This window comes from Streptomyces herbicida (genome assembly GCF_032656585.1).
Classification (GTDB): domain Bacteria; phylum Actinomycetota; class Actinomycetes; order Streptomycetales; family Streptomycetaceae; genus Streptomyces; species Streptomyces herbicida.
On sequence record NZ_JAUYWJ010000017.1, the window covers coordinates 1 to 112,161 of the forward strand.

At 71.6% G+C, this 112,161-nt stretch carries 86 protein-coding genes and 5 pseudogenes; 43 read left to right on the plus strand and 48 right to left on the minus strand.

Annotated elements, in window-relative coordinates; all coding sequences use genetic code 11:
- Positions 1-396 precede the first annotated feature (396 nt).
- The 3 genes from Q8A52_RS31725 to thyX form a co-directional block, all read right to left on the minus strand.
- Entirely contained in the window at positions 397-2,082 is a 1,686-nt protein-coding gene (locus Q8A52_RS31725) for a ribonuclease J (protein ID WP_316757705.1), read from the minus strand.
- A 128-nt stretch (positions 2,083-2,210) separates the two neighbouring features.
- Positions 2,211-3,110 (minus strand): 4-hydroxy-tetrahydrodipicolinate synthase, encoded by a 900-nt coding sequence (gene dapA / locus Q8A52_RS31730; RefSeq protein ID WP_316757707.1) that lies wholly within the window; start codon positions 3,108-3,110, stop codon positions 2,211-2,213.
- 193 nt (positions 3,111-3,303) lie between these two features.
- On the minus strand, positions 3,304-4,044 hold the full coding sequence (thyX, locus tag Q8A52_RS31735) for an FAD-dependent thymidylate synthase (protein WP_316757709.1): 741 nt from the start codon (positions 4,042-4,044) through the stop codon (positions 3,304-3,306).
- Positions 4,045-4,254: 210 nt separating this feature from the next.
- On the opposite strand from thyX, the gene Q8A52_RS31740 reads away from it, so the two are divergent.
- Together Q8A52_RS31740 and Q8A52_RS31745 are read left to right on the plus strand one after the other, a co-directional pair.
- Positions 4,255-4,491, plus strand: a complete 237-nt coding sequence (locus Q8A52_RS31740; RefSeq protein ID WP_316757711.1) for a hypothetical protein — start codon at positions 4,255-4,257, stop codon at positions 4,489-4,491.
- 90 nt (positions 4,492-4,581) lie between these two features.
- Positions 4,582-5,136, plus strand: a complete 555-nt coding sequence (locus Q8A52_RS31745; protein ID WP_316757713.1) for a hypothetical protein — start codon at positions 4,582-4,584, stop codon at positions 5,134-5,136.
- A 467-nt stretch (positions 5,137-5,603) separates the two neighbouring features.
- Here the strand turns inward: Q8A52_RS31745 and Q8A52_RS31750 are convergent, their stop codons facing one another.
- From Q8A52_RS31750 to rpsO, 5 genes are all read right to left on the minus strand, one after another.
- Positions 5,604-6,056, minus strand: coding sequence for a tetratricopeptide repeat protein (locus tag Q8A52_RS31750; RefSeq protein WP_316757715.1), 453 nt, complete (start codon positions 6,054-6,056; stop codon positions 5,604-5,606).
- Between the two features lie 17 nt (positions 6,057-6,073).
- Positions 6,074-6,826 (minus strand): 4-hydroxy-tetrahydrodipicolinate reductase, encoded by a 753-nt coding sequence (gene dapB / locus Q8A52_RS31755; RefSeq protein WP_316757717.1) that lies wholly within the window; start codon positions 6,824-6,826, stop codon positions 6,074-6,076.
- A 54-nt stretch (positions 6,827-6,880) separates the two neighbouring features.
- Complete coding sequence (locus Q8A52_RS31760; RefSeq protein ID WP_316757719.1) at positions 6,881-8,260, minus strand: M16 family metallopeptidase; 1,380 nt, start codon at positions 8,258-8,260, stop codon at positions 6,881-6,883.
- Entirely contained in the window at positions 8,257-10,503 is a 2,247-nt protein-coding gene (locus tag Q8A52_RS31765) for a polyribonucleotide nucleotidyltransferase (protein ID WP_316757720.1), read from the minus strand. The genes Q8A52_RS31760 and Q8A52_RS31765 overlap by 4 nt, the downstream gene beginning before the upstream one ends.
- 309 nt (positions 10,504-10,812) lie before the next feature.
- Positions 10,813-11,100: a 30S ribosomal protein S15 gene (gene rpsO / locus Q8A52_RS31770; protein WP_033529274.1), complete on the minus strand. Its 288-nt coding sequence runs from the start codon at positions 11,098-11,100 to the stop codon at positions 10,813-10,815.
- Between the two features lie 280 nt (positions 11,101-11,380).
- Here rpsO and Q8A52_RS31775 point away from each other — a divergent pair, with 280 nt between their 5' ends.
- Complete coding sequence (locus Q8A52_RS31775) at positions 11,381-11,674, plus strand: DUF397 domain-containing protein (protein ID WP_316757722.1); 294 nt, start codon at positions 11,381-11,383, stop codon at positions 11,672-11,674.
- 99 nt (positions 11,675-11,773) lie between these two features.
- Here Q8A52_RS31775 and Q8A52_RS31780 read toward each other — a convergent pair whose 3' ends face one another.
- Complete coding sequence (locus tag Q8A52_RS31780) at positions 11,774-13,279, minus strand: outer membrane protein assembly factor BamB family protein (protein ID WP_316757724.1); 1,506 nt, start codon at positions 13,277-13,279, stop codon at positions 11,774-11,776.
- 386 nt (positions 13,280-13,665) lie between these two features.
- Here Q8A52_RS31780 and Q8A52_RS49165 point away from each other — a divergent pair.
- Both Q8A52_RS49165 and Q8A52_RS31785 read left to right on the plus strand, forming a co-directional pair.
- Positions 13,666-13,797 (plus strand): annotated as a pseudogene (locus Q8A52_RS49165) (SCO5717 family growth-regulating ATPase); the annotation flags it as partial.
- 411 nt (positions 13,798-14,208) lie between these two features.
- Positions 14,209-17,328 (plus strand): MinD/ParA family ATP-binding protein, encoded by a 3,120-nt coding sequence (locus tag Q8A52_RS31785; RefSeq protein ID WP_408649286.1) that lies wholly within the window; start codon positions 14,209-14,211, stop codon positions 17,326-17,328.
- Between the two features lie 75 nt (positions 17,329-17,403).
- On the opposite strand, the gene Q8A52_RS31790 is transcribed toward Q8A52_RS31785, so the two are convergent.
- The 9 genes from Q8A52_RS31790 to rimP form a co-directional block, all read right to left on the minus strand.
- The gene (locus Q8A52_RS31790; RefSeq protein WP_316757728.1) at positions 17,404-18,351 is read right to left on the minus strand and encodes a bifunctional riboflavin kinase/FAD synthetase; all 948 of its coding nucleotides are present in this window, start codon (positions 18,349-18,351) and stop codon (positions 17,404-17,406) included.
- Positions 18,352-18,480: 129 nt separating this feature from the next.
- Entirely contained in the window at positions 18,481-22,221 is a 3,741-nt protein-coding gene (locus Q8A52_RS31795; RefSeq protein WP_316757729.1) for a trypsin-like peptidase domain-containing protein, read from the minus strand.
- A 270-nt stretch (positions 22,222-22,491) separates the two neighbouring features.
- Positions 22,492-23,397, minus strand: a complete 906-nt coding sequence (truB, locus tag Q8A52_RS31800; RefSeq protein WP_316757730.1) for a tRNA pseudouridine(55) synthase TruB — start codon at positions 23,395-23,397, stop codon at positions 22,492-22,494.
- Entirely contained in the window at positions 23,394-23,855 is a 462-nt protein-coding gene (gene rbfA / locus Q8A52_RS31805; RefSeq protein WP_316757731.1) for a 30S ribosome-binding factor RbfA, read from the minus strand. Before rbfA ends, truB begins: the two co-directional genes overlap by 4 nt.
- Before the next feature lie 49 nt (positions 23,856-23,904).
- The gene (locus tag Q8A52_RS31810; protein WP_316757732.1) at positions 23,905-24,198 is read right to left on the minus strand and encodes a DUF503 domain-containing protein; all 294 of its coding nucleotides are present in this window, start codon (positions 24,196-24,198) and stop codon (positions 23,905-23,907) included.
- A gap of 427 nt (positions 24,199-24,625) precedes the next feature.
- Positions 24,626-27,727, minus strand: coding sequence for a translation initiation factor IF-2 (infB, locus tag Q8A52_RS31815; RefSeq protein ID WP_316757733.1), 3,102 nt, complete (start codon positions 27,725-27,727; stop codon positions 24,626-24,628).
- A gap of 147 nt (positions 27,728-27,874) precedes the next feature.
- The gene (locus Q8A52_RS31820) at positions 27,875-28,171 is read right to left on the minus strand and encodes a YlxR family protein (RefSeq protein ID WP_316757734.1); all 297 of its coding nucleotides are present in this window, start codon (positions 28,169-28,171) and stop codon (positions 27,875-27,877) included.
- Positions 28,172-28,273: 102 nt separating this feature from the next.
- Positions 28,274-29,260, minus strand: coding sequence for a transcription termination factor NusA (gene nusA / locus Q8A52_RS31825; protein WP_316757735.1), 987 nt, complete (start codon positions 29,258-29,260; stop codon positions 28,274-28,276).
- Between the two features lie 2 nt (positions 29,261-29,262).
- Positions 29,263-29,766 (minus strand): ribosome maturation factor RimP, encoded by a 504-nt coding sequence (gene rimP / locus Q8A52_RS31830; protein ID WP_316757736.1) that lies wholly within the window; start codon positions 29,764-29,766, stop codon positions 29,263-29,265.
- Positions 29,767-29,962: 196 nt separating this feature from the next.
- On the opposite strand from rimP, the gene Q8A52_RS31835 reads away from it, so the two are divergent.
- From Q8A52_RS31835 to Q8A52_RS31845, 3 genes are read left to right on the plus strand one after another with little or no spacing between them, the layout of a single operon-like run.
- Positions 29,963-30,490, plus strand: coding sequence for a hypothetical protein (locus tag Q8A52_RS31835; RefSeq protein WP_316757738.1), 528 nt, complete (start codon positions 29,963-29,965; stop codon positions 30,488-30,490).
- Positions 30,487-30,978 carry a ferritin-like domain-containing protein gene (locus tag Q8A52_RS31840; protein WP_316757739.1) on the plus strand — a complete coding sequence of 164 codons (492 nt, stop codon included), beginning with the start codon at positions 30,487-30,489 and terminating at the stop codon, positions 30,976-30,978. The genes Q8A52_RS31835 and Q8A52_RS31840 overlap by 4 nt, the downstream gene beginning before the upstream one ends.
- 43 nt (positions 30,979-31,021) lie before the next feature.
- Positions 31,022-31,930 (plus strand): aminoglycoside phosphotransferase family protein, encoded by a 909-nt coding sequence (locus Q8A52_RS31845; protein WP_316757741.1) that lies wholly within the window; start codon positions 31,022-31,024, stop codon positions 31,928-31,930.
- 723 nt (positions 31,931-32,653) lie between these two features.
- On the opposite strand, the gene Q8A52_RS31850 is transcribed toward Q8A52_RS31845, so the two are convergent.
- The 6 genes from Q8A52_RS31850 to dxr all read right to left on the minus strand — a co-directional run bounded on the left by Q8A52_RS31850 (position 32,654) and on the right by dxr (position 40,169).
- A complete protein-coding gene (locus tag Q8A52_RS31850; protein ID WP_316757743.1) occupies positions 32,654-34,357 on the minus strand; it encodes a proline--tRNA ligase in 1,704 nt (567 codons plus the stop codon).
- Between the two features lie 242 nt (positions 34,358-34,599).
- Positions 34,600-35,169 (minus strand): GNAT family N-acetyltransferase, encoded by a 570-nt coding sequence (locus Q8A52_RS31855; RefSeq protein WP_316757744.1) that lies wholly within the window; start codon positions 35,167-35,169, stop codon positions 34,600-34,602.
- A 74-nt stretch (positions 35,170-35,243) separates the two neighbouring features.
- Entirely contained in the window at positions 35,244-36,092 is an 849-nt protein-coding gene (locus Q8A52_RS31860) for a GNAT family N-acetyltransferase (RefSeq protein WP_316757745.1), read from the minus strand.
- 179 nt (positions 36,093-36,271) lie between these two features.
- Positions 36,272-37,429 carry a flavodoxin-dependent (E)-4-hydroxy-3-methylbut-2-enyl-diphosphate synthase gene (gene ispG, locus Q8A52_RS31865; RefSeq protein WP_316757746.1) on the minus strand — a complete coding sequence of 386 codons (1,158 nt, stop codon included), beginning with the start codon at positions 37,427-37,429 and terminating at the stop codon, positions 36,272-36,274.
- A 170-nt stretch (positions 37,430-37,599) separates the two neighbouring features.
- Positions 37,600-38,889 carry a M50 family metallopeptidase gene (locus Q8A52_RS31870; RefSeq protein WP_316758006.1) on the minus strand — a complete coding sequence of 430 codons (1,290 nt, stop codon included), beginning with the start codon at positions 38,887-38,889 and terminating at the stop codon, positions 37,600-37,602.
- A gap of 8 nt (positions 38,890-38,897) precedes the next feature.
- Complete coding sequence (dxr, locus tag Q8A52_RS31875) at positions 38,898-40,169, minus strand: 1-deoxy-D-xylulose-5-phosphate reductoisomerase (RefSeq protein WP_316757747.1); 1,272 nt, start codon at positions 40,167-40,169, stop codon at positions 38,898-38,900.
- 188 nt (positions 40,170-40,357) lie between these two features.
- Between dxr and Q8A52_RS31880 the strand changes: the two genes are divergently transcribed.
- On the plus strand, positions 40,358-40,816 hold the full coding sequence (locus Q8A52_RS31880; protein ID WP_316757748.1) for a lamin tail domain-containing protein: 459 nt from the start codon (positions 40,358-40,360) through the stop codon (positions 40,814-40,816).
- Between the two features lies 1 nt (position 40,817).
- Here the strand turns inward: Q8A52_RS31880 and Q8A52_RS31885 are convergent, their stop codons facing one another.
- Positions 40,818-42,749, minus strand: coding sequence for an acyl-CoA dehydrogenase family protein (locus Q8A52_RS31885; protein WP_316757750.1), 1,932 nt, complete (start codon positions 42,747-42,749; stop codon positions 40,818-40,820).
- 123 nt (positions 42,750-42,872) lie between these two features.
- Positions 42,873-43,277 carry a GH12 family glycosyl hydrolase domain-containing protein gene (locus Q8A52_RS31890; protein ID WP_316757752.1) on the minus strand — a complete coding sequence of 135 codons (405 nt, stop codon included), beginning with the start codon at positions 43,275-43,277 and terminating at the stop codon, positions 42,873-42,875.
- Here Q8A52_RS31890 and Q8A52_RS31895 point away from each other — a divergent pair.
- Positions 43,213-43,926 (plus strand): annotated as a pseudogene (locus Q8A52_RS31895) (glycoside hydrolase family 3 C-terminal domain-containing protein); the annotation flags it as partial. The gene Q8A52_RS31890 and the pseudogene Q8A52_RS31895 sit on opposite strands and share 65 nt — an antisense overlap.
- A gap of 97 nt (positions 43,927-44,023) precedes the next feature.
- Here Q8A52_RS31895 and Q8A52_RS31900 read toward each other — a convergent pair.
- The 3 genes from Q8A52_RS31900 to Q8A52_RS31910 form a co-directional block, all read right to left on the minus strand.
- On the minus strand, positions 44,024-45,469 hold the full coding sequence (locus Q8A52_RS31900) for an aldehyde dehydrogenase family protein (RefSeq protein WP_316757754.1): 1,446 nt from the start codon (positions 45,467-45,469) through the stop codon (positions 44,024-44,026).
- A 487-nt stretch (positions 45,470-45,956) separates the two neighbouring features.
- On the minus strand, positions 45,957-47,630 hold the full coding sequence (locus Q8A52_RS31905) for a PucR family transcriptional regulator (protein ID WP_316757756.1): 1,674 nt from the start codon (positions 47,628-47,630) through the stop codon (positions 45,957-45,959).
- A gap of 118 nt (positions 47,631-47,748) precedes the next feature.
- The gene (locus Q8A52_RS31910) at positions 47,749-49,896 is read right to left on the minus strand and encodes a type IV secretory system conjugative DNA transfer family protein (RefSeq protein WP_316757758.1); all 2,148 of its coding nucleotides are present in this window, start codon (positions 49,894-49,896) and stop codon (positions 47,749-47,751) included.
- Positions 49,897-50,145: 249 nt separating this feature from the next.
- On the opposite strand from Q8A52_RS31910, the gene gabT reads away from it, so the two are divergent.
- The 3 genes from gabT (at position 50,146) to Q8A52_RS31925 (ending at position 53,370) form a co-directional block, all read left to right on the plus strand.
- The gene (gene gabT / locus Q8A52_RS31915) at positions 50,146-51,480 is read left to right on the plus strand and encodes a 4-aminobutyrate--2-oxoglutarate transaminase (protein WP_316757760.1); all 1,335 of its coding nucleotides are present in this window, start codon (positions 50,146-50,148) and stop codon (positions 51,478-51,480) included.
- Positions 51,481-51,880: 400 nt separating this feature from the next.
- On the plus strand, positions 51,881-52,711 hold the full coding sequence (locus Q8A52_RS31920) for a serine hydrolase domain-containing protein (protein ID WP_316757761.1): 831 nt from the start codon (positions 51,881-51,883) through the stop codon (positions 52,709-52,711).
- Positions 52,711-53,370 carry a phosphatase PAP2 family protein gene (locus Q8A52_RS31925; protein WP_316757763.1) on the plus strand — a complete coding sequence of 220 codons (660 nt, stop codon included), beginning with the start codon at positions 52,711-52,713 and terminating at the stop codon, positions 53,368-53,370. Before Q8A52_RS31920 ends, Q8A52_RS31925 begins: the two co-directional genes overlap by 1 nt.
- On the opposite strand, the gene Q8A52_RS31930 is transcribed toward Q8A52_RS31925, so the two are convergent.
- The 10 genes and pseudogenes from Q8A52_RS31930 to Q8A52_RS31975 all read right to left on the minus strand — a co-directional run bounded on the left by Q8A52_RS31930 (position 53,309) and on the right by Q8A52_RS31975 (position 63,826).
- Positions 53,309-55,120 carry a chitinase gene (locus tag Q8A52_RS31930; protein WP_316757765.1) on the minus strand — a complete coding sequence of 604 codons (1,812 nt, stop codon included), beginning with the start codon at positions 55,118-55,120 and terminating at the stop codon, positions 53,309-53,311. The two genes, Q8A52_RS31925 and Q8A52_RS31930, sit on opposite strands and share 62 nt — an antisense overlap.
- Positions 55,121-55,501: 381 nt before the next feature.
- A pseudogene (locus Q8A52_RS31935) lies at positions 55,502-55,687 on the minus strand (hypothetical protein); the annotation flags it as partial.
- Between the two features lie 104 nt (positions 55,688-55,791).
- Positions 55,792-55,977 (minus strand): annotated as a pseudogene (locus tag Q8A52_RS31940) (hypothetical protein); the annotation flags it as partial.
- Between the two features lie 104 nt (positions 55,978-56,081).
- A complete protein-coding gene (locus Q8A52_RS31945) occupies positions 56,082-56,534 on the minus strand; it encodes a bifunctional DNA primase/polymerase (RefSeq protein WP_316757767.1) in 453 nt (150 codons plus the stop codon).
- 124 nt (positions 56,535-56,658) lie between these two features.
- Positions 56,659-58,077 carry an NAD(P)/FAD-dependent oxidoreductase gene (locus Q8A52_RS31950; RefSeq protein ID WP_316757769.1) on the minus strand — a complete coding sequence of 473 codons (1,419 nt, stop codon included), beginning with the start codon at positions 58,075-58,077 and terminating at the stop codon, positions 56,659-56,661.
- A 29-nt stretch (positions 58,078-58,106) separates the two neighbouring features.
- Positions 58,107-58,907 (minus strand): ABC transporter permease, encoded by an 801-nt coding sequence (locus tag Q8A52_RS31955; RefSeq protein ID WP_316757771.1) that lies wholly within the window; start codon positions 58,905-58,907, stop codon positions 58,107-58,109.
- Entirely contained in the window at positions 58,907-59,830 is a 924-nt protein-coding gene (locus Q8A52_RS31960) for an ABC transporter permease (protein WP_316757773.1), read from the minus strand. The genes Q8A52_RS31955 and Q8A52_RS31960 overlap by 1 nt, the downstream gene beginning before the upstream one ends.
- A 1-nt stretch (position 59,831) precedes the next feature.
- The gene (locus tag Q8A52_RS31965) at positions 59,832-60,983 is read right to left on the minus strand and encodes an ABC transporter ATP-binding protein (RefSeq protein WP_316758008.1); all 1,152 of its coding nucleotides are present in this window, start codon (positions 60,981-60,983) and stop codon (positions 59,832-59,834) included.
- Between the two features lie 5 nt (positions 60,984-60,988).
- On the minus strand, positions 60,989-62,236 hold the full coding sequence (locus Q8A52_RS31970; protein WP_316757775.1) for an ABC transporter substrate-binding protein: 1,248 nt from the start codon (positions 62,234-62,236) through the stop codon (positions 60,989-60,991).
- Positions 62,237-62,290: 54 nt separating this feature from the next.
- Entirely contained in the window at positions 62,291-63,826 is a 1,536-nt protein-coding gene (locus Q8A52_RS31975) for a gamma-aminobutyraldehyde dehydrogenase (RefSeq protein ID WP_316757777.1), read from the minus strand.
- Between the two features lie 208 nt (positions 63,827-64,034).
- Here Q8A52_RS31975 and Q8A52_RS31980 point away from each other — a divergent pair, with 208 nt between their 5' ends.
- A complete protein-coding gene (locus tag Q8A52_RS31980) occupies positions 64,035-64,595 on the plus strand; it encodes an NADAR family protein (protein ID WP_316757779.1) in 561 nt (186 codons plus the stop codon).
- A 71-nt stretch (positions 64,596-64,666) separates the two neighbouring features.
- Here Q8A52_RS31980 and Q8A52_RS31985 read toward each other — a convergent pair whose 3' ends face one another.
- Positions 64,667-65,590 carry a DUF4190 domain-containing protein gene (locus Q8A52_RS31985; RefSeq protein ID WP_316757781.1) on the minus strand — a complete coding sequence of 308 codons (924 nt, stop codon included), beginning with the start codon at positions 65,588-65,590 and terminating at the stop codon, positions 64,667-64,669.
- Between the two features lie 15 nt (positions 65,591-65,605).
- On the opposite strand from Q8A52_RS31985, the pseudogene Q8A52_RS31990 reads away from it, so the two are divergent.
- The 3 genes and pseudogenes from Q8A52_RS31990 (at position 65,606) to Q8A52_RS32000 (ending at position 67,767) form a co-directional block, all read left to right on the plus strand.
- Positions 65,606-66,787, plus strand: a pseudogene (locus Q8A52_RS31990) (adenosine deaminase).
- Between the two features lie 19 nt (positions 66,788-66,806).
- Positions 66,807-67,514, plus strand: a complete 708-nt coding sequence (locus Q8A52_RS31995; RefSeq protein WP_316757783.1) for a glycerophosphodiester phosphodiesterase — start codon at positions 66,807-66,809, stop codon at positions 67,512-67,514.
- A 25-nt stretch (positions 67,515-67,539) separates the two neighbouring features.
- Complete coding sequence (locus Q8A52_RS32000; protein WP_408649287.1) at positions 67,540-67,767, plus strand: glycerophosphodiester phosphodiesterase; 228 nt, start codon at positions 67,540-67,542, stop codon at positions 67,765-67,767.
- A gap of 85 nt (positions 67,768-67,852) precedes the next feature.
- On the opposite strand, the gene Q8A52_RS32005 is transcribed toward Q8A52_RS32000, so the two are convergent.
- Positions 67,853-68,374, minus strand: a complete 522-nt coding sequence (locus tag Q8A52_RS32005) for a hypothetical protein (RefSeq protein ID WP_316757784.1) — start codon at positions 68,372-68,374, stop codon at positions 67,853-67,855.
- A 189-nt stretch (positions 68,375-68,563) separates the two neighbouring features.
- On the opposite strand from Q8A52_RS32005, the gene Q8A52_RS32010 reads away from it, so the two are divergent.
- Positions 68,564-73,684 carry a hypothetical protein gene (locus Q8A52_RS32010; protein WP_316757786.1) on the plus strand — a complete coding sequence of 1,707 codons (5,121 nt, stop codon included), beginning with the start codon at positions 68,564-68,566 and terminating at the stop codon, positions 73,682-73,684.
- On the opposite strand, the gene Q8A52_RS32015 is transcribed toward Q8A52_RS32010, so the two are convergent.
- Positions 73,681-76,485 (minus strand): helix-turn-helix transcriptional regulator, encoded by a 2,805-nt coding sequence (locus tag Q8A52_RS32015; RefSeq protein WP_316757788.1) that lies wholly within the window; start codon positions 76,483-76,485, stop codon positions 73,681-73,683. The genes Q8A52_RS32010 and Q8A52_RS32015 overlap by 4 nt on opposite strands.
- Before the next feature lie 268 nt (positions 76,486-76,753).
- Here Q8A52_RS32015 and Q8A52_RS32020 point away from each other — a divergent pair, with 268 nt between their 5' ends.
- The 3 genes from Q8A52_RS32020 (at position 76,754) to Q8A52_RS32030 (ending at position 80,332) form a co-directional block, all read left to right on the plus strand.
- Positions 76,754-77,422: a helix-turn-helix transcriptional regulator gene (locus Q8A52_RS32020; protein WP_316757791.1), complete on the plus strand. Its 669-nt coding sequence runs from the start codon at positions 76,754-76,756 to the stop codon at positions 77,420-77,422.
- A 211-nt stretch (positions 77,423-77,633) separates the two neighbouring features.
- Positions 77,634-78,326, plus strand: coding sequence for a DUF4255 domain-containing protein (locus tag Q8A52_RS32025; RefSeq protein ID WP_316757793.1), 693 nt, complete (start codon positions 77,634-77,636; stop codon positions 78,324-78,326).
- Positions 78,323-80,332 carry an ATP-binding protein gene (locus Q8A52_RS32030; RefSeq protein WP_316757795.1) on the plus strand — a complete coding sequence of 670 codons (2,010 nt, stop codon included), beginning with the start codon at positions 78,323-78,325 and terminating at the stop codon, positions 80,330-80,332. Before Q8A52_RS32025 ends, Q8A52_RS32030 begins: the two co-directional genes overlap by 4 nt.
- A 36-nt stretch (positions 80,333-80,368) precedes the next feature.
- Here Q8A52_RS32030 and Q8A52_RS32035 read toward each other — a convergent pair whose 3' ends face one another.
- Both Q8A52_RS32035 and Q8A52_RS32040 read right to left on the minus strand, forming a co-directional pair.
- Positions 80,369-81,766 (minus strand): ricin-type beta-trefoil lectin domain protein, encoded by a 1,398-nt coding sequence (locus Q8A52_RS32035; RefSeq protein ID WP_316757797.1) that lies wholly within the window; start codon positions 81,764-81,766, stop codon positions 80,369-80,371.
- Between the two features lie 14 nt (positions 81,767-81,780).
- On the minus strand, positions 81,781-83,205 hold the full coding sequence (locus Q8A52_RS32040; protein WP_316757798.1) for a hydrolase: 1,425 nt from the start codon (positions 83,203-83,205) through the stop codon (positions 81,781-81,783).
- Positions 83,206-83,422: 217 nt separating this feature from the next.
- Here Q8A52_RS32040 and Q8A52_RS32045 point away from each other — a divergent pair, with 217 nt between their 5' ends.
- The 14 genes from Q8A52_RS32045 (at position 83,423) to Q8A52_RS32110 (ending at position 99,662) form a co-directional block, all read left to right on the plus strand.
- Positions 83,423-84,802, plus strand: coding sequence for an eCIS core domain-containing protein (locus Q8A52_RS32045; RefSeq protein ID WP_316757800.1), 1,380 nt, complete (start codon positions 83,423-83,425; stop codon positions 84,800-84,802).
- Between the two features lie 138 nt (positions 84,803-84,940).
- Positions 84,941-86,539, plus strand: a complete 1,599-nt coding sequence (locus Q8A52_RS32050; RefSeq protein WP_316757802.1) for a phage tail sheath family protein — start codon at positions 84,941-84,943, stop codon at positions 86,537-86,539.
- A gap of 80 nt (positions 86,540-86,619) precedes the next feature.
- On the plus strand, positions 86,620-87,063 hold the full coding sequence (locus Q8A52_RS32055; RefSeq protein WP_316757804.1) for a phage tail protein: 444 nt from the start codon (positions 86,620-86,622) through the stop codon (positions 87,061-87,063).
- On the plus strand, positions 87,063-87,596 hold the full coding sequence (locus tag Q8A52_RS32060; protein ID WP_316757806.1) for a hypothetical protein: 534 nt from the start codon (positions 87,063-87,065) through the stop codon (positions 87,594-87,596). The genes Q8A52_RS32055 and Q8A52_RS32060 overlap by 1 nt, the downstream gene beginning before the upstream one ends.
- Positions 87,593-87,751, plus strand: a complete 159-nt coding sequence (locus Q8A52_RS32065; RefSeq protein ID WP_316757808.1) for a DUF6760 family protein — start codon at positions 87,593-87,595, stop codon at positions 87,749-87,751. Before Q8A52_RS32060 ends, Q8A52_RS32065 begins: the two co-directional genes overlap by 4 nt.
- Before the next feature lie 1,605 nt (positions 87,752-89,356).
- On the plus strand, positions 89,357-91,234 hold the full coding sequence (locus Q8A52_RS32070) for a hypothetical protein (RefSeq protein WP_316757810.1): 1,878 nt from the start codon (positions 89,357-89,359) through the stop codon (positions 91,232-91,234).
- Between the two features lie 32 nt (positions 91,235-91,266).
- Positions 91,267-91,689, plus strand: a complete 423-nt coding sequence (locus Q8A52_RS32075; RefSeq protein WP_009190918.1) for a phage tail protein — start codon at positions 91,267-91,269, stop codon at positions 91,687-91,689.
- 16 nt (positions 91,690-91,705) lie between these two features.
- Positions 91,706-92,431, plus strand: a complete 726-nt coding sequence (locus Q8A52_RS32080; protein ID WP_316757814.1) for a CIS tube protein — start codon at positions 91,706-91,708, stop codon at positions 92,429-92,431.
- On the plus strand, positions 92,431-94,338 hold the full coding sequence (locus Q8A52_RS32085; RefSeq protein ID WP_316757816.1) for a VgrG-related protein: 1,908 nt from the start codon (positions 92,431-92,433) through the stop codon (positions 94,336-94,338). The genes Q8A52_RS32080 and Q8A52_RS32085 overlap by 1 nt, the downstream gene beginning before the upstream one ends.
- A 40-nt stretch (positions 94,339-94,378) precedes the next feature.
- Complete coding sequence (locus Q8A52_RS32090) at positions 94,379-94,813, plus strand: GPW/gp25 family protein (RefSeq protein WP_316757818.1); 435 nt, start codon at positions 94,379-94,381, stop codon at positions 94,811-94,813.
- Entirely contained in the window at positions 94,813-96,774 is a 1,962-nt protein-coding gene (locus tag Q8A52_RS32095) for a putative baseplate assembly protein (protein ID WP_316757820.1), read from the plus strand. Before Q8A52_RS32090 ends, Q8A52_RS32095 begins: the two co-directional genes overlap by 1 nt.
- A complete protein-coding gene (locus tag Q8A52_RS32100; protein WP_316757822.1) occupies positions 96,774-97,349 on the plus strand; it encodes a phage tail protein in 576 nt (191 codons plus the stop codon). Before Q8A52_RS32095 ends, Q8A52_RS32100 begins: the two co-directional genes overlap by 1 nt.
- Entirely contained in the window at positions 97,346-98,839 is a 1,494-nt protein-coding gene (locus Q8A52_RS32105) for an NADase-type glycan-binding domain-containing protein (protein WP_316757824.1), read from the plus strand. The genes Q8A52_RS32100 and Q8A52_RS32105 overlap by 4 nt, the downstream gene beginning before the upstream one ends.
- 124 nt (positions 98,840-98,963) lie before the next feature.
- Complete coding sequence (locus Q8A52_RS32110) at positions 98,964-99,662, plus strand: response regulator transcription factor (RefSeq protein WP_316757825.1); 699 nt, start codon at positions 98,964-98,966, stop codon at positions 99,660-99,662.
- 226 nt (positions 99,663-99,888) lie between these two features.
- On the opposite strand, the gene Q8A52_RS32115 is transcribed toward Q8A52_RS32110, so the two are convergent.
- The 3 genes from Q8A52_RS32115 to Q8A52_RS32125 all read right to left on the minus strand — a co-directional run bounded on the left by Q8A52_RS32115 (position 99,889) and on the right by Q8A52_RS32125 (position 102,974).
- Positions 99,889-101,082: an ABC transporter substrate-binding protein gene (locus Q8A52_RS32115; RefSeq protein ID WP_316757827.1), complete on the minus strand. Its 1,194-nt coding sequence runs from the start codon at positions 101,080-101,082 to the stop codon at positions 99,889-99,891.
- An 87-nt stretch (positions 101,083-101,169) separates the two neighbouring features.
- The gene (locus Q8A52_RS32120) at positions 101,170-102,321 is read right to left on the minus strand and encodes a sensor histidine kinase (protein WP_316757829.1); all 1,152 of its coding nucleotides are present in this window, start codon (positions 102,319-102,321) and stop codon (positions 101,170-101,172) included.
- Positions 102,318-102,974 carry a response regulator transcription factor gene (locus tag Q8A52_RS32125; RefSeq protein ID WP_316757831.1) on the minus strand — a complete coding sequence of 219 codons (657 nt, stop codon included), beginning with the start codon at positions 102,972-102,974 and terminating at the stop codon, positions 102,318-102,320. Before Q8A52_RS32125 ends, Q8A52_RS32120 begins: the two co-directional genes overlap by 4 nt.
- 119 nt (positions 102,975-103,093) lie before the next feature.
- On the opposite strand from Q8A52_RS32125, the gene Q8A52_RS32130 reads away from it, so the two are divergent.
- Positions 103,094-103,609 (plus strand): hypothetical protein, encoded by a 516-nt coding sequence (locus Q8A52_RS32130; protein WP_316757833.1) that lies wholly within the window; start codon positions 103,094-103,096, stop codon positions 103,607-103,609.
- A gap of 69 nt (positions 103,610-103,678) precedes the next feature.
- Here the strand turns inward: Q8A52_RS32130 and Q8A52_RS32135 are convergent, their stop codons facing one another.
- Positions 103,679-105,127 carry a gamma-aminobutyraldehyde dehydrogenase gene (locus tag Q8A52_RS32135; protein WP_316757835.1) on the minus strand — a complete coding sequence of 483 codons (1,449 nt, stop codon included), beginning with the start codon at positions 105,125-105,127 and terminating at the stop codon, positions 103,679-103,681.
- Positions 105,128-105,268: 141 nt separating this feature from the next.
- Here Q8A52_RS32135 and Q8A52_RS32140 point away from each other — a divergent pair, with 141 nt between their 5' ends.
- From Q8A52_RS32140 to Q8A52_RS32170, 7 genes are all read left to right on the plus strand, one after another.
- Positions 105,269-105,817, plus strand: coding sequence for an Lrp/AsnC family transcriptional regulator (locus Q8A52_RS32140; protein ID WP_316757837.1), 549 nt, complete (start codon positions 105,269-105,271; stop codon positions 105,815-105,817).
- On the plus strand, positions 105,802-107,184 hold the full coding sequence (locus Q8A52_RS32145; protein ID WP_316757839.1) for an aspartate aminotransferase family protein: 1,383 nt from the start codon (positions 105,802-105,804) through the stop codon (positions 107,182-107,184). The genes Q8A52_RS32140 and Q8A52_RS32145 overlap by 16 nt, the downstream gene beginning before the upstream one ends.
- A gap of 253 nt (positions 107,185-107,437) precedes the next feature.
- Complete coding sequence (locus Q8A52_RS32150) at positions 107,438-108,178, plus strand: ABC transporter ATP-binding protein (RefSeq protein ID WP_316757841.1); 741 nt, start codon at positions 107,438-107,440, stop codon at positions 108,176-108,178.
- Complete coding sequence (locus tag Q8A52_RS32155; protein WP_316757843.1) at positions 108,160-109,560, plus strand: hypothetical protein; 1,401 nt, start codon at positions 108,160-108,162, stop codon at positions 109,558-109,560. Before Q8A52_RS32150 ends, Q8A52_RS32155 begins: the two co-directional genes overlap by 19 nt.
- Positions 109,561-109,654: 94 nt before the next feature.
- Positions 109,655-110,062: a VOC family protein gene (locus Q8A52_RS32160; RefSeq protein ID WP_316757844.1), complete on the plus strand. Its 408-nt coding sequence runs from the start codon at positions 109,655-109,657 to the stop codon at positions 110,060-110,062.
- 46 nt (positions 110,063-110,108) lie between these two features.
- Positions 110,109-111,233, plus strand: a complete 1,125-nt coding sequence (locus tag Q8A52_RS32165; protein ID WP_316757846.1) for an LOG family protein — start codon at positions 110,109-110,111, stop codon at positions 111,231-111,233.
- A 159-nt stretch (positions 111,234-111,392) separates the two neighbouring features.
- Positions 111,393-112,079, plus strand: coding sequence for an LAETG motif-containing sortase-dependent surface protein (locus Q8A52_RS32170; RefSeq protein WP_316757848.1), 687 nt, complete (start codon positions 111,393-111,395; stop codon positions 112,077-112,079).
- Positions 112,080-112,161 lie beyond the last annotated feature (82 nt).

Genomic DNA, 112,161 nt, shown 5'->3' on the forward strand with positions numbered 1-112,161 from the left:
GAATGTCCGACGGACGGGGTATCAACATATCTGGCGTTGACTTTTGGCACGCTGTTGAGTTCTCAAGGAACGGACGCTTCCTTTGTACTCACCCTCTCGGGCTTTCCTCCGGGCGCTTCCCTTCGGTCTTGCGTTTCCGACTCTATCAGACCTTTTCTCGATCCGATTTCCTCGGTGCTTTCCAGGTTCCCGCTTCCGCGATTCCCTTTCCGGCGGTTCCGACTTTATCAGAGATTCTGAGTCGGATTTCCACCCGCTTCGGGGAGATCTCCTGCGCGCACACGTGCGGCCGGGGTTCCCGTTCAGGCGGAGCCGTAAACGTACTGGAGCGGGGCGCCCCGATGCAAATCGAGGCGCCCCGCTCCGGGTTCACACGTACGAGGGGTCGTACGTGTGTCAGACCTCCACGACGACAGGGAGGATCATCGGCCTGCGCCGATAGGTGTCCGAGACCCACTTGCCCAGCGTGCGGCGGACGAGTTGCTGCAGCTGGTGGGGTTCCACGACGCCGTCCTGTGCCGACCGCTCCAGTACTTCGGTGATCTTCGGGATGACCTCTCCGAAGGCCGAGTCGTCGATACCGGAGCCGCGGGCGTGGACGTGCGGGCCGCCCGTGATCTTTCCGGTGGACGAGTCGATCACCACGAAGACCGAGATGATGCCCTCGTCGCCGAGGATCTTGCGGTCCTTGAGCGCCGGCTCGCCGACATCGCCGACCGAGAGGCCGTCGACGTACACATAGCCGGCCTGGACCTTGCCGGAGATCTTCGCCTTGCCCTCGACGAGGTCGACGACCACGCCGTCCTCGGCGATGACGATCCGGTCGTGCGGTACGCCCGTCAGGGCGCCCAGCTCGGCGTTGGCCCGCAGATGGCGCCATTCGCCGTGCACCGGCATCAGGTTCTTCGGGCGGCAGATGTTGTAGAAGTACAGCAGCTCGCCCGCGGAGGCATGGCCGGAAACATGCACCTTGGCGTTGCCCTTGTGGACGACGTTCGCGCCCCAGCGGGTCAGGCCGTTGATGACGCGGTAGACCGCGTTCTCGTTTCCGGGGATGAGGGACGAGGCCAGGATGACCGTGTCACCGTCGACGATGCGGATCTGGTGGTCGCGGTTGGCCATGCGGGACAGGGCCGCCATCGGCTCGCCCTGGGAGCCCGTGCAGACCAGGACCACCTCGCTGTCCGGCAGGTCGTCCAGCGTCTTGACGTCGACCACCAGGCCCGGCGGGACCTTCAGATAGCCGAGGTCGCGGGCGATGCCCATGTTGCGGACCATCGAGCGGCCGACGAAGGCGACCCGGCGGCCGTACTCGTGTGCCGCGTCCAGAATCTGCTGGATGCGGTGGACGTGGCTGGCGAAACTCGCCACGATGATCCGCTTGCGGGCACCCGCGAAGACCTGGCGCAGGACGTTGGAGATGTCCCGCTCGTGCGGGGTGAAGCCGGGGACCTCGGCGTTCGTGGAGTCGGTGAGGAGGAGGTCGATGCCTTCCTCGCTCAGCCGCGCGAACGCGTGCAGGTCCGTCAGGCGGTTGTCCAGCGGCAGCTGGTCCATCTTGAAGTCGCCCGTGTGCACCACCATGCCGGCAGGAGTGCGGATGGCCACGGCCAGGGCGTCCGGGATGGAGTGGTTGACCGCCACGAACTCGCAGTCGAAGGGGCCGACGCGCTCGCGGTTCCCTTCGGCCACCTCCAGGGTGTACGGGCGGATGCGGTGCTCCTGGAGCTTCGCCTCGATGAGTGCGAGGGTCAGCTTGGAGCCGATCAGCGGGATGTCCGGCTTCTCGCGGAGAAGGTATGGAACGCCGCCGATGTGGTCCTCGTGGCCATGGGTCAGGACGATGCCCTCGATGTCGTCGAGGCGGTCCCTGACGGACGAGAAGTCCGGCAGGATCAGGTCGATTCCGGGCTGCTCCTCCTCGGGGAAAAGCACTCCGCAGTCGACGATCAGCAGGCGGCCGCCGTACTCGAAGACCGTCATGTTCCGGCCGATCTCGCCGAGGCCACCGAGCGGGGTGACCCTCAGGCCGCCTTCGGGGAGCGGCGGGGGCGGGCCCAGTTCAGGATGCGGATGACTCAAAAGACTCTCCTCACCACGCGCGCCACGTACCGGTAGGGCACGTGGCGCGCGTGACGTTCGTGCAGAAGCAGTTGTCGTTGTGGGGTGCAGGCACCGGTGTCCTGCCTATTCAGTTGTGAAGTCTGGTGTCAGAGCTGTACCCCGCCCGCAGCAAGATCGATCTTGAGCTGGGCGATCTCCTCGGCCGAGCACTCGACCATGGGCGCGCGGAGCGGGCCGGCGGGCAGGCCCTGGAGGGCGAGTGCGGCCTTGGTCGTCATGACGCCCTGGGTGCGGAACATGCCCGTGTAGACCGGGAGCAGCTTCTGGTGGATCTCGGTGGCCTTCTGTACGTCGCCGGAGGTGAAGGCCTCGACGAGGGCCCGCAGGTCCGGAGTGACCACATGGCCGACGACCGAGACGAAGCCGACCGCGCCCACGGAGAGCAGCGGCAGGTTGAGCATGTCGTCGCCGGAGTACCAGGCCAGGCCGGACTGGGCGATGGCCCAGCTGGCGCGGCCGAGGTCGCCCTTGGCGTCCTTGTTGGCAACGATTCTCGGGTGCTCGGCGAGGCGGACGAGCGTTTCCGTGTTGATCGGGACGCCGCTGCGGCCGGGGATGTCGTACAGCATGACCGGCAGCTCGGCGGCGTCGGCGACGGCCGTGAAGTGCCGGTACAGGCCTTCCTGCGGGGGCTTGTTGTAGTACGGGGTGACGACCAGGAGGCCGTGTGCGCCCACCCGCTCGGCGGCTCGCGCCAGCTCGATGCTGTGGTGGGTGTCGTTGGTGCCGACGCCGGCCACGATGTGGGCCCGGTCGCCGACGGCCTCCAGTACGGCTCGTACGAGGTCCGATTTCTCCGCGTCGCTGGTGGTGGGGGACTCACCGGTGGTGCCGTTGATGATCAGGCCGTCGTTGCCTGCGTCCACCAGGTGGGTGGCGAGCCGCTGCGCGCCGTCGAGGTCAAGTGCGCCGTCCGCCGTGAAGGGCGTGACCATGGCGGTGAGGACCCGCCCGAAGGGGGTCTGCGGAGTGGAGGTCGGAGCCATGGGTAACACGCTACTCGCTGCTCAATACGTGGTCTGCCCTTGGGGTGCGGGGAAAGTCATGACAAATGTGGAGCCCGGCACTGCCTGCTCGGGGGTTCAAGCAGTGCCGGGTCCGTTTGATCAGGCTAGATGAACTTCCACAAATGCCGCAATACGGACACTTCACCCGGCTGACCCGCAGACCTGTACCGCGCTACGGAGCGACGCGGCCGTTGGCGTTGAAGGCGGCGTACGTCAGCGGCATGAGCTCGGCCCATGCGGCCTCCATCTTCTCGCCGACCATCTCGATCTCCCGCTGCGGGAAGGACGGCACCTTGGCCAGCTCGTGCTGGGTGCGCAGGCCCAGGAAGTGCATCAGCGAGCGGGCGTTGCAGGTCGCGTACATCGAGGAGAACAGGCCGACCGGGAGGACCGAGCGGGCCACCTCGCGGGCGACACCGGCGGCGAGCATCTCCTGGTACGCCTCGTACGCGTGGACGTACGAGTCCTCCATGACGCGGCCGACCAGCTCCTGCTGGGCCTGGGTGCCCTCCACGAAGACGTACTTGCCCGGGCGGCCCTCCTGGACCAGCTTGCGGGACTCGTCGGGGACGTAGAAGACCGGCTGGAGCTCGCGGTAGCGGCCGCTCTCCTCGTTGTACGACCAGCCCACGCGGTGCCGCATGAACTCGCGGAACACGAAGATCGGGGCGCTGATGAAGAACGTCATCGAGTTGTGCTCGAAGGGGCTGCCGTGCCGGTCCCGCATCAGGTAGTTGATCAGGCCCTTGGAGCGCTCCGGGTCCTTCGTCAGCTCGTCCAGGGACTGCTCGCCGGCGGTGGAGACGCGGGCGGCCCACAGCACGTCGGAGTCGGCCGCGCTGTGCTTGACCAGCTCGACGGTGACGTCACTCCGGAAGCTGGGCTTGAGGGCGTCGGCGGGGGTGTCGGTCACGGCTCGGAGGGTCCTTCCATCACTTCTCTCGGGCGGCGCCCACTCTACGGCCCGGCACTGACATCGGGGCGTTCGGTACCGGGGCGCGACATCTTCGGCGAACTTCGGAGAACTTCTGTGAATTCGGGGCAAGAGGGCACCATTTGCGTCTCTCGTTCGTCTGTGTTCATGAGACCCACCCGTTCGATCCCCGAAGGGAGACGCAGTCCGATGTTCCGTCGGCGCGAGCCCGTCCCGTTCGCCTTCCTCGCCGAAGCCGACACGTTCCGCAGCAATGTCGCTCCCCCGCCCCGTCAGCGGTCGTCCGTTGGTCAGGTGGCCGGGCGCTGGCTGCTGGGGCTCACGATCGTTGCCGGGCTCGTGGGCTCCGTGATCCTCGGTGGGCCGGCGCTGTCCACCCCCTCCGCCACGCAGACCCAGCAGTCCCAGGCCTCCCAGGGGCACTGACCCTTCCGGCCCCCCAAGGGTGGTGAGCGTACACACAGGCGGATAGCCTCACCGGGCACAGCCCATGCATGGAATGAGTGAGGACCAGCCGTGCCCCTGCCCTTCCTGACGGCCGACCGCACCTTCGAGGCAGCCGACGACGTCGCCCTGCCGTACGACGACCGCACGCGCTGGCGGCGCCCCTACCGGCCCGGGCCGTGGCGGGTGGCCGTCGCGGCACTGTGGCTTCTCCTCGCCTCGTATGTGCTGTTCGCGGCCGTCCTCATCGCCCTGACCGGCTCGCCGTCCTCCGCCGCAGTGATCCTCTGCATCGCGCTGGCCATCATCGCCGGGGCGCTGCGGCTGCTGCGCATGGGCGTGTGGGTGAGCGAGCGCGGGGTGCGCCAGGTGGCCTTCCTCGTGACGCGTACGGTGCCCTGGAAGCGGGTGGTCTCGGTGCACACGGTGCAACAGCCGGTGCGCTGGCTGGGGCTGCCGCGCACGGTGCAGGGCCAGGCGCTGACCTTCGTACGGAAGGACCGCGCCGCCGAGGACACGGCGCCCCTGCTGACCACGCACGGCCTGGACTTCCTGGGCCGATCCTCGGCCTTCGACAGGGCCGCGGACGCCGTGGAGGCATGGGCGGCGGAGTGCGGCCGGAGCTGACGCCCGGGGCGACGTGACAGGCCGGTCCGCTGCGGTGCGGGCCGGCCTCTGCTTTGTTCGGATGCGGCCGTGGGTCCGTTGCAAACGTTCACGGCACAATGCAGCGGTGTTGCCGCTCGTGGGCGACGCGAAAAGGCTCGGTCCGCGGTGATGCGAGCCGCCCCTTCCTTCGCATGTGCGGCCCCGGGTCTGCAGGTGCGGCCGAGGGGCCGCTGAAGACGCGGACGGCGAAATACGGCGGGACTGACACCCTGAGCGACACGAAACGCCGGTCCTCGACAGCTCGGGCCAACCCCTCCGTCGCACACGTGCGGACAAAGGTCCGCTGCGGTACATCGGCGGCCAGTGATCCCGGCCGGCCCCCTGCTGCATGCGCGGCCGAGTGTCGGCCGGGCCGACGCCGGAGACGACGCGAAGGGGCCGGTCCGCTGCAGTGCAGGCCGGCCCCTTCCACGTACGCGTCCGGGTCAGGTCCGGGCGGGCTTGCCGGCGTGGAGGGCGATTGCTCGTTGCATTGCCCTGCGGGCTCGGGGGGTGTCGCGGGCGTCGTGGTAGGCGACGGCAAGGCGGAACCAGCTGCGCCAGTCGTCCGGGGACGCCTCCGTCTCGGCCTTGCGCTTGGCGAAGACCTCGTCGGCCGAGTCACGGTCGATACGGCCGCCGGGGGTGCGTTTGAGCTCGTCGACGGGCAGGCCGCCCTCCGCGTCGAGCTCGGCGGCGAGCCGGTTGGCGTTGCGGACGAACTGGGTGTTCTTCCACAGGAACCACAGACCGATGACCGGCAGGATCAGCACCGCGACCCCGAAGGCGACGGTGATGAGCGTGCCGGACTGGATGAGCATGATGCCGCGGCTGCCGACCAGGACGAAGTAGAAGACCAGGACGGCGGCCGTCACGGCGTAGGAGATCTTCGCGCGCATGTGCTGGGGTCCTCGGGTCAGCCCAGGTCCAGGAAGTGTTCCAGGCCGAAAGTCAGGCCCGGGGTCGACACCACGCGGCGGGCGCCGAGCAGGATGCCCGGCATGAAGCTGCTGTGGTGCAGGGAGTCGTGGCGGACGGTGAGGGTCTCGCCCTCGCCGCCCAGCAGGACCTCCTGGTGGGCCAGCAGGCCGCGCAGGCGGACCGCGTGCACCGGAACGCCGTCGACGTCGGCGCCCCGGGCACCCTCCAGGGCCGTCACGGTCGCGTCCGGCGCCGGGGCCGTGCCGGCCGCGCGGCGGGCCTCGGCGATGAGCTGGGCGGTGCGCGTTGCGGTGCCGGACGGGGCGTCGACCTTGTTCGGGTGGTGGAGTTCGACGACCTCCACCGACTCGAAGTACGGTGCCGCGATCTGCGCGAACTTCATGGTCAGGACGGCCCCGATGGAGAAGTTCGGCGCGATCAGCACGCCGACCTCAGGGGACTGGGCGAGCCAGCCCCTGAGCTGCGCGAGGCGCTCGTCGGTCCAGCCGGTCGTGCCGACGACCGCGTGGATGCCGTGGCGCACGCAGAAGTCGAGGTTGCCCATCACCGAGGCGGGGGTGGTCAGTTCGACCGCGACCTGGGCGCCGGTCTCCGCCAGCGTCTCCAGCTTGTCGCCCCGGCCGAGGGCGGCGACCAGCTCCATGTCCTCGGCGGCCTCGACCGCCCGTACCGCCTCGGAACCGATCCGGCCCTTGGCACCGAGGACCGCCACGCGCAGCTTGCTCATCTTCTTGCTTCCTAACCGGAGATGTTCGGGCCGGGGGTGTTCAGCCGGAGGGTTTCAGGCGACGGCGTCGTGCAGCCGGGAGGCCTGCTTGTCCTTGAGCGGGCCGATGACCGACAGCGACGGGCGCTGTCCCAGGATGTCGCGGGCGACCTCGCGGACCTCGTCCGGGGTCACGGCCGCTATCCGGGTCAGCATGTCGTCGACGGACATCTGCTCGCCCCAGCACAGCTCGCTCTTGCCGATACGGTTCATCAGCGCGCCCGTGTCCTCGAGCCCCAGGACGGTCGAGCCCTGCAACTGCCCTATCGCGCGACCGATCTCGTCGTCCGACAGACCGTGCTCGGCCACGTGGTCGAGCTCGTCGCGGCAGATCTTCAGCACATCGTGGACCTGCGAGGGACGGCAGCCTGCGTACACGCCGAAGAGACCGCAGTCGGCGAAGCCGGAGGTGTACGAGTACACGCTGTAGGCCAGGCCGCGCTTCTCCCGGACCTCCTGGAAGAGACGGGAGGACATGCCGCCGCCGAGGGCCGTGTTCAGCACGCCGAGCGCCCAGCGGCGGTCGTCCGTGCGGGCCAGGCCCGGCATGCCGAGGACGACGTGCGCCTGCTCGGTCTTGCGGCCGAGGAGCTCGACGCGGCCCGCGGTGCGGATGCTGCGCCGGCCGTTGCGGGGCGCGACGGGCTCGGCCGCAGCGGTCTTGAAGGCGCCCGCCTTGTCGAAGGCGGCACGGACCTGTCGTACGACCCTGTTGTGGTCGATGTTTCCCGCGGCCGCGACCACCAGGTGGGTGGGGTCGTAGTGCTTCTTGTAGAAGCGGCGGATGCGGTCGGCGGTCAGGGCGTTGACCGTGTCGACCGTGCCGAGGACCGGGCGGCCGAGGGCGGTGTCGCCGAACATCGTGTGCGCGAACAGGTCGTGCACACAGTCGCCCGGGTCGTCCTCGGTCATCGCGATCTCCTCGAGGATCGCGCCGCGCTCGACGTTGACGTCCTCTTCGAGGATCAGCGAGCCGGTGAGCATGTCGCAGACGACGTCGATGGCGAGCGGCAGGTCGGTGTCGAGCACGCGCGCGTAGTAGCACGTGTACTCCTTCGCCGTGAACGCGTTCATCTCGCCGCCGACCGCGTCGATGGCGGAGGAGATGTCCAGCGCCGACCTACGGCCGGTGCCCTTGAAGAGCAGATGCTCCAGATAGTGCGTGGCACCGTTCAGGGCGGGCGTCTCGTCGCGGGAGCCGACGTGCGCCCAGATGCCGAAGGTCGCCGAGCGCACGGAGGGCAGGGTCTCCGTGACGATGCGCAGGCCGCCCGGGAGGGTGGTCTTGCGGACCGTACCGATGCCTCCGGTGCCCTTGATCAGGGTTTGGGTACGGGCGACGGCCCGCGCCTCCGAAGAGGTGCGGGCCGTCGCCTTGGAGCTACTCGACGTCACTTGTCGGTGTCGTCCTTCGTGTCCTCGGCGCCCGCGGCGGAGCCGCTGTCGGATGCGGATTCCTCGCCCTCGATCACGGGGATCAGGGAGAGCTTGCCGCGGGAGTCGATCTCGGCGATCTCGACCTGGACCTTCTGGCCCACACCGACGACGTCCTCGACGTTCTCCACGCGCTTGCCGCCGGCCAGCTTGCGGATCTGCGAGATGTGCAGCAGACCGTCCTTGCCGGGCAGCAGGGAGACGAACGCACCGAAGGTGGTCGTCTTCACGACCGTACCGAGGTAGCGCTCGCCGACCTCGGGCATCGTCGGGTTGGCGATGCCGTTGATCGTGGCGCGGGCGGCCTCGGCGGCCGGGCCGTCGGCGGCACCGATGTAGATGGTGCCGTCGTCCTCGATCGTGATCTCGGCGCCGGTGTCCTCCTGGATCTGGTTGATCATCTTGCCCTTGGGGCCGATGACCTCACCGATCTTGTCGACCGGGATCTTGACGGTGATGATCCGCGGGGCGTTCGGGGACATCTCGTCCGGCGTGTCGATCGCTTCCATCATCACGTCGAGGATGTGGAGACGGGCGTCACGGGCCTGCTTGAGGGCCGCGGCCAGGACGGAGGCCGGGATGCCGTCCAGCTTGGTGTCGAGCTGGAGGGCCGTCACGAACTCCTTGGTACCGGCGACCTTGAAGTCCATGTCACCGAAGGCGTCCTCCGCACCGAGGATGTCGGTGAGGGTGACGTAGTGCGTCTCGCCCTCGATCTCCTGGGAGATCAGACCCATGGCGATACCGGCGACGGGAGCCTTCAGCGGCACACCGGCGTTCAGCAGCGACATGGTGGAGGCGCAGACCGAGCCCATGGACGTCGAGCCGTTGGAGCTCAGCGCCTCGGAGACCTGGCGGATCGCGTACGGGAACTCCTCGCGCGTCGGCAGCACCGGCACGAGGGCGCGCTCGGCGAGGGCGCCGTGGCCGATCTCGCGGCGCTTCGGGGAGCCGACGCGGCCGGTCTCGCCGGTGGAGTACGGCGGGAAGTTGTAGTTGTGCATGTAGCGCTTGCGGGTCACCGGCGAGAGGGTGTCCAGCTGCTGCTCCATGCGGAGCATGTTGAGGGTGGTGACGCCCAGGATCTGGGTCTCGCCACGCTCGAACACCGCGGAACCGTGCACGCGCGGGATGGCCTCGACCTCGGCGGCGAGCGTACGGATGTCCGTCACGCCACGGCCGTCGATGCGCTTCTTCTCCTTGATCACGCGCTCGCGGACCAGCTGCTTGGTGAGCGAGCGGTACGCGGCGGAGATCTCCTTCTCGCGGCCCTCGAACTCCGGCAGGAGCTTCTCGGCGGCGAGCGTCTTGACGCGGTCCAGCTCGGACTCGCGCTCCTGCTTGCCCGCGATCGTCAGCGCGGAGGCGAGCTCCGGGCGGACGGCGGCGGACAGCGCCTCCAGGACGTCGTCCTGGTAGTCGAGGAAGATCGGGAACTCACCGGTCGGCTTGGCGGCCTTCGACGCGAGGTCGGCCTGGGCCTTGCAGAGCACCTTGATGAAGGGCTTCGCGGCCTCCAGACCGGCGGCGACGACCTCCTCGGTCGGGGCCTCGGAGCCGCCCTCGACCAGCTGGATCGTCTTGTCGGTGGCCTCGGCCTCGACCATCATGATCGCAACGTCGCCGTCCTCCAGGACGCGACCGGCGACCACCATGTCGAAGACGGCGTCCTCGAGCTCGGTGTGCGTCGGGAAAGCGACCCACTGGCCACGGATCAGCGCGACGCGGACGCCGCCGATCGGGCCGGAGAAGGGCAGACCGGCCAGCTGCGTGGACGCGGACGCGGCGTTGATCGCCACGACGTCGTACAGGTGGTCGGGGTTGAGGGCCATGATCGTCGCGACGACCTGGATCTCGTTGCGCAGGCCCTTCTTGAAGGACGGGCGCAGCGGGCGGTCGATCAGACGGCAGGTGAGGATCGCGTCCTCGGAGGGACGGCCCTCACGGCGGAAGAAGCTGCCGGGGATCTTGCCGGCGGCGTACATCCGCTCCTCGACGTCCACCGTCAGGGGGAAGAAGTCGAGCTGGTCCTTGGGGTTCTTGGATGCGGTGGTGGCCGACAGCACCATGGTGTCGTCGTCCAGGTACGCAACGGCGGAGCCGGCGGCCTGCTTGGCCAGGCGGCCCGTCTCGAAGCGGATGGTACGGGTGCCGAAGGCGCCGTTGTCGATGACGGCCTCGGCGTAGTGGGTCTCGTTCTCCACTAGCGTTTTCTCCTCGTCTTCGTCCCTGGCTGCCCGTATGGCAGGGGGACGGTTGCGGAGAAGCGCTCCGTGCGGTGCGGGCCGGTCTTCGATCGAAGCACCCGGGGCTCACTTCCCCCCGGGGGCCACTACCGAGGACCGGCGGCGGCGAGGTGCGCTTCTCCTCTTCTTGTTGTGCTGTGTCGTCCGTAATGCGTTATGCGTTGTGCTACCACACTACAAAGCGTGAGTGACAGTCCGCACGTTTCCGCACGTACGGCAAAGGGAGCGGTCCCCGATCGTTTCGGGAACCGCTCCCTTCACAGCGTCTTACTTGGCGCCCGCGGCACCACGGCGGATGCCGAGGCGGTCGACCAGCGTACGGAAGCGCTGGATGTCCTTCTTGGCCAGGTACTGCAGCAGCCGGCGGCGCTGACCGACCAGGATGAGCAGACCACGGCGGGAGTGGTGGTCGTGCTTGTGGGTCTTGAGGTGCTCCGTCAGGTCGGAGATCCGACGCGAGAGCATGGCGACCTGGACCTCGGGGGAGCCGGTGTCGCCCTCCTTGGTACCGAACTCGCTGATGATCTGCTTCTTCGTAGCGGCGTCGAGCGACACGCGTACTCCTCGTAGTCTGGTGTGGCCACCGAGTGCCCCCGGTCTTTGTCTCGGGGGAGCTTCCGTTACTCGGGAGGCGGGGATCCGCTGAGCGCGGCCTCCAGGGCTGCAGGGGCTACCTGCGGGTGCTCCGGGGGTGCGTACACAAACGGCCGTCGACCAGGGTACCAGGCGCGGAACGGCGCCTTCTCCCGGGTTTCGGAACCGCCCGGTCCGGAGGGGATCGGCCACTAGGGTGAGCGTGCTGATCGTACGTACGTCGGGAAGGGGTCGCTTCGGGATGGCGGAAACGGAAGCGGAGATCAAGGCGCGCAAGGAGCGAGAGCGGGACGAGCTGTACGCCCTGGACATCTCGGACGTCGAGTGGCACTGCGCGCCGGGTACCGAGGAGCACGAGGAGCGGGTCGAGATCGCGTACCTCCCCGCAGGGGCCGTGGCCATGCGGTCGTCCCTCGACCACGGCACGGTCCTGCGCTACACGGAGGCGGAGTGGCGGGCGTTCGTGCTCGGTGCGCGGGACGGGGAGTTCGATCTGGAGCCGACAGCGCGCAACGGGGGGCACGCCGCGGAGTGAAGGGCGCCCCACGTATCGATCGTGGAGAGCTGCGTGGACAACAGAGGGCGGCACACGCGCGTGCCGCCCTCTTTCGTGCCCGTGTACCGGGCCCGGCCGTCAGTGCTTCAGTCCGGCGCTTCCGATGCCTATCGCCATGAGCACCGAGTCCTTGGGGTACTTGTCGTCGCGGACGAGTTCCCGTTTGCCGAAGAAGACCCGGCCCTGCTCGAAGACGATGTCCGACTGCTCCGGGTCGCTGAGCTCGGCGTCGTCGTCCTCCGGGAGCTGGAAGAAGAGCAGCGGGGTCTCCTTGTCCGTGCGCGCGTTCCAGCTCACGACGGCCGCCGGCGCCGAGACGCCGGCGCCGCGCCGGTAGATGAGGAGTTCGTCGCCACTCATCCGCAACGGATAGATCATCTGGAGATTCCGGCCGTCGAACTTGCCCTGGCTCTTGCCGGTCTTCAGGTCGAAGGCGACGATCCAGTCCGACGGCTGATCGTTGGAGATGTTCTCCTTGCTCATCACATAGACCTGGGTCCGCCCCACGACCAGTCCGTCGCAGTTCTCCAGGACGCCGAAGTACGCCGAAGAGAAATAGCGTGTGCCGCACTTGGCGTCGTAACCGGACAGGGAGACGGTGGCGAGGCGCCGGCCCCCGGCGTCGAGCGAGATCAGGTCGGTCGCCTCACTGTCCCCGGCCCCGACGGCCAGCACGGGCGGGTCGGAGGAGGGCAGATAGACGGCGCTGACCCCGCTCGCGACCTTGTACGTCCACCGGGGCTTGCCGGTGCGCGGGTCGAGCTTCTGCACCTCGTAGGTGGCCGCGGTCCCCTCACCGCAGGCGACCAGGGCGAGGAGCGCGCGGCCTCCCGCGAATCCCTTGTCCTCGCACCGGGAGACGGTCGCGCTGTCCCAGAGCTTCCTGCCGTCCTTCATGTCGTAAGCCACCGAGCCGTGCCCCCAGGCGACGGCGACGACGCCCTTGGTCAGGGTGAGGTTGGTGTTCGTGACGTACGCCAGCTGCGGCGAGGGCATCTTCTTCTGCCACAGCTTCTTGCCGGTGTTCAGGTCGAAGAACACCACCTGGTCGCAGACGCCGTCCTGCTTGGAGCCCTTGGCGTGCGGCGGCTGAATGACGACGGCGGTACGGCCGTCGGCGGTGACGTGTCTGCTGGTGGCGCAGATGTGGCCGTCCAGCTTGAGGGTCCAGGCCGTCTCGTCGTACGGCGGCTTGATCCTGAGGCCCACGATCCGGTTGGCGACACCACGGGCGAGGATCTTTCCGGTGGCCCAAGTGCCGGGTGCGTACCGCGGGTTGGTCTCGGTGGATTTGGAGACGTCCTTCTCGTCGTGCTCGACGGCCAGTTGCCCCTCGGGGGAACTGGGGACCTTCTCGACCGTTTCCCTGATGGCGTCCGGGCTCTGGGCGACGGCCGCCGCCCTGCCGTCGGCGTGCGCGCTGTCGTCCCCCGCGAACGACAGGAACAGGCCCGTTGCGACGAGCCCGACGACCACGAGGACGGCCAGGGCTCCCCACAGCCACGCACGACGGCGCTTGCGGGTCGCCTGGTCGGCGGCCAGGGTGGATTGGGTGTAGACGGACGGGGGTGGGCCGAAGCTCACGCGTGGGGATCCTTTTCTGCTCTGTTTCTGCTTCTGCTCTGCTGGGAGTGCATGATCGGCACCCAGTGTGCCGGTGAATCTTCTTACGGAGCACGTCGATTCGGGCCCGGCAACGATCACCTCTCTCCACATTCCGCCTGACTTGTTCACAGATATTGCCCGGATTGTTCGTCAATGCGTGGACTGCGTACGGCACTTCCGGGCACGTTGTCACGCGGTGGGCCGTTGCTCAGGGGTGGACGGGCCTGCCGAGGTGGGGCGTGCGGTGATTAGGCTGGGACCGGGCGCGATGCCAGAACCCGTGGACCGGGCGTCGGCGGCCGAGGGGGAGAGCCGGTGGATCGGACTACCTCGAACGACTTCGGACGACTGAGAACGACACGAACATGGTCGCCCCGGCACGGCATGAGGGTGCGACCACACCAGGAGGAACTGTGAGCAGCGATCGGGACGGGATCCGCGGGGGCTGGGCCACACCCGGCGATGACCAGCCCGACGCCGAGTCCGCCATCGAGACGACGGGCGAGTTCACCATCGACTACGCACCGCCCGCCTGGTACACCCAGAACGCGTCGTCCGGGGCCTCGGAGGGTTCGGACGCGGGTTCGGGTGCCGGTGGGGCCTCCGGTGCGCCGTCCCGGCCCACGGGGGCGGCCGGGCCGGGGGGTTCGCCGTTCCCGGCGGGGGCTCCGCTTCCGGGGCTGACTCCTCCCCCGCACGCGACTCAGGCGGCCGGGGCTCCGGCACCTGGGGCGCCGTTCAACCCGCCTCCGCCCGCGCCCGCACCCGGTGCGCCATTCACTCCGCCCGCTCCGGCCGCCCCCGCGCCGGGGGCGCCTTTCACGCCGCCGGCTCCTCCGGCTGCCGGCCCCGGCGCGCCGTTCACGCCGCCCGCGCCACCCGCGCCGCAGGGCGGGAGCCCCGTCGCCGTGCCCAGGCTGCCGGTGGGGAGCGGGTTCGAGCCGCAGCAGCCGCAGTCGGAGCCTTCGGCTCAGCAGCCCGCGGATCCCGCGTCGCCTGCGGCCCTCCCGAACATTCCGGCCGACGGGTACCAGGCCCAGTGGGCTCCGTCCGCGCCCTCGGTGCCTCCGGCTCCGCTCGCCGCACCCGTTTCGCCCGCTCCTCCGGTCTCGCCTGCCGCTCCGGTCGCGGACGCGCAGGAGTCCGGCGGCGGTGACCTGGAGAGCGGCGCGACCATGCGGTTCTCCGCCGTTGCGCTGAAGCGCGAGATCGCCGAGGTCGCGGAGCGCAAGGCTGCGGCCGAGGCCGCCGTCGAACCCGAGAAACCCGAGAAGGGTGCGGGTGACGACGACTCCGCGAGCGCCGACGTGGTCGTGATCGGGGCCGACGAGCCCGGGGACGCTGCTGAGGCGCCGGTGAGCGAGGAGGAGGACACCGGGTCCGTGTCCGCGGAGGCCGAGGCCGAGGAGGTCGCGCCGCAGGCTGCCGCTGCGGAGGAGGTGGAGGCGGACGAGGACGTCGAGTCCGCCGAGGCCGAGGCCGACTCCGTGGAGATCGAGGCCCAGGCCCAGGCCGAGACCGAGTCCGAGACCGAGTCCGCCGAAGCCGAGCTCACGGAAGACACTCCTCAGGGTGACGCCGTGTCGGATGACGCCGATGACGCGGTTCAGGACGACGCGGTTCCGGACGCAGTTAGGGCTGCGGCCGAGACCGCCGAAGCCACGGCGGAAGCCGAAGCCGAGTCCGAAATCGCCGACGAGACACCCGTGGAGCCCGAGCCCGCCGAAGACGCGCCGCCTCAGGACTCCGTCCCTGCCGACGCCGAGCCCATGGACGCCGTACCGCAGGACAGCGCGCCCGAGGACAACGTCCCCCAGGACGCCGTACCGGCCGCACCCCCCGCGCCGCAGGACGCGCCGCCCGCCTGGGCTCCCCCGCCGGCGCCGCAGGGCGGGCTGCCACCGCTGCCGCCGTCGTACCAGCCCGCCGCTCCCGCTCCGGCGGCCCAGTGGCCCGTACAACCTGCGCCGCAGCAGCCGGACCCGGTGCCCGGTCCGCCGCAGCCCGCGGCCGCGCAGGGCCCGTCCGCCGTGCCGCCGGCCCCGCAGCAGCCGTTCCAGCCCCAGGCACCGCAGCCCGCACCGGCCGCCTGGAACCCGCCCGCAGCCCCGCAGCCGGGTCAGCCCTACGCCCCCGGTGTCCCGGCGGCGGCACCGCAGCCTCCGGCACCCCAGGCTCCCGTCGTACCCGACCCCCAGGACGGCTACGGCTTCCCGCACCCCGGCACCCCGGCCCCGGCGGCTCCTCAGCCGCCCAACCCCCAGAGCGGCTACGGCTTCCCGCACCCCGGTGCCCAGGCCCCGGCAGCCCCTCAGCCTCCGGCACCGCAGCAGCCCAACGCCGTTGCCCCGCCCCAGGCTCAGCAGCCGACCCCGGCTCCGGCCCCCAACACGCCCGCCGCCTACGGCTTCCCGCAGCCGGGCGTCCCCACCCCGCCGGCGCCGGACGGCTACGGCTTCCCGCAGCCCTCAGGCACTGCGGCCGCACCCGGCACCCCGGGCGCGCCCAACTCCCCCGCTCACCCGGGCGGTTACGGCTTCCCGCAGCCGCCCGCCCCGCAGGGGCAGCCCGGGCAGCCCGACGCCCCGCAGGGCTTCCCCGGGCAGCCGCAGCAGGCCCAGCAGCCCGGTCAGGCGCCGCAGGCTCCGCACGACCCTCAGGCCCCCCAGGCCGCCCAAGCCGCCCAGATGCCGCAGCAGCCGGTCGACCCCCGGGCCGGAGCCGCCTGGCCGCAGCCCATCCGGCACGATCAGCGGCAGCCGACCAACCCGGGGGCCGCGCCGCTCGGTTACACCGCCGCCGTGGAGCTGTCGTCGGACCGGCTGCTCAACAACAAGAAGCAGAAGGCGAAGAGCGGACGGCCCGCGGCGGCGCCGAGCCGGTTCAAGATCGGCGGCAAGAAGGAGGAGGCCGAGCGGCAGCGCAAGCTCGACCTGATCCGGACGCCCGTGCTGTCCTGCTACCGGATAGCGGTCATCAGCCTCAAGGGCGGTGTCGGCAAGACCACCACGACCACCGCCCTCGGCTCGACGCTCGCCTCCGAGCGCCAGGACAAGATCCTCGCCATCGACGCCAACCCGGACGCCGGTACGCTCGGCCGCCGTGTGCGCCGCGAGACCGGGGCCACCATCCGTGACCTCGTCCAGGCGATCCCGTACCTCAACTCGTACATGGACATCCGGCGGTTCACCTCCCAGGCCTCCTCCGGCCTGGAGATCATCGCCAACGACGTCGACCCGGCCGTCTCCACGACCTTCAACGACGAGGACTACCGGCGTGCCATCGACGTGCTCGGCAGGCAGTACCCGATCATCCTCACCGACTCGGGCACCGGACTGCTCTACAGCGCCATGCGCGGTGTGCTGGACCTCGCGGACCAGCTGATCATCATCTCGACGCCCTCGGTGGACGGTGCGAGCAGCGCCAGTACGACGCTGGACTGGCTGTCCGCGCACGGGTACGCCGACCTCGTGTCGAGGTCCATCACCGTCATCTCCGGTGTGCGTGAGACCGGCAAGATGATCAAGGTGGACGACATCGTCAGCCACTTCGAGACGCGCTGCCGCGGTGTCGTGGTCGTACCCTTCGACGAGCACCTCGCCGCCGGCGCCGAGGTCGACCTCGACATGATGCGCCCGAAGGTGCGCGAGGCGTACTTCAACCTCGCGGCGATGGTCGCCGAGGACTTCGTACGGCACCAGCAGGCGCACGGGCTGTGGACCAACGACGGCAACCCGCCGCCGGTGGCCGCCCCGCCGATGCCGGGCCAGCCCCTTCCGGGTCAGCCGGGTCAGCCGTACCCGGGCCAGCCGTACCCGCAGCAGGCTCCGGCGCAGCCGTACCCGCCGCAGCAGCCCCAGCCGCCGCAGCCTCAGCCGCAGCCGCAGCCGCCGGCCCAGCCCTACCCCCGGGCTCCGGCGCCCGGCCAGCCGTACCCGCCGCAGCAGCAGGGGCAGCCGTACCCGCAGCCCGGCCAACCCGGCCAGCCGGGGCAGCCGTACCCGCCGCAGGCCCCGCCCCAGCAGTAGGGCGACAGAACGAAGGGCGGCCGGTGCCTCGAAGGCACCGGCCGCCCTTGTGTGACGACGCTTGTCGTCGCGCGCCTACTCGTCCGCCGCGATCAGCTCGCGGCAGCGCTTCACGTCCTCGGCCATCTGCTCCAGCAGGGCCTCGAGGGAGTCGAACTTCGCCTGACCGCGCACATAGTCCAGGAAGTCGACGCCGACGTGCAGGCCGTACAGGTCGAGCCCCACGCGGTCGATGGCGTACGCCTCCACCGTGCGCTCGGTGCCGTCGAACTGCGGGTTCGTACCGACGGAGATCGCGGCCGGCATGACCTCGCCCTGGGCGTGGAGGTAGCCCGCGTAGACGCCGTCGGCGGGGATCGCGGTGTGCGGCAGCGTCTCGACGTTGGCCGTCGGGAAGCCCAGCTCGCGGCCGCGCTGGGCGCCGCGGACGACCACGCCCTCGACGCGGTGCGGGCGGCCCAGGATCTCGCGGGCTCCCTCGACGTCGCCCTCGGCGACCAGGCGCCGGGTCAGGGTCGAGGAGAAGGGCTCGCCGCCGCCCGCTGCACCGGACACATACAGGTCGACGACCTCGACCTCGAAGTCGTAGACCTTGCCCTGCTCGCCGAGGAACTCGACGTTCCCCGCGGCCCGGTGGCCGAAGCGGAAGTTCGGGCCCTCGACGACCGCCTTGGCGTGCAGCTTGTCGACCAGGACCTTCACGACGAACTCGGCGGGCGAGAGCTTCGAGAACTCGCTGGTGAAGGGGAGGATCAGCACCGCGTCCACGCCCAGGTCCGCCATCAGCTCCGCGCGGCGGTGGTGCGGGGCGAGCAGCGGCGGGTGGCTGCCGGGGCGGACGACCTCGCTGGGGTGCGGGTCGAAGGTGACGACGACGGAGGGAACGCCCAGCTCACGGGCGCGGTCCACGGCGTGCTTGATGATCAGCTGGTGGCCGCGGTGGACTCCGTCGTAGGAACCGATGGTGACGACGCTGCGCCCCCAGTCCTGGGGGATGTCCTCCAAGCCACGCCAGCGCTGCACTGTGACCGCTCCTCGAACCCGTGTCCGTATCTACCGACCTGTTACGCAGGTCTAAGGGTGCCATGCCGTGCGCCCCTGGCCCGCATCGGCATGGAGGCTGTGACGGGGCGCACGTGCGGCACCGGGGTTTCAGGCCAGGACCCGTACGCCCGCCAGATTGCCGATCATGCGCCGTGTGCTGGGCCCCACGACCGCGGCCCACTCGTCCGGGGTGTCGGCGAGCCAGCGGGCCATCAGCACGGCGAAGCCGGGGACGTGGCGGCCCAGGTCGACCAGGCCGCGGTCGAAGCGGGTCGCTCCGTCCGGGGTGCGGACCAGGAGAAGGCCGGTGCGGTGGACGAGGTCGCGGACGTCCTCGCCGCCGTACGCGACGGCGTGCAGCAGGGCGTCCAGGACGTCGGGCTCGCGCTCATGGGCCAGCAGGAACTCCAGGAGCTCGCGACGCAACGGGCGGGAGGCCGGAGTGCCCGGCGCGGCGAGTACGGCCGCGACGGCCGCCCGCACCCGCTCCGGCCCTGCGTCGAGGAGGCCGGTGACCAGGGGCAGGAGTACGGCGCGGGCGGCCGGGCCGTGGTCGAGGCTGCGGTCGACGTACGCCGCCACATGCCCCGCGATGTCCGGCCGCAGCACGACGGCCTCGCGGACGAGCGCGGCGACCCGGCGGGCCAGTGCGGGTGTGGTGACGTCGGCGAGGGTGCGCAGCGCCTCGCCCGCGTCCGGACCGACGCGCACCCGGTCGCGGAAGGCGTCGAGGACCGGGTCCGGATGAGTGGCCAGGGCGGGGATCAGGGCGCTCGGCGGGACCTGGGGGTCTCCGGACGCGAAGAGCCGCAGGGCCTGGGGCAGGTGGCGGGCCCGGGTGCGCGGGTCCCGTACGAGGAGGGCGAGCGCGCCGCCGTGCAGGCTGCGGTCCACGGGGCGGGCGAGCAGGGCTAGCGCGGCACGGCGCAGCAGCTCGCGTTCGGCCTCGGTACGGACATGGGGTGCGGCGCGCAGTCCGTACGTCACAGCCGCCACCCGCCGGGCCGCTCGCGCGTCGTGCGCCCACCGGTCGACCGCCCGGCACATGGCCGACGGCTCGTCCTCGGCCAGCACGAAGAGCAGCTCGTCGGACCGCCGGTGCGCACTGTTCACGAGCACCTCGGTGAGCTCGTCCAGGGCGCCGTGCCGGTGGGTGTGCAGCAGAGCCTGCGCGGCCGTGGCCACGGTGGCGTGCGGGGTCGCGGGCAGCGGGCGCTCGTCGTCGAACCAGCGGATCAGGTGGGGTTGTACGGCGGTGGGGTCGGCGGCGAGCAGCCGGGCCACGGCGTCGAGGTAACGGGGCCCGCCCGGCCGGGCCCCGAGGACGTCGAGGGCGCTTCCATCCGGGCCTTCGGACCTGCCCCCGTCCGCTCCCCCGGGCTCCGGCGGAGCCTCGTCCGCCAGGACCAGCCCGCGCAGCAGCTCGAAGCGGTCGGGGTCCGGGACGGGCAGGGCGGTCCAGAAGGAGGGGCCGAACTCGGCCGGTACCGGGCGCTGTCGGCGGCGCCAGGTGACGATCCGGTCGGCCAGCACGCGCAGCACGGCGGTGTACGGCGTCGCGTCGGGCACGCGCAACAGTGTCTGGGCGAGCAGTCGGGCGGCCCACCAGGAGGCGGGGCCGGCGTCCAGGGCGTGGATCAGCTCGTCCATGCGGCGGGCCAGTTGGCGGGCGCCGTGCTGCCGGGGGAGGAGGAGCAGGGCCTGGACTACGGGGCCGACGCGGTGGTGCGGGACGGGCAGGGGGTCGGCCTTCGGCGGGGTGCGGCGGTGGACCAGGGCCTGCAGGGCCTCGTCCAGGTCGAGGTGCATGCCCTGGATCCAGTCGGCGAACTCCTCGTGGGCGAAGCGGTAGCCTCCGCCGGCGGGGACCAGGAGGCCCTCGGCGAGCACCGCGTTCGCCCAGCCGGATCCGCCGCCGAGGCGGGCCGGGGCGGGTCCCCAGGGAAACACCGCCTCGAAGGACTTCCGGTCCAGTTCGCCGTGCCCGGGCCCCAGACTGCGCCGGGCGGCCTCGTGGATCTGTCCGGAGACCCGGGCCGCGAGACGGCGTACGGCCGTGCCCCGCAGACCGTTCTCGGCGGCGAGCCGGACCGCGATGCGCAGGCACATCAGGTCGAGGTGGGCGCAGAGGACGTCATGCCGGTCGAGGCCGGTAGTGGGCGGGGCGTCCGGGAGCGCGGCGCGGACCTCCGAGAGGAGCCGGAGGGTGAGGGGGTGGCGGGCGTCGCGGTCGACGAGGGCGCCGTCCGGGACGGCGTAGCGGGAGCGGGCCAGGTGGGCCTCGTCGGGGGTGAGGTCGGTCAGGCGCACACAGGGCGGCAGGGGGTGCGGGGCGTCGGCCGGGACGTACGGGTGCAGCAGCTCCCGCGGGAACCGCGCCCCGGCGCCCTCCCAGTGCTCCTCCCGGCACGCGACCACCAGCCGCGCCCCGGTCTCGCGCAGCCACGCCACCGTCCCCTCGGTCCAATCGCTCAGCCGGTGGGCGAGGACGGGCGGCATCTCCTCGGGGCCGTCGAGGAGGAGCAGAAGGGGGCGGCCGGCCCGCCCGGCGAGCCGGGCGAGGCGCTCCGGAGTGATGTCGCCCAGGTCGCCCGGGAGCAGGGACCGGGAGGCGGCCACGATACGGGCCGCCCGCTCCAGCGTCCGGCGCACCGCGTCGGCCACCGACTCGTCGCCGTCCTTGAGATCGGCGCCGCGCAGCCACAGCGTGGGGGCCGGTTCCGTGCCGCGGCCGCGGCGGGCGGCGAGGGCCGCGAACTCCGTCGTACGACCGCTGCCCGGGGCGCCCACGAGGCCGAGCACGGTGGCTCCGCCGGCCGCGAAGGCGGCCAACTCCCGTGCCGCGTCGACCCGTTCGACCAGTTCCACCGGGCCCGGTCCCCCGGCGCCGACCCGGCCGGCATGACCGTCGAGCGCTCCCGGCGGGCCGTCCTGCCCGATCGAGGTGGCCGTGAGTTCCAGTACTCCCGCCAGGTTGAGGTCGGCACCATAGGCGGGCACGGTCGCCGCGTTGCGGGCGAGCAGCTCGGCGAGCGGCCCCGGTGCGGGGCGCAGCTGCACCGCGAAGCCGACGTCACGCTGGTCCGACCGGAGCGCCGTACCGAGCACACCGAGCACGGCGCCGGTCTCGGCATCGAGCACGGGCCCGCCGGCCGCCCCTCCCCCCGGCCGCAGCGCGTCCCGCCCGGCCGTACCGATCGCCAACTCCATGGCGTCGCCGAGGAGATGGAAGCGGTCCGCGGCCGTGTACGTCACCCGGGTCGCGCCGAGCACCCGGGCCTCGCGCCAGCGGTCCGCGGCGATCCGTACATAAGTGCCGGTCCCGATCCGCTTCCGTACGGTGATCGGGAGGGGATCCACGCCCAGGCCCTCGGTGCGTACGAGGGCCAGGTCGAGGGCGGGCAGCGGGGTGACGGCGTCGGCGGTGACGACGCAGGTCCGCTCGCCGGCGGCGTGCAGCACGAGCCGGGGCAGGCCGTCGACGACCTCGTGACTGGTGACGACCGTGCCGTGGTGGTCGGCCAGGAATCCGGTGCCGCGCGGCCGGCCGGCCGGGTCGCTGATCCGTACCAGGGAGGCGTCGGAGCCGGAGCCGGAGTCGTCCAGGACGCGGTCGGGGCCGCGGCGCCTCCGATGCGCGAGCTGGGCGTGGGCCGGCGACGGATCCGAAGGGCTCAACTGACTGGAAGGACGCGGCTGATCCGGACGAGCCGACTGATCCTGACAACCCGGTTGAACCTGACGACCCGCTTGATCCGCACGGCTCGGGGGAGGTGCGCCGTCCGTCGCCTCCAGCGCACCGGCCGCCGATCGGCGGCCGCACCCGGTCCTGGGGCCCCGTACCGCCATGATCGAACCTCCCCGCCCGTATATCCGTGCCCTGACTTCGAAGGTAGGCGCGGAATGATCAGCGGGACAGATCGCGCGGGGAAAGCGCCCCCTTCCGCTCCCCCGGTTCACTCCGAGCGCCTGCTCGGTCGGGTGAATAGGCGGGGGCAGGTGGATACACCCTAGGGGTGGGGGAACCGAGGGGGGACCGTGGAGCGGCGGCAGTGGAGGTACCCCGTGGTCGCCGCTCCACGGGCAGAACCCACGGGTCCCCGGCCCGGCCGGACCGGGTCAGCCGAAGACGGCCAGGCTCTTGGCCTTGCCCTTCTGCTCCTCGACGAGCGCGAGGAAGCGGCCCTCGGGGTCGAAGACGGCCACGGGGCCGGTGCCCGCGTACTCGTCGGGCATCTCCAGCCGCACGCCGTTGGTGAGCAGCCGGGCCCGCTTGGCATCCACGTTCCAGCGCGGGAACGCGGCCGTGGCGGCCTCCGCGATCGGCATCACGGTCAGCTCCTGCTGGAGCTGGTCGAGGGTGCGTGCCGAGTCCAGCTTGTACGGCCCGACGCGGGTGCGGCGCAGGGCCGTGAGGTGTCCGCCGACGCCGAGGTCGGCGCCCAGGTCACGGGCGAGGGCCCGGATGTAGGTGCCGGAGGAGCACACCACCGAGACCACCAGGTCGAGCACCGGAGTGCCGTCCTCGGCGACGGCGTCCCGGACGTCGTACACGGTGAAGGACGAGACGGTCACGGGCCGCGCGGGGATGTCGAAGTCCTCGCCCTCCCGCGCCCGCTTGTACGACCGCACACCGTCGATCTTGATGGCGCTGACCTTGGACGGCACCTGCATGATGTCGCCGGTCAGCTTGGCGATTCCGGCGTCGACGGCCTCGCGGGTGACCTTGGAGGCGTCGGTGGACGAGGTGATGTCGCCCTCGGCGTCGTCGGTGACCGTGTTCTGGCCGAGACGGATGGTGCCGAGGTACTCCTTCTCGGTGAGGGCAAGATGCCCGAGGAGCTTCGTCGCCTTCTCGACACCGAGGACGAGGACGCCCGTCGCCATGGGGTCGAGCGTGCCGGCGTGGCCGACGCGGCGGGTCCTGGCGATGCCCCGCATCTTGGCGACGACGTCGTGCGAAGTGAAGCCCGACGGCTTGTCGACAATGACAAGGCCGTCGGGCGGGGTGGGCTTGCTGGTCATTCGGCGGCGTCGTCCGTCTCGTCGGCCTCGTCCTCGGCACCCGGCTTCTTGTACGGGTCCGCCTCACCGGCGTAGTCGGCGCCGGCCGAGGCCTCGCGCACCTTCGCGTCGGAGGCGCGCGCCTTGTCCAGGAGGTCCTCGATGTTCCGGGCGGTGTCCGGAAGGGCGTCCGCGACGAAGGCCAGCGTCGGCGTGAACTTCACGCCGGCCGCACGGCCGACCTCGGAGCGCAGGATGCCCTTGGCGCTCTCCAGGCCCGCGGCCGCGGCCTTCCGCTCCTCTTCGTCCCCGTAGACGGTGTAGAAGACGGTCGCCTCCCGCAGGTCCCCGGTGACCCGGGTGTCCGTGATGGTGACGTGCGAGCCGAGCCGCGGGTCCTTGATCCCGCGCTGCAGCTTCTGGGCCACCACCTCTCGGATGAGGTCCGCCAGCCTTTTCGCCCGCGCGTTGTCGGCCACTGGTCCGTCTCCCGTTCTTTCTTCTCTGCGTTCTGTGGAGTTCTGTGGTCTAGTCGTCGTCGCCATGGAAACGCCGTCGCACGGACAGCAGTTCCACCTCGGGGCGGCCGGCGACCAACCGCTCGCACCGGTCCAGCACATCGGTGAGGTGTGCTGCGTCTCCGGAGACCACGGCGAGGCCTATGACGGCTCGCCGGTGGAGGTCCATGTGGTCCACCTCGGCCGCGCTCACGGCGTACTTCCGCTGGAGTTCGGCGACGATCGGGCGGACGACGGAGCGCTTCTCCTTCAGCGACCGTACGTCGCCGAGGAGGAGGTCGAAGGACAGAGTCCCCACGTACATGTGTGTAGCCGGTTCACCCGCCGGTACGGGATCGATGGCCCTGCGTTGGTGTGGGCAGGGACATCAGAACCGTACAACGAACCAGCCGGTGGCTCGACGGGGTTTCTCGTTGCCCACCCACCCACCCGACTCGGCCGGAAGGCGGGCCTGACCCTGGGGCTCCGCCCCAGACCCCGGCCGATCGCCCACCCTGGGGCTCCGCCCCGGACCCTGCCCGGCGGGGGCTCCTCCCCCTGCACCCCCGACCTTGCGGCCGGGTGGGCTGGTGGGCAAACCCCCAGGGGTGCAGGGGGCGAAGTCCCCGCCAGGGGTCCGGGGCGGCGCCCCAGGATCGGGCGTCTCTCCGGCCAACCGAGACGGATGGGTGGGCAAACGGCTGGCCGACGGGGAGTGGTCCCCGTCGGCCAGCATCAACCGTCGGCCGCAATTACGCCCGCGGCTTCTCGCGCATCTCGTACGTCGCGATGACGTCGTCGACCTTGATGTCGTTGAAGTTTCCGAGGTTGATACCACCCTCGTAGCCTTCGCGGATCTCGGTGACGTCGTCCTTGAAGCGACGCAGACCCTCGATGTTGAGGTTCTCCGCGACCACCTTGCCGTCGCGGACGAGGCGGGCCTTGGTGTTGCGGCGCACCTCGCCGGAGCGGATGAGGACACCGGCGATGTTGCCCAGCTTGGACGACTTGAAGACCTCGCGGATCTCCGCCGTACCGAGCTCGACCTCCTCGAACTCCGGCTTCAGCATGCCCTTCAGGGCCGCCTCGATCTCCTCGATCGCCTGGTAGATGACCGAGTAGTACCGGACGTCCACACCCTCGCGCTCGGCCATCTGCGCCGCGCGGCCGGCCGCGCGGACGTTGAAGCCGATCACGATGGCGTCCGAGCCCATCGCCAGGTCGATGTCGGACTCCGTGACCGCACCGACACCGCGGTGCAGGACGCGGATGTCGACCTCTTCGCCGACGTCCAGCTGGAGCAGGGAGGACTCGAGGGCCTCGACGGATCCGGAAGCGTCACCCTTGATGATCAGGTTCAGCTGCTGGACCTCACCGGCCTTGAGCACCTTGTCCAGGTCCTCGAGGGACACGCGGCGCGTGCGCTTCGCGAAGGCCGCGTTGCGCTCACGGGCGGCACGCTTCTCCGCGATCTGGCGGGCCGTACGGTCCTCCTCGACCACGAGGAAGTTGTCGCCGGCACCCGGGACGTTGGTCAGACCCAGGACCTGGACCGGCGTCGACGGGCCCGCCTCGGCGACGTTGTTGCCGTTGTCGTCGAGCATGGCGCGGACTCGGCCGTAGGCGTCGCCCACGACCATCGTGTCGCCGACCCGCAGCGTTCCTCGCTGGACGAGGACCGTCGCCACGGCACCGCGGCCGCGGTCGAGACGGGACTCGATCGAGATGCCCTGCGCGTCCTGGTGCGGGTTGGCCCGCAGGTCGAGCGAGGCGTCCGCGGTGAGGATGACGGCCTCGAGGAGGCTGTCGATGTGCAGACCCTGCTTGGCGGAGATGTCGACGAACATCGTGTCGCCGCCGTACTCCTCGGCCACCAGGCCGTACTCGGTCAGCTGACCGCGCACCTTGGTCGGGTCGGCACCCTCGACGTCGATCTTGTTGACCGCGACGACGATCGGGACGTCGGCCGCCTTGGCGTGGTTGAGCGCCTCGACCGTCTGCGGCATGACGCCGTCGTTGGCCGCGACGACCAGGATCGCGATGTCGGTCGACTTCGCACCACGGGCACGCATGGCGGTGAACGCCTCGTGACCCGGGGTGTCGATGAAGGTGATCTTGCGCTCTTCGTCGTTGACCTCGGTCGCGACCTGGTAGGCACCGATGTGCTGGGTGATGCCGCCGGCCTCGCCCGCGATGACGTTCGTCTTGCGGATGGCGTCGAGCAGCCGGGTCTTACCGTGGTCGACGTGACCCATGACGGTGACGACCGGCGGGCGGACCACCAGGTCCTCCTCGTCGCCCTCGTCCTCGCCGAACTCGATGTCGAAGGACTCGAGCAGCTCGCGGTCCTCCTCCTCCGGGCTGACGATCTGAACCGCGTAGTTCATCTCGTCGGCGAGGAGCTGCAGGGTCTCGTCGGAGACGGACTGCGTGGCCGTGACCATCTCGCCGAGGTTCATCATGACCGCGACGAGCGATGCCGGGTTGGCGTTGATCTTCTCCGCGAAGTCGGTGAGGGAAGCACCGCGCGACAGGCGAATGGTCTCGCCGTTGCCGCGAGGCAGCATCACGCCGCCGACCGACGGGGCCTGCATGGCCTCGTACTCCTGGCGCCTCTGCCGCTTCGACTTGCGGCCACGACGCGCGGGACCGCCGGGACGGCCGAAGGCGCCCTGCGTGCCACCACGGCCACCGGGACCACCCGGACGACCGCCGAAGCCGGGACGGCCACCGCCGCCACCGCCGAAGCCGCCGCCACCACCGGCACCGGGGCCACCGCCACCGGGACGGCCGGCGAAGCCGCCGCCACCCGGACGGGCACCGCCGCCGCCACCGGGACGGCCGGCGAAGCCGCCGCCACCCGGACGGCCACCGCCGCCGCCACCGGGACGGCCGGCTCCGGCCGGGCCACGGCCGCCGCCACCGGGGCCACCGCCGGGACGGGGGCCGGCAGCGGGACGCTGCGGCATCATGCCGGGGTTCGGACGCGGACCACCGGGACCGCCGCCGGGACGCGGACCGCCCTGCGGACGGGGCATGCCGGACGGGCTCGGGCGCCCAGAAGGACCGGCGTGCCCGCCCGGAGCCTGCGGACGCGGACCGCCGCCCTGGCCGCCGGGCGCCTGCGGACGGGGACCTGCGCCGGGGGCACCGGGACCGCCATGGCCGCCGGGACGGGGTCCGCCCTGCGGACGGGGCGCCTGCGGGCGCGCCATGCCGGTGGAGCCACCGGACGTGAAGGGGTTGTTGCCCGGGCGCGGACCGGCCGGACGGGCACCCGGACGCGGGGCCTGGCCACCGGCACGCGGACCGCCCTGGCCCGGACGGGCCTGACCCTGGCCGGAACCGGCCGGACGGGCACCGGGCTTCGGACCGCCGGAACCGGGGCGGGCACCGGGGCGCGGCCCCTGCGCGGCGGCCGGGGACGGAGCCGGGGCCGACGGCGGGGCCGTGAACTCGGGCGCGGCCGGAGCCGGACGCGGCGCGGGCTTGGGACCCGGGACCGGACGCGGACCGGGAGCGGCCGGCGCGGGGGTCACCGGGGCCGGAGCCGCGGGGGCCGCGGGCTGCTGGGCCACGGCAGGCTTGGGGGCGGCCGGCTTCGGTGCAGTCGGACGCGCCGCCTGCACCGGAGAGGGCGCGGCGGGCTTGGGGGCAGCCTTGCGCGGGGCGGGCTTGCCGGCGGACTTGCCGTTGCCACCCTGGAAGGCGTCAGTCAGTTTGCGTACTACAGGCGCCTCGATCGTCGAGGACGCCGAACGGACGAATTCACCGAGTTCCTGGAGCTTGGCCATGACGACCTTGCTCTCAACCCCGAACTCCTTGGCGAGTTCGTATACCCGGACCTTAGCCACTTCGCTCCTTTTAGGTCCGGGTGTGTCCGGACCGTCGCTACTTCATGGGCGTACTCATCGCGTGCTCATCGAGTGCTCATCGCAATCTCGACCTACTTCCAACTCGCGGGGTACCAGAGCCGCGCGGACGTTCCGTGCGACGCTTCCTTACGGCGTTGCCTGCTCGGCAACTGTCGTCTGCTCGACGTACTGGCGCAACGCCTTTGTGTCGAGCGTTCCCGGGGCGCGAAGCGCCCTCGTGAACGCCCGGCGGCGTACCGCCTGGTCGAGACAGACCAGGGCAGGGTGCACATAGGCACCCCGGCCGGGCAGCGTACCGCGAGGATCGGGGACACAGGTGTCCTTGATCGCCACGATGCGCAGCAGTTCCGTCTTGGCCGATCGCTCCCGACACCCCACACAGGTGCGTTCAGGGCATACTCGGGCGTGCATCCGGCCAGACACAGCTAAGTCTACCTCCCCGCGGCGACCTCACCCTTTTGGGTAAGGTCTCGAACAGTTGCCGCGTTGTAACCTGACGTGATCTGAGCCACCGCAGGCCGAGATCTATTCCCCGGACTGCTCCGTGTCCGGTCGGATGTCGATCCGCCAGCCGGTGAGCCGGGCCGCGAGGCGGGCGTTCTGGCCCTCCTTGCCGATCGCCAGCGACAGCTGGTAGTCCGGAACGGTGACCCGGGCCGACCGCGACGCCAGGTCAACGACCTCCACCTTGGACACCCGCGCGGGTGACAGTGCGTTCGCCACCATCTCGGCCGGGTCGTCCGACCAGTCGACGATGTCGATCTTCTCGCCGTTCAGCTCGCCCATCACGTTGCGCACCCGGCCGCCCATGGGACCGATGCAGGCACCCTTGGCGTTCAGGCCCGAACGGGTGGACCGGACGGCGATCTTCGTTCGATGACCGGCCTCACGGGCGATCGCGGCGATCTCGACGGACCCGTCGGCGATCTCCGGCACCTCCAGGGCGAAGAGCTTCTTCACCAGATTGGGATGTGTGCGCGAAAGAGTGACGGACGGACCGCGCACACCCTTCGCCACCCGGACGACGTACGAGCGCAGACGCAGACCGTGCGGGTACGTCTCCCCCGGCACCTGCTCCTGCACCGGCAGGATGGCCTCGAGTTTGCCGATGTCGACGAGCACGTTCTTGGGGTCGCGCCCCTGCTGGACCACACCGGTGACGATGTCGCCCTCGCGGCCGGCGTACTCGCCGAGCGTCGCGTCGTCCTCGGCGTCGCGCAGCCGCTGCAGGATCACCTGCTTGGCGGTGGTGGCGGCGATACGGCCGAAGCCGGACGGGGTGTCGTCGAACTCGCGGGGCTCCTGGCCCTCTTCGAGGTCCTCGGGGTCCTCCTTCGCCCACACGGTCACATGCCCGGTCTCCCGGTTGAGCTCCACGCGCGCGTGTCGGCGGCTTCCCTCGGTGCGGTGATAGGCGATGAGGAGGGCCGACTCGATCGCCTCGACCAGCAGGTCGAAGGAGATCTCCTTCTCCCGTACCAAGCCCCGCAGGGCACTCATGTCGATGTCCACGGCTACGCCTCCTCTTCCTTCTCGTTCTTGTCCTTGCGGCTGAACTCGACCTGCACACGCGCCCGGTCGATGTCGGGGAAGTCGAGTCTGCGGGCGGTGGCCTTGCGGCCCTTCACACCGGGGACTTCCAGGTCGAGGCCTTCGTCGTCGACCTTCAGGATCCTGGCGACCAGTTCCCCGCCCTCGGCCAGCTGGAACTTGACCAGCCGGTCCACGGCGCGCACATAGTGCCGGTGCTCCGTGAGGAGGCGCTCCGCGCCCGGGGTTCCGACCTCCAGGTCGTAGGCGCCCTGACCCATCGCTTCCGTCTCGTCGAGTCTCGCCGAGAGCGCGCGGCTCACATCGGCGATCTGGTCCAGGTCCGCACCGGTGTCGGAGTCGACGACGACGCGCAGCACCCGCTTGCGTCCAACGGAGTCCACGGCGATCTCTTCGAGATCCAGGCCCTGTGAGCTGACGAGCGGTTCCAGCAGTTCTCGCAGCCTCTCGCTCTGGGTGGTGCTCATCCGGGTGACTCCTCGGCCGCGTGTGCTGTTGTGGGATGGGTCGCGTGTCTGGTCAAAGGGTATCCGGTCGCGGGCGGTGTTGCCGTCCACCTGCGGCCGGGCGGTGCCGATGACTGGTGCCGGACGGGTACGCGGGTACCGTGATCACTGGCGTGCCCGCCCCCTTCTTCGTACGAGTTCCCCGAGGACGTCTGCCGTGCCGTTCCCCCCGCCGTCGCGCACCCCCTCGGGGCCGCGCAGAAGATCCCTGCTCGCCTCGGCCGCGGGGGCGGCCCTGCTCGTGGGCTGTTCCTCGAACGCCGATCCGGACGGCGGCACGGGCGGCAGTCCGTCGGCCACCGAGCGGGCACGCGCGCGTGCGGCCGGGGACAGCCTGGGGCTGGTGGCGCGCTACGACGCGGTGATCGCCGTACATCCGGCGCTCGCGGAGCGGCTGCGGCCGCTGCGGGCCGAGGTCGCGGCGCACGCGGAGGCGTTCACGGACGGCACGCCCACGCCGTCGCGCTCGCCGAAGGGGTCCGGCTCGGCCTCCCCGTCCGCCTCGCCGACCGTCCCGGCCGGTGAGAAGGACGCCCTCGCCGGTCTCGCCGCCGCTGAGCGGTCGCTCGCCGACCGGCGGGCCAAGGCCCTGCTGGACGTCCCGGGCGAACTGGCCCGGCTGCTGGCCTCGGTGGCGGCGGCCGGGTCGGCGCACGCTTATCTGCTGACGGAGGGTGGCAAGTGAGCGACGAGGCCAGGAACAGCGCGCTGAAGGCCCTCCAGGCGGCGCTGGCCGCCGAGCACGCGGCGGTGTACGGCTACGGGGTCGTCGGCGGGCGGATCGGCAAGGAGCGGCGGACCGAGGCGCAGGCGGCGTACGACGGCCACCGGGCCCGGCGGGACGCGCTGGTGCGCGAGGTGCGCGACCTGGGCGGCGAGCCCATCGCCGCGAGCGCCGGGTACGCACTGCCCTTCGCGGTGCCGGACTCGGCCGCCGCGGTCCGGCTCGCCGCCGAACTGGAGGACCGGGTGGCCGGGGTGTACTCCGACCTGGTGCGGGCGACCGTGGGCGAACGACGCGGCGCGGCCGCCGCGGCACTGCGGGAAGCAGCGGTGCGGGCGGTGCGCTGGCGCGGGGAGAGCGTAGCCTTCCCTGGTCTCGCCGAGCGGGCAGGCCGGGCGGCCGGTACGGCATCGCCCTCGGTCTCGGCCTCGGCGACCGCGTCGGCGTGACGGAACACGCCGCCCCGTACAGCAGGAAGGGAACGACTCGCGCATGGCTTTCGAACCGCCGCAGCGCCTGGCAAGGGCGCTCGGTGAGACGGCGCCCGAGGGCGACGACTGGTTGGACAAGCTGCCGGAGGCGGCACAACAGGCCGTCGCGCTACGCGAGTTGACCGTCGAGCGGGTCCAGGTGCCGGGCGGCCGCAGCAGCCTCGTCATGCTGGTGCGGCGGCCGGACGGCACCCCGGCCGTGCTGAAGCTGGCCCCTGCCCGGGCCCGGCCGGAGAGCGAGCGGGCGGCGCTGCGCCACTGGGACGGCCTGGGGGCCGTACAACTGCTGGAACCCGTGGCGACCGAGGGCGTGCTGCTGCTCGAACGACTGCATCCGGACGTGTCGCTGCGGTCGCTGCCGGAGGCGAAGGCGCTGCTGGAGGCGGCGGGGACGCTGCGGCGGCTGTGGGTGGAGCCACCCGGTGACGACGCCGCGCATCGCTTCGAGACCGTGGCCGAACGGACCGGCCGGCAGGCGGAGGCGATGCGGGCGAGCGCCGGGACGGCCCCGGAGGCGGCACCACTGGTCGAAGCGGCCCTCGCGGTCCGTGAGGAACTGCTGGCCGCACCGCCCGAGCACCGGTTGCTGCACGGCACCTTCCGGCAGAGCAAGGTCCTCGCCGGCGAACGCTCGCCGTGGCTGGCCGTGGGCCCGGACCCGGTGGTCGGCGAGTGCGCCTTCGACCTGGCACGGCTGGTGCGCGACCGGGTGGAGGACCTGATCGCCTCACCGTCGGGAGCGGCGACCACCCGCCGACGGGTGAAACGCCTCGCCGAGTCGCTGGACGTGGACCAGGAGAGGCTGCGCGGCTGGACCCTGTTCCGGGCCGTGGAGTCCGGGGTGCGGGCCCTGCGGGTGGGGCGGCCGAAGGACGCGGAGCTGTTGCTGGAGTTTGCCGGGTGGCTTTAGGGCGGTTCGGGGAGGCACGGTTCCGCTGAGCCCATGCGGCGGCATCCGGGCCGGCCGAGGCGCCTGGCCGACCGGCGTGGTGATGACGTGCCGCTGTGCGCCACGGGGAGCGGACGGGGCAGGCCGATTGCGTGGGGCGACGATGTGGTGCCCTGCGGGGGCGCCTCGTCCACCATGGCGCCCAGCTTGAGACGAACGCCCTCCGGGACGGTGATCGTTCCCGCGGCGCGACGGGCGGTCGTCCTCCCGGACGAGGGTGAAGTCGCGGTCGTAGCCGATCGCGTCCATCGCCGAGCCGACGGTGGGGCCCACGGCGCCGTCGGTCGCCTCGGCCGAGCGCAGGGCCATCGTGAGGGCCTCCGCGAGCAGCGGGCTGACCCGGACCGGGCGGCGTTCGTACCGTCGAGGGCGGTCGGCTCCGAGTCGGCACGACGCCCCGGAGACGGCCTCGGCAGACCCGCTGCCGGAGGTGAGACCGCCGGAGGACGACGAGGTGTCGGTGTCCGTGCTGCCGCCGGACGAGCCGGAGTTGCCGCCGGCCCCGGCGCCGCCGGCCGTCGAGGCGGAGGTGCCGGTGTCCGTCTGCATCGTGCCGCTGAACGCGAGCATCCCGGCCGCGGCGGCGGCACCTCGTTCCCTGCCTGTCACGGCCGTTCCCCTCCCTGGTGACGCTGTGTCACGTCATACGGTCGGGGAGCGGCCTGAGAGAAAGCTGTGGCCCTCTTACCGGGCCGTGAGGCGGGCGATCGCCTCGTCCACCGTGAGTTCCTCGCGCTCACCGGTCTTGCGGTCCTTGAGCTCCAGGACGCCCTCGGCGGACCGGCGGCCCGCCACCAGGATCCGCGGTACGCCGATGAGCTCGGCGTCCGTGAACTTCACGCCCGGGGAGACGCCGGCCCGGTCGTCGACCAGGACGCGCAGCCCGGCCGCCCGCAGCTTCTCGGAGACGTCCAGGGCGAGCTCGGTCTGGAGGGCCTTGCCGGCGGCGACGACGTGGACGTCGGCCGGGGCGATCTCCTTGGGCCACACCAGGCCGTGCTCGTCGGCGCTCTGCTCGGCGATGGCGGCAACCGCACGGGAGACACCGATGCCATAGGAGCCCATGGTCACGCGGACCGGCTTGCCGTTCTGGCCGAGCACATCGAGCTTGAGGGCGTCGGTGTACTTGCGGCCCAGCTGGAAGATGTGGCCGATCTCGATGGCGCGGTCGAGCTTCAGGCCGGTGCCGCACTTCGGGCACGGGTCGCCCTCCTGCACCACCACGACGTCGACGTACTGGTCGACCTCGAAGTCACGCCCCGCGACCACGTTCTTCGCGTGCATGCCCTCCTTGTTGGCACCGGTGATCCAGGCGGTGCCGGGGGCGACGCGCGGGTCGGCGACGTACTTGACCTTCTCCAGACCCTGCGGGCCGACATAACCGCGGACCAGGTCCGGACGGCCCGCGAAGTCGGCCTCGGTGACCATCTCGACGACCGCCGGCGCGAAGTGCGCCTCGACCTTGCCCATGTCGACCTCGCGGTCGCCGGGCACGCCTACGGCGACGATCTCGCCGTCGACCTTCACGAGGAGGTTCTTGAGAGTGGCGGAGGCCGGGACGCCGAGGTGGGCGGCGAGGGTCTCGATGGTCGGGGTGTCCGGGGTCGGGATCTCCTCGGCGGCGGGCACGTCGGTGGCGTCCACCGACTTCAGCTCGTAGGTGATCGCCTCGGTGTTGGCCGCGAAGTCGCAGTTCGGGCAGTCGGCGAAGGTGTCCTCACCGGCCTCGGCCGGGGCGAGGAACTCCTCGGACTTGGAGCCGCCCATGGCGCCGGCGGTGGCGGCGCAGATGCGGTAGTCGAGGCCGAGCCGCTCGAAGACCCGCTGGTAGGCCTGGCGGTGCAGGGCGTAGGACTGGGCGAGGCCCTCGTCCTCGGTGTCGAAGGAGTACGAGTCCTTCATCAGGAACTCGCGGCCGCGCAGGATGCCGGCGCGGGGGCGGGCCTCGTCCCGGAACTTGGTCTGGATCTGGTAGAGGATGACCGGCAGGTCCTTGTAGGAGGACGCCTGGTCCTTCACCAGCAGGGTGAAGATCTCCTCGTGGGTCGGGCCGAGGAGGTAGTCGCCGCCCTTGCGGTCCTGCAGACGGAACAGCTCGGCGCCGTACTCGTCCCAGCGGCCCGTCGCCTCGTAAGGTTCCCGCGGCAGCAGGGCGGGGAGCGACACCTCCTGGGCGCCGATCGCGTCCATCTCCTCGCGGACGATCCGCTCCACGTTGGCGAGGACCTTCTTGCCGAGCGGCAGCCAGCTCCAGATGCCGGCCGCGGTGCGGCGGACATAGCCGGCTCGGACGAGGAGCTTGTGGCTGAGGACCTCGGCGTCCGCCGGGTCGTCGCGCAGCGTCTTCGCCATCAACTGGGACATGCGCTGGACCGGTGCGTTCGCCATGGTTCTCGTACTCCTGCCGGGAAAGGGTGATGGCTAGGAGGTTAGCCGGGCTCGCTGTGCCGGTGGAAATCGGTTAGGGCCTGCCCGGCGGATCAGACCGAAGGAAAGCAACGGCAACTGATCAGCATCGTGAGCGGGGGCATCGGGGCGCCCCCTGTTCGAGCGAAGCCGAGAGCTTGGGGGAGCGTGCAGCCGCAAGGCGAAGGAGGGAGTCGACGCGGAGCAGATCCGCCGGGCAGGCCCTAACGGCGGCGCAGCGGGAGGGGGGCGCCCATGACGGCATAGGGCTTGGGGGCGCTGGGGAAGAGGACCTGGCGGGCCAGGTCCTGGTAGCCCAGGGAGTGGTACAGGCCGCGGGCGGGGCTGTCGGTGTCGATCGCCGAGAGGATCGAGCGGGGTTCGGCGGCGCCGTCGGTGATCGTGGTGATCAGGGCGCGGCCGATGCCGCGGTTCTGGTAGCGCGGGTGAACGTGCAGCTCGGTGATCACGAAGGAGTCGTCGAGCCATTCGTCGTGGCCCTGGGCGCGCAGATAGGGCTCCACGACGGTGGACCACCAGTGGGTGCGGTCGTTGGGCATGCCGTACACGAATCCGGCCAGGCGGCCGTCGGGGGTGGTGGCCCCGAGGGCGCGGGCTCCCGGGTAGGTCATGTGGCGCAGGACGATCTGACGGCGTACGGCGACCTCGTCCGCGCCCAGCCCGAAGGCGACGGCTTGCACGGCGAGGGCCTCGTCGACGCGGGCCGGCAGGTCGAGCGGGCCGATCACGATGTCCTCGGGATGGCGGTGACCGTGACCGGGAAAGCGCAGCATGCGGGGAGACTACAGGTCTCGCACCAGCCTCAGAACAGCACTGCGGAGCGCGGCCGGATCACGCTGTCCATGAGCTAGAACAGGATGCTCATGAACGCGCCGACCTCCTGGAACCCCACTCTTCGGTAGGTCCGCCTGGCCGCCGTGTTGAAGTCGTTGACGTACAGGCTCACCACCGGCGCCACGTCCGCCAGCGCATAGCGCAGCACCGCCGCCATGCCCGGCGCCGCCAGCCCCTTGCCCCGGTACTCGGGGGCCACCCACACGCCTTGGATCTGACAGGCCTGGGCGGTCGCCGCGCCGATCTCCGCCTTGAAGACGACCTTGCCGTTCTCGTCGAGGCGGGCGAAGGAGCGCCCGGAGCCGACCAGTTCGGCGACCCGGGCCTGGTAGAGCAGCCCGCCGTCACCGGCCAGCGGGGAGACGCCGACCTCCTCGGTGAACATCGCGACGCAGGCCGGCATGATCGTCTCCATCTCGTCCTTGCGGATGCGTCGGACGTAGAGATCCGGGGCGATGTCGGCGGGCATACGGTCGGTGACCATGAGCGGCTGGCGGCCGCGGACCTCGCGGGCCGGGCCCCAGTGCGGCTCCAGGAGGCGCCACAGCTCGGAGGTGGGCTCGGCGGGGCCGACGATGGAGGAGCAGCGGCGGCCGGCCCTGCGCGCGCGGTCCGCGAAGGCGCGTACGGCCCTCGGGGTGGCGCAGATGGGGACGAGGTTGGCGCCCGCGTAGCACAGGGACGTCAGCATGCCGTCCTCGTACCAGCCCCACATCTCACCGCCGAGCCGCCACGGGTCGAGGCCTGCGATCTGGACCCGGGATGTCACGAAGGCATTCGCGACGGGCTCGCGGTCGAGGACCGCGAGCGCCGCGTCCAGGTCGCTCGGTTCGAGCACCCGAGAGGTGGTCTGGGTCAACACGTGCGGGGCCTCACCCTGAGGTTCTGCTGATCTCCGCACTATAGCTGCGCTGCTTCGGCGGTGCGCCTTCGCGCTCGGGGGCTGGGGTTCACCGGCGAGTGCGGGTCCGCTGTGCTGGTCGCGCCCACGCGGCGGAGCCGCATATGCGACACAGCCCCGCGCCCCTTCACGGAGCGGGCTCAGCCCGCCACCGCGACCGACGGCTCGCCCGAGGTGATGCCCTCCGCCTCCATCTTCTCGGCCAGCTTCATGGCCTCCTCGATGAGGGTCTCCACGATCTTGGACTCGGGCACGGTCTTGATGACCTCGCCCTTGACGAAGATCTGGCCCTTGCCGTTGCCGGAGGCGACACCGAGGTCGGCCTCGCGGGCCTCGCCGGGGCCGTTGACGACGCAGCCCATGACGGCGACGCGCAGCGGGACCTCCATGCCGGTCAGGCCCGCAGTGACCTCCTCGGCCAGCTTGTAGACGTCGACCTGGGCGCGGCCGCAGGACGGGCAGGAGACGATCTCCAGGCCGCGCTGCCGGAGGTTGAGGGACTCCAGGATCTGGTTGCCGACCTTGACCTCCTCCACCGGAGGCGCCGACAGGGAGACGCGGATGGTGTCGCCGATGCCCTGGCTGAGCAGCGCGCCGAAGGCGACCGCCGACTTGATGGTGCCCTGGAAGGCCGGGCCCGCCTCGGTCACGCCGAGGTGGAGCGGGTAGTCGCACTGGGCGGCGAGCTGCCGGTACGCCTCGATCATCACGACCGGGTCGTTGTGCTTGACGGAGATCTTGATGTCCCGGAAGTCGTGCTCCTCGAAGAGGGACGCCTCCCACAGGGCCGACTCGACGAGCGCCTCGGGGGTGGCCTTGCCGTACTTCTGCAGCAGTCGGCGGTCGAGGGAGCCCGCGTTCACGCCGATGCGGATCGGGGTGCCGTGGTCGTTGGCCGCCTTGGAGATCTCCTTGACCTTGTCGTCGAACTGCTTGATGTTGCCGGGGTTGACCCGGACGGCCGCGCAGCCCGCCTCGATGGCGGCGAAGACGTACTTCGGCTGGAAGTGGATGTCCGCGATCACCGGGATCTGCGACTTGCGCGCGATGACGGAGAGGGCGTCGGCGTCGTCCTGCGTGGGGCAGGCGACACGGACGATCTGGCAGCCGGACGCGGTCAGCTCGGCGATCTGCTGGAGGGTGGCGCCGACGTCGGACGTACGGGTCGTGGTCATGGACTGCACCGACACCGGCGCGTCTCCGCCGACCGCCACGGAGCCGACCATGATCTGCCGACTCTTGCGCCGCTCGGCGAGCTTGGTCGGAACGGACGGCATGCCGAGAGAAATCGCAGTCATCTGCTGTGCAACCCCAAGTCGTGGATCAAGGTCCGGTCCCGTAACCGGCGGGCTCCAGGCTTCGAGATTACGGCACTGGCCAAGGCCCGGGCACATCCCACCCGGTTAAACCCACTCAATGGAGGGCGGCCCGGAGCACAGGGTTCCGGGCCGCCTCGAACGTGATGTTGCTATGAGATTTTCACCGGGTTAACCACGTCCGCGATCAGCACCAGGATCGTGAAGCAGATGAAGATCCCGGCCACCACGTAAGCCACCGGCATCAGCTTCGCCACGTCGAACGGGCCGGGGTCCGGGCGGCGCAGCACCTTGGCCAGCTGGCGGCGCAGCGACTCCCACAGGGCGCCCGCGATGTGCCCGCCGTCCAGCGGGAGCAGCGGGAGCATGTTGAAGAGGAACAAGGAGAGGTTGAAGCCGGCGACCAGCATCAGGGCCATGGCCAGCTGCTGGGTCGGCGGGATGTCGAGCGTGAAGATCTCGCCGCCGACGCGGGCCGCGCCGACCACGCCCATCGGGGAGTCGGGCTGGCGGGGGGCGCCGTCGAAGGCCGCGTCCCACAGGGCCGGGATCTTGGCGGGCAGGCTCGCGATGGAGTCGACGGCCTCGCCGAGCCGGTCGCCCATCCAGGTCAGGGACTGGCCGAAGTCCTGGCGGACGATGCCGTTGGCGGCGCTGAAGCCGAGGAAGCCGGCGTAGGTGTAGCCGTCGACGATCTGCCCGTGGGCGTCCTTCTTGGCGACCTTGTTCCTGACGAGCTGGGCCTGCAGGGTCACCTGGTGGCCCTTGCGCTCGACGACCATGGACACGTTCTTGTCCGGGTTGGCCCGGATCAGGTCGGAGAGCTGGTTCCAGCTGTCGGTCCTCACCCCGTTGAAGGAGACGATCTTGTCGCCGGCCTTCAGTCCCGCTGCCGCCGCCGGGGAGACGCGGTCGGACTTCTTGCACGTGTCGCGCTTCTCGGTCTGCGCGATCACGCACTGGGAGACCGAGCTGACGGTCGTCGTCTGCTGGGAGATGCCGAAGCCCATCAGGACCGTGAGGAACAGCGCGACCGCGAGGACCAGGTTCATGAAGGGGCCCGCGAACATCACGATGACGCGCTTCCAGGGCGCGCGCGTGTAGAAGAGGCGGGTCTCGTCGCCCGGCTTGAGCTCCTCGAAGGCGGCCGAGCGGGCGTCCTCGATCATGCTGCGCCAGGGCGAGGTGGAGCGCGCGGTGATCCGCCCGTCCTCGCCCGGCGGGAACATGCCGATCATCCGGATGTAGCCGCCGGCCGGGATCGCCTTGATCCCGTACTCCGTCTCGCCCTTCTTCCGCGACCAGATGGTGGGGCCGAAGCCGACCATGTACTGCGGTACGCGGATACCGAAGAGTTTGGCGGTGGACAGATGCCCCAGCTCGTGCCAGGCGATCGAGACCAGCAGGCCGACCACGAAGACGACTATGCCGAGGATCATCATCAAGGCTGTCATGCACGCGCCTCCGCGGTCGCCGTGTGCGCTGTCAGTTCCCGGGCCCGGGCTCGTGCCCAGGTCTCCGCTTCGAGGACGTCCGACACCGTGACTGAGGTTCCCGTACGGGGCGTTCCGTGCTCCTCGACCACCCGTGTGACGGTCTCCATGATCCCGTTGAAGGGCAGGGCACCGGCACGGAACGCCTCGACGCACTCCTCGTTGGCCGCATTGAACACCGCCGGTGCGGTGCCCGCGAGCTGTCCGACGTGCCGGGCGAGGTCGACCGACGGGAAGGCCTGGTTGTCCAGGGGGAAGAACTCCCAGGTCGAGGCCTTGCTCCAGTCGAAGGCGGGCGCCGCGTCCGGTACCCGTTCGGGCCAGCCGAGACCGATGGCGATCGGCCCACGCATGTCGGGGGGCGTCGCCTGGGCGAGTGTGGATCCGTCGGTGAACTCAACCATCGAGTGGACATACGACTGCGGGTGCACGACAACCTCAATGCGGTCGAAGGGAATGTCGTACAGCAGGTGTGCCTCGATGACCTCCAGACCCTTGTTGACCAGGGTCGCGGAGTTGATCGTGATGACCGGGCCCATGGCCCAGGTGGGATGCGCGAGGGCGTCCTCGACGGTCACCCGCGCCAGCTCCGCCTTCGTACGGCCGCGGAACGGGCCGCCGGAGGCGGTGACGACCAGCTTGCGCACATCCGCACGGGTGCCGGCGGCCAGCGCCTGGAAGAGCGCGGCGTGCTCGGAGTCGACCGGGATGATCTGGCCGGGCTTGGCGAGCGCCTTGACCAGCGGGCCGCCCACGATGAGCGACTCCTTGTTGGCGAGCGCGAGGGTGCGGCCCGCCTCCAGGGCGGCGAGGGTCGGTGCGAGGCCGATGGATCCGGTGATGCCGTTGAGGACGGTGTGACACTCCGAGGAACCGGCGGCGGCCACCTGGGTGGCGGCGTCCGGTCCGGCGAGGATCTCGGGGAGCGTCTCCCCGGCGCCGTACTGCGCGGAGAGCGCCTCGCGCAGTGCCGGCACGACGTCCTCGCGGGCGACCGCGACGGTCCGCACCCGCAGCCGGTACGCCTGCTCGGCGAGGAGGGCCACCCGTCCGCCGTTGGCGGACAGGGCGGTGACCCGGAAACGGTCGGCGTTGCGCAGCACGAGGTCGATGGCCTGGGTGCCGATGGACCCGGTGGAGCCGAGGATCACCACGTCCTTGGGGCCGTCTCCGGCGAGGGGGTCATAGACGAGGTGCGGGTCGGCGAGGGGTGCTGGACTGTCGCTCATCCCTCCATTGTTGCCGCAACCGGTGTCCGGCAGGACACGCGCGTCCCTCGGGCGGGTGCCTTATCAGTTCTCGCTGCCGAATGGAGCGAAATCCCCCTTGTGAAGCCCGCGTGAAGACCTTGTGATAACACTTCAGTTCCGGCCGGTGGACAACCGGCCCGCGGACGACATCCTGGGGGGATTTCTCCATGCGTACTCTGCGCATACGCGCTGCCCTGCCCGCTCTCGCGGGCGCGGCGCTGCTCACCGGCACCCTGCTCAGCAGCCCGGCCGAGGCCGCCGGTGGCCTGATCATCCATCACGTATGGTTCGACAGCCCCGGCTCGGACACCGGGTCCAACACGAGCCTGAACGGCGAGTGGGTGCAGATCAAGAACACCGGCGGCTCGGCGATCTCCCTCAAGGGCTGGATCCTGAAGGACGCCTCCAACCACAAGTACGTCTTCCCGAACGTCAAGATCGGCGCCGGGAAGTACATGAAGATCCACACCGGCAAGGGCACGGACACCGCGTCGAACAAGTACCAGGGCCGACGCGCCTACGTGTGGAACAACACCAGCGACACGGCGACGCTGACCAAGGCGAGCGGCACCAAGGTCGACTCCTGCTCCTGGACGACGCGGGATCCGAGCGACAAGTACTGCTGACCTACCGGATGGGGCGGTGCACGTTCTCCCGTGTGCTCGGGCCCGGGGTCGCGTCGGCGATCCACGGGCCCTCGCCCGAGGGGTCGACGATCCCCTGCTCCAGCCACTCGTAGTCGCCGCCCATGACGCCCTTGACGATCTTCCGGTCGAGGTCGTCGGTGTTGCTCCACAGACGGCCGAAGAGCTCGTCGACCCGGATGCGGGACTGCCGGCAGAAGGCGTCGGCGAGCCGGTAGGCCTCACGGCCGTGGTCGCCCTGGCTGCGCAGGAGCTCGGCCCGGACGCAGGCCGCGCTCATCGCGAACAGCTCGGCGCCGATGTCCACGATCCGGCCCAGGAAAGCCTGCTTGGTCTCCATCCGGCCCTGCCAGCGGGACATGGCGTAGAAGGTGGAGCGGGCGAGCTTTCGGGCGTGCCGCTCGACGTACCGCAGATGCGGTGCGAGATCCACTCCATGCTTGAACTGGCCGTAGGAGGAAGGGAGTTGGCCAGGTCCGGCGACCAGCTTCGGCAGCCACTTGGCATAGAAGACGCCCGCGTTCGCGCCGGCCTTCGCCTTGTCCGACAGGGACTTCTCGGGGTCGATGAGGTCACCGGCGACCGAGAGATGGGCGTCGACGGCCTCGCGCGCGATCAGCAGGTGCATGATCTCGGTGGAACCCTCGAAGATGCGGTTGATGCGCAGGTCGCGCAGGATCTGCTCGGCGGGGACCGCCCGCTCGCCGCGGGCCGCGAGCGACTCCGCTGTCTCGAAGCCGCGGCCGCCGCGGATCTGGACCAGCTCGTCCGCCATCAGCCAGCCCATCTCGGAGGCGAACAGCTTGGCGAGCGCGCCCTCGATGCGGATGTCGTTGCGGTTCTCGTCGGCCATCTGCGACGACAGTTCGCTCACGGCCTCCAGGGCGAAGGTGGTGGCCGCGATGAAGGAGATCTTCGACCCGACCGCCTCGTGCTGGGCGATCGGCTTGCCCCACTGCTCGCGCGCCGCGGACCACTCACGGGCGATCTTCAGACACCACTTGCCGGCGGCGACGCACGACGCGGGCAGTGAGAGACGCCCGGTGTTCAGTGTGGTCAGCGCGATCTTCAGGCCTGCGCCCTCCGGCCCGACGCGGTTGGCGGCGGGCACCCGGACCTGGTGGAAGCGGGTGACGCCGTTCTCGATGCCGCGCAGCCCCATGAAGGTGTTGCGGTTCTCCACCGTGATGCCGGGCGAGTTGGTCTCCACGATGAAGGCCGTGATGCCGCCCTTGTGGCCGTCGCTCTTCGGCACCCGGGCCATGACCACGAGCAGGTCGGCGACCACGCCATTGGTGGTCCACAGCTTCACCCCGTCGAGGACGTAGTCGCCCCCGTCGGGCACCGCGGTCGTGGCCAGGCGGGCGGGGTCGGAGCCGACATCGGGCTCGGTGAGCAGGAAGGCGCTGATGTCGGTGCGGGCGCAGCGCGGCAGGAAGACGTCCTTCTGCTCCTGCGTGCCGAACAGCTTCAGCGGCTGTGGTACGCCGATCGACTGGTGTGCCGAGAGCAGCACGCCGACCGCGGGGCAGGCCGAGCCGACCAGCGCGAGTGCCTTGTTGTAGTACACCTGGGTGAGGCCGAGGCCGCCGTACTTGGTGTCGATCTTCATGCCGAGGGCGCCGAGCTCCTTGAGCCCGTCGATGACCTCGTCCGGGATCCGCGCCTCGCGCTCGATGCGGGCCGAGTCGATCCGTGTCTCGCAGAAGTCGCGCAGCTTGGCGAGGAACTCCTCGCCGCGCTGCACCTCCTCGTCCGCCGGGAGCGGATGGGGGTGGATGAGGTCGAGCCGGAAGCGGCCGAGGAACAGTTCCTTGGCGAAGCTGGGCTTGCGCCAGTCCTGTTCCCGGGCGGCCTCCGCGACCTGACGGGCCTCCCGCTCGGTGACCGTGGGTTTGGTGATGGGGGCGGACATGAGGCTCACCTCGCCGCGAATAGGGATGTAGTGGACCGTTCGCTACTGACCAGTGCTACTGGATCGTTGGTACCCGAAACGAGCCGCCCCCACCAGTCCTCGCGCGCCCGATCGGCGCGTGTATCAGCCGATGCCGACGGAGTACGACTTCGCGTCGAGCCGCCCGGAGCCCTGGAATACCTCGGTCCCGGACTCGATGCGGGAGACGTACTTGTCCTTGCTCAGCAGATTGCGCCGAACGAGTGCCTGGGTGAAGTCGTCGAGGTCGAGCGCGGCGCTCGTGGTGTTGGTGCGCCGGACGAAGGAGTGGGCGTTCCAGCGGATGTCGCCCCGGCAGATGTCCCACGTGGAGCCGCCCGGGCTGACGCTGCCGTACTTGCAGACGCACTGGGTGCCGGTGCCCTTGTCCCGGCGCCACAGGTTGTCGTTCACGTAGCACTTGCCGAGCGTGATGGTGTCGAAGGCCGTGGCCGAGGTTGCGGCACGGGCCGACGTGGTCCTGGTGGTCGCGGGCGACGACCCGCACATCAACGGCCGCGAGACCGAGAACCGTACGACCCCGGACCTGCCCGCCCAGCAGGAGCGGCTGCTGCGCGCCGCCCGCGCCGCGGACCCTCGCACGGCGGCGATCCCGGTCTCCGCGTACCCCTGCGCGGTGGATGTCGCGCGGCAGCCCGCCGTGCTGTGGACCGCGCACGGCGGCCGAGCGGCGGGCACCGCGCCGGCCAGGTGTCCTTCTCGGTCACCCACATCGGCGATGTCACTGCCGACGAGATCGGCCCGATCCACACCTGTGCCGTCGGACCCCCGGCCGTCCGCGCCGCGAGCCGGTCGCGCACCGCAGGATGACGCCGGCCCCGGGCGCACGCACGGAGCCGGCTTGCCAAGTCCCCTTGGCCGCCTTCGAGTTCTGGGACATGGCCCAGGGCCGGCGGCGTCTGGAGCAGGGCCCGTACGGCCTCCTGGTCGGTGCGTCCAGTGAGGACGTCCGGCCGCGTACGACCGCCCTTCTCGGCGGCGAGCCCGCGGCGCCGCGTCCGGTGTGCGAACACGGCCTGGACGCAGCCGTCTTCGACGAGCACTCCGGCATCGCCATAGTCGACCGCACGAAGGTGTCGGGGACGCGGTCATCACGGTGGACGGCGCCACCGGCGAACTCGTCGGCCTCTCCGGTTGAGGGTCCGGAGGAGCCCGGCACGGAGAAGGGGCCCGGCACCGGAAGGCATCGGCGCCGGGCCCCTTCGAGGGACCTATATGAAAATGGTTCCCATTAACTAAAGGGCGAGGCCGGTGAGGACCAGCACGCGCTCGTAGGTGTAGTCGTCCATCGCGAACTTCACGCCCTCACGGCCGACGCCGGACTGCTTGGCACCGCCGTACGGCATCTGGTCCGCGCGGTAGGACGGCACGTCGCCGATCACCACACCGCCGACCTCCAGCGCGCGGTGGGCGCGGAAGGCCACCTGGAGGTCGTGGGTGAACACGCCCGCCTGGAGGCCGTACTTGGAGGAGTTGACGGCCGCGAAGGCCTCGGCCTCGCCGGCCACCTTCTGCACGGTGAGGACCGGTCCGAAGACCTCCTCGCAGGCGATGGTGGTGTCGGCCGGCACGTCGGTGAGGACGGTCGGCGCGTAGGAGGCGCCGTCCCGGTCGCCGCCGGTGAGCAGGGTGGCACCGGCCTCGACGGCCTCCTTCACCCAGGCCTCGACGCGCTCCGCGGCGGCCTCGCTGACCAGCGGGCCGACGTCGGTCCTGGCGTCGGACGGGTCGCCGGTGGCCTGGGCCTCGACGGCGGCCACGATGCGCGGCAGCAGGCGGTCGTAGACGGAGGCGTCCGCGATCACGCGCTGCACGGAGATGCAGGACTGGCCGCCCTGGTAGTTGGAGAAGGTCGCGATGCGGGTCGCGGCCCAGTCCAGGTCCGCGTCGCTCGCGAAGTCGCCGAGGACGACGGCCGCGCCGTTGCCGCCCAGCTCCAGGGTGCAGTGCTTGCGCGGCACCGAGTCCATGATCGCATAGCCGACCTTCTCGGAACCGGTGAAGGAGATGACCGGCAGGCGCTCGTCCTGGACCAGCGCGGGCATCTTGTCGTTGGCGACCGGGAGGATCGACCAGGAACCGGCGGGCAGGTCGGTCTCGGCGAGCAGGTCACCGATGATCAGGCCGGAGAGCGGAGTGGCGGGCGCCGGCTTGAGGATGATCGGGGCACCGGCGGCGATGGCCGGGGCGACCTTGTGGGCGCACAGGTTCAGCGGGAAGTTGAACGGTGCGATGCCGAGGACGACGCCCTTCGGGAAGCGGCGGGTGAGCGCGAGGCGCCCCTGGCCGCCGAGGTCGGTGTCGAGGCGCTGGGCCTCGCCGCCGTTGAACCGCCGGGCCTCCTCGGCCGCGAACCGGAACACGGAGACGGCACGGCCGACCTCGCCGCGCGCCCACTTGATCGGCTTGCCGTTCTCGGCGGAGATCAGCTGGGCGATCTCCTCGGTGCGCTCGGCCAGGCGCTTGCTGACGTGGTCCAGGGCGGCGGCGCGCACATGGGCCGGGGTGGCGGCGAACTCGTCCCGCACGGCGTACGCGGCGGCCACGGCCTCCTCGACCTGGGCGTCCGTCGGCACGCTGACCCTGCCGACCAGTCGCCCGTCCCACGGGGAGGTGACGTCGAAGGTGTCCTCGCCGGTGACCTGGCGGCCGGCGAGCCAGAAGGCGTGGGTGGAAGTCATGTGCGAGTCCGGCCTTTCCGCGTGGGGGATGTGCGTGTTCTTTCGTGTCCCACGGTAGGACGGGGGTAAGCGGGGGGTGCTTGTCCGAGTCGTAGTGGTGGGGGGTGGGGATGCGCCGGATTGGCGTGTTGGGGGCCGGGGTCGCGCGTATCTCGCCCCCGCCGCCCCTGCCCGTCGCATCCCCAGGGGCTCCGCCCCTTCCACCCCGCCCGGGGGCTCCGCCCCCTGGTACGGCTAGGGCCCGTCCGGCGGATCAAGTCGCAGGAAAGCGGCGGCGCCGAATCAGCACGGGTGAGCGGGGCCTGGTGCGTGCAGCTGCAGGGCGGAGGCGGGCGTCGACGCGATGGGGGTCCCCCCTGTTCGAGCGAAGTCGAGAACTTGGGGGAGTCGGCAACCGACGACAACGCCTGGGGGTCCCCCCTGCTCGCAGAGCTTGGGGGAGGGCGTGCCAGGCCCCGCGTCTGCGGCATGATCCGCCGGACAGGCCCTAGTCCGGCGTGGTCGCCTTCAAAGCCAGCCACAGTTCCATCCGCACGTCCGGATCGTCCAGGGATCGGCCGAGGATCTCCTCGACCCTCCGCATCCGGTACCGCAACGTATGCCGGTGCACACCGAGGTCGGCCGCGGCCGCGTCCCACTGTCCGTGCCGGGAGAGCCAGGCGCGCAGGGAGGCCACCAGGTCGCCGCGGCCGGTCGCGTCGTGCTCGTAGAGCGGGCGCAGCAGGCCGTCCGCGAACGCCCTCACCGCGTCGTCGGCCAGCAGCGGCAGCACCGAGCCCGCCGCCAGCTGCTCGTGCTCCACGAGCACCCGTCCGCGCCGCCGGGCCACCGACAACGCCTGTTCGGCCTGCTTGTACGCGGCGGCCGCGGCGATCGGCCCGGCCGGTGCCGACAGACCCACGACCAGCTCGTCCTCGTCCACGGTGGCCTGTTCGGGTACGGCCCGTGCCGCCTCCAGCGCCGCCGCGTACTCCGCGCAGGCGGCGACCGCCGCTCCCCCGTCCCCGGCCAGGACCACCAGCCGCTCCCCCTCGGGGACGACCAGCACCGCCTCCCCGGAGCGCGCGGCGGCGGCCTCCACGGTCTCCGCGAGCCCGCCCAGCGGATCGCCGCCCGCGTCGGCGGCGGCCAGCGCGGCCGACGGGCTGGGCTTGGCCACCGGCACCGGCACGCCCGAGTGGGCGTGGGCGTCCGCGTGGGCCCGGGCGGCCGACGCGGACACCGGCTCGGCGACGATCATCCGGAAGGGCGCGTCGAGGAGCCCGCCGTACAGGTCACCGGCGACGGCCCGGGCGTGGTCCTGCTGCCCGGCCAGCAGCATCCGCAGCACGGCGGCGCCGATCCGCTGCTCGGCCGCCTGCAGCGAGCGGGAGCGCTCGGTGGTGAGGGTGAGCAGGGCGATCGCGGAGTGGACGGCGTACCGCTCGGCGGTGCCGAGGGCGGCGGCGGTGCCGACGGCGAGCGCGGCCCGCGGGCGCCTGCCCGTGCCCAGGGAGTGCAGTTCGACGCGGTCCTCGGTCTCCGGGCCGCCGACCACCGACGAGGCGGGCGCGGGCCGCTCCCGCAGTCGCTTCACGTCCGCGGTGATCCGTGCCGCGCGGCGCCCGGCCCACTCCGGCGCGGTCGCGACGACGGCGCCCGAGGCGTCGTACAGGGCCGCCCATCCGTCGACCTGCGCGGCGAGCGCGGCGAGCAGCCCCTCCGGGCCCGCGTTCAGTGCCTGCCTGGTCAGCTCCCGCTGCGCGGCGAACCCGGCCGTCACCGCGCGGTACTGGTCGGCGGCGATCGCGGCGGACACCGCCTTGCTGATCGCGAGGAAGGGGGTGCGGCGCGGCACCTCGAGAAGGGGCAGGCCCTCCTGCTCGGCCGCGTCGATCAGGGCCTTCGGGATCTCGTCGTAGTTGACGCCGACGGCGAAACCGAGCCCGACGACTCCGGCCCCGACCAGCCGTTTCACATACCGCCGCATCGCCTCGGGGTCGTCGGCGTCCAGCTTCAGCGCGGTGATCAGCAGCAGTTCCCCGCCCTCCATGTAGGGCACGGGGTCGGCCAGCTCGCTCACGTGCGCCCAGCGGACGGGCACGTCCAGGCGGTCCTCGCCCGCCCGTACGGTCAGCTTGAGCGCGGAGTGGTGGACGAGCGAGGCGAGCGTCGGGGGCATGAGGCCTTCAGGTCTGGGGAGATCTAGTGATCATTGCGATCATTTGGCCGCTTCGTATGAACAGCCTATGCCGATTCTGCCTCACCGTATGGAGACCGGGTGACCTTATGGACGGACCTCAGCCCCGGAGGTCCACCAGCAGGGGCGGGGCGTGCTCGCCCTTGACGTTCGTGAGCGACAGCACCGCATGGCCCGGCGGCACCCCGTGCGCCAGCTCGGACGCCGACCAGCGCTCCCGCTCGACCTGCCGGACGGTCACGGCCCGGGCGGTCGGCGCCTTGCCGGTGATCACCCGGCGCAGCACGTGCACGGCCTTGCCGGCCGGGGTCTCGGCGATGATCTGCCGGTCGGTCACGTCCCGTGCCTCGGTCCACTCCTTGCCCCACACCTCGGCGAAGTCCTGACCGTCCCACGGGGTGAGCCCGGACAGCGCCATCCGGCAGCCGGCGGCACCCAGCAGCGGCCCGCGCAGCGGCCGGGGTACGTCGTCCAGGGTGCGCAGGGTGAGCACGGCACCGGCGTTGGCGGAGCGCAGCCGCTGGATCCCGCGCACGGCGTCCGGGGTCACCACTCCGGTCGCGTCGTCCAGCAGCAGACAGGCGAAAAGCGACCGGTCCTCCCGCACCGCGACGCTCGCCGTGAACTGGGCGAGCACCAGCCGTGCCAGGATCCGCGAGGCGTCGGCGTGCCCGCGCTCGGGCAGGTCGACACGGACCCGCACCGGGTGGTCGAGCGCCTTCAGCGAGAAGGGCCGGGACTGCCCGGAGGTGTCGAAGAACCCGGCGAAGGCGGGCCGGTCGAGCAGCGCGATCCGGTCGGCGAGCACCGCTCCCACGTCCCCGGGGTGGCCCATCTGCCGCTCGCGCGCGTCGAGTTCGCGCAGCAGCGACTCCTGCCCGGTGTCCTGCAGCGCCTTGCGGAGCGCGGCCAGCGGACCGGGGGTCCCGTCGAGCAGCTGACGCAGCTCCGGCACGGAGGGGAAGCGGGCGTGGACCGCCCGGAACGGTCCTAGCAGCTGGGCGAGGACGGTGGTGGAGCGGCGGCTGTCGCCTCCCGGGTGGGGGTCGGCGAGGTCGCCGACGAGGGCCTCGGCGAGTATGGCGGCGGCCTCGTCCGGGTCGGTGGTGCCGCCGTACAGGTCGAGGTCGTACACCGATTCCGGGTGGGCGATCCGTACGACGACGTCGTACGCGTCGGACGTGCCGAGCCCGGCGCCGGCCGCGCCGACCACCACGACGGAGGCCCGTCCGGCGAGCGCGTGCAGGCACAGCGACTCCGCGAGCGGCCGTACGACGCTGCCGGTCTTGCCGGAGCCGGCCGGGCCGACGGCGAGCAGCGAGGTGCCGAGCAGCTCGGTGCCGAGGGCGAGTCCGCAGCCGCGGTAGTGGTAGGGGTTGCGCGGGTCGTCCGCGGTGGTCCCGATCCGTACCTGCCCGGTGACCAGGTCGTGCCGGGCGAGGCGGCCCGGCAGGTCGCGCTCCCCCGAGGGGTGCAGACAGGCGGCGGCGCCGTCCTTGACCACGGCGGTGGTGAAGGCGGCGAGGCTGTGCCGGCCGCTGCGCACGCCCTGCCAGGCGCGGGCGATGCGGGCGTGGTCGACGTCCCGCATGAGCCCGGAGCGAGCCTCGGCGGCGAGCCGGTCGGCGGCGTCGGCGGCTCCGGCGGCGCGCAGCTGCGGCCACTGGGCGGGGTCCTCCTCCGGCGCGGGCGGCTTCTCCGCCGTCGGCACGGCCTGGGTCCAGACAGGGGGCCCGTAGCGCCGCCAGACCTCGCCCCAGCGGCCGATACGGCCCACGGCGAGCATGATCGCGCCGGCGATGAGCGTGTAGTAGCCGTACCAGAGGATCGCGTTCCCGACCCGGTCGCCGCTGTGCCGCCAGGAGTCCGGGGTGAGGAGTTCGAGGGGCAGCACCCACCAGCCGCCGAGGTAGCCGTTCCACAGCAGCGACCAGACCAGCCACCCCACGAGGAACGCGATGAGCGCACCGCTCAGCAGCTGTCGCGCCGGGATCCGCTCGGGCTCCTCATCCGGCCGCGGCCGGTGCCCGAACCGCCACACCCCCGGTGCCGCCTCCGGCCGGGGCGCCCGCAGCCAGGCCAGGAACGCCGAGCCGTCGGGCAGCGGGGGGACCCCGGGGGCACGGGCCGGCCGGGGCGGTACCGAAGGCGCCTCGCGGGGCACCGCGGGAGCGTCCTGCGGCATCGCCGGACGCGGCACGGGATTCGCGTGCGTACCCCTCGTGTCCTGCGTCCCGTCGCTGTCCATCGCCCTTTCCCCCTGACCAGCCGTTCCGTGGACCATCAGCGAGTCAATCTAACGCGCCCGCAAGGGGAGTTCACCGCTTACGCGGCCGAGCGGGCCGACCCGGGCCCGGCCGCACCGTCACCCCGCTATGTCCACCACGGACAACCACAGGTCCTGACAACGCCCACATGGAGCATGCCCACCCCCCCTTCCCGGTCCTAGCCTGCGAGAAAAGAAGACAAGAGTCCGTAATACCCCCGGGAGCCCCTCATGAGCGCACTTCCGCAGGAGCGCCGCGTCGTCACCGCCATCCCCGGCCCGAAGTCGCAGGAGCTGCAGGCCCGCCGTACCGCCGTGGTCGCGCAGGGCGTCGGCTCCGTGCTGCCCGTGTTCACCGCGCGCGCCGGCGGCGGCATCATCGAGGACGTCGACGGCAACCGCCTCATCGACTTCGGCTCCGGCATCGCCGTGACCTCGGTCGGCGCCTCCGCCGAGGCCGTCGTGCGCCGTGCGAGCGCCCAGCTGGCCGACTTCACCCACACCTGTTTCATGGTCACCCCGTACGAGGGCTATGTGGAGGTCGCCGAGGCCCTCGCCGAGCTCACCCCTGGTGACCACGCCAAGAAGTCCGCGCTGTTCAACTCGGGCGCCGAGGCCGTCGAGAACGCCGTCAAGATCGCGCGTGCGTACACCAAGCGCCAGGCCGTCGTCGTGTTCGACCACGGCTACCACGGCCGGACCAACCTGACGATGGCGCTCACCGCCAAGAACATGCCGTACAAGCACGGCTTCGGTCCCTTCGCCCCCGAGGTCTACCGCGTCCCGGTCGCCTACGCCTACCGCTGGCCGACCGGCCCGGAGAACGCGGGCCCCGAGGCCGCCAAGATGGCCATCGACCAGATGTCCAAGCAGGTCGGCGCGGACAACATCGCCGCGATCATCATCGAGCCGGTGCTCGGCGAGGGCGGCTTCATCGAGCCGGCCAAGGGCTTCCTGCCGGAGATCGTGAAGTTCGCCAACGACAACGGCATCGTCTTCGTCGCCGACGAGATCCAGTCGGGCTTCTGCCGCACCGGCCAGTGGTTCGCCTGCGAGGACGAGGGCATCGTCCCCGACCTGATCACGACGGCCAAGGGCATCGCGGGCGGTCTGCCGCTCGCCGCCGTCACCGGCCGCGCCGAGATCATGGACGCCGCCCACGCCGGCGGCCTCGGCGGCACCTACGGCGGCAACCCGGTCGCCTGCGCCGGTGCGCTCGGTGCCATCGAGACCATGAAGGAGCTCGACCTCAACGCCAGGGCGAAGAACATCGAGGCGGTCATGAAGGCGCGCCTGGGCGCCATGGCCGAGAAGTTCGACATCATCGGCGACGTCCGCGGCCGTGGCGCGATGATCGCCATCGAGCTGGTCAAGGACCGTACGACGAAGGAGCCGAACCCGGAGGCCACCGCCGCCCTCGCCAAGGCCTGCCACCAGGAGGGCCTGCTGGTCCTGACCTGTGGCACCTACGGCAACGTGCTGCGTTTCCTGCCCCCGCTGGTCATCGGCGAGGACCTGCTGAACGAGGGCCTCGACATCATCGAGCAGGCCTTCGCACGTATCTGAGCCACGGCCTGGCGCCTGCTCAGGCACCGGGTGCCCGACCCGGCGGACCCACCCGCCCCCGGCCCGGCGTCAGGCCGTGTGAAGAAGGTGTGCGAGGTGGATGACGGGACGCGATTCCGTCTGTCTTGGAGCCACCCCCTGCCGTAGGTTCTTCCTCAGATGAGAGATACACCCCGCCCACAGGGGACTGTGGGCGGCATCAGGCCGTCGCCTCCCCAGCTTCGACCTGGTCGTGCCTCGCGCACACAACCGGGGCCTTCGGCTTCGGAATCTCCTCACCGATCGGACAGTCGCCCGCCCCAAACCCCCCGGGGCGCGCGGCGTTCCGATCCGGACGGCCGCCTCGGAACTACCCCCCCTGTTCCGGGGCGGCCGACCTCCTTCTCCGACACTGGTGACCATGCGTCGCATTCCGACATGTGTCCTCAGTGACTCCGAGCCGCCGAACGTCGGCAACGGCCATGCCGTCGACCGCTTCGTACAGATCGGCTCCCTCACCAAAGTCCTCACGGGCACCGCGCTGATGCGCCTGGCAGCAGCCGGCGCTCTCACTCCCGACGACCCCGTGGAGCGCTGGCTGCCCGCCGCCCCCGGGACCGGGATCACCCTGCGGCACCTGGCGGACCACACCTCCGGCCTCCCCCGGCTGCCGCCCCAGGCCGGCGGCCGGGACCCGTACACGCCGTTCGACGACCGCGCGCTGCGCGACGTGCTGAACCGGCTCGACGCGATCGCGACACGGCCCGCCGGCCAGGAGGAGGAGTACTCCAACCTCGGCTACGCCGTTCTGGGCGCGGCCCTGACCGCCGCCACCGGCACCTCGTACGAGGAACTGGTCACCGAACATGTGCTGCGGCCGCTGGACGTGGCCGAGGTCACCGCCGACCCCGATCCCGCGCGGCGCCTGCTGGCGCCGGGCCTGTTCGGGGGAACCCGCAGGCCCTGGACGATGGGGGGACCGATCCTGCCGGCCGGCGGTCTGTGGGCCACTCCGCGCGCGGCGGCCGATCTGCTCGTGCGTCTGCTCGTGGAGCGCCGGCTGGGGGATCCCGCCCCGAGCTGGCAGACGGCCGGGCCGCTGCGCTGGCACAACGGGGCCACCCGCGACGCGTCGGTCTTCGCCGGGGCGACGAACGACGGCCGATGGGTCCTGGTGCACCGTCTCAACGGCGATCCTGACGACACCGATCGGGTGGGAATCGAGGTTCTCAAGGAGTCCCGGCAGCGCTGATGAGGACTCCTGACAGGCTGTGGCCCGTGACCGCTGTACCCATCCTCCTCTTCGTTCTGATCACCTGGCAGGTCGTGGCCGACGGTCCGCTCGTGCGCGCGGACGAGCGGCTGAGCCGGGCCCTCGTCCATCCCGACCGGTTCTCCGCGACCCTCTCCGACCTGGGCAACGTGCAGGTGGCGGTGCCGGTGCTCGCGGTCGTCATAGGCCTCGCCCTCTGGCTGGGCCGCCGCAGCGGCGCCGACCGCTGGTGGCTGCCACCGGTCGCCGCCGCCGTCCTGATGGCCCTGGTCCCGGCGATCGTGGTGCCGTTGAAGGCCTGGACCGACCGCCCGGGAACCCCGGTCATGCCCTGGGCCGGCGGCTTCTACCCGTCCGGCCACACGGCCACCGCGGCCGTCGCGTACGGCGCGTCGACGATGATCCTCCTCCCACTGATCGGCGCGGCGCTCGTCCGGCGCCTGCTGGTGGCCGGGTGCGTCGTGGTCAACCTGGGCGTCGGATTCGGGCTGGTCCGGCGCGGCTACCACTGGCCCCTGGACGTCGTGGCCAGTTGGTGTCTGTGCACCGTGCTGCTGTTCGCGCTGTGGGTGTTCCTCAGCCGAAGTACGCGTCGAAGTTCCGCTGGAACTCCCAGTTCGCGTACCGGTCCCAGTTGACCGACCAGGTCATCAGGCCGCGCAGGGCGGGCCGGCTGCCGTGGGTGGCGTACGAGCCGCAGTTCGACCTCTTCGTCAGACAGTCGAGGGTCTTGGTGACCTCGGACGGGGAGACATGGCCGTTGCCCGCGTTGGTGGACGCCGGCATGCCGATCGCGACCTGGTCGGGGCGCAGCGGCGGGAAGACGTTGTTCGCGTCGCCCGCGACCGGGAAGCCGGTCAGGAGCATGTCGGTCATGGCGATGTGGAAGTCGGCGCCGCCCATCGAGTGGTACTGGTTGTCGAGGCCCATGATCGGGCCCGAGTTGTAGTCCTGGACGTGCAGGAGCGTCAGGTCGTCGCGCAGGGCGTGGATGACCGGGAGGTAGGCCCCGCAGCGCGGGTCCTGGCCGCCCCATGTGCCGGTGCCGTAGTACTGGTAGCCCATCTGCACGAAGAAGGTCTCGGGAGCCATGGTGAGGACGAACTTCGCGCCGTAGCGGGCCTTGAGGGTCTTCAGGGCCGAGATGAGGTTGACGACGACGGGTGTCGTCGGGTTCTTGAAGTCCGTGTCGTTGGCGTTGAGCGACAGCGAGTGGCCCTCGAAGTCGATGTCCAGGCCGTCGAGGCCGTAGTCGTCGATGATCTTCGAGACGGAGGAGACGAAGGTGTCACGGGCCGCCGTGGTGGTCAGCTGCACCTGTCCGTTCTGGCCCCCGATGGAGATCAGCACCTTCTTGCCGGCCGCCTGCTTGGCCTTGATCGCCGCCTTGAAGTCGGTGTCGCTCTCGACGTTGGGGCATTCGGTGGCCTGGCAGCGCTTGAAGCGGATGTCGCCGGAGGTGGCCGAGGTCGGCTCGCCGAAGGCCAGGTCGATGACGTCCCAGCTGTCGGGGACGTCGGCGAGACGGGTGTAGCCGGAGCCGTTGGCGAAGGTGGTGTGGAGGTAGCCGACCAGGGCGTGGGTGGGCAGATCTGTCGAGCCGCCGGATCCGGCGTTCGTCGTGGCGGTCACCGTCGCGGACTTCGCGGACTCCCCCGCGTCGTTGACGGCGGTGACCTGGAAGCCGTACGCCGTCGAGGGCGTCAGGCCGGTCACGGTCACCGAAGTGCCGGTCACCGTCCTGACCTTGGTCCCGTCGCGGTAGACCGCGTAGCCGGTGGCGCCGGTGACCGCCGTCCAGGACAGGGCGACGCTGGAGGAGGTGACGGCGCCCGCCCTGAGGCCGGTGGGGGCCGCCGGCGGCTGTCCCGGGTCGACGCCGGGGCCGGTCAGGGAGACGTCGTCGGCGTAGTAGGCACCGGTGCCGTACCAGCCGTGGGTGTAGATGGTGACCTTGGTGGTGGCGGCGCCGGTGCGGAAGGTCGTGGTGAGCTGCTGCCAGGCGGGGGCCGACTGGGTCCAGGTGGAGACGTCGGTGGTGCCGGTGCCGCTTGCGCCGAGGTAGACGTAGGAGCCGCGGACGTAGCCGGACAGCGTGTACTGGGAGTCGGGTTTCACCGTCACGGTCTGCGCGCACTGGGCGTTGTCGCTGCCGGCCGGGGTCGCCTGGAGCGCCGAAGTTCCGCCGTGCACAGGAGAGTTGACGGCCTTACCGCTGTTCGCCGTGCAGCTCCAGCCGTCGAGGCCCGACTCGAAGCCGCCGTTCCTGGCGAGGTCCGCGTCGGCCGCGCGGGCGGCCGATGAGAGCGCGGTGATGCCGGGTACGGCCAGCAGCGCCGCCGTGAGCGCGGCGAGGAGGGATCTGGTGCGGGGTCCGACGCGATCCACAAGTGCCTCCGGGTATGGGGGAATTGGAGGGTGGAGCGCGCTCAACTTGGTCCAGACCAATCCTGTTGTCAAGACCTCCGGCGTCAGCGGCCGCGGGACACGGCGCCCTGGGCCGCGCCCGGACGGGTGTGCGCCCTGGCAGTGGACGCCGGTCACCGGCGCGAGCACGTCGCTGTGCGTCGGGGGGCGCCCGTGCGGATCGGGGCGAGCGACGAGGTGGCGGCGGGCATGGCCGAACTGCGGGCCACGCCCGGTGACGGCCCGTGCCTGTACGCCGCCGCGACGGCCGCACCCGTGTGCACCCGCGACCTCACGGCCGGCCAGGCCGTGCCGCGCGACAGCGGCCGCGACGGGAAGCGCGTCGCAGGGCCGACGCACCCGCTACCCGCCCTCGTCGGCGGCCAGGCGGGCCACCGCCTCGTGCATCGCCAGTTCCAGCAGCACCGGATCAGTGAGCGTGCCACGGCCGTCCGGCGGGACCAGCCAACGGACCGCACCCACCGACCGGCCCGGGTACGGCACGACGACCCAGGCGCCCGCACCGACCATACGGATACCCGTGCCGAGCCGGCATCCGGCCATGCGTGTGCACCCGCGACCTCACGGCCGGCCAGGCCGTGCCGCGCGACAGCGGCCGCGACGGGAAGCGCGTCGCAGGGCCGACGCACCCGCTACCCGCCCTCGTCGGCGGCCAGGCGGGCCACCGCCTCGTGCATCGCCAGTTCCAGCAGCACCGGATCAGTGAGCGTGCCACGGCCGTCCGGCGGGACCAGCCAACGGACCGCACCCACCGACCGGCCCGGGTACGGCACGACGACCCAGGCGCCCGCACCGACCATACGGATACCCGTGCCGAGCCGGCATCCGGCCATGCGTGTGCACCCGCGACCTCACGGCCGGCCAGGCCGTGCCGCGCGACAGCGGCCGCGACGGGAAGCGCGTCGCAGGGCCGACGCACCCGCTACCCGCCCTCGTCGGCGGCCAGGCGGGCCACCGCCTCGTGCATCGCCAGTTCCAGCAGCACCGGATCAGTGAGCGTGCCACGGCCGTCCGGCGGGACCAGCCAACGGACCGCACCCACCGACCGGCCCGGGTACGGCACGACGACCCAGGCGCCCGCACCGACCATACGGATACCCGTGCCGAGCCAGCATCCGGCCGTGCCCGGCGGCACGAAGAAGCCCGTCCGCTCGTCGCCGAGGTCGACCAGCACCGGGCCGGTCCGGTCGACTATGCGGGTGAGCACGTCGAGCGTCGGACGGCCGAGCGCACCCGGCACGACGAGCACGTCCCACGCCTTGCCGGCGGGCAGCAGCGCGACGCCCCGGGGGTTGCGCTCCCACTCCCGGCGGCAGGTCTCGGGATCCGGTGCCACGGATGCCAGCCACTCGACCGCCGTCTTCGCTCCAGCCATGAGAAGACCTCCCTTTCTCCCGTCGACGCGGTCGCGTCAGCAGGAGAGAGGGAGGTCCTCAGCAGGCATTACGCGGGTTGCGGTCCCTCCTTGGAGTGAACCGGACCGGCTCCCCCGGCAGGGCTCAGCTGTCGAAGCCAAGCCCCAGCCGGTCCATCGTCCTCAGCCACAGGTTGCGCCGCCCGCCGTGCGCGTCCGCGCGGGCCAGCGACCACTTGGTGAGGGCGATGCCGGTCCAGGCGAAGGGCTCGGGCGGGAAGGGCAGCGGCTTCTTGCGGACCATCTCGAGGCGGGTGCGCTCGGTGTCCTCGCCGTCCAGCAGGTCCAGCATCACATCGGCACCGAACCGGGTGGCGCCCACACCGAGGCCCGTGTAGCCCGCCGCGTAGGCCACCTTGCCCTGGTGGGCGGTGCCGAAGAACGCCGAGAAGCGTGAGCAGGTGTCGATCGCGCCGCCCCACGCGTGCGTGAAGCGGACGCCCTCCAGCTGCGGGAAGCAGGTGAAGAAGTGCCCGGCGAGCTTGGCGTAGGTCTCGGGGCGGTCGTCGTACTCGGCGCGGACGCGGCCGCCGTAGGGGTAGATCGCGTCGTATCCGCCCCACAGGATCCGGTTGTCGGCCGACAGCCGGAAGTAGTGGAACTGATTGGCGCTGTCCCCGAGGCCCTGGCGGTTCTGCCAGCCGATCTCGGCGAGCTGCTGCTCGGTGAGCGGCTCGGTCATCAGGGCGTAGTCGTAGACCGGCACCGTGTACGCCCGGACCCGCTTGAGCAGGCTCGGGAAGATGTTGGTGCCCAGCGCGACCCGGCGGGCGCGCACCGAGCCGTACGGGGTGCGTACGGCCATGCCCGCGCCGTACGGCTTCAGGTCCAGGGCGGGCGTGTGCTCGTAGACGCGCACGCCCAGTTGGAGGCAGGCGCGCTTCAGGCCCCACACGAGCTTGGCCGGGTGGAGCATGGCCACGCCCCGGCGGTCCCACAGACCCCCCTCGAAGGTCGGCGAGTTCACCTGCTCGCGCACGGCGTCCGCGTCCAGGAATTCGATACCGCCGGCCAGGCCCTTCTCCTCCAGCTCCCGGTGCCAGTCGCGCAGCTCCCACGCCTGGTAGGTCTCGGTGGCGACGTCGATCTCGCCGGTGCGCTCGAATTCGCAGTCGAGGGAGTGGCGGGCGACCGCCTTCTCGATCTCGTCGAGGTTGCGCTCGCCCAGCTCCTGGAGCGTGTGGATCTCGTCCGGCCAGCGGGCGAGGCCATTGGGCAGTCCGTGCGTGAGGGAGGCGGCACAGAAGCCGCCGTTGCGGCCCGAGGCGGCCCAGCCCACCTCACGGCCTTCCAGCAGCACCACGTCACGCTGCGGGTCGCGCTCCTTGGCGTTGAGCGCGGCCCACAGTCCGCTGTAGCCACCGCCGACGACCAGCAGGTCGCAGGTCTCGGCGCCGGTGAGGGCGGGCTCGGGGTGAGGCTTGCCGGGGTCTTCGAGCCAGTACGGGACCGGCTGTGCTTCGGAAAGAGACTTGGTCCAACGGGTCATGGCGCTCGGGGCCATGATTTCAACTCCCTACAGAGTTCTTCCGGTCATGCCTTTTGCTTGTTGCGGCGATTCGTGACGACCATCGAGGTCAGCACGAGCAGTACGGCGACCAGGAACATGGCCGTACCGATGACATTGATCTGAACGGGCGTGCCGCGCTGCGCCGAGCCCCACACGAACATGGGGAAGGTGACGGTCGAGCCCGCGTTGAAATTGGTGATGATGAAATCGTCGAAGGAGAGCGCGAAGGAGAGCAGCGCGCCCGCGGCGATTCCGGGGGCCGCGATGGGCAGGGTGACCCTCAGGAAGGTCTGCGCGGGACCGGCGTACAGGTCCTGTGCCGCCTGCTCCAGGCGCGGGTCCATCGACATCACGCGCGCCTTGACGGCGGTGACTACGAAGCTGAGGCAGAACATGATGTGCGCGATCAGGATCGTCCAGAAGCCGAGCTGGGCGCCCATGTTGAGGAACAGGGTGAGCAGCGAGGCGGCCATGACGACCTCGGGCATGGCCATGGGCAGGAAGATCAGCGAGTTCACGGCGCCGCGTGCGCGGAAGCGGTAGCGGACCAGGGCGAAGGCGATCATCGTGCCGAGGAGCGTGGCGCCGATCGTCGCCCACAGGGCGATCTGGAGGCTGAGGGACAGCGAGCCGCACATGTCGGCGACGCCGCACGGGTCCTTCCAGGCGTCCGTGGAGAATTGCTGCCATTCATAGTTGAAGCGCCCCTTCGGTTTGTTGAAGGAGAACACCGTGACGACGACATTGGGCAGCAGCAGATAGGCGAGCGTCAAAAGTCCCGCGATGACGACGAGATGGCGCTTGAGCCAGTTGACGAAGGGCATCAGACCAGATCCTCCGTCCCGGACCTGCGGATGTAGACAGTGACCATGAGCAGGATCGCAGCCATGAGAATGAAGGAGAGAGCGGCGGCCGTCGGATAGTCCAGAATGCGCAGGAACTGCGTCTGGATGACGTTGCCGATCATTCGGGTGTCGGTGGAGCCGAGGAGTTCCGCGTTGACGTAGTCGCCGGCCGCCGGGATGAACGTCAGCAGCGTTCCGGAGACCACACCGGGCATCGACAGCGGGAAGGTGACCTTGCGGAAGGTCGTCCAGGGCTTGGCGTACAGGTCGCCCGCGGCCTCGTGCAGCCGGCCGTCGATGCGCTCGAGCGAGGTGTAGAGCGGAAGGATCATGAACGGCAGGAAGTTGTACGTCAGACCGCACACCACGGCGAGTGGAGTCGCAAGCACACGGTCGCCCGCGGTCCAGCCGAGCCAACTGGTGACGTCCAGGACGTGCAGCGTGTTGAGGGCGCCGACGACCGGGCCGTTGTCCGCGAGGATCGTCTTCCAGGCCAGGGTGCGGATCAGGAAGCTGGTGAAGAACGGGGCGATCACCAGGATCATGATCAGGTTCCGCCAGCGGCCCGCACGGAAGGCGATCAGATACGCCAGCGGGTAGCCGAGCAGCAGGCACAGGACGGTCGCCGCGGCAGCGTAGAAGACCGAGCGCAGGAACTGCGGCCAGTACTCGGCCAGCGCGTCCCAGTAGGTCGCGATGTGCCAGGTGACCTTGTAGCCCTCCTCCAGGGAGCCCGTCTGCACGGACGTGGAGGCCTGGTAGATCATCGGCAGCGCGAAGAAGATGATCAACCAGAGGATGCCGGGCAGCAGCAGCCAGTAGGGGGTCCACTTGCCGCGCTTGCGCGGGGGCTTCTTCTCGGGGGTCGGCGTCAGGGGTGGCGCCTCGGTGACAGCGGCCATCTCAGGCGGCCTCCTCGTCGACCGTCTCCACGCCCGCGTCGATGTCCTGGTCCGCGTCCAGACCGAAGGTGTGGGCGGGGCTCCAGTGCAGGACCACGTCGGCTCCCGGTACCAGACGGGCGTCCCGCTCGACGTTCTGGGCGTAGACCTCGAACTCGGGGCAGACGGCGCTGTCGATGACGTACTGCGTGGAGACGCCGATGAAGCTCGAGTCGGCGATCTTGCCGGTGATGCGGTTGCGGCCCTCGGGGATCGAGCCCGCGTCGTCGGCGTGCGTGAGGGAGATCTTCTCCGGGCGGATGCCGACCAGCACCTTGCCGCCGGTCCGCGTCGGGGCCGAACAGCGCGCCTCGGGCAGCACCAGCTTGCCGCCGCCCGCCCTGAGGACGATGTCCCCGCCGCTCTTGCTGTCGACCTCGGCCTCGATGAGGTTGGAGGTGCCGAGGAAGTTGGCGACGAACGTGGTCTGCGGGTTCTCGTACAGGTCGGCGGGCGAGCCGAGCTGCTCGACACGGCCCGCGTTCATCACGGCGACCGTGTCGGCCATGGTCATGGCCTCCTCCTGGTCGTGCGTGACGTGGATGAAGGTGATGCCGACCTCGGTCTGGATGCGCTTGAGCTCCAGCTGCATCTGGCGGCGCAGCTTGAGGTCGAGGGCGCCGAGGGGCTCGTCCAGGAGCAGCACCTTGGGGTGGTTGATCAGCGCGCGGGCAACCGCGACGCGCTGCTGCTGGCCGCCGGAGAGCTGGTGCGGTTTCTTGCGCGCCTGCTCGCCGAGCTGGACCAGGTCGAGCATCTCCTCGACCTGCTTCTTGACGCTCTTGATCCCGCGCCGGCGCAGGCCGAAGGCGACGTTCTCGAAGATGTCCAGGTGCGGGAAGAGCGCGTACGACTGGAAGACGGTGTTCACCGGCCGCTTGTACGGCGGCAGGTGCGTCACCTCCTGCTCGCCGAGGTGCACGGTGCCGGAGGAAGGTTCCTCCAGACCGGCGATCATGCGCAGGGTCGTGGTCTTGCCGCAGCCCGAGGCGCCGAGCAGGGCGAAGAAGGAGCCCTGCGGCACGGTCAGGTCAAGCGGGTGTACGGCGGTGAAGGAGCCGTAGGTCTTGCTGATCCCGGTGAGGCGGACGTCGCCGCTGGTGTCTGTCGTCATCATCGTCACGCCCCTGTGAGCTTCGCGAACTTCTCTTCGTAGGCCGTCTCTTCCTTCTGGCTCAACGCGCGGAAGGAATGGGACTTGGCCTGCATGGCCTTGTCGGGAACGATCAGCGGATTGCTCGCCGCACTCTCGTCGATCTTCGCCAGGTACGGCTTCACGCCCTCGACCGGACTGACGTAGTTGATGTAGGCGGCGAGTGCGGCGGCTTGCGCGGGCTCGTAGTAGAAGTCGATGAGCCGCTCGGCGTTCGTCTTGTGCCGCGCCTTGTTCGGGATCAGCATGTTGTCGGTCGACGTCATGTAGCCGCTGTCCGGGATGACGAAGTCGACGTCCGGGCTGTCGTTCTTCAGCTGGACGATGTCGCCGGCCCAGGCGACGCAGGCCGCGATGTCGCCCTTGGTCAGGTCGGACGTGTAGTCGTTGCCGGTGAAGCGGCGGATCTGGCCCTTGTCGACGGCCTTCTGCAGCCGCGCTATCGCCGCGTCGTAGTCGTCGTCGGTGAACTTCGCCGGGTCCTTGCCCATGTCGAGCAGCGTCATGCCCATGCTGTCGCGCATCTCGGACAGGAAGGCGACGCGGCCCTTGAGCTTCGGGTTGTCGAGCAGGTCCGAGACCGACTTCACCTCGATGCCGTCGAGCGCCTTCTTGTTGAAGGCGATCACGGTCGAGATGCCCTGCCACGGGTACGAGTAGGCGCGGCCCGGGTCCCAGTCGGGGTTGCGGAACTGCGGCGACAGGTTGGTGTACGCATGCGGCAGGTTGGACGGGTCCAGCTTCTGGACCCAGCCCAGGCGGATCATCCGGGCGGCCAGCCAGTCGGTGAGGACGACGATGTCGCGACCGGTGTCCTGACCCGCGGCGAGCTGCGGCTTGATCTTGGCGAAGAACTCGTTGTTGTCGTTGATGTCCTCGGTGTACTTGACCTGTATGCCGGTCCGCCTGGCGAACGTGTCCAGCGTCGGGTGGTGCTTGCCGCTGTCGTCGAGGTCGATGTACTCGGTCCAGTTGGAGAAGTTGACGACCTTCTCCTGCTTCGAGTGGTCCTCGGCGGACGTGCCGCCCTGGGTCTTGCCGGCCGCGGGGATGCCGCAGGCGCTCAGCGCCCCGAGTCCGCCGACCGTGAGCGCGCCCCCTGCGGAGGCGCGCAACAGCGACCGGCGGGTCATGGCCGCCCTGCCGTTGCGGAGGCTGCGCCGCATGGCGGCCACTTGGGCCGGGCTCAGGCGGTCGGGCTCGTACTGCTCCATGCGCGTGGTGCCCTTTCGGGAGGTGGCGGCCGCGGGTCGGGCGGCCTGTTGTCGCTAGCGGTCCCCGAAGATCGTGCGGTGCCAGTCCTTGCGGACTACCGCCGTATTGTCGAACATAACGTGCTTGACCTGCGTGTACTCCTCGAACGAGTACGTCGACATGTCCTTGCCGAAGCCGGACTGCTTATAGCCGCCGTGCGGCATTTCACTGATGATCGGAATGTGGTCGTTGACCCATACACACCCCGCCTTGATCTCGCGGGTGGCCCGGTTCGCCCGGTAGACGTCCCGGCTCCATGCCGAGGCGGCGAGGCCGTACGGGGTGTCGTTGGCCAGCCGAATGCCCTCATCATCACTGTCGAACGGCAGAACGACCAGCACCGGACCGAAGATCTCGGACTGGACGATCTCGCTGTCCTGGGGCGCGTCGGCGATCAGGGTGGGCCGATAGTACGCGCCGTTCTTGAGCTCCGCCTGGGGAGCCTCGCCGCCGGTCACCACGCGCGCGTAGGCATGGGCCCGGTCGACGAAGGCAGCCACGCGGTCGCGCTGGACGTGCGAGATGAGCGGGCCGAGATCGGTGCCGGCGGCGAACGGGTCGCCGAGCCGGACGCTCTCCATCAGTTCCGCGGTCTTCTCGACGAACGCGTCGTACAGCGGCCGCTGCACATACGCGCGCGTGGCGGCCGTGCAGTCCTGCCCGGTGTTGATGAGCGCACCGGCGACCGCGCCGTTGACCGCCGCCTCGAGGTCCGCGTCGTCGAAGACGACGAAGGGGGCCTTGCCGCCGAGCTCCAGGTGGATGCGCTTGACGGTGGCGGTGGCGATCTCGGCGACTCGCTTGCCGACGGCGGTGGAGCCGGTGAAGGAGGTCATGGCCACGTCGGGGTGGCCGACGAGGTGCTCACCGGCCTCCCTGCCCGTGCCGGTCACGATGTTGACGACACCGTCGGGGATCCCGGCGTCCGTGGCCGCCTGGGCGAAGAGCAGCGAGGTCAGCGGCGTAAGCTCGGCGGGCTTGAGCACGATGGTGTTGCCCGCGGCGATCGCCGGGAGGATCTTCCAGGCGGCCATCTGGAGCGGGTAGTTCCAGGGCGCGATGGACCCGACGACCCCGATGGGCTCACGGCGGATGTACGACGTGTGGTCGCCCGAGTACTCACCGGCGGACTGCCCCTGCAGATGCCGGGCCGCGCCCGCGAAGAACGCGGTGTTGTCGATCGTGCCCGGGACGTCGAACTCCCGGGTCAGCTTGAGCGGCTTGCCGCACTGCAGGGACTCGGCGCGGGCGAATTCCTCGGCGCGGTCGGCGAGCACGGCGGCGAAGCGGTGCAGCGCGTCGGAGCGCTCGCCGGGGGTGAGGCCGGCCCAGCCCGGGAAAGCGGCACGGGCCGCGGCGACCGCGGCGTCCACGTCGTCGGTCCCGGCCAGTTCGTAGGTGTACACCTCCTCGCCGGTGGCGGGGTCGACCACGGCGTGGCGGCGGCCGGACGTGCCCTTGGTCAGGCGTCCGGCAATGAACTGTGCACCGTCCGCGAGGCGCTCCTGCGCGGGGAATCGTTCCGGGGTCGCGGTGCCCGGGTTGTCCATGTCGCTCTCCTCCGCCGTCCCCCCGTCCCTGGGGGCGGGTGGCGTAGCTCCAGCTCGATTTGAGTGCTGATCCTGACAGAGCAAGGGGAGTCCAACAAGTGATTCCGTTGTTGCCTTTTGGTTAAGCGACGGAATCTGTCGACCAGGTGTCGAGTCGGCACGGAAAAGGCGGGACGGAGTGTCAGTGGTGCGTGCCACACTCGCATGCATGGGGAAGATCGACAGTTTGGAATCCCTGATCAGGGAGGTTCGCGCGGGCTCGCGCATCAAATACCTGCACTTCTGGGGACACCGGCCGCGCCCGGACGGGCAGATCGGGGCGAGCTGTCTCAGTCAGTGGTGGCCGTCACCGTTCGTGGTCGACGATGTCGAATACGCGACGGCCGAGCACTGGATGATGGCGGGCAAGGCGCGGCTCTTCGGGGACGCGGAGGCGGAGCGACGGATTCTGGCGGCCGGCCATCCCTCCCAGGCGAAGAATGCCGGGCGGCTGGTGCGCGGCTTCGACGAGGCGATATGGGAGCGGGAGCGCTTCCGGATCGTCGTGGAGGGCAGCGTCCACAAGTTCACCGCGGACACCGGCCTGCGCGGGTTCCTGCTGAACACGGGCAATCGCGTCCTGGTGGAAGCAAGCCCCGTCGACCGCGTGTGGGGCATCGGGCTCGCGGCGGACGACGAGGCGGCGGTGCACCCGGAGCGGTGGCGGGGGCCGAACCTGCTGGGGTTCGCGTTGATGGAGGCACGGGAGCGGATCGCCGGGGGCGCCTGAGGTCTCTCGTACGGGCGTCGGCTCTCGTAGAAGCGTCGGCTGTCGCACGAGCCTCGGCTCTCGTGCGAACGTCAGGTGGCGTTCGCGATCTCGAACGCGAGCATCACCAGGGCGAGGACGATGCCCGCGGAGCCGCAGATGATGCCGGCCAGGGACTGACCCGGGTTCGTGGCCTCACCGCGGCGGGCCTTGCCGCGGCCTGTCCCACCGAAGATCACGCCCAGCACGCCCAGCACCAGGGCCACGGGCCACAGGCAGAAGGTGATGGCCGCCAGGATGCCCAGCACCAGTCCGGCCGTACCCATGCCGTTGCTCGGCATGGGCTGCATGCCCGGCCATCCGTAGTAGCCGGCCGGGGCGCCGTGCGGCGCCGGGTAGCCGTACCCGGCGGGCCCGCCCGGGTAGCCGTACGGCACCTGACCCGGGCCGTCGGGGGCTATGGGGGGCGGTGGAACGGGGACGTCCTGGGGGTGAGGGCCTGCCGCGGCGGGCGGGGCGAAGGGGTTCTGGGCCGGGGACGCGGGCGTCGGCGGGGCGAACGGGCCCGGTGCCGGGGGCGTCGGGGACGCGAAGGGGTTGGCCCAGGCCGGGGGTGCGGGCTCGTTCGGGAAGGACGTGATCGTCCGCTGGTCGTGGACGGCGGGCGGGGGCGGGGTTCCGGCCCCGCCGGAGAACACCGTGTCGCCGGGGCCGGGGCGGGCCGCCGGGGGGTCGTCGGCCGGGGGCGCCCAGGGGTTGGGGTCGGACCGGTGCGCGGTGGGTGGCACGGGGCCTTCGGCCCCGGTCCCGCTCACGGGCTTGTCCAGGGGCACCCCGGGGGCCGCGCCCCACGCGGGCGGCCCGGGCGTTCCGGACGACGGGACCGTGTCGGCCGGTCCCCGGTCGGCGGGGTGTGCCCAGGGACCCGGGCCGCCTCCGTCGTACGAGGCGTCGTCCCGAGGAGTCGACCGGTTCTCGGCGGTGTTCTCCGGTGACTGCGGCACCTCGTCGGCCATGGCCTGGGACCCCCTCTGCTCTGCGTTCCGTCATGCTACGGCGCGTCCCCGCCGCTCTCGGGCCCGGCCTACGATGACCCCGGATCACCGATCAGCCGATCACCCGCGCCCGGACCACGGTCCGCCGGCGCCGTTCCCGGGGAGGAACCCTTGACCGACACCGCCGCCAGCGATCTGCACGCCTTCATCGCCGGACTGCCCAAGGCCGAACTGCACGTCCACCACGTCGGCTCCGCCTCCCCCCGCATCGTCTCGGAGCTGGCCGCCCGCCACCCCGACTCCAAGGTCCCCACCGACCCCGAGGCCCTGGCCGACTACTTCACCTTCACGGACTTCGCCCACTTCATCGACGTGTATCTGTCCGTCGTCGACCTCATCCGCACTCCGGAGGACGTACGTCTGCTGACCTACGAGGTGGCACGTGACCTGGCCCGGCAGCAGGTGCGCTACGCCGAGCTGACCATCACGCCGTTCTCCTCTACCCGGCGCGGCATCGACGAGGGCGCCTTCATGGACGCGATCGAGGACGCCCGGAAGGCGGCCGAGTCCGAGTTCGGGACCGTGCTGCGGTGGTGCTTCGACATCCCCGGCGAGGCGGGTCTGGAGGCCGCCGAGGAGACGGCACGGCTCGCCACCGACGACCGGATCCGCCCCGAGGGGCTGGTGTCCTTCGGGCTCGGCGGGCCGGAGATCGGCGTACCGAGGCCGCAGTTCAAACCGTATTTCGACCGCGCCATCGCCGCCGGGCTGCGGTCCGTGCCGCACGCCGGCGAGACGACGGGCCCCGAGACGGTCTGGGACGCCCTGCGGGAGCTGGGCGCCGAGCGCATCGGGCACGGCACCAGCTCCGCACAGGACCCGAAGCTGCTCGCCCACCTCGCCGAGCACCGCATCGCCCTGGAGGTCTGCCCGACCTCCAACATCGCCACCCGCGCGGTACGCACGCTCGACGAGCACCCGATCAAGGAGTTCAGCCGGGCCGGGGTCCTGGTCACGATCAACTCCGACGACCCGCCAATGTTCGGCACTGACCTGAACAGCGAGTACGCGGTGGCCGCCCGGCTGCTCAAGCTCGACGAGCAGGGCCTGGCCGGCCTGGCGAAGAACGCGGTGGAGGCCTCCTTCCTGGACGCGGCGGGCAAGGCCCGGATCACGGAGGAGATCGACACGTACACCTCTGCGTGGCTCGCGCCCTGACGCCCAGCACAATGGGCCCATGCAGACGCTGACCGCCGTGGCCCACCGCGGCGACCCCTACCGCTTCCGCGAGAACACGATCGACTCGCTGCGTTCCGCGCTCCAACAGGGCGCGGACGCGGTCGAGTTCGACGTACGGCTCACCCGTGACGACGTACCGGTGCTGCTCCACGACGAGACGCTGAAGCGGCTGTGGGAGCACGACCGGCCGCTGCGGTCACTGTCGGCGGACGAGGTGCGCGGCCTCACGGCGGGCGGGGTGCCGACGCTGGCGGACGCGCTCGCCGCGACGGACGGCAGCCGGGTGCTGGTCGACCTGCCGGGGCGGGTCGACCGCCGAACCGCACGCGCCGTCCTGGACGTCGTCCGCCAGTGCGGGGCACAGGACCGCGCCTACTACTGCTCGGACGCCGAGGCGATGCTCGCGGTGCGCGCCGCCGACCCGTCCGCCGAGATCGCCCTGACCTGGAAGAGCCTCGCGCCGCCGCGTCCGGCGCTGCTGGAGGCGGTGCGTCCGCGCTGGCTCAACTACCGCTTCGCACTGGTGGACCACGACCTCGCCGCCCGCGTCCACCGCGGCGGCCACCTCCTGTCCGTCTGGACCCCCGACACCCGCCGCTCCATGCGCCGCCTGGTCGACCTGGGCGTCGACTCCATCACCACGAACCGCATCGACACCCTGTGCGCGCTGCGCAACGCCGACGAGGGCTGCACACGCGAGCCCTGAGCGACCGCCGCCGCGTCCGGCGCTGCTGGAGGCGGTGCGTCCGCGCTGGCTCAACTACCGCTTCGCACTGGTGGACCACGACCTCGCCGCCCGCGTCCACCGCGGCGGCCACCTCCTGTCCGTCTGGACCCCCGACACCCGCCGCTCCATGCGCCGCCTGGTCGACCTGGGCGTCGACTCCATCACCACGAACCGCATCGACACCCTGTGCGCGCTGCGCAACGCCGACGAGGGCTGCACACGCGAGCCCTGAGCGACCGCCGCCGCGTCGGCCGGGGTCGTCCGGGTGACGTACCGCGGTACGGGTGCCGAGTCCCAGCGGATCGCCCCGGCGGCGCTCAAGTGGCAAGCGCCGTCGCGGGAGTCGGGGTCAGCGCCTCCAGCCGCTTGATCTTCTTCCGGACGACGTACAGCGGTACGACCCCGAACACCCCGAACGACATGTCGATCAGGCTCCACCAGAAGGGAATCTGGCGGACCGGTCCGCAGATCAGCGCGAGCGGGATGATCCCGGCACAGGCGATCATCCCGAACTCGACCACCCAGATGTTGCGGACCGGATCGCGGTAGGGCCCGTAGAAGGCGACCGCGATGACGAGGTGCGCGAATGCCAGCCAGTCCGTGCCGTACAGCACGAAGGGGTACTCGGCGTCGACGGCGTCCAGCCCCCGCCGCACCCGCGAGATCCAGTCCATCAGCCCCGGCAGATGCTCCGGCACGGACAGGGACCGCAACAGGTCCTCCGTCCAGCGCAGTTCGTGCACCAGCGGGAAGGCGGTGGCACCGCTGAGCACCAGGCACACGACGAAGGAGACCAGCCAGACGCGAATGCCCTTGAGAAGGGCGGCTCTGTCGCTCATGACCAGAGCCTACGCCGAGAATTGAACATGTTCAAAACTGCCTCGGGCGGCGGCCGTGCCCGTCACGGCCGCGGCGATGCGGACCGGTAGGTGTACGGGAGCTGACGTCCCGGTGTGGCCCGGGCGGCGAAAGGATCAGGAGTCCGCGGACGGCCCGCCCGCCGTCCCGGCCGCGGTTACGTTGAGGCGGTGCGGACACAGCAGCAGTCGGGGAAGGGCCGGACCGGGGACGCACCGCAGACGCCCCGCAGCCCTCGCCCCACCGGACCGGCCCCTTCCGGCACCGCTCCCCAGGCTCTGCTCGCCTTCCAGCAGACGGCGGGCAACGCGGCCACCACCCAGGCATTGCGGCACGGCCAGGAGGGCGTCTCCCGCGGCGGGCGCCGACAGCGGCCCGCCGCCCCGCCGCCGCTCGTCGACGAACGCGCCGAGCAGGGGCTCGTCCTGCCCCCGTACCTGCTGGACCTGGAGGCGGCAGGGCTGTCCACGGCGTACGGGCCGACCGGCCACGAGTTCGTCGGCAACGCGGTCGCGGCGGTGGTCGGGCACGGCGACGGAACCGTCGCCGACATCGCCGCCGAACTCGCCGGACGGCCGGAGACGTTCTACGGGCAGGGCCGCGCCTTCGCCGTCCGGGACAAGGACGGCGGCGCCTGGTTCGACGTCACCGTGACCATCGCGCCGGCACCCGACGACCAGCCACCCGTCTTCCATCCCAGGGACTCCCTCGCACAGGCCGTCCCGGATCCGAGCGGGGCACCCGCGGCGGAGCTCGACGAGGCCGAGGGCAAGGACACCAAGGTCGACGTCCAGCACAACACCGCGGCGACCGTGAGCAGCACCGCGGGAGGTTCGTCGAGCAAGGGCGCGGGCGGTATGGCCTTCGGGCTCGCGCCCGTGGCGCCGGGGCTGTGGCTGGGTGCGGCGGCGATGGGCAGCGCGCAGCCGTGGCAGTCGTCGCGCGAGTCCCGCAGTCAGCGGAACGTGGCCGAGCCGCGCGTACTGCGCAGCGACAAGGGCTCGGTCGAGGTGCCGCGCAAGGTGCGGTACGGCGTACGGGTCGAACGGCACGGCAGCGGGGACGCGCAGACCTTCCGCGGCTCGGGCACGCTCACCCAGCGGGTGCCGACCGAGCATCTGATCCCGGCGGGCACGGGGGCGCCCCGAGCGCCGCAGCCCGTGACCGGGGACAGCGCCCGACGGGTCTCGCTCGCCGACTCACTGGCGCCGGTCGGCGTGACCGACGCCGCAGCCCCGCACCAGGGCGGCGGCGGACTGTTCGACGCCGTCGTCTCCGTTCTGCACCCCTCCCTGACCGCGCCCGGCGCGCCCGGCCGGGCCCGGCTTTACGAGGCGACATCCACCACGACCGTCCTGGAGGACCTGCCCCGGCTGCTGCGGGACGGCGTCGTCGGCGAGGATCTGCAGTCCAAGGACGGGCACACCGCGGGCAGTTACCGCATACGCGCCGCCCTCACCGGCCTCACCCCGGCCTGGAGCACCGGCGCCACCCAGCTGCGCACCCACCAGCAGACCCAGCACACGGTCACCGAGACCGCGGGCAAGGGACGGGCGGGCGCGGCCGGTCTGGGCCCGGCGATCGGCGTCGGCGCGTCCGGCAACGCGGCCGTCGTCCGGGCCACCGCCATGCCGGTCGCCGCGGCCCGCAAGGCCCGGTTCACCGTCACCGAGCAGACCGTCTCCAGCCGGCAGGGTGCCGAGGTCCGCGGCGGAAAGGTGCTCTACCTGGGGACCGTACGGCTCACCGTGGAGGGTACGGGGCCGCGCTCGCCCGGGATGATCCTCGACCCCGCGTCCCGCACCGCGCAGCACACGATGAACGTCTGGCTCGGGCTGCGCGCCGACGAGGCGCAGGAGCTCGGCCTGCCGTTGCCGCCCGGCGTGACGGCGGGCGACTTCGTCACCAAGCCGAAGCGCACGACGCGGGGTCCGGACGGCGCGGAGAGCGAGGAGGACGTCGAGCGTCATCTGCCCTTCGGGGGCATGGGGTCCAGTGTCGCGCTCAGCCGGCTGGACACCGGGCCCATGGTGCGGGCCGTCCAGGAGCTGTTCGCCACAGATCCGCGCCTGGCCGGCTATCTGCCCGGCTTCGGCACCGCGGCACCCTCGGGGCACACCAGCCGGGAGGAGGCGGAGGTCCAGCGGCGCAATCATCGCGAGCTGATGGCCGCCCTCTCGGAGACCAACCTGCGCGTCAACAAGGACCAGTTGCTGTCCACCGGCATCCGGGTGCGGCTGCGCCGCAAGACCACGATGCATGCGCACGACGTCCAGATACGGGTCAGGGGCGCGCTGCGCGAGACCGGCTATCTCGGCGACATCGACGACTGGCTGGTGCGCAGCCACTCCGGCGTCGCCGGCAACCTGCAGAGCGGGCGCAGCAGTTCGCGCTCGATCGGCGGCCTGGTCCTGGCGCAGGCCCGGCTGGTTCCCGGCGTGCTGACCGGCGCGGCCCGTTACGAGCGCACCAGCACCGGCACGCGGCGCAACCAGGCCGGCCCCACCACCCGTACCGACGTCCTCACCAACGGGTCGGACAAGGCGGCCGCCTTCGGAGCCGCCCTGCGGCTGGACGTGGACGTCACCATGACCTCCCGGCAGCGCAAGCTCGCCCGCGGCCTCACCCCGGGTTCCGCCGGCCGGCACGCGCCGGAGGCCAGGCCGCTGGCGGGGCTGCACCTGGACGAGCAGGACGTACGGCTGCTCACGGCGACCGAATTCACCCTGGACGGGGACGAGAAGCGGCGGCTCGACGCGGCCGGCGCGCAGGCTCCCGGCCCCGCGCGGACCGTCGAGGCCGCGGGCATCGGCGACCTCGCCGCGGCGGCCCCGCGGCCGGCGGCCGGGCGGGTGCTGCGGGACTGGCAGCTCGTGGAGACGCTCGGCGACGGCCGGCCGGTGCGGGACCTCGCCTTCCGGCTGCTGTCCCAGGCCGCGGCCCGCAACAAGGGCGTGCGCGAGGACCCGGCGCTGGAGACGGAGGGGCTCGCCCCGCGGCTGGCGATCGAGGAGCGGTTCAGCCCGCAGGCGATCACCGCGTCGCTGCGGCAGGCGGCGTCCTCGGGATGGGTGGTGAAGAACCTGCGCTACCCGCGCCGCCTGGCCGCGCTGAACGGCGCGGTCGGCACCCGGCTCGCGCTGGCCAACCCCCGGCTGGTGCACGAGGGCGCGGGCCCCGGCACGGAGACCTTCGTGCTCGGCGGCCATCAGGCGGGCGGCCAGCAGGGGCACGGCACGAGCAGCACCGTGCAGTTCGGCGCCACCGGCTCGGAGAACGGCCCCGAGTGGCGCACGGGTCAGGGCCTTTCGACGTACCGGACCAAGGGCGAGGGCGACGCCGAGGCGTTCACCGTGGCAGGCACGGTGGAGCGCAATGCCCACACGCCGAAGAAGGCGGCGCTGTATCTGGTGCAGTGCGACCTGCTGGTCACCATGGTGGCGGAGGTCAAGGTCACCGGCGGCGGCCCGTATGTGGCAACGGCGGCCCGGACGCTGCCCGCGACCGCGGCGGTGTGGCTGACCGCCCAGCAGCTGCGGGCGGCACGGGTGAAGCTGCCCGAGTCCGCGCGGGGGGCGCTGAAGCTCGACGGGGACGGGACGCGGGCGGACGCCGACCGGGCCGGGAGCAGGCCGGAGAGTTCGAGGACGGCCGCCGCACGCGCCGCGGCCACGGCGCACGGCACGGCGGCGGCCTCCTCCGCCGCGCCCCCGCGCCCCTCCCCGACCCTGGCCGCGGGCCTCCCCCTCGGCTTCGGCATGATCGAGGAGCTGCCCGACTTCGTGATCCTGCTGGAGCGGCTGCGCCGCAGCCTCGCCCTCGGGGGCCGGGGGGACCTCGCCGACGAGCTGTTGCCGAAGCAGCAGCTGATGGACCGCAATGACAATGTGCAGCGGCTGCTGCGCGTCCTGGACCGGGACGGTTCCGCCGGGCTGTTGTCCGGCGCCATGGACGGCGGTGTCACGGTCGAGCTGTTCGACGGCCGGCGCACCCCGTACTGGGCGGTGTTCAAGGTCGGCCGCAGGGGTGCCGGCGTCTTCGACGGTGCGGCCGACGACGGCCGGGACATGGAGTACATCACCTCGGCGACCGCCCAGCAGGCCACCTCGCACGACGAGGGCGTGACCACCGGCATGGAGGGCATCCTCGCCGGGTCCGGCAAACCGGACGGCGGAGCGGGGCAGTTGAAGAGCACCGGAGGGGCGGCGGGGCTCGGTGTCGCCTCGGGCGACTCCCGGCGCCGCGGTGCCGTCGGGCGGGGCCAGCTGGGCATGAAGACGGTCGCGGAGGCCAAGACCGCGAAGTCGGCGCGGATGCGCGTGCCGATCGAGGCGACCCTGGAACTCCATCGGGGCAACGCCCGCCTGGGCCTGGCCTCGACGGGCCGCAGATCGCTCGTCCACCGCGTCCTGGAGAGCGACCTCGCCGCGCTCGACCGGGTGGTCGTCCCCCGGCCGGCCGCCGCCGCGCGCGGCGACCGGCCGGCCGGACTCGGCGCCTGGCGCTCGGGCGGGGTGCGACTGCCGATGGAGGCGCAGGTGAACGGCTTCCAAGGTGCGCCACAGGTGCGGGAGTTGGTGACCGCGGCCGTCCGGGAGGCGGGTGGCGGTGACCGCTTCCGGCGAACGGGGCAGGCCGCCGCGTACACCCTGAACGAGGCTGTCTCCACCGAGTGGCTGATCGCGGCGCTGCCGCTGCTGACCTCCGCCGGAGCGGATCTGCCGCCGGTGCACGCGAGCGGCGCCGAGGGCCAGGACCTGCGCGCGTCCCTGCATGCGCGGCTGCGCGAGGGGCGGGTGCTGGGCGTCGGCGACAAGATGACCTTCGAGACGGTGGGCCAGAGTCATCCGGCGGCGCCCCGTCCCACCCAGACGGACGGCCAGAGCTCCGCCGAGCACGGCAGGCAGGCGCGCGGGCTGTTCGGCGCGGGGCTGCTGAACGCCGACGAGTTCCGGCTCAACCAGCTGATGGGCAACGCGGGCGGCTCGGGCGGCATGAGCGACGCCGCGGCGAACTCCTCCGGTTCGATGCCGCTGCACAAACCCAAGTCCGAGTCGGTCCTCGTCCAGTTCACGCTGGACGTGCGGGTGGTGGCACGGGTGACCGACCGGGTGCGCTCCGGCCGTACGGCCACCGCCGTACGGGAGCTGACGCTGCCGCGGCCGGTGGTGATCCGGATGCCGGCGCCCGTGGTCCGGCGCATGCTGGCGGCACAGGACGACCGGCTCACGGACCCGCAGGACCACCTGGGGCTGCGCAGGGCCGCCGCACCCGTGCCGCCCGCCAGTTAGTTCCAGGCCCTGCCGAACGGCTGGTCCCCGGCCAGCGCCCGGCGCAGTTCGCCGCGCCGCCGGATGCCCAGCTTCTTGTAGGTGCTGGTGAGATGGGTCTCCACGGTGCGCCGGGCGAGATGCAGCAGGCCCGCTATCTCGGTGTTCGTGCGGCCGTCCGCGGCGAGTTGGGCGATCCGCAGTTCGCTGCCCGTCAGGGACCCGGAGCCGGTGCGCGGGGCGGCGGTGCGCCGGGCGCCGCCCTCCCGCAGCGCCTCCTCGGCGAGCGCCCGCAGCCGCAGCGCGCCCAGCCGTTCGGCCCGTTCGGCCGCCTCCCGCAGACATTCCCGGGCCCGGACGCGCTCCCCGGCGGCGGTCAGCTGCCGGCCCTGCGCGAGCAGCGCGGCCACCAGCTCCGGCTCCGTGCCGGCCGGCGCGTCGCGCAGCAGCCCCACGGCCTCGTCGGCCAGTTCCAGGCCCCGGCGGCCGCCGGTGACCGTACCCAGCACCCGCAGGGCACGGCCCACCGTGCGCGGGGTTCCCCACACCCGGGCCAGGCGCAGTTCCTCCTCGGCCAGGGCCAGTGCCTCCCGGGGGCTGCCGAGGGCGAGCCGGCACTCGGCGGCTGCCGAGCGCCACGGGGTGACGACCGGACTGACCACCTCGCGGGCCGACTGGCGCCGGCCGCACTCCAGGAAGTCGTGCAGGGCCCCCGCCGGGTCTCCGGCGTCGGCACGCTGCACACCCCGCGCGTACAGGAACCGGTTGAGTTCCCAGGAGTCGGGCGCCGCCTTCAGGTCGAAGCCGTCCGCGAGCCGCCGCGCCTCGGTCCCGCGGTCCAGCTGCACGAGCGCGATCAGGGTGTGGGCGTGCGCGTTGGCGGGTCCCGCGTCCGGGCTGACCGGCGGCTCGGCCGGCAGCCGTCCGAATTCGCCGCGCGCCGCGACGATGTCGGCCCGTGTGTTGAGCAGCGCCTGATGCATGGGGTGCAGCAGGTCGGGGCGCTGACCGGCCAGACCGCGGTCCACGAGGCGGTCGGCCTCGTCGAGTTCGTCGGCCCACTGGGCGACCGTGGCGGCGGTCCCCAGCAGGAAGGGCTCGGTCAGCGGGTCGGCCGGCTCGGCGAGCAGCTCGCGCACCCGCCGCATCGCCTCGTCCGCCGAGATCAGCCCGGCGGTGGCGGCGTGCCGTACGAGCAGAGTCCGGGTGGCGGGGCCGACCAGCTGCGGGGAGTGCTCGGCGGTCTCGCACAGCCATCGGTACACGTCCCGGCGGACCGCCTGGTCCCCGTCGGACAGCAGGGCGGAGGCGGTGCGCAGCGCGCCGGCCAGGTCGGGGCGCTCCTCGGCGAGCTGGCCGTACACCGTCCGCAGCACCTCCACGGCGGCGCGGATCCTGCCGCGCCCGGCCAGGGCGGTGCCCAGGGCGACGGCCGCACGCACCCGGTCCTGCGGGGCGCCGGGGATCCGCAGCGCCTCGGTGAGCCGCGGAATCCCGGCCTCCGCGCCCTGGCCCGCGCACTCCAGGGAACCGAGCTCGGTCAGCAGCCGTTGCCGGCGGTCGTCGGACAGCGGCTCGTCGAGGGCCCGGCGCAGAAACGCCACGGCGTCGTCGACCCGGCCTTCGCGTACGGCGCGGGAGGCGGCCTCCTGCAGCACGCCCGGCGCCCAGGCGGCGTCCAGCGGCCCGGAGAGCAGCAGCTGACGGGCCATCGCCCCGGAGGGGGCGCCCCGGCGCATCATCACCTCGGCCGCCGCCCGGTGCGCCGCGCGCCGCCGCACCTCGGGCACACCGGTGAGCACCGCGTCCCGCAGCAGCGGATGGGCGTAGCGGGGGCGGCCGTCCGGGTCGGCGCGCAGCAGTCCCAGGCCGGTCATGGCGGTGAGCCAGCCGGCCACCCGGGCCGGGTCGGCGCCCGCCAGTTCGGCGAGCAGCTCGCCCAGTTCCTCCGCCGACCGGCCGGGGCCGTCGGCCGGCTGTCCGCGGTCCCAGCCGTCTTCCAGGACGGCCAGCGCCCGGGCCACCTCGGCCGTGCCGGGCCCGGCGCTGTCCAGCCACCACGAGACGGCCGCGGGATAGGCACCCGGGTACAGCGCCGCGACGGTCCCCGGCACGGCCGGGTGCCGGCCGGGGTCGCCGAGGTCGTGGAGCAGGGCACGCAGCAGCAGCGGGCTGCCGGCGCCGGCCCGTACACAGCCGTCGACCCAGGTGCGGGGCGCTGCGGGCACGTCGGCGCGCACCAGCAGGGCCGCCGACTCCGTGGTGAGCGGGGCGAGGGTGTGGGTGTGCACCAGGGCGGGCGAGAGGGTGTGGGTGAAGCCCGGCGCGGGCGGACCGACGTCGTACTGGCTGCGTTCGGTGACCGCGAACAGGATCGGCAGCGTTAACCGGTCCACGTGCCGGGCGGACTCCACCAGCCAGCGGTAGGAAGGTGCGTCGGCGAGGTGGACGTCGTCCACGGCGACCAGCAACGGGGTCTCCTCGGCGTGGCCGTGCAGCGTCCGCCACAGCAGGGCGGCCCGCTCGCGTTCTTCGTCGGGCCCGTCGTTGGGCTCGAACTCCGCCGTCACGCCGAGGAGTTGGCGTGCGGCGGCGAAGGGGACGGCCGCGTCGCCCGGTGCGCAGCGGGCGCGCAGCACCCGCATGCCCTGGGCGGCGGCGTCCTCGACCGCGGCCTCCAGCACGGTGGTCCGGCCGGTGCCGGTGGCACCGCGCAGCAGGACCAGGCCGCCGGCGCCGGACCGGGCACGGGCGGCACCTGCGGCGAGCAGCGCGGTGGCCTCCCGGTGCTCGCGCGGCCCTTCACCTCGTGGTCCGGACATCCCAGCCTCCCCGGTTCGACGTCACGTCTCCCGCACTCCAGGACGGCCACCACGGAACCACGGTGGCGTGAGAAGTCCCACGGCGGCGCGCCGCGGGGCAGATGGAACCGGCCGGTCGCACACCGTCGTGGTAGTCGTACGGCGTTCTCGTGGTGTTGCTCGTGGTGCTCCACGATTGTGTCCGTCCCGTCCGCCACACGAGTGTGAAGTACACACGCCTGTCACCGACCCCACAGAGGTGGCGTGCACGTGGACATGGGGGAAACGCTTGCTCAGCTCACCGCGGACCACCCGCACCGGCACGGCCGACTCCGTCGAGCGGGTGCCGGTGGCGGTGCACACCTCGGACCCGATCCTGCGCGAGGGAGTACTCAGCCAGCTCCGCCCGTACCCGGACGTCGAGTTGCGCGAGGAGAGCGGCTCGGGCCCCGACACGGTGGCACTGCTCGTCGACGACGTGCTCGACGAGGCCACGCTGACCCGGCTGCGCCGGCTGGTGCGCAGCGAAGGCGCCCGCGCGGTGCTCGTGGTGCGCTCCCTGCGGGAGGCCGAGCTGCTGGACGTGATCGAGTGCGGGGTGGGCGCCATCGTGTGGCGCCACGAGGCCACCGCCCACCGTCTGCTGCAGGCCGTGCTCGCGGCCGCGCGCGGCGACGGCGATCTGCCCGCCGATCTGCTCGGCCGGCTCATCAGCCAGGTGGGCTCGCTGCACCGCAACGCGTCCGGTCGGCCCGGCGCCCCCGCATCGGGTCTGACACCGCGCGAGGTGGACGTGTTGCGGCTGATCGCCGACGGATTCGACACCGGGGAGATCGCGAGCAAGCTGTCCTACTCCGAACGCACCGTCAAAAACGTCATGCACGGGCTGACCACCCGACTGCACCTGCGCAACCGGGCGCATGCGGTGGCACATGCCCTGCGGGAAGGCTACATCTGACCGGACGGGCAATCGGGACCGGCCCCGCGGGCAGTCCGCTCTGCCCCGCCGCCGTCCCCGCCGCGCCTGCGGTGGCGAACCGGGGGCGGGGAGGATCGGACCGGGCGGCAACGGTCTTCACCATCACGGAAGAAGGCTGGAAAGGACGCCTTCACGGCCATGCGACAAGAGTGACGGGCGGAGCCGGGCACGGCAGGGCGGGAGCACGACGGTGATCCACGAAGTGGACGAGGTCCTCAAGACCCTGCTCTCCGGCGGCGCCCTCGCCGGATCCGGCATCGACGTCGCCTTCGACGCGCCCACCCGCGACTGGGCCGCCCGCCGCAACGCGCCCACCATCAACGCCTACTTGTACGACATCCGGGAGGACGTCAACCGCCGCCAGCGCGGACACGTCCCCGTGGTCGACGAACGGGACGTGATCGTCAAGCGCCGCCAGCCCCCGCGCTGGTTCCGGCTGTCGTACCTGGTGACGGCCTGGACGAAGCAGCCCCAGGACGAACACCGGCTGCTGTCGGCCGTGCTGGCCACGCTGATCCCGCGCGAGCTGCTGCCGCCTTCCGAACTTCCCGGTGCGCTCGGGGCGTTGGGCATGACCGTGCCCGTGTCGGTGGCCGGCATCCAGACGGAGTCCCGCTCCCTGGCGGAGATCTGGTCCGCGCTCGGGGGTGAACTCAAGCCGTCCCTCGACCTGGTGATCACCGCCCCGTTCCCGGCCTACCCCGAGTACGACGCCGGGCCGCCGGTCACCGAGGGCGCGGCGGTCCGCGTGCGCACCCTGGACGGCACCGGTCCGGGACCGGAGGAGCGCGCGCACCGGCCGCGCCGGATCGCGGCCGCCCGGGACGCCCGGGACGCCCGGAAGACGGTCCGGCCTGGCCCGGGTACGGACGGTACGGCATGACCACGTGGACCCCGGCGCCGTACGACGTGACGGAGTCCGACCCGGCCGCCGCGCTCCTCGCCCGCCTCGCGGCGCTGCGCGACCGGGTCGCGCTGCTGGTGGACCACCGCGCCGCCGACGACCCCACGGCCACCGACCCGCTGCGCGGCCTCTACCTGTCGGAGGAGGCCGTACGGCATCTGCTGCTCCCGGTCGAGCCACCGCCGCTCCCCCTTCCCGCGCCGGACGAGGCACCCGAGGACCGTCTGGCCGCACTGGCGGCACGTCTCGGCCTCACCGAACTCGACGCCGGGCTGCTTCTCATCGCGCTCGCCCCCGATCTGGACCGCGCGTTCGAGCCGCTGTACGGGTACCTCAACGACGACGTCAGCCGACGGCGGGCCACCGTCGCCCTCGCCCTCGACCTGTGCGGTGTGCCCGTCCACTCGGCGGGGGCACGGGCCCGGCTGCATCCCGCCGCGCCGCTGTCCGCGCTGGGGCTGCTCACCGTGGAGGAGTCCGAACGCCCCTTCCTGAGCCGCTCGTTGCGGGTGCCCGACCGGCTGGTGGCCCATCTGCTCGGCGACGACACCCCCGACGCCGCACTCGCCGGACATCTCAGGCCGCTGCCCGCGCCACCGCCGTCCCACGGTGACGACGAGGAGTTCATCCGCTTCACGCACCGGCTGGCCGCCCGGCTCACGGCCGGGCCTGCGCTGACCGCCTACCTCCGTGAGGGCCACGAGGGCGACGGGCCGGCCTGTGTCGCCGCCGCGCTGCGCACGGCCGGTGTGTCCGCCCTGTGCTTCACCGGCCCCGGGGACCGGGTGCCCGACCTGCTGCGGGAAGCCCGGCTCAGCGGCCGGGCAGTGGTCGTCACCGGACTCCCGGACCAACCCGAGCCGCTCATCCGGGAGTTGGTCGCGGCCCTCGACGTGCCCGTGCTGATCACCGGGCGGAACCCGTACGACCCGCACTGGAGCGACCGCGATCCCCTCGTGCTGGAGGTGCCGCGGCACCGCACGGGGACGGTGCGCACCTGGTCGGCCGCGCTGGGCGAGGAGCCCGGCTTCGATCTGGCCGCCACGGTCGCCCCCTACCACCTGCCCGGCGACCGCGTCGCCCGCGCCGTCGAAGCCGCCCAGGGCCTTGCCGGCTTCGACGGCACCGCGCTCTCCCCCGCCCACCTGCGTCTCGCCGCCCGGCAGCAGTCCGCGTCGGGGCTGGAGCGGCACGCCCGCCGGATCCGTCCCGCCGTCGACTGGCAGGACCTGGTGCTGCCCGAGCGGCCCCTGACCCAGCTGCGGGAACTCGCCCTGCGCGCCCGCCATCGCGACCGTGTCCTCGGCGACTGGCGACTGAGCGCGGGCGGCGGCCGGGGCCGGGGCGTGCTCGGTCTGTTCGCGGGCGAGTCGGGCACCGGCAAGACCCTCTCCGCCGAGGTCGTCGCCGCCGAACTGGGCCTCGACCTCTATGTGGTTCAGCTGTCCTCCGTGGTGGACAAGTACGTCGGCGAGACGGAGAAGAACCTGGAGCGCATCTTCACCGAGGCCGACCGCACCGACGCCGTGCTCCTCTTCGACGAAGCGGACGCCGTGTTCGGCAAACGGTCCGAGGTGAAGGACTCGCACGACCGGTACGCCAACATGGAGAGCGCCTATCTGCTCCAGCGTCTGGAGTCCTTCGACGGCATCGCCCTGCTCACCACGAATCTGCGCGCCAACATCGACGAGGCGTTCACCCGGCGACTGGACCTGGTCGTCGACTTCCCGTTCCCGGACGCGGAACAGCGCCTGGCCCTGTGGCGGCACAGCCTGTCCCACGTGCCCCGCGCGGACGGCATCGACCCCGGTCCGGTGGCCGCCGACTTCGAGCTCTCGGGCGGCTCCATCCGCAGCGCCGTGGTGACCGCCGCCTACCTCGCCGCGGACCGCGCCGGCCCGGTCACCACGGCCGACCTCCTGGAGGGCGCCCGCCGCGAGTACCGCAAGGCGGGCCGCCTGCTGCCGGGCGAGGGCTCCTGGTAACGGCCCGGCCCAAGTCCTGCCGGACACGCAGGGGCACTAACCCTCCACCCGCCACTTCTGGTTCGGCGTTCCCGCGCACGTCCACAGCTGCAGCCTGGTCCCGTTGCCGGTCCCGTTGTCCAGCGCGTCGACGCACTTGTTCGCCTGCGGGTTCACCAGGTCACCGGCGGTGCTCAGCACGAACTGCTGCGCCGGGTTGCCACTGCACCGGGCCAGCTGGATCGCCGCCCCGTCGTCCTTGGAGCCCCAGGCCACATCCATGCACATGCCGAGCGAGCGCACGGTGCCGTCGCCGCGGAAGTCCCACTTCTGGTTGGCACTGCCTGCGCAGTCCCACAGCTGGAGGCGGGTGCCGTCCTTGCCCTTGCCGTTCTGTGCGCCGGTGACATCGATGCAGCGGTTGGACTGCTGCCCGATGATCAGTTGGCCCACGACCTCGGCCGGCGGCTTGGGCGTGGGCTTCGTCCTGCCCGACGTGGTGCCTGCGCTGCCCGACCCCGATGAAGTCGAGCCGTGGGAGCCGCCCGGCCCCGCCGGGTTCCCGGATCCGCCGGAGCCGCTCGGCTTCTCGCTCCCGCCCCCGCCCTGCGCCGGTGCCGACGGCTCCGGTGCCGCCTGGCTCAGCAGGGGACTGGGGGCCGGGCTGGGGGCGAGGGTGGTGCCGGCTTCGGCGACCTTCTCCGTGGCGCCGGAGTTGACGTTGGGTTTGTAGGCGATCCACAGCATCACGAAGGTGACCGCGAGAGCGGTGAGGACCCCGAAGAAGGTCGCCAGCCAGCGGGGCAGGAAACCGCGCTGGAGGTACGTGCCCTCCACCGGCAGCGGATCGGCACCCGAGCGGAGCACCGACAGCGTGTACGGCCGCTGTTCCTTGCCCCCGAACCAGATGATCCTGCGCGGCTTCAGCGTCGCCTTCACGAACGCCGCCCGCCCCGGCTCGATCTGCACACTGCCCGGACGGATCTCGTACGACAGCTGATCACCACTGTCACTGCCACCGACCGACGCCGTCAGCCTCGTATTGCCCAGATTGTCCACCGCCAGCCGCGGACGCCCCCGAAACCGGCCCTTCACCGTCGGCGGCACGAGCTCCGCCCGCACCTCCGTGAACGGCGTGATGGTGAGATTGCCCTCCGGGACCGTCGTCGCCTCCGGATGCTCCGTCGGCGTGATCCGCACCGCATACGGATTCGGCCCCGCCACCGCATCCGACGACCGCGGCGGCGCAAACGTCAGCTCCACCGTCCCCGTCGTACCCGGATACAACCGCAACGACCGCGGCTCCACCGACGTCCACGGCGCAACCGGCCCCACCGCCTCGAAGCGGTACTCATCCACCACATCACCGGTATTGCGCAACCGCAGCCGCACACGCGCACTGCCCCCGGGATCGACAGTCGCAGACGCAGGTTCCAGAGAAGTCCACAGTGTCATGTCACCAGCACCCGTCACACCGTGAACTTGACGGCTTCGAGCCACAGGGAGTTGTCGAGGGTGCCACCGAAGGTGAAGTTGGGGCGCGGCTGGGCGCACCCCTGGTCGCCCCAGCCGGAGTTGCGGACGTGCGCCGTCTGGCAGACCTGGCCGCTGCCGATGTTGATGACGAAGCCCAGCATGTAGGGGGCGTCCTTCTTCGTGCTGCCGATGTAGTTGTCCTCGCCGTCGGCGATGATGGCCGTCCACTGCGGTTCCCAACTGCCCTTGCCGTCCGTCGACTCGGGGTTGTGGACGAAGGCGTTGGCCGCCGAGCCGCCGGTTCCGGCCATGGCGATGTTGAGTGCCTTGATCGGTGTTTCCTGGCCCGTGGTACCGGCGATGGTGCCGTCGCAGACCGGCTTTTGCCAGCCCCGCCCGGTGACGAAGGCCCGGTAGCAGACGTGCCGTCCGGACGGATCGTTCCTGGCGAGGCGCCGCACCGCGGTGGCGGCGGTGTCCTGCGGCGGCTTCGCGGTCACGGTGGCCGTGGCCCCGCCCCCGCCGCCCGCGCCGGCGTCCGCACCGCCTGCCGCCCCCTTCGACTGCTCCGGCGCGGACGGCGGTGTGGCGGTGGGCTGCGGCGGTGGGGTCGCCGAGGCCGACGGGCTGGGGGCGAGGGTGGTGCCGGCTTCGGCGACCTTCTCCGTGGCGCCGGAGTTGACGTTGGGTTTGTAGGCGATCCACAGCATCACGAAGGTGACCGCGAGAGCGGTGAGGACCCCGAAGAAGGTCGCCAGCCAGCGGGGCAGGAAACCGCGCTGGAGGTACGTGCCCTCCACCGGCAGCGGATCGGCACCCGAGCGGAGCACCGACAGCGTGTACGGCCGCTGTTCCTTGCCCCCGAACCAGATGATCCTGCGCGGCTTCAGCGTCGCCTTCACGAACGCCGCCCGCCCCGGCTCGATCTGCACACTGCCCGGACGGATCTCGTACGACAGCTGATCACCACTGTCACTGCCACCGACCGACGCCGTCAGCCTCGTATTGCCCAGATTGTCCACCGCCAGCCGCGGACGCCCCCGAAACCGGCCCTTCACCGTCGGCGGCACGAGCTCCGCCCGCACCTCCGTGAACGGCGTGATGGTGAGATTGCCCTCCGGGACCGTCGTCGCCTCCGGATGCTCCGTCGGCGTGATCCGCACCGCATACGGATTCGGCCCCGCCACCGCATCCGACGACCGCGGCGGCGCAAACGTCAGCTCCACCGTCCCCGTCGTACCCGGATACAACCGCAACGACCGCGGCTCCACCGACGTCCACGGCGCAACCGGCCCCACCGCCTCGAAGCGGTACTCATCCACCACATCACCGGTATTGCGCAACCGCAGCCGCACACGCGCACTGCCCCCGGGATCGACAGTCGCAGACGCAGGTTCCAGAGAAGTCCACAGGCTCACGCCAAAACGCTAGACAAGTGCCGTGATCCTGTCGCAGGACTGCGGGCAGGGCTCGCTACCCGAATGTGCACCTCAACTGCCCCTGTGGGCCGCCGGACCGTACGCAGTGCCAAGTCTTCCCGCACGGTCACTAGGTGTGCCCCCGAGTCCCTTCCACCGCCCGCCTCCCCTGTCGTAGAGAGGAACGATGCCCACACCCAGGAGGCGGCGAGACTCCATGCACGCACATCAGGAACAGGACCGCGAACAGGCCCCCGGCAGGACGGGGCGCGCCGTACGGGGTGCCTCGGCGGATGCCCCCGCACACGCCCCGACCGCGGCAACACCGTTGACCCCGGGCCAGGTTCAGGCGCTGCAGCGGACGGCGGGCAACGCCGCGGTGGTCCAGCGCGTGGCACAGGAGTCGCACACCCACGACGCGAACTGCGGACATGGCCGGCCGGTGCAGCGCTCCGCCGTGCACGACGTCCTGCGGACGTCGGGCCAGCCCTTCACGGGCCCGCAGGCCGACCGGGTGTCGGCGCACTACGGCGGCGCGGACCTCTCCCATCTGAGGGTGCACACCGACTCCCTGGCCCAGGCTTCGGCCGCCGAGATCGGAGCCCGCGCCTACACCTCGGGGCATCACATCGTCCTGGGCGCGGACCACAGCGAGGAGGACGTCCGGCACGAGGTCTTCCACACCTTCCAGCAGGCGGCCGGACCCGTCTCCGGCAAGGACAACGGCGACGGGCTCAGGATCTCGGAGGACAGCTCCCGGGAGGAACAGGACGCCCGCGCGGCGGCCCGGACGCCGTCCGCGGCCCCGCCGGTGCAGCGGGTCGCCGACGACCGCGCGGATGCGGCACGACAGCGGCCGGGGACGACTCCGGTGCAGCGCATGTTCTCCGGCTTCGGCAGGAAGGCGAAGGCGGCGGCTCCCGCCGGGCCGCCCCAGGTGGACCTGAGGGTGGGGGACGAAACGATCCAGACGATCCATGAGCGCGGCTTCTACCGCTTCGTCACCCAGGAGGGCGGCACCGGGTTCATTCACGAACTGGCGGTGCACAACGGCACGGTCGACGCGGACCTCGTTCCGTACATCACGCGCTACCGCAACGGTGCCCTGACCCTGTACCGGGGTATTCCGCGCTGGCACCCGACCTGGCAACGGGTCACGGGCCAGGGTGAGATCCCGCCGCTCGGACAGGGTTTCTACCCCAGCTTCGACACACGGCAGACCTCCTTCATCCCCTTCGCGCCCACCGAGGTCGTCGCACGGTCCGCCGCGATCTCCGCGCGCGGCATGGGCGACGGCGACGAGGCCCAGTACGTGCAGGGCTACTCCCGGCAGATCGAACATCCGGTCGGCGCGCTCGTCAGTGTGCTGGTCCGGTCGAACCAGGACGTCGGCTTCTTCAACGCCACCGAGATCCAGGCGCGCGGTCCGCTGGACCTGACGAGGATGCAGATCATGGGCATGAGCACGGACGTCGACGAGGCGCTGACCGGCCAGGAGGGCAATCCCAGGGACGAACTGCGCAACCACCAGCCGCCCACCCCGACGGACGACGAAAAGAGCGCCTACATCAACCGGTTCGGCTCCCTGCGCGACTGATGCCTCCGCGGCCGGCCCGCGCTGCCCCTACGGGCAACGACGCTACCCCCGAGCGGGTCCCCGCGGCCGTTTCGCGGTGCATGCCGCGCGCGTGAGGGTGGAGGGCGTTCCTGTCTCGTACCCCGAGGAGAGCAGAGCATGCCGTCCTACCTGTCGCCCGGCGTCTACGTCGAGGAGGTGGCCAGCGGCTCGCGTCCCATCGAGGGGGTGGGCACGTCGGTCGCCGCCTTCGTGGGGCTCGCGCCGACCGGCCCGCTCAACGAGCCCACCCTGGTGACCAACTGGAGCCAGTACGTGGCGGCCTTCGGTGAGTTCACCGACGGGTACTACCTCGCGCACTCGGTCTACGGCTTCTTCCAGAACGGCGGCACGGCGGCCTACGTCGTCCGCGTGGGCGGCTCCACCGAGGGCGCCCCTCTGGACGGCTCGGCCGGCCGGTCCCCCGCCGTGCCGGCCGAGTCCTCCGCCCCGGCGGCCCTGCCGGCGGCGGAGCCCCGGCAGCTGGGCACGTTCGCCGTGGCGGCCCTCGCCGCCGGCGGCAGCGGCCCGCTGAGCGTCGAGGTCACCGACCCGGAGGGCGAGGGCCCGGCCGAGCGGTTCCGGCTGGTCGTCAAGGACGGCGACAAGGCCGTGGAGACCTTCGACGTGACCGCCAAGAAGGGCGGCCGCAACTACGTCGTCACGCAGGTCAAGGAGCGCTCGAAGCTCATCACCGTGACCGAGGCGGCGCCGGCCGCGCAGCTGGCCCGCCCGGACAACCAGACGGTCGCCCTCGCGGCACCGGCCGCCGCCCCCGCCGTACCGGACGGTCCTGTCGGTGCCCCGCACCCGGGCCCGGCCCAGTACCTCGGCGACTCCGCCGACCGCACCGGCTTCGGCGGTCTGGAGGCCGTGGACGAGATCTCGATGGTCTCGGTGCCCGACCTGATGGCCGCCTATCAGCGCGGCGCGATCGACCTGGAGGCGGTCAAGGCGGTTCAGCTCGGCCTGATCGCGCACTGCGAGCTGATGGGCGACCGGGTTGCCGTCATCGACCCGCCGCCCGGCCTGAATGCCCGTCAGATACGTGTGTGGCGGCAGGAGACGGCCGGCTACGACTCCAAGTACGCGGCCCTGTACTACCCGTGGATCAAGACCTTCGACCCGAGCAGCGGTCAGACCCGGCTGGTCCCGCCGAGCGGTCACGTCGCCGGTATCTGGGCCCGCAACGACTCCGAGCGCGGTGTGCACAAGGCACCGGCCAACGAGGTCGTGCGCGGGGCGGTGGACCTGGAGATCCAGATCACCCGCGGCGAGCAGGATCTGCTCAACCCGATCGGCGTCAACTGCATCCGTGCCTTCCCCGGCCGCGGCATCCGCGTGTGGGGTGCCCGCACCCTCTCCTCCGACCCGGCCTGGCGCTACCTCAACATCCGCCGTTACTTCAACTACCTGGAGGAGTCGATCCTGATCGGCACCCAGTGGGTGGTGTTCGAGCCGAACGACCATGCCCTGTGGGCGCGTATCCGGCGCAATATCTCGGCGTTCCTGGTCAACGAGTGGCGCAGCGGCGCCCTGTTCGGACAGCGGCCCGAAGAGGCGTACTACGTCAAGTGCGACGAGGAGACCAACCCGCCCGAGTCGGTCGACGTCGGCCGGGTCGTGTGCGAGATCGGCATCGCGCCGGTCAAGCCCGCCGAGTTCGTGATCTTCCGGCTGGCGCAGTTCTCCAGCGGAAGCGGGGAGTTGGAGGAGTAGGCCGCACCGCCGCCCGCTCCCCCACCTCCGTCTTCACCACCCCAGTCGGACCTCGAAGGACCTAGAAGGACAGCGAACACATGAGTCTCCAGCCGGGTGACGCCCTCACCTCACACAATTTCGGCCTGCAGATCGACGGCGTGATGGTCGAGTATCTGGCCGAGGTCAGCGGCCTCAGCATCGAGCAGGACGTCATCACGTACCAGCAGAACACCCCCAACGGCCAGAACGTGGTCAAGAACCTGCCGGGTGTGAAGAAGAACGGCACCTGCACGGTCGTGCGCGGTATGACCCAGTCGGCCTCGTTCACCCAGTGGATCAACGAGTCCATCTCCGGGCAGATGACGACGGCACGCAAGAACGCCTCGATCATCATGATGGACTTCCAGAACAACCCGGTGAAGCGCTACCACCTGCGCAATGCCTGGTGCAGCAAGATCGACGCGAGCACGGTGAAGGCGGGTGAGGCAGCCGCCCTCACCGAGACCGTGACCATCGCGTTCGAAGAACTGGTCATCGAGTAATGCGGCGTTCGGCTGCCAGGGCCGGCGGCGCCGTCGCGTACCCCGGTGCACAGGTGCCGGGGGCGGAGGCGGGTGCGGGTGCGAATCCGGGGATGCCCGAGCCCGAGCCGCTGCCGGTCCCGGCACCGGCTGCCGCCGTCCCTCCCGTGCAGCAACAGGAGTCGCTGCGGACCGAGTTCCCCTTCCAGCTGCCGCGCGGGTACGTCGACGAGTCGGGCATCGTCCACCGGGACGGTGTGATGCGTCTGTCGACGGCGCGGGACGAACTCGTTCCGCTGCGTGATGTGCGGGTCCAGGAGAACCCGGCGTTCCTGTCGGTGGTGCTGCTGGGCCGGGTGATCACCCGGCTGGGCACGCTGCCCCTGGTCCACGACGGGATCGTGGAAAACATGTTCGCCTCCGACCTGGCGTTTCTGCAGGACTTCTACCGCCAGATCAACGCGGAGGGCCACACGAGGGCAGCCGTCCGCTGCCCGCACTGCTCGGAGCCCTTCGAGGTGGAACTCGGCGGGAGCCGCCTGGGGGAATCGTGACGTACGCGACCGACCGGCTGCACGAGGAGATCGCGTACGTCGCCTACCACTTCCACTGGAGCCTGGAGGAGATCCTGGACCTGGAACACCAGGACCGCCGCCGCTACACGGGCGAGATCGCGTCCCTGGTGACGCGGGCCGGGGCGGAGGGCTGAGCGGTGGGTTTCCTGGACCGGTTCCGCCGAGGGACCGACGCGGTGGAGGCAGCGGCCGACGGCGAGCCGTCACAGCCCGGGCCAGCTGATGGCCCCGCCCCTGCGGGCAGCCGCCCGGTGGTGCCCGCCTCCTGGCCCGGCCTGCCGCCGATCCAGCGTGCCCTGGCCTCCGGCCGGGCGGGGGTCGCGGACTCGGGTTTCGGCGGGCGGCTGCCGACGTGGCAGAACCCGTCGTTCATGGGTACGGAGTCCCACGCGATCCTGGACGGACGCTCGAGCGCACTCCTCGACGGCACGACCGGCCCGGCGACGGCACGCCCGGTTCCGGGCCTCGAACACCCGCCCGCCGGACTGCCGTTGGCGACTTCGGCTCCTCCGGTGCAGAGGGTGCCGGCGGTGCCGATACGGTTCCTGCCGCCGGGGGTGCCGGGGGCTGGGGCATCGGGGGCTGCGAGGCGGGGTTCTGCTTTCCCGGGGTCTGCTTTGCCGGGGTCTGCTTTGCCGGGGTCTGCTTTGCCGGGGTCTCGCGTGCAGGGTTCCGGGGTCCCGGGGGCGGTGATGCCCGGTGCTGTGGCGCCGGGTTCTGCGGTGAATGCCGCTGCCTTGCCCGGAGGGCCTGCTTCCGCGGCCGCGACGGCTCGACCTGGCGTGCCTCTCGCCCCTTCCGGGTCGGCACCGGTCCCCTCCGGGTCGGCACCGGTCCCCTCCGGGTCGGCACCGGTCACTTCCGGTACGGCCGGGGGTACGAGCGCCGCGTCGGCCTCTCCGGGCCCCGGCAACCGGGCGCCTTCGATCCAGCGGGCGGCGTCCAAGGCGCCTGTCGCGACCGCGCAAGCCGCCGCGATCAGCGGTTCGGGCCTCCCCGTGGTGACACCGCAACCGCCGTCCACCCCTTCGGTGAGCGCGCCCCTTCCCGTCTCCGGACTCCAGGTGACCCCGGTCCCGGCGAGCTCGCCCCCTCCCACGAGGTCCCTCACCAAGGCCCGGCCCGAGGCGAGGGCGGTACAGCGCCGAAGCCTTCCGGCGTCCCGCCGGATTTCCGCGGCTGAGACCGGGGCAGCCCTGCGCCAGGCTCCGGCACCGTCCCCGACGACCGGGAGAAATCACGCCGCGCCGACGGACAGCACCCCCGTGCACCCGGTTCCGGCCACCACCCACACCAGCGTGCAAAGGTCCACTTCAGGACCAAGCACCGAGCCGACCCATGCCAGTGCCAACTCCCCGGCTCCACAGGCCAATACGCCCCACCCCACCACCACACCCAAGACCGGGGCAGCACCGGGTGAGGCTCCGGCACCGTGCCCGACGACCGAGAGGAATCACGCCGCGCCGACGGACAGCACCCCCGTGCACCCGGTTCCGGCCACCACCCACACCAGCGTGCAAAGGTCCACTTCAGGACCAAGCACCGAGCCGACCCATGCCAGTGCCAACTCCCGGACTCCACAGGCCAACACGCCCCACCCCACCACCACACCCAAGACCGGGGCAGCACCGGGTGAGGCTCCGGCACCGTCCACGGCCAGCGGCCGGGACGTTGAGTCGGAGAGCACACCCCCGGACAGCACCCCCGTAGGCCCGGTTCCGGCCACCACCCACGCCAATGTGCAAAGGTCCCTGACCACCCCCGGCACCGAGCCGATCCGCGCCGGTGCCAACTCCCGCGCCCCGCAGATCAATACGCCCCACCCCACCACCACGCCCAAGACCGGGGCAGCACCGGGCGAGTCCCCCGGGCCCCCCACGGGCAGCACCGCCGCGAGCCCGGTTCCGGCCACCACCTACACCAACGTGCAAAGGTCCCTGACCACCCCCGGCATCCAGGCCCGCACCACCACCCCCACGCCGCCGCCCTCGGCTCCCACCCGCGGCGGCACCGCAACACCCGTGCAGAGGTCCACTTCCGGACCCGGCTCCGAGCCGGCCCCCGCCGACGCCGACTCCCCCGTGCCGCTGGCCAATAGGCCGCACCCCACGACCGCGCCGGTGACCGGGGCGACCCCGGACAACACCGCCCTGAGCCCGGCGCCGGCCACCACCCACACCACCGCCACGGCGCCACCGCCCGCGGCTCACACCCGTGGCGGCGCCGCAGCCGAAGGCACGACAGCCGCCGGCGCACCCATACAGAGGTCGACTTCCGGAGACGGTGCCAAGGCGACCCCCGCCCAGACCGACTTCCGGGCCCCGCAGGCCAATGCGCCCCATGCCACCACCACGCCTGAGGCACCCTCGGGGACCCGCACGCGCAGCGCCGAGGCCACCGGCGCGACACCACCCGGCGCACCCGTGCAACGGTCCGCCACCGCCTCCGCGCGCACCGGCTCCCAGCACCCACAGCCCGGCACGCCCCGTTCCGGAGCGGTCCCGGTCATGGGCTCCAGGGAGGAGCGGCACGGCGGAACGCCGAACCGTCCTGCGGCAACCCCGGCCCCGGGCCCGCTCGCCACGACCGCGGGTTCCAGCCCGGCGACACCCTCCGTCCAGCGCCGGCCGAGGCCCGGCGCCGTCGACGGCAGTCGTACGACGCCCACCACCGCCCCTCCGTCCCACTCGCCCGGCACCGCCTCCGCATCACCGGTGCCGGCACCGGCACCGGCACCGGCACCGGCACCGGCACCGGGTCACGGTCCACAGGCACCGAGCCCCACGCACGCTCCGCCGACCACACCGAGACCCGTGCCCACCAAGGCCGCCGACCCCACCACAGTCACCGGCTCGCACACCCCCACGCCGCCCGTCCAGCGAAGCACCACCTCCCGCCGCCCCCGTGCCGGTCTCGGTGCGCCCCTCTCCTCAGGCCCGGCCACCCCGGCTCCGGCGAGGACATCGGCGTACCCGGCCCCCCGGCCCGCCGTCCAGCGCGTCCCGGCCCCAGCCCCACTCCCGGCGTCGAGGAACCTGCCCGCCTCCGCCGGCACCTCGGCGCCCCGATTCCCCCTCGGCGCCCCGACGGCGAGCGCACCCGGCGACGCCACCCCCCTCCTCGACCCCTCACCCGCGACGCCCCCTGCACCCAGCCCCAGCGGCGGCCCACCCCTCCCGGTCGCCCCTCTCACCCCGTCACCGGCACCGACGTCCACCGGTCGGGAACTGCCCGTCGTCCAGCGGATCTGGAAGAAGACGACCCCGCAGAAGCCGCCGACCCAGAACCCCGCCACAGGCGCACTCGCCGCCGCCGCGGCAGCCACCGTCGCCGTCACCCTGCCCCGGCCACCGGCACAACCACAGGCACACGCACGACAGCAGGCACAGACACCGACACCACCCGTCACCCACCGTGCCGAGGCCCCGCCACCGTACGAACCGCCCCCGCCGGAATACGCGCCGATCCAGCCCGGCGCCTTCGACCCGAGGGAGCTCACCGACTTCCAGCTCGACGAACTCGTGCACCGGATCATCGGCCGCATCACCCGCCTGATCCGCACCGAACTGCGTCTCGACCGCGAACGGATCGGCAAGCTCCGCGACCCGCGCCACTGACCGACCAGGAACGACAGAAAGGCCCACCCGCGATGTCCCGCCAGGACCCGGGCTCCACCATCTGGTTCACCCTCAGCATCGACGGCGAGAGCCTCGGTTACTTCAACGGCTGCGAGGGGCTGTCGTCCCAGGTCGAGGTCGAGCACCGCCAGGAGGGCGGCAACAACGGCTTCGTCTGGCATCTGCCGACCCGTGTCACGTTCTCCACCATCCGGCTGACCCGCCCGCTCACCCCGGACACCGCCAAGGTCGCCAAGTGGATCTCGTCCGTGCAGACCGGTATCAAGCGGCCCACCGCACAGATCGCGGCACTGCGCGCCGACGGTTCGGAGGTGGCCCGATGGGGGCTGATCGACGTGCTGCCGGTGAGCTGGACCGGGCCCACCCTCGACCCCGCGAGCCCGGCGGTCGCGACCGAGGTGCTGGAGATCGCCCACCACGGGTTCACGGACTGAGGGGGAGCGTACGACCATGGCGAAGGGCAGCAAGGGCGGCGCCGGCAAGAGCCTCGTGCGCGCCACGCTCGCGATCCACGAACCCCCCGTCGGCGGCAGCACCACCCCCGGCGGGATCATCAAGACCTTCGGCTTCGACTTCAATCCGGCACAGCTGTCGCTGACCCGCCGGGCCGAGTGGAAGACCACCCCCGCCCAGATCGAACGGGACGGCTCGCTCCCGGAGTTCATGGGGTCACGGCCGCGTGAGATGAGCGTCGAGATCTTCCTGGACTCCTCCGACGAGCCGAGCAGCAACACCGTGCTGAAGAAGGTGGAGTCGCTGCTCGACTGCTGCGAGGTGACGACCAAGAGCATCGCCGCCAAGCAGCCCTCGCCGCCCTGGGTCGTCCTGCAGTGGGGGTCGTTCTCCACCGCCCGGTTCACCGCGTACATCAGCCAGGTGGAGGCCACGTACACGCTCTTCGGGACCACGGGCGTGCCCATCCGCGCCACGTGCCGACTCCAGCTGCACGAGATCCCGAGCAGGACCAAGGGGCAGAACCCGACATCGGGCGCGCTCACCGCGCAGCGCGTGCACCGGGTGGTCGCCGGTGACTCGCTGCAGTCGCTGGCCTGGCGCGAGTACGGCAGCGCGGCCGCGTGGCGGGCGATCGCCGAGGCCAACGGCATCGACGACCCCGCGCAGCTGCCGACGGGCGTCGAACTGGTGCTGCCCGCCGCCGAGGAGGTGCGTGGCTGATGGTGCGGTCCGCGTTCTCCAATGTGATCGATGTGAAGATCGGCGGCGCCAAGCTGCCTTCCGAGTTCGCCCGGGCCCTCGTCGACAGCTATGTCGACCAGGGCGTCGGCGTGCCGGCGGCGTTCCGGCTGACCTTCCGGGATCCGTACCGGCTGCTCCTCGGCAAGCTGGGCATCACCTTCGGCACCAAGGTGGTCCTCGCCCCGGTCGCCGACGGTCAGGGCGCCGCCGATCCACTGCTGACCGGTGAGGTCACCGGCCTGGAGGCCGACTACGACGGCACCGGCTCCTTCACCGTGATCCGCGGCTACGACTTCGGGCACCGCCTGCTGCGCCAGCGCCGGGTGGCCGCCTACCGCAATCAGAGCGCCTCCGACATCGCCCGCAAGCTCGCCGCCCAGGACGGGGTGCCGGTCGGGCGGATCGAGTCGACGAAGACGGTGTACGAGTTCATCAGCCAGTCCAACGTCACCGACTGGGACTTCCTCGCGCGGCTCGCCGACGAGAACGAGATGGTGATGTCGGTGGACGCGGACGGCAAGTTCCGGTTCGTGAAGCCGAAGTCGGCCTCCGGGGCGCCCTCACCGAACACCGACGGCGACAAGAGCCCGTTCGTGCTCCAGGCCGGTCACGACATCCTGCGGCTGCGTTCCGCCGTCACCGCCGCCGACCAGGTCGGCAAGGTGGAGGCGCGGGGCTGGGACGTGACGACCAAGAAGAAGCTCACCGCCGTCGCGCCCGCGACCGCCAACCCGGGCATCGGCATCGGCACCACCCCGGGCGCGGCGGCCGGGAAGTTCAAGGCGGCCAAGCTGGTGGAGACGGGCACGCCGTACGACAAGCAGAACGAGGTGAAGTTCGCCGCCGACGCCCTGGCCGACGACGTGACCTCGTCGTTCGCCGAGCTGGAGGTGGTCGCGCGCGGAAATCCCAGGCTGCGGCCGGGAGTTCCGGTGGCGCTGGCGGACGTCGGGGTGCCCTTCGAGGGCAAGTACACGGTCACCTCGGTGCGGCATGTGTTCGGCGACGGCACGCACTACGAGGCGTGGGTGACGGTCAGCGGACGCCAGTGGCGCTCGCTGTACGGGCTCGCCTCGGGCGGCGCGGACTCCTCGCCGCGGCTGCCCGGTGTGGCCAACGCGCTCGTCACGGACGTACAGGATCCGCTGAAGCAGGGGCGGGTGAAGCTGCAGTTCCCGTGGCTGGACGACACCTACGTCAGCGACTGGACGCGGACCGTGCAGATGGGCGGCAAGGGCGGCGGCGGGGTGTTCCCGATGGACGTCGGCGACGAGGTGCTGGTCGCCTTCGACCGGGGGGCGCTGGACCATCCGTTCGTCATCGGCGGGCTCTACAACGGGCGGGACAAGCCGACCGTGGTCAGCGACGTGCCGTTGCACGACGGCCTGAAGAAGCAGGCGACCCGGCACACCGTCGCGGACCGGCAGGGCAACCGCATGGACCTGCTCAGCCAGCAGACCGGGGCCCGCAAACAGGGTGTCCGGATCGCCTCCGGCAACAACAAGCTGGTCATCAATCTGGACCGGACGAAGACCGAGATCACCGTGGACAGCAAGGGCACGGTCAGCATCAAGGGCAGCCGTTCGGTGAGCGTGGAGGCGGGCACCGATCTGACGCTGAGCGCCCGGCGCAAGCTGACCATCAAGAGCGGCGGTCTGCTCGACATCGAGGGGCGGGGCATGGTGAACGTCAAGTCACTCACCGGCGCGGTCACCGTCGACGCGATGGGCGCCCTGAACCTGAAGGCGCTGGGTGCCGCGTCGCTCAGCGCGGGCGGAAGCGTGCAGGTCAACGCCATCGGCAACGTGGGCATCCGGGCCGTCACGGTGCCGATCATGGGCGTGCTGACCTCCAACGGGATGGCCGTGATGGTGGTGCCGGCATGAGCGGGCGACGGATCCCGGAGGAAAGGCAGGTGCGCGGCTGATGGCCGAGCAGTTCGTCGGGGCCGGCTGGTCCTTCCCGCTGCGCATCGGACCGACCGGCGGGATCGCGCTGGTCAGCGGGGAGCGGGAGATCGAGGAGGCGATCCGTCTCGTGCTGTCGACCGCGCCGGGCGAGCGGCCCATGCGGCCCGACTTCGGGTGCGCGATCCACGACCTGGTCTTCGCGCCGGTCAACGAGCAGACCGCGGGCCGTATCCAGCACGAGGTGTACGTCAGCCTGGACCGCTGGGAGCCGCGCATCGAGGTCGACGACGTCGAGGTCACGGCCGGCCCCGACCAGAGCGTCCTGCACATCGACGTCCGCTACTCGATCCGCGGCACCAACAACCCGCGCAGCCTGGTCTTCCCGTTCTACGTCATTCCGTCCCACGACGAGCCGGACGGCATCTCCCCGGCTCCGGAAAGCGACCGCTGATGGCCCTGCCCTCCCCCAACCTCGACGACCGCCGCTTCCAGCAGTTCGTCGACGACGCCAAGCGCTACATCCAGCAGCGCGCCCCGGAGTGGACCGACCACAACGTCTCCGACCCCGGCGTCACCCTTGTCGAGACGGTCGCCCACATGGCCGACCAGATCGTCTACCGGCTCAACCGGGTGCCGGAGAAGAACCATTTGGCGTTCCTGGACCTCGTCGGGATCACCCTGTTCCCGCCGTCGGCCGCCCGCACGGACGTGACGTTCTGGCTGTCGTCGCCCCAGGAGGAGCCCGTGGCGGTGCCGGTCGGCACCGAGGTGGCCACCCTGCGCACCGAGAGCGAGGAGGCGGTGGTCTTCGCCACCGAGCGTGAACTGACCGTCGTGCCGTGCGAATTGCGTCATCTGCTGGTGCAGCACCGGGGCGAGCCGGCCGTGGACCGCACCCATGACCTCGCCGAGGAGGACAAGGACCTGCTGTGCTTCGCCGAGTCACCCGACCCCGGCGACTGCATGCTGTTCGGCCTGACCGCCGCCGTACCGCACTGCGCGCTCGCCCTCGACCTGGACAGCCGGGTGGACGGTGTCGGCGTGGACCCGCGGCAGCCCCCGCTGGTGTGGGAGGCCTGGACCGCGGACGGCTGGCAGCCCTGCGAGGTCGACCGGGACGGCACGGGCGGCCTCAACCGCCCCGGCGAGGTCGTCCTGCACATCCCCGGCGGGCACGTCCTGTCCCGCAACGCGGGCCAGGAGGCGGGCTGGATCCGCTGCCGGGTCACCGAACCCCTCCCCGGCCAGCCCTTCTACACCACCTCCCCCACGGTCCGCGCGGCCGAGGCGTTCACCATCGGCGGCACCACGGCCGCCGTGCACGCCGACACGGTGTACGACGAGGCGCTCGGCGAGTCCTCCGGTCTGCCCGGGCAGCGGCTGCGGCTGGCGAACGCGCCCGTGGTCGGCGACGACCCGCCGGTGCTGCTGCAGACCGCCGAGCACGAGGGCTGGGTGGACTGGCGGGTCGTGCCGAACTTCGCGGCCTCCGGGCCGTACGACCGGCACCTCACCCTCGACGCCACGACCGGTGAGATCGCCTTCGGTCCAGCCGTGCGCGAACCGGACGGCTCGCTGCGCCAGTACGGCACGGTCGCCCCCAAGGGCGCGCCGATCCGTGCCCGCCGCTATCGCACCGGCGGCGGCCGGGCGGGCAATGTGGCCCGGGGCGCCGTCCAGATCCTGCGGACGTCCATCCCGTACGTCTCCGAGGTAGTCAACCGGGAGGCCGCGCGGGGCGGGGTGGACGGCGAGACGGTGGAGGAGGCGAAGGTCCGTGCGCCGATCACCCTGCGCGCCCAGGAACGGGCGGTGACCCTGCGGGACTACGAGGAGCTGGCCCGCCGTGCCGCCCCGGAGACCGCGCGCATCACCTGTCTGGAGGGCGAGGAGGGCGAGCACGGGGCCTACGCGGTACGGGTGCTGGTCGTGCCGCAGGCGGTCCCGGACCCGGGTGGCCGGCTCCGATTCGAGCAACTGGTGCCCGGCGACGCCCTGTTGGACCGCATCACCCGGTACCTGGACGAGCGGCGCCTGATCGGCACCCGGCTGGCCGTGGGACCGCCGTACTACCAGGGCGTGACGGTGGTGGCCACGGTGCACGCCTTCCGGGGCGTCGACACCGACCGGGTACGGCGGCAGGCGCACGACGCGCTCTACCGGCACCTCGATCCGCTCACCGGCGGCGCGGACGGCACCGGCTGGCCGTTCGGCCGGCCCGTGCAGTCCGGTGAGGTGTTCGCGGTGCTGCAGCGGGTGCCCGGTGTGGAACTGGTCGACGAGGTCGTGCTGCACCCCGCCGACCCGCTGACCGGCAAGCGCGGCGAGGCGACGGACCGTATCGACCTCTCCGCGCCGTCCCTGGTGTTCTCCTTCGACCATCGCGTCCGGGTGATCGGGGACGGCTCCTGATGAGAGGCTCCATCGACGGTCTCGACTCGTCCGCGCCGATCGGCGCGATGCTGCCCGCCGTCTTCGCCGACGACGACCTCGCGCAGCGTTTCGTCGGCGGGCTCGACGAGGTGATGGCGCCGATCCTGAGCGTCCTCGACTGCCTGGACACCTACTTCCGCCCGTCCCTCGCACCGGTCGACTTCGCCCAGTGGCTGGGCGGTTGGGTCGGTGCCGAGACCGACGGCACCGAGCCCGAGGAACTGCTGCGGGCCGCGGTCGCCGCCGCCGCGTATCTGCACCGGATCCGTGGCACCCGGCGCGGGCTGGCCGAGGCGGTGCGGCTCGCGTTCGGCGTCGCGCCGGAGATCAGTGAGAGCGGCGCCGCCGGCTGGAGCGCCCGCCCGCTCGGCCCGGTCCCCGGCGAAGCGCGCCCCCGGCTGCATGTGCACCTCCGGCTGCCCGACCCGACCCCGGCGGACCGGCACCGCCTGGACACCCTGGTGGCCGCCGCCCGCCCCGCCCATATGCCCTACACGGTCCAGGTGACCGCCACCGAGACCGCAGTGCCCGCCGAAAGGACTCCGGAGAGATGACGACCACCCAGAACTGCGCCGAATGCGGCACCCGCGCGGAACCGGGCCAGTCGTTCTGCGACGCCTGCGGAGCGGTACTCAGCTGGACGGACCGGGTGGGGGCGCCGGGGGCGTCTGCCGGGCGTGCCGGGGCGTCGGCCGGAGGGTCTGACGCTCCCGCGGCAGCGGCCGGTGGGACCGGGGCGGCTTCCGGCGATGGGCTGGAGGGCGCCGGACGGACGGGCTCGGCGGATGGACCCGCCGCGGCACCGGTGCACGCGACCTCCGCCGCTCACGCGTCCTCCCCGGCGTCCGCCACCGCATCCGGCGCCCCGGCCGGGGCGGGCCCCGCCTGGGACGCCTTCTCGCGGGCGGACGGCGGTGCGGGCCCGGCCCGTACGCAACGCGACCTGCTCGGCGCGGCCACGGAGCCGGTCCCCGCCCCGGAATCAGCGACCGCGGCCGTGGCAGACGCCGGCGAGTCCGCCACGCCCACTGCCGGCACCGTCCCCGCACCCGTTACCACGCCGGCGGTGGACGACACCGCCCCCACGGAACCGGTCCCGGCCACGGACCCGGCCACCGCGCCGGCCACCGGGGACACGGATGCCCTGTCCGACCGCGCCCGCCGGCTCCTGGTCCCCGTCGCCGACCCGGAACCCGCCCCCGCCGGGTCCCCTTCCGTCGCCCCGGTGCTGCCCGGCCGGCCGGTGGCGCAGCGGCCGCAGGCGGTGCGGGCCCCCGGCGAGGAACTCGGCACGGACGGCGGGACACCGTGTCCCTGGTGCGCGACGCGCAACCGGCCGGACCGGCACTACTGCGCCCGGTGCGCGATGCCCATGGCCGGCGAGGGGCCCACTCCGGGCCGGCTGCCGTGGTGGCGGCGGCTGCTCGGCTTCGGCAACCGCGAGACTCCCTGGGCGGGCGAGCGTCCCAGGCTGCGCCGTACCTTCGACCGGGTCCTGACGTGGCTGGGCGCGGCGCTCGTCCTGACGCTGCTGATCGTGCTGGTGGTCAACATTCCCAAGGGGGTCCAGGCGACGCGCGACCACTTCGCCAAGCGTGCCCCGGTGGCCCCGGACAGCGTGAAGGCTTCCCACTCCTACCCGGGCCACAAGCCCGAGCTGGCCTTCGACAAGCTCAACAACACATGGTGGGGACCGGGGGTTTCGGAGTCCGGCCAGGGTCAGTGGATCGAGGCACGCTTCGCCGAGCCGACACGGCTCCTGGACCTGATCATCACGCCGGGGGTCTCCACCCGCCCCGACCAGCTCGCGCAGTCGGCGCTCCCGCACCGTGTCGAGGCCCGTGTCACCACGGCCGACGGCAGGACCACGACCCGTGAACTCACCCTCGACCAGGGCGCGGGCGGCCAGCGCCGGGCGTTCCGCGTCGGCGAGGTCACCGCGGTCCGCTTCACCATCGAGTCGGCGTACCAGACCTCCGCGAGCAAGCAGGTGTCCATCGCGGAGATCGAGTTCTTCGGCCCGTCGAACGCAAGCTCGTCCTGACGGCACTCCCTGGGCAGAACGTCGGCCTGCTCCGGCTCGATATGAGGCGCGACACCTTGATGAACGAAACCGTTTCGTTCAGGATGGTGGGAGAGCCCCCGCCTCCAGCCGGGAGAAGACAGACATGGTCTCCGTACTCGTGGTCACCGACCAGTCCCTGCAGCGCCTCGCCCTGCGTACACTCCTGGCCGCCGAGCCCGGTCTGAGCGTCGTCGGGGAGGCGGCGAGCGGGGCCGAGGCGGTCCGGATGAGCGCCGCGCTCCGTCCCGACGTCGTCCTGGTGGACAGCCCGCTCTGCCGGGCGGACGGCATCGAGACGGTCCGGCGCATCGCACAGCCGCCCCGCCTCCCCCGGCCTCTCGAACCGGCGGAGGCGACAGCGCACGCTGCCCGTGTCCTGGTACTCACCCCCGCCGACCACGAGGAATACGCCTGTGCCGCCCTGCGTGCCGGAGCGGGCGGATTCCTCCTCGACGACGCCGACCCGGCCGAACTGACCGCGGCGGTCCGCGTCGTGGCCGCCGGGGACGCCGTCATCACTCCCGGTCTGACCCGCGCCCTGATCGACACCGTCCGGCATCAGCGCACCACCCACCCCCTGCGTGGGGCGTCCACGCTCGACACCCTCACCGCACGCGAACGCGACATCCTCGTCGCCGTCGCCTCCGGCTGGTCCAACGCCGAGATCGCCCAGTGGCTGTCCATCGCCCTCACCACCGTCAAAACCCACGTCAGCCACGTCCTCGCCAAGATCGGGGCCAGCGCCCGGGTCCAGGCCGTGGCCTTCGCCTACGAGTCGGGACTCATCCGGCCCGCGGCCTGAAGCGGTTCCTCGGCGGGGGTGAGGCCGAGGCCGGGCGCGCGAGGGTGGCCCGAGGCCCGGCGATCACCCGCCGACGCGGGTCGCCCCACGTGCCGCCGACGGTGAACGGGCGGCCACCCCGTGTTGTCGACAGCGGCCCGCGTCCAGCCAGGGAAGAACGACGCAACTCACCGAGCACCCACGGCCGAAGTACCGGCCCGTTTCCGACGAAGTTCCCAGGGCCTCGCTACAGCCCCACGATCTTGTTCCACCGCTTCGCGAACTCCACCCGCTCCGTCGACTTGATGTCCCGGGCGATCGCCAGGCGGCTGCGCATCGCGGTGTCCGGGAAGATCAGCGGGTTGTCGGCGAGGGCCGCGGTGTCCTTGTCCTTGGAGGCCGCGAGGACCTCCCTGGCCGCCGGGACCGGGCAGACGTAGTTGACCCACGCGGCGAGCTCCGCGGCGACCTCGGGCTCGTAGTAGTAGTCCACCAGCCGCTCGGCGTTCGCCTTGTGGCGGGCGCGATTGGGGATCATCAGGGAGTCCGACCAGAGCTCCGCGCCCTCCTCGGGGACGACGAAGCGGATGTCGGGGTTGTCGGCCTGGAGCTGGATGACATCGCCGGAGTACGCCTGGCAGGCCAGTACGTCCCCGCTGACCAGGTCCTTGGTGTAGTCGTTGCCGGTGAAGCGGCGGATCTGGCCCCGGTGGACCTCCTTCTCCACCTGGTCGCAGACCCGGTGGAAGTCGTCGGCCGTCCACCTGGTGATGTCCACGCCATTGCCCTGCATGAGCAGCGCGAACGCCTCGTCCAGGCCGGACAGGAGGGTCACCCGGCCCTTCAGGTCGCTCGCCCAGAAGTCGGAGACATGCCGGATCTCGCGGCCCAGCTTGCGGCGGTTGTACGCGATGCCGGTGATGCCGGACTGCCACGGCACCGTGAACCTGCGGCCGGGGTCGAAGGCCGGCGAGCGCAGGAGCGGGTCGAGGTACTTCGCCACGGCGGGCTGCCGGGCGCGGTCCATCTTCTGCACCCAGCCCAGCCGCACGAACCGCGCGCACATCCAGTCGCTGACGACGATCAGGTCGCGGCCCGTCGACTGGTGGTTCATCAACGACGGGCTGATCTTGCCGAAGAACTCGTCGTTGTCGTTGATCTCCTCGATGTAGTCGACGGATATCCCGGTGCGCTTCCCGAAGGCCTCGAGCGTGGGCCGCTTGTTCGGGTCGTCGTCGTCCGTATCGATGTAGAGGGGCCAGTTCGCCCAGGTCAGCTTCTTGTCCTTGGCGGACAGATCGGCTACGGCACGGTCGCCGGGCTTCACGTACGCGGCGGGCACCCCGCAGCCGGCGAGGGCGCCGAGCGCGACGGCGCCGCCCAGCGCGCGCAGCAGGGAGCGGCGGGAGAGCGCGGGCGTGTGAGAAGGAGTCTGGGGCACCCTGGCAGGATGCCCTCCCTGCCTGTGGGCGGACAATCGACGGTGCGTCGAGCGTGCCCGGGTGTAACCGACACCTTGTCGATACGATCAGGTGCCCACGCGGGGTGGAGGGCCGACCGGAGGCAGGCTCACCTCCACGGTCAGCCCGCCGTGCGGATGCGTCCGGGCCCGCACGCGGCCGCCGTGTGCGGAGACGACGGCCGCCACGACGGACATGCCAAGACCCATTCCGTCCCTGGTCCGCACCCGCTCCGCGCCCAGCCGCTTGAACGGCTGGAAGAGGCCAGCGGCCTGGTCGGCGGGGATCATCGGCCCGCTGTTGGCGATCCGCAGACCGGCCCCTCCGGCCGCGTCCACGCCGGTCCAGACGGTGACCCAACTGCCTTCCCCTACCGGGAGGTTGTGCCGTACCGCATTGTCGGCGAGGTTGACCACCACGCGCTCCAGCAGCTGTGGATCGCCCAGCGCAGGAGCGGAGTCGAGCCGCGCCTCCACCCGCGGGCCTCCGGTGGGCAGCCGCTCCTTGACCAGCTCCGCCAGGTCGACGTGCTCCCACCGCTCCAGTCCCCGCTGGCTGCGGGCCAGCGTCAGCAGCGTGTCGATCAGCCGCTCCTGCTCCTGCCCGGCCGCCCGCACCCGCAGCAGGGCGGCCCGCAGGGCGCCGACGGAGGCGTCCGGGTCGGCGAGGGTGACGTCCACGAGGGTCTGCTGGAGGGTGAGCGGGCTGCGCAGTTCGTGCGAGGCGTTGGCGACGAACTGCTTCTGCGCCTCGAACGCGCCCTCCAGGCGGGCCAGTACATCGTCGAAGGTGTCCGCCATCGCCTTCAGCTCGTCGACGGGACCGGGCACCGCGAGCCGTTCGTGCAGGTTGTCGGCGGAGATCCGGCGGGCGGCGGCCGTCATCGTGCGCAGCGGTGACAGCACCCGCCCGGCCATCAGCCGGCCGAGGGCGACCGAGGTCAGCGCCATCACCCCGAGCGCGATCGCGCCCTGGACGAGCAGTTGGTGCAACTGGTCCTGGCGGAGGGCCTCGACGACCGCGCTGACGGTCGGTTCGGTCAGCGCCCCGGTGCCGGCCTCCGGCGGCGCCGGTGCCCCGATCGAGGAGACGGGCCGGCTCAGCGTCGACCGGGCGGCGAGGACGTAGACGACGGCCAGCAGCAGGGCGCCCGCCACCACGAACAGGGCGCTGTAGAGCAGGGTCAGACGCCAGCGGATGCTCCGTGGGAACAGGTTCACGGTATGCGGTACCCGGCCCGGTCGACCGTCTCGATCGGCTGCGGTTCGCCCAGTTTGCGGCGCAGCCTGCTGACCGTCACCTTCACGGTCTGGCTGAAGGGATCGGCGGCCTCGTCCCATGCCCGCTCCAGCAGTTCCTCGGTGGAGACGACGGTCCCCTGCGCGGCCAGCAGCAGCTCCAGTACTGCGAACTCCTTGGGGCTGAGCGGCAGTCGGAGGCCGGACCGGGTCGCCTCGCGGCGCGCCGGGTCGAGCCGGAGTTCGCCGCGTACCAGGACCGGGGGCAGCGCCGGTTGCGCACGACGCCCCAACGCCCGTATCCGCGCGACGAGTTCGACGAACGCGAACGGCTTGGGCAGATAGTCGTCGGCGCCGAGACCGAGCCCCGCGACCCGGTCGGCCACCGTCCCGGAGGCGGTGACCATCAGCACCCGGGCCCGGCTGCCGCCCGCCGCCAGCGTCCGGCACACCTGGTCGCCGTGGAGTCCGGGCAGGTCGCGGTCGAGTACGACGACGTCGTAGCCGTTGATCTCGGCGCGCTCCAGGGCGGTCGGGCCGTCGAGGGCGACATCGACCGCCATGCCCTCTTGGCGCAGCCCGGTGGCGATCAGTCCGGCGAGCTCTTCGTGGTCCTCGACCACCAGCACACGCATGGCTGCGAGTGTGTCCGGAGGGTGGTTACGCGGCTGTAAGGAGGGCCGTTCCGCCGCTGTAACCGCCGAAGCGGTTCGGTGGGTGGCGTCAGCAGCTCCGCCCCACACAGGAGGAATCCATGCGTGCTCCGGCGACCAGGTCGCAGCGGCTCGCCTTCGGCCTCGCCGCCATGACGGCCGTCGCGCTCGGCACGGTCTGCGCGTCGGCCGCGCAGGCCACCGGCACGTCGACCGGTGTCTCGGCCGCGCGGGCCATCACGCTGTCGGCCGGTGCGCCGGAACCCGGCGAGGGCGCCGGTTTCGCGGTGGCCTACAAGCCGACCTCGCAGGCGCCCGGCGACATCGACACCGCCAACTCGAAGTTCGCCGCGTGCATGCGCGGGCACGGCCAGGACCGCTATCCGGACTTCCACGCGCCGAAGGACGAGGGCCGCGCGCGGCTGCGGGTGGAACTGAAGGCGGGCAAGGGCTTCGACCCGGCCTCCCACGCCTACCGGGACGCCCTGGACACCTGCGCGCCGATCCTGGAGAAGACAGGTGTCACCTTCCCCGAGGTCCCCGACCTGCCGCCGGTGCCCGAGCACCCGGGCAAGGACGGCGGGCCCTCCCTCGTCGCGCGCCCCGCGACCGTCTGACCAGCGCGGAGGGGGAACACCGCGACCCCGGACGGGCTGTCCTCCGTCCGGGGCCGTGGGCTGGTGGCGTCAGCCGTCCAGTGACGTCATGACGTGCTTGATGCGGGTGTAGTCGTCGAAGCCGTAACCCGACAGGTCCTTGCCGTAGCCGGACTTCTTGAAGCCGCCGTGCGGCATCTCGGCGACCAGCGGGATGTGGGTGTTGATCCACACACAGCCGAAGTCGAGCTTCTTGGACATCCGCATGGCGCGGCCGTGGTCCTTGGTCCAGACGGAGGAGGCGAGGGCGTACTCGACGCCGTTGGCCCACTCGACGGCCTGGTCCTCGTCGGTGAAGGACTGGACGGTGATGACCGGGCCGAAGACCTCGTTCTGGACGATCTCGTCGTCCTGCCGCAGCCCGGAGACGACGGTCGGGGCGTAGAAGTAGCCCTTGTCGCCGACCTGGTGGCCGCCCGCCTCGACCTTGGCGTGGGCGGGGAGGCGCTCGATGAAGCCGGTGACCTGCTTGAGCTGGTTCGGGTTGTTCAGCGGGCCGAAGAGCACGTCCTCGTCGTCCGGCTGCCCGGTCCTGGTATCGGCGGCGGCCTTGGCGAGCGCGGCGACGAACTCGTCGTGGATGGACTCCTGGACGAGGACGCGGGTGGCGGCCGTGCAGTCCTGGCCGGCGTTGAAGAAGCCCGCCACGGAGATGTCCTCGACGGCCTTGGCGATGTCGGTGTCGTCGAAGACGACGACCGGCGCCTTGCCGCCCAGCTCCAGGTGGACGCGCTTGACGTCCTTGGCCGCGGACTCGGCGACCGACATGCCCGCGCGGACCGAGCCGGTGATGGAGGCCATCGCGGGGGTCGGGTGCTCGACCATCTGGCGGCCCGTCTCACGGTCGCCGCAGATCACGTTGAAGACGCCCTTGGGCAGGATCGAGCCGAGGATCTCGGCGATCAGGACCGTGGAAGCCGGGGTGGTGTCCGAGGGCTTCAGGACGACGGTGTTGCCCGCGGCGATCGCCGGGGCGAACTTCCACACGGCCATCATCATCGGGTAGTTCCACGGGGCGACCTGGGCGCAGACGCCGACCGGCTCGCGGCGGATGATGGAGGTCATCCCCTCCATGTACTCGCCGGCGCTCCGCCCCTCCAGCATGCGGGCGGCGCCCGCGAAGAAGCGGATCTGGTCGATCATCGGCGGGATCTCCTCGGAGCGGGTCAGCCCGGTCGGCTTGCCCGTGTTCTCCACCTCGGCCGCGATCAATTCCTCGGCGCGCTCCTCGAACGCGTCCGCGATCTTCAGGAGGGCCTTCTGCCGCTCCGCGGGCGTCGTGTCGCGCCAGGCGGGGAAGGCCGCGGCGGCGGCCGCCATAGCGGCGTCCACGTCCGCCTGTCCCGACAGTGGCGCGGTCGCGTACGCCTCGCCCGTCGCGGGGTTGACCACCTCGGTGGTCCGTCCGTCGGCGGCGTCCCGGAACTCACCGTCAATGTAGTTCCGTAGTGTGCGCAGCCCACGCAGCTCGGTGCTCACTGCCGGCCTCCTGATCAGGTTCAAGCTGTCCAATCGCTGAGACACCCACCCTAGTCCGCAGTCCCACGTTTTCAACACCCCCATCGCCGCCACTTCTGCGAAATCCGCAGTACTGGGTCACGCAAACAACGAATTTCATCGATGCGGCCTTGCGGAAGTGTCGAGACGTCGTGCACAGTGAGCTTCGTGGCCAGTCGAAGCGCAGACCAGAGGGACTCGCCCCGCGAGTCCAGGAACGGCAACCACCAGCTGGATGCCGTCTCCCTCGCCATCATTCAGCAGCTCCAGGAGGACGGCCGCCGTCCGTACGCCGCCATCGGCAAGGCCGTGGGCCTGTCCGAGGCGGCCGTGCGCCAGCGGGTCCAGAAGCTGCTGGACCAGGGCGTGATGCAGATCGTCGCCGTCACGGACCCGCTCACCGTGGGGTTCCGGCGGCAGGCGATGGTGGGTATCAACGTCGTGGGCGATGTCGAGTCGATCGCGGAAGCGCTGACTGACATGTCGGAAGTCGAGTACGTGGTGATGACCGCGGGCTCGTTCGACATCCTCGCCGAGATCGTCTGCGAGGACGACGACCACCTGCTGGACGTCATCAACAAACGCATCCGGGCGCTGCCCGGTGTGCGCTCCACCGAGAGCTTCGTCTACCTCAAGCTCAAGAAGCAGACCTATATGTGGGGAACCCGATAACCGTGAGCTCAAAGGACCTCAGCAAGACCGCGTACGACCACCTGTGGATGCACTTCACCCGCATGTCCTCGTACGAGAACTCGCCCGTTCCCACCATCGTCCGTGGTGAGGGCACCTACATCTACGACGACAAGGGCAAGCGCTACCTGGACGGTCTTGCGGGTCTGTTCGTGGTCCAGGCCGGTCACGGCCGCACGGAGCTCGCCGAGACCGCCTTCAAGCAGGCCCAGGAGCTGGCGTTCTTCCCGGTGTGGTCCTACGCCCACCCCAAGGCCGTGGAGCTGGCCGAGCGCATCGCCGACTATGCCCCCGGCGACCTGAACAAGGTCTTCTTCACCACCGGCGGGGGCGAGGCGGTCGAGACCGCCTGGAAGCTGGCCAAGCAGTACTTCAAGCTCACCGGCAAGCCGACCAAGTACAAGGTCATCTCCCGCGCGGTCGCCTACCACGGCACCCCCCAGGGCGCCCTGTCCATCACCGGCCTGCCGGGCCTGAAGGCCCCCTTCGAGCCGCTGGTGCCGGGTGCGCACAAGGTCCCGAACACCAACATCTACCGCGCCCCGATCTTCGGCGACGACCCCGAGGCCTTCGGCCGCTGGGCCGCCGACCAGATAGAGCAGCAGATCCTCTTCGAGGGCCCCGACACCGTCGCCGCGGTCTTCCTGGAGCCGGTGCAGAACGCCGGCGGCTGCTTCCCGCCCCCGCCCGGCTACTTCCAGCGGGTCCGCGAGATCTGCGACAAGTACGACGTGCTGCTCGTGTCGGACGAGGTCATCTGTGCCTTCGGCCGCCTGGGCACGATGTTCGCCTGTGACAAGTTCGGCTACGTGCCGGACATGATCACCTGCGCCAAGGGCATGACCTCGGGCTACTCCCCGATCGGCGCCTGCGTGGTCTCCGACCGCATCGCCGAGCCGTTCTACAAGGGCGACAACACCTTCCTGCACGGCTACACCTTCGGCGGCCACCCGGTCTCCGCGGCCGTGGGCCTGGCCAACCTGGACCTGTTCGAGCGCGAGGGCATCAACCAGCACGTCCTCGACAACGAGTCCGCGTTCCTGTCCACCCTGCAGAAGCTGCACGACCTGCCGATCGTCGGCGACGTCCGCGGCAACGGCTTCTTCTACGGCATCGAGCTCGTCAAGGACAAGGCGACGAAGGAGTCCTTCAACGAGGAGGAGACCGAGCGCGTCCTGTACGGCTTCCTCTCCAAGGCGCTCTTCGAGAACGGCCTGTACTGCCGTGCCGACGACCGTGGTGACCCGGTCGTCCAGCTCGCCCCGCCGCTGATCTCCAACCAGGACACGTTCGACGAGATCGAGCAGATCCTGCGCGCGACGCTCACGGAGGCGTGGACGAAGCTCTGATCATCCGCCTGGATGATCAACGCGGCCCCGGTGCCGTCCGTTCGAGTGAGAACGGACGCCCGGGGCCGTGTGCTGTCCGGCCTCCCGCCGGGACCTGCCTAGCGTGCCAGTGACCGATCGGCCCGGCTTTCGTTCCCCCGGAAGGCCCTATCGTCATATTCCCGTCGCCCGTCCGGAGGGCAGGCGGGCGTGCGACGACGGGGCCTCACGGGGATCGGGCACGGGAAAACGGATCAGAACCGAGGTGTACGCCATGGAGGCCCCGCCGGACAACGACGTGCTCTGGGCACGCTCCCTGCACTACCGACACCCCGACGGCTCGCCCGCGCTCGCCGGCGTCTCGCTCGGCGTGCGGGAGGGCGAGATCCTCGCCGTCAGCGGCCCGCGCGGCAGCGGCAAGACCACCTTGCTGCGCTGTCTGTCCGGCCTGGTGCCGGCGCAGCACGGCGAGGTCTGGTTCAACAGCGTGCCGGTGCACACCATGGGCCCCGTCGGCCGCGAGCGGCTGCGCCGGGACCGCTTCGGCTGGATCGATCCGGCACCGCTGCTCATCCCCGAGCTGAACGTCTGGGAGAACGCGGCCCTGCCCTTGATGCTGCGCGGCACCAGCCGCCGCCGGGCCAAGACCGCCGCCTTGGAGTGGCTGGAGCGCCTCGACATCGGCGACAAGTCGCGCAGGCGCCCGCACGAACTGCACCAGGCCGAACGGCAGCGTGCCTCGATCGCCCGGGCTCTGGCCCCCGCCCCGTCCGTTCTGTTCGCCGACGAGCCGACGGCGCCGCTGCACCGCGCCGACCGCTCCCATGTCCTGCGCACGCTGATGACGGCGGCCCGCTCGCACGGCATCACGGTGGTGCTGGCCACGCACGACTCCGAGACCGCGGCCCTGGCCGATCGCACGGTGTCACTGCTGGACGGGCGGCGCGTGAGCACCGTGCATCTGCCTCCGGCCCCCGATACGGAAGGCCGAGCCGCGTGCTCGCTCTCCGTCTGACGCGGGTCGCCCACCCCGCGGTCCAGCTGCGCCGCCTCCTCGTGGCCACGGCCGCCGCGGGCACCGGCTTCCTGCTCCTGGCCGCCCTCGGCTACGCGCTGAGCCACCCCGATGACCCCGCCGCCCCCGCCGCCGGGTCCCTGCGCCTGGCCTGGTGCGCGCTGCCCCTGGCCGCAACGGTGTACCTCGCGGTCGCCGTCGCCCGCACCGACCCCGGCACGAAACCGCGCCCCGGCCTCTCGGCCCTCGGCCTGGGGCCGTCCCGACTGATGGCGATCTCGGCGCTCACGACGGCCCTGTCCTGCGCGCTGGGCTCGATGCTGGCGCTGCTGTTCTTCCTCCATCTGCGCGGCGACCTCACCGGTATGCCCTTCGACGGCGCCGCGGCGGAGTTCCTGGCGGCGGGCGAGCCCCTCCCGCTGCCGGCCACGCTCACCCTGCTCGCGCTGGTACCGGGGATCGCGTCCGCGGCGGTGGCCTGCACCCTGCGCCCCCGGGACGCCCGTCCCGCGGCCGGCGGCGCCCCTCGCAGGGGCGGCCGCTTCGGGTCGTACGGCCACGCGGCATCACGGGAGACGTTCGGGGCGTACGGCCGTTTCGGCACCCGCCTGAGGATCGGCGGCGGCCGACCCGCCCGGGACACCGAGGCGGACGCGCACCCGGAACCAGGCGTCCCGGCACCGGCGGACGGCGGCTCGCACGACCCGGACCACGAGACCGATCCCCACAGCGCGGCGCCACACGCCCCGTGCTGGACCGGCACCCTCGCTCCCGGCCCCCAGGGCTCCCCGGCCGGCCTCCCCTGGGGCTTCGCCGTCCTCGCCGCCGGCCTCGCCGTCGAGGCCTACACGAGCCGCTCCGGCCCCGTGGCCCTCCCCGGCGACGCCGTCGCCGGCACCGCCGGAGTACTGGCCGGCTGGGCCCTCGCGGTCCTGGGCCTGATCCTGGCCGCCCCGGGACTCACCCACCTGTGCGGCCGCCTGCTGCAGGCTGCGCGCCCGGGAGCGCTCCGCCTCCTCGCCGGCCGTGTCCTCATGGCGGAGGCCACCCGCATCGGCCGCCCCCTGGGCGTGGTCTGCGCGGCCGCGTCGGGCACGTACGCCATGACCACGCTGTACGGCGGCGCCGCAGCGTCCTTCTTCGGCCCGCTGACCGTCCTCGGCACCCTCCTGGTCACCGGCTGCACCGTGGCCACCCTGCTCACGGCGGCCGTGGAGGCCAGGCAGTCCCGCGCCGACACCACCGCCGCCCTGCTCCGCCTCGGCGCCCCCTCGCGCATGCTGCGCAGCGCCGCCGCCCTGCGCGCGGGCGCCCTGCTGGCCCTCTTCGCCCCGCTCGCGCTGGTGACCGCGCAGCTGGCGGCGCTCCCGCTGGCCCGCTGAGAATCCGCGGAAAAAAGTCCACGGACCGCCGATGATTTCTCCGGCGGCCCGGTGTCTACCCCTGCGAACGGCACGAACCCGAGGGAGAGACGGCATGTACCAGCAGATGATCTTCGTGAACCTGGCCACCAGCGACGTCGACGCCGCGAAGAAGTTCTTCACGGAGCTCGGCTACTCGATCAACCCGCAGTTCAGCACCGACGACTGCGCCTGCGTCGTGATCAGCGACACGATCGTCGCGATGCTGCTGAGCAAGCAGCGCTACGCCGACTTCACGAAGAAGGAGATCGCCGACTCGACGAAGACCAGCGAGGTGCTGATCTGTCTGAGCGCCGAGAGCCGCGAGAAGGTCGACGAGCTGGTCGACAAGGCGATCGCGGCCGGCGGCTCGGCGACCGGCGAGACCCAGGACCAGGGCTTCATGTACGGCCGCGCCTTCGACGACCTCGACGGCCACACCTGGGAGGTCATGTGGATGGACCCGGCCGCGGTGCAGGGCTGACGGGGTACCGGCCCGCCGGTCCGAACTCCTGTGCCAGCATGGGCGGGTGCATTCGACACCTGCCCAGCCCAACCGCGCCGCCCACGACCACGAGATCGAGTCGCTCGCCGAGTTCGACGAGGTCGTCGCCGAACTCGGCTCGCTCGCCCGGTTCCGTGTCCAGGCCGTAGATCTGACGGACCGCACGGACGCCCTGCTCTCCGTCGACGCCGCCGGGGCCGTCTTCCTCGGCTGTCCGATGGACCCCGAGGCCGCCGCCCGGGTGCGTGCGACGGGCGCGCTGGTGTTCCCGCCCGTGCCCGATCTCCCCTTCGACCCGTACCGGGGGTTCGTCTACTCCCCCGACGAGCTGTTCGAGTCGCTCGACAAGGGGTACGAGGCGACTCCGGACGCCCGCGCCTACGGCTGGTTCCAGCGGACCAAGGCCGACGGGGACGTGTTCGCCTCCATGCTGCGCGCGGTCCACGACGACGCCGTCTCCGACGCGCTCGACGAACTCCTCGTGGACACGCGGGTGGTGGGCGTCATGGGCGGACACGCCATGGCCCGCGGCACGCAGGCCTACGACGGCGCCGCCCGCCTCGGACGCGAGCTGGCCCGCGCCGGCCTCACGGTGGCCACCGGCGGCGGACCGGGCGCGATGGAGGCGGCGAACCTCGGCGCGTACGCCGCCCCGTTCGACGACGGGATGCTGACCGATTCGCTGCAACTCCTCGCCAAGGCACCGTCGTTCCGGCCGTCCGTCACCGACTGGGCCCGCGCCGCCTTCGAGGTGCGCGACCGCTGGCCGGGCGGTGGCAGCTCCGTGGGCATCCCCACCTGGTTCTACGGCCACGAACCGCCCAACGCCTTCGCCGCGCACATCGCCAAGTACTTCGCCAACTCCGTCCGCGAGGAGGGCCTGCTGGCCCGTTCCAACGCGGGCGTGGTGTTCCTGCCGGGCGCGGCCGGGACCGTACAGGAGATATTCGACAACGCCACTCCCAACTACTACGAGTCACGGGGCGAGCCCACGCCGATGGTGCTGGTGGACCGGTCGCACTGGACGGAGCGGCTGCCGACCTGGCCGTTGCTGCAGGCGCTCGCCAGGGAACGGCGGATGGAGGCCAGAATCGCCCTTGTTGACCGGATCGAGGAGGCTCCGGAAGCGTTGAAACGTCTCGGCGGTTAATGAGCGGGCAAAGTCAACACCTGTAGGCGGCATATGCATTGACACTACTGATGGAGCGCTTATAAACCTGTGAGTCTCCTGGGGTAATGGAGCCTCACCTCCTCATTGCTTCATCTGCCCCTCAGCCCCCCGCAGTTGTGCAATCCGTAAAGGACAAACGTGTCCATAACTCGCCGCAGTGCACGTTCCGTGCGCATCCTGGGTGTCGCCTCCGCTTCCGCCGCGCTGGTACTGGGCGTCGCCAACACCGCGCTCGCGTGCGACATCAGTGAGTTCTCCGCCGAAGCGACCTGTGACGGCTCCAAGGGCGTCATCGTCGTCACCGACAAGGACGCCTCCGGTACCCCGGCCGTCATCACGGTGTTCCTGGAGAACAACGGCGCCGACGCGAAGAAGGTCGGCAAGCCGGAAGAGGTCAAGGGCTCCAAGGAAGGCACCACGGTCAGCTTCTCCGAGGACTGGAAGCCGAACGCGACGTACCGCATCCACGTCAAGGCCGGCAACAAGGTCAACGCGGACATCAAGCCGAACCTGACCACCCCGTCCACGGCCTGCAAGACCGAGGACACCCCCACCCCGACCCCGTCGGCCACCCCGTCGCCGTCGAAGTCCACCCCGGCCGAGTCGGACTCCCCGACCCCCTCGGCCTCTCAGAGCACCAGCACCGCCCCGGCGGAGACCTCGAGCAACGCGCCGTCCCCGGCGGCCGGTGACTCGAACCTCGCCGAGACCGGTGCGAACTCCAACACCGGTCTGATCGCCGGCATCGCGGCCGCCCTGGTCGTCGTCGGTGGCGGTGCCGTGTTCTTCGGCATGCGCCGTCGTGGGGCGAACAACGGTCGCTGAGCCTCACTTCCGTACACCGTCGTGGGCCCGCCCCCCCACACCCCGGGGCGCGCCCCCCCCCGTGAGCCCAAACAGGTCTTGA

What these genes read in the sequence shown, in the direction of transcription:
- dapA (WP_316757707.1), bottom strand. Translation starts at nt 3,110, where the DNA reads ATGGCTCCGACCTCCACTCCGCAGACCCCCTTCGGGCGGGTCCTCACC.
- Q8A52_RS31740 (WP_316757711.1), top strand. Translation starts at nt 4,255, where the DNA reads ATGTTCCGTCGGCGCGAGCCCGTCCCGTTCGCCTTCCTCGCCGAAGCC.
- Q8A52_RS31750 (WP_316757715.1), bottom strand. Translation starts at nt 6,056, where the DNA reads ATGCGCGCGAAGATCTCCTACGCCGTGACGGCCGCCGTCCTGGTCTTC.
- dapB (WP_316757717.1), bottom strand. Translation starts at nt 6,826, where the DNA reads ATGAGCAAGCTGCGCGTGGCGGTCCTCGGTGCCAAGGGCCGGATCGGT.
- Q8A52_RS31775 (WP_316757722.1), top strand. Translation starts at nt 11,381, where the DNA reads ATGGCGGAAACGGAAGCGGAGATCAAGGCGCGCAAGGAGCGAGAGCGG.
- Q8A52_RS31795 (WP_316757729.1), bottom strand. Translation starts at nt 22,221, where the DNA reads ATGGCGGTACGGGGCCCCAGGACCGGGTGCGGCCGCCGATCGGCGGCC.
- truB (WP_316757730.1), bottom strand. Translation starts at nt 23,397, where the DNA reads ATGACCAGCAAGCCCACCCCGCCCGACGGCCTTGTCATTGTCGACAAG.
- Q8A52_RS31810 (WP_316757732.1), bottom strand. Translation starts at nt 24,198, where the DNA reads ATGTACGTGGGGACTCTGTCCTTCGACCTCCTCCTCGGCGACGTACGG.
- rimP (WP_316757736.1), bottom strand. Translation starts at nt 29,766, where the DNA reads ATGAGCACCACCCAGAGCGAGAGGCTGCGAGAACTGCTGGAACCGCTC.
- Q8A52_RS31845 (WP_316757741.1), top strand. Translation starts at nt 31,022, where the DNA reads ATGGCTTTCGAACCGCCGCAGCGCCTGGCAAGGGCGCTCGGTGAGACG.
- Q8A52_RS31850 (WP_316757743.1), bottom strand. Translation starts at nt 34,357, where the DNA reads ATGGCGAACGCACCGGTCCAGCGCATGTCCCAGTTGATGGCGAAGACG.
- Q8A52_RS31855 (WP_316757744.1), bottom strand. Translation starts at nt 35,169, where the DNA reads ATGCTGCGCTTTCCCGGTCACGGTCACCGCCATCCCGAGGACATCGTG.
- ispG (WP_316757746.1), bottom strand. Translation starts at nt 37,429, where the DNA reads ATGACTGCGATTTCTCTCGGCATGCCGTCCGTTCCGACCAAGCTCGCC.
- Q8A52_RS31870 (WP_316758006.1), bottom strand. Translation starts at nt 38,889, where the DNA reads ATGATGATCCTCGGCATAGTCGTCTTCGTGGTCGGCCTGCTGGTCTCG.
- dxr (WP_316757747.1), bottom strand. Translation starts at nt 40,169, where the DNA reads ATGAGCGACAGTCCAGCACCCCTCGCCGACCCGCACCTCGTCTATGAC.
- Q8A52_RS31880 (WP_316757748.1), top strand. Translation starts at nt 40,358, where the DNA reads ATGCGTACTCTGCGCATACGCGCTGCCCTGCCCGCTCTCGCGGGCGCG.
- Q8A52_RS31885 (WP_316757750.1), bottom strand. Translation starts at nt 42,749, where the DNA reads ATGTCCGCCCCCATCACCAAACCCACGGTCACCGAGCGGGAGGCCCGT.
- Q8A52_RS31890 (WP_316757752.1), bottom strand. Translation starts at nt 43,277, where the DNA reads ATGTGCGGGTCGTCGCCCGCGACCACCAGGACCACGTCGGCCCGTGCC.
- Q8A52_RS31900 (WP_316757754.1), bottom strand. Translation starts at nt 45,469, where the DNA reads ATGACTTCCACCCACGCCTTCTGGCTCGCCGGCCGCCAGGTCACCGGC.
- Q8A52_RS31905 (WP_316757756.1), bottom strand. Translation starts at nt 47,630, where the DNA reads ATGCCCCCGACGCTCGCCTCGCTCGTCCACCACTCCGCGCTCAAGCTG.
- Q8A52_RS31910 (WP_316757758.1), bottom strand. Translation starts at nt 49,896, where the DNA reads ATGGACAGCGACGGGACGCAGGACACGAGGGGTACGCACGCGAATCCC.
- gabT (WP_316757760.1), top strand. Translation starts at nt 50,146, where the DNA reads ATGAGCGCACTTCCGCAGGAGCGCCGCGTCGTCACCGCCATCCCCGGC.
- Q8A52_RS31920 (WP_316757761.1), top strand. Translation starts at nt 51,881, where the DNA reads ATGCGTCGCATTCCGACATGTGTCCTCAGTGACTCCGAGCCGCCGAAC.
- Q8A52_RS31925 (WP_316757763.1), top strand. Translation starts at nt 52,711, where the DNA reads ATGAGGACTCCTGACAGGCTGTGGCCCGTGACCGCTGTACCCATCCTC.
- Q8A52_RS31945 (WP_316757767.1), bottom strand. Translation starts at nt 56,534, where the DNA reads ATGGCTGGAGCGAAGACGGCGGTCGAGTGGCTGGCATCCGTGGCACCG.
- Q8A52_RS31950 (WP_316757769.1), bottom strand. Translation starts at nt 58,077, where the DNA reads ATGGCCCCGAGCGCCATGACCCGTTGGACCAAGTCTCTTTCCGAAGCA.
- Q8A52_RS31955 (WP_316757771.1), bottom strand. Translation starts at nt 58,907, where the DNA reads ATGCCCTTCGTCAACTGGCTCAAGCGCCATCTCGTCGTCATCGCGGGA.
- Q8A52_RS31960 (WP_316757773.1), bottom strand. Translation starts at nt 59,830, where the DNA reads ATGGCCGCTGTCACCGAGGCGCCACCCCTGACGCCGACCCCCGAGAAG.
- Q8A52_RS31965 (WP_316758008.1), bottom strand. Translation starts at nt 60,983, where the DNA reads ATGACGACAGACACCAGCGGCGACGTCCGCCTCACCGGGATCAGCAAG.
- Q8A52_RS31970 (WP_316757775.1), bottom strand. Translation starts at nt 62,236, where the DNA reads ATGGAGCAGTACGAGCCCGACCGCCTGAGCCCGGCCCAAGTGGCCGCC.
- Q8A52_RS31975 (WP_316757777.1), bottom strand. Translation starts at nt 63,826, where the DNA reads ATGGACAACCCGGGCACCGCGACCCCGGAACGATTCCCCGCGCAGGAG.
- Q8A52_RS31980 (WP_316757779.1), top strand. Translation starts at nt 64,035, where the DNA reads ATGGGGAAGATCGACAGTTTGGAATCCCTGATCAGGGAGGTTCGCGCG.
- Q8A52_RS31985 (WP_316757781.1), bottom strand. Translation starts at nt 65,590, where the DNA reads ATGGCCGACGAGGTGCCGCAGTCACCGGAGAACACCGCCGAGAACCGG.
- Q8A52_RS31995 (WP_316757783.1), top strand. Translation starts at nt 66,807, where the DNA reads ATGCAGACGCTGACCGCCGTGGCCCACCGCGGCGACCCCTACCGCTTC.
- Q8A52_RS32005 (WP_316757784.1), bottom strand. Translation starts at nt 68,374, where the DNA reads ATGAGCGACAGAGCCGCCCTTCTCAAGGGCATTCGCGTCTGGCTGGTC.
- Q8A52_RS32015 (WP_316757788.1), bottom strand. Translation starts at nt 76,485, where the DNA reads ATGTCCGGACCACGAGGTGAAGGGCCGCGCGAGCACCGGGAGGCCACC.
- Q8A52_RS32030 (WP_316757795.1), top strand. Translation starts at nt 78,323, where the DNA reads ATGACCACGTGGACCCCGGCGCCGTACGACGTGACGGAGTCCGACCCG.
- Q8A52_RS32035 (WP_316757797.1), bottom strand. Translation starts at nt 81,766, where the DNA reads ATGACACTGTGGACTTCTCTGGAACCTGCGTCTGCGACTGTCGATCCC.
- Q8A52_RS32045 (WP_316757800.1), top strand. Translation starts at nt 83,423, where the DNA reads ATGCACGCACATCAGGAACAGGACCGCGAACAGGCCCCCGGCAGGACG.
- Q8A52_RS32050 (WP_316757802.1), top strand. Translation starts at nt 84,941, where the DNA reads ATGCCGTCCTACCTGTCGCCCGGCGTCTACGTCGAGGAGGTGGCCAGC.
- Q8A52_RS32055 (WP_316757804.1), top strand. Translation starts at nt 86,620, where the DNA reads ATGAGTCTCCAGCCGGGTGACGCCCTCACCTCACACAATTTCGGCCTG.
- Q8A52_RS32060 (WP_316757806.1), top strand. Translation starts at nt 87,063, where the DNA reads ATGCGGCGTTCGGCTGCCAGGGCCGGCGGCGCCGTCGCGTACCCCGGT.
- Q8A52_RS32075 (WP_009190918.1), top strand. Translation starts at nt 91,267, where the DNA reads ATGTCCCGCCAGGACCCGGGCTCCACCATCTGGTTCACCCTCAGCATC.
- Q8A52_RS32080 (WP_316757814.1), top strand. Translation starts at nt 91,706, where the DNA reads ATGGCGAAGGGCAGCAAGGGCGGCGCCGGCAAGAGCCTCGTGCGCGCC.
- Q8A52_RS32085 (WP_316757816.1), top strand. Translation starts at nt 92,431, where the DNA reads ATGGTGCGGTCCGCGTTCTCCAATGTGATCGATGTGAAGATCGGCGGC.
- Q8A52_RS32090 (WP_316757818.1), top strand. Translation starts at nt 94,379, where the DNA reads ATGGCCGAGCAGTTCGTCGGGGCCGGCTGGTCCTTCCCGCTGCGCATC.
- Q8A52_RS32095 (WP_316757820.1), top strand. Translation starts at nt 94,813, where the DNA reads ATGGCCCTGCCCTCCCCCAACCTCGACGACCGCCGCTTCCAGCAGTTC.
- Q8A52_RS32100 (WP_316757822.1), top strand. Translation starts at nt 96,774, where the DNA reads ATGAGAGGCTCCATCGACGGTCTCGACTCGTCCGCGCCGATCGGCGCG.
- Q8A52_RS32105 (WP_316757824.1), top strand. Translation starts at nt 97,346, where the DNA reads ATGACGACCACCCAGAACTGCGCCGAATGCGGCACCCGCGCGGAACCG.
- Q8A52_RS32110 (WP_316757825.1), top strand. Translation starts at nt 98,964, where the DNA reads ATGGTCTCCGTACTCGTGGTCACCGACCAGTCCCTGCAGCGCCTCGCC.
- Q8A52_RS32125 (WP_316757831.1), bottom strand. Translation starts at nt 102,974, where the DNA reads ATGCGTGTGCTGGTGGTCGAGGACCACGAAGAGCTCGCCGGACTGATC.
- Q8A52_RS32130 (WP_316757833.1), top strand. Translation starts at nt 103,094, where the DNA reads ATGCGTGCTCCGGCGACCAGGTCGCAGCGGCTCGCCTTCGGCCTCGCC.
- Q8A52_RS32140 (WP_316757837.1), top strand. Translation starts at nt 105,269, where the DNA reads ATGCGGCCTTGCGGAAGTGTCGAGACGTCGTGCACAGTGAGCTTCGTG.
- Q8A52_RS32150 (WP_316757841.1), top strand. Translation starts at nt 107,438, where the DNA reads ATGGAGGCCCCGCCGGACAACGACGTGCTCTGGGCACGCTCCCTGCAC.
- Q8A52_RS32160 (WP_316757844.1), top strand. Translation starts at nt 109,655, where the DNA reads ATGTACCAGCAGATGATCTTCGTGAACCTGGCCACCAGCGACGTCGAC.